This is a genomic window from Bradyrhizobium sp. AS23.2, from assembly GCF_001908185.1.
Taxonomy (GTDB): domain Bacteria; phylum Pseudomonadota; class Alphaproteobacteria; order Rhizobiales; family Xanthobacteraceae; genus Bradyrhizobium.
This window is the reverse complement of record NZ_LGHM01000115.1, coordinates 1-82,476: the sequence shown is the minus strand read 5'-3', so window position 1 is coordinate 82,476 and position 82,476 is coordinate 1. Positions and strand designations below refer to the sequence as shown.

72 protein-coding genes are annotated in these 82,476 nt (G+C 61.1%); 46 read left to right on the top strand and 26 right to left on the bottom strand.

Translation table 11 applies throughout. The features are described 5' to 3' along the window. The first annotated feature begins 838 nt into the window (after window positions 1-838). Window positions 839-1,099 (top strand): hypothetical protein, encoded by a 261-nt coding sequence (locus AC630_RS24360; protein ID WP_143198271.1) that lies wholly within the window; start codon window positions 839-841, stop codon window positions 1,097-1,099. A gap of 44 nt (window positions 1,100-1,143) precedes the next feature. On the opposite strand, the gene AC630_RS24355 is transcribed toward AC630_RS24360, so the two are convergent. Beyond that, a complete protein-coding gene (locus AC630_RS24355; protein ID WP_143198270.1) occupies window positions 1,144-1,641 on the bottom strand; it encodes a HEPN domain-containing protein in 498 nt (165 codons plus the stop codon). A 508-nt stretch (window positions 1,642-2,149) separates the two neighbouring features. Between AC630_RS24355 and AC630_RS44180 the strand changes: the two genes are divergently transcribed. The 4 genes from AC630_RS44180 to AC630_RS24335 all read left to right on the top strand — a co-directional run bounded on the left by AC630_RS44180 (window position 2,150) and on the right by AC630_RS24335 (window position 4,966). After that, window positions 2,150-2,887, top strand: coding sequence for a hypothetical protein (locus tag AC630_RS44180; RefSeq protein WP_074120972.1), 738 nt, complete (start codon window positions 2,150-2,152; stop codon window positions 2,885-2,887). After that, window positions 2,884-3,084 (top strand): hypothetical protein, encoded by a 201-nt coding sequence (locus tag AC630_RS24345; protein WP_074120971.1) that lies wholly within the window; start codon window positions 2,884-2,886, stop codon window positions 3,082-3,084. The genes AC630_RS44180 and AC630_RS24345 overlap by 4 nt, the downstream gene beginning before the upstream one ends. Before the next feature lie 428 nt (window positions 3,085-3,512). Then, on the top strand, window positions 3,513-3,914 hold the full coding sequence (locus AC630_RS24340; protein WP_074120970.1) for a hypothetical protein: 402 nt from the start codon (window positions 3,513-3,515) through the stop codon (window positions 3,912-3,914). Between the two features lie 506 nt (window positions 3,915-4,420). Next, the gene (locus tag AC630_RS24335) at window positions 4,421-4,966 is read left to right on the top strand and encodes a recombinase family protein (RefSeq protein ID WP_074120969.1); all 546 of its coding nucleotides are present in this window, start codon (window positions 4,421-4,423) and stop codon (window positions 4,964-4,966) included. Window positions 4,967-6,108: 1,142 nt separating this feature from the next. Here AC630_RS24335 and AC630_RS24330 read toward each other — a convergent pair. Further along, complete coding sequence (locus AC630_RS24330; protein ID WP_074120968.1) at window positions 6,109-6,411, bottom strand: helix-turn-helix domain-containing protein; 303 nt, start codon at window positions 6,409-6,411, stop codon at window positions 6,109-6,111. A gap of 481 nt (window positions 6,412-6,892) precedes the next feature. On the opposite strand from AC630_RS24330, the gene AC630_RS24325 reads away from it, so the two are divergent. The 10 genes from AC630_RS24325 (at window position 6,893) to AC630_RS24275 (ending at window position 22,174) form a co-directional block, all read left to right on the top strand. Then, entirely contained in the window at window positions 6,893-7,567 is a 675-nt protein-coding gene (locus tag AC630_RS24325; RefSeq protein ID WP_245330498.1) for a response regulator transcription factor, read from the top strand. A gap of 46 nt (window positions 7,568-7,613) precedes the next feature. Continuing rightward, on the top strand, window positions 7,614-7,994 hold the full coding sequence (locus AC630_RS24320; protein ID WP_074120967.1) for a response regulator transcription factor: 381 nt from the start codon (window positions 7,614-7,616) through the stop codon (window positions 7,992-7,994). Window positions 7,995-8,547: 553 nt separating this feature from the next. After that, window positions 8,548-14,097 carry a trifunctional serine/threonine-protein kinase/ATP-binding protein/sensor histidine kinase gene (locus AC630_RS24315; RefSeq protein WP_074120980.1) on the top strand — a complete coding sequence of 1,850 codons (5,550 nt, stop codon included), beginning with the start codon at window positions 8,548-8,550 and terminating at the stop codon, window positions 14,095-14,097. A gap of 129 nt (window positions 14,098-14,226) precedes the next feature. Next, the gene (locus AC630_RS24310) at window positions 14,227-15,237 is read left to right on the top strand and encodes an ABC transporter permease (protein ID WP_245330497.1); all 1,011 of its coding nucleotides are present in this window, start codon (window positions 14,227-14,229) and stop codon (window positions 15,235-15,237) included. Between the two features lie 53 nt (window positions 15,238-15,290). After that, window positions 15,291-16,316, top strand: a complete 1,026-nt coding sequence (locus AC630_RS24305) for a sugar ABC transporter substrate-binding protein (RefSeq protein ID WP_074120965.1) — start codon at window positions 15,291-15,293, stop codon at window positions 16,314-16,316. A gap of 75 nt (window positions 16,317-16,391) precedes the next feature. After that, on the top strand, window positions 16,392-18,530 hold the full coding sequence (locus AC630_RS24300; protein WP_083636367.1) for an ABC transporter permease: 2,139 nt from the start codon (window positions 16,392-16,394) through the stop codon (window positions 18,528-18,530). A gap of 12 nt (window positions 18,531-18,542) precedes the next feature. Beyond that, window positions 18,543-19,652, top strand: a complete 1,110-nt coding sequence (locus AC630_RS24295; protein ID WP_074120963.1) for an SMP-30/gluconolactonase/LRE family protein — start codon at window positions 18,543-18,545, stop codon at window positions 19,650-19,652. 1 nt (window position 19,653) lies between these two features. Then, window positions 19,654-21,198 carry a sugar ABC transporter ATP-binding protein gene (locus AC630_RS24290; RefSeq protein WP_502691533.1) on the top strand — a complete coding sequence of 515 codons (1,545 nt, stop codon included), beginning with the start codon at window positions 19,654-19,656 and terminating at the stop codon, window positions 21,196-21,198. 423 nt (window positions 21,199-21,621) lie between these two features. Further along, window positions 21,622-21,879, top strand: coding sequence for an EAL domain-containing protein (locus AC630_RS24280; RefSeq protein WP_245330496.1), 258 nt, complete (start codon window positions 21,622-21,624; stop codon window positions 21,877-21,879). After that, on the top strand, window positions 21,833-22,174 hold the full coding sequence (locus AC630_RS24275; RefSeq protein WP_143198268.1) for a hypothetical protein: 342 nt from the start codon (window positions 21,833-21,835) through the stop codon (window positions 22,172-22,174). Before AC630_RS24280 ends, AC630_RS24275 begins: the two co-directional genes overlap by 47 nt. A 333-nt stretch (window positions 22,175-22,507) precedes the next feature. Here AC630_RS24275 and AC630_RS24270 read toward each other — a convergent pair whose 3' ends face one another. The 5 genes from AC630_RS24270 to AC630_RS24260 all read right to left on the bottom strand — a co-directional run bounded on the left by AC630_RS24270 (window position 22,508) and on the right by AC630_RS24260 (window position 25,295). Beyond that, window positions 22,508-23,101, bottom strand: coding sequence for an HdeD family acid-resistance protein (locus AC630_RS24270; protein WP_074120960.1), 594 nt, complete (start codon window positions 23,099-23,101; stop codon window positions 22,508-22,510). Between the two features lie 129 nt (window positions 23,102-23,230). Then, the gene (locus AC630_RS45590) at window positions 23,231-23,446 is read right to left on the bottom strand and encodes a PRC-barrel domain-containing protein (protein ID WP_167561269.1); all 216 of its coding nucleotides are present in this window, start codon (window positions 23,444-23,446) and stop codon (window positions 23,231-23,233) included. Beyond that, window positions 23,443-23,619, bottom strand: coding sequence for a hypothetical protein (locus AC630_RS45585; RefSeq protein WP_167561268.1), 177 nt, complete (start codon window positions 23,617-23,619; stop codon window positions 23,443-23,445). The genes AC630_RS45590 and AC630_RS45585 overlap by 4 nt, the downstream gene beginning before the upstream one ends. 27 nt (window positions 23,620-23,646) lie before the next feature. Beyond that, window positions 23,647-23,796, bottom strand: a complete 150-nt coding sequence (locus tag AC630_RS45580) for a hypothetical protein (protein ID WP_167561267.1) — start codon at window positions 23,794-23,796, stop codon at window positions 23,647-23,649. 59 nt (window positions 23,797-23,855) lie between these two features. Beyond that, window positions 23,856-25,295, bottom strand: a complete 1,440-nt coding sequence (locus AC630_RS24260) for a dihydrolipoyl dehydrogenase family protein (RefSeq protein WP_167561266.1) — start codon at window positions 25,293-25,295, stop codon at window positions 23,856-23,858. A gap of 495 nt (window positions 25,296-25,790) precedes the next feature. On the opposite strand from AC630_RS24260, the gene AC630_RS45575 reads away from it, so the two are divergent. After that, window positions 25,791-25,997, top strand: coding sequence for a hypothetical protein (locus AC630_RS45575; protein ID WP_074120958.1), 207 nt, complete (start codon window positions 25,791-25,793; stop codon window positions 25,995-25,997). A 515-nt stretch (window positions 25,998-26,512) separates the two neighbouring features. On the opposite strand, the gene AC630_RS24245 is transcribed toward AC630_RS45575, so the two are convergent. Continuing rightward, window positions 26,513-26,998, bottom strand: coding sequence for a helix-turn-helix domain-containing protein (locus AC630_RS24245; protein ID WP_074120956.1), 486 nt, complete (start codon window positions 26,996-26,998; stop codon window positions 26,513-26,515). Window positions 26,999-27,416: 418 nt separating this feature from the next. Between AC630_RS24245 and AC630_RS24240 the strand changes: the two genes are divergently transcribed. The 3 genes from AC630_RS24240 (at window position 27,417) to AC630_RS24230 (ending at window position 34,287) form a co-directional block, all read left to right on the top strand. After that, window positions 27,417-28,046 (top strand): response regulator transcription factor, encoded by a 630-nt coding sequence (locus AC630_RS24240; protein ID WP_074120978.1) that lies wholly within the window; start codon window positions 27,417-27,419, stop codon window positions 28,044-28,046. An 82-nt stretch (window positions 28,047-28,128) separates the two neighbouring features. Further along, the gene (locus AC630_RS24235; protein ID WP_074120955.1) at window positions 28,129-28,497 is read left to right on the top strand and encodes a response regulator transcription factor; all 369 of its coding nucleotides are present in this window, start codon (window positions 28,129-28,131) and stop codon (window positions 28,495-28,497) included. Between the two features lie 288 nt (window positions 28,498-28,785). Beyond that, a complete protein-coding gene (locus AC630_RS24230) occupies window positions 28,786-34,287 on the top strand; it encodes an ATP-binding sensor histidine kinase (protein WP_074120954.1) in 5,502 nt (1,833 codons plus the stop codon). Window positions 34,288-34,315: 28 nt separating this feature from the next. Here the strand turns inward: AC630_RS24230 and AC630_RS24225 are convergent, their stop codons facing one another. Continuing rightward, the gene (locus AC630_RS24225) at window positions 34,316-36,958 is read right to left on the bottom strand and encodes a winged helix-turn-helix domain-containing protein (protein WP_083636365.1); all 2,643 of its coding nucleotides are present in this window, start codon (window positions 36,956-36,958) and stop codon (window positions 34,316-34,318) included. 172 nt (window positions 36,959-37,130) lie between these two features. On the opposite strand from AC630_RS24225, the gene AC630_RS24220 reads away from it, so the two are divergent. The 13 genes from AC630_RS24220 to hemA all read left to right on the top strand — a co-directional run bounded on the left by AC630_RS24220 (window position 37,131) and on the right by hemA (window position 51,943). After that, a complete protein-coding gene (locus AC630_RS24220; protein ID WP_083636364.1) occupies window positions 37,131-37,508 on the top strand; it encodes a helix-turn-helix domain-containing protein in 378 nt (125 codons plus the stop codon). A gap of 131 nt (window positions 37,509-37,639) precedes the next feature. After that, on the top strand, window positions 37,640-38,545 hold the full coding sequence (locus AC630_RS24215; RefSeq protein WP_074120951.1) for a helix-turn-helix domain-containing protein: 906 nt from the start codon (window positions 37,640-37,642) through the stop codon (window positions 38,543-38,545). Between the two features lie 36 nt (window positions 38,546-38,581). Further along, a complete protein-coding gene (locus AC630_RS24210) occupies window positions 38,582-39,484 on the top strand; it encodes an AraC family transcriptional regulator (RefSeq protein WP_074120950.1) in 903 nt (300 codons plus the stop codon). 118 nt (window positions 39,485-39,602) lie between these two features. Beyond that, window positions 39,603-40,508, top strand: coding sequence for a helix-turn-helix domain-containing protein (locus AC630_RS24205; RefSeq protein ID WP_074120949.1), 906 nt, complete (start codon window positions 39,603-39,605; stop codon window positions 40,506-40,508). Between the two features lie 108 nt (window positions 40,509-40,616). Continuing rightward, complete coding sequence (locus AC630_RS24200; RefSeq protein WP_074120948.1) at window positions 40,617-41,522, top strand: AraC family transcriptional regulator; 906 nt, start codon at window positions 40,617-40,619, stop codon at window positions 41,520-41,522. Window positions 41,523-41,595: 73 nt separating this feature from the next. Further along, a complete protein-coding gene (locus AC630_RS42950; protein ID WP_083636363.1) occupies window positions 41,596-44,031 on the top strand; it encodes an ATP-binding protein in 2,436 nt (811 codons plus the stop codon). A 294-nt stretch (window positions 44,032-44,325) separates the two neighbouring features. After that, on the top strand, window positions 44,326-45,123 hold the full coding sequence (locus tag AC630_RS24180) for a 3-hydroxyacyl-CoA dehydrogenase (RefSeq protein WP_349539159.1): 798 nt from the start codon (window positions 44,326-44,328) through the stop codon (window positions 45,121-45,123). Between the two features lies 1 nt (window position 45,124). Continuing rightward, window positions 45,125-46,090, top strand: coding sequence for a 3-hydroxyacyl-CoA dehydrogenase NAD-binding domain-containing protein (locus AC630_RS24175; protein WP_074120946.1), 966 nt, complete (start codon window positions 45,125-45,127; stop codon window positions 46,088-46,090). A gap of 247 nt (window positions 46,091-46,337) precedes the next feature. After that, entirely contained in the window at window positions 46,338-47,558 is a 1,221-nt protein-coding gene (locus tag AC630_RS24170; RefSeq protein ID WP_074120945.1) for an acyl-CoA dehydrogenase family protein, read from the top strand. A 65-nt stretch (window positions 47,559-47,623) separates the two neighbouring features. Further along, a complete protein-coding gene (locus tag AC630_RS24165) occupies window positions 47,624-48,418 on the top strand; it encodes an enoyl-CoA hydratase-related protein (RefSeq protein ID WP_074120944.1) in 795 nt (264 codons plus the stop codon). 26 nt (window positions 48,419-48,444) lie between these two features. After that, window positions 48,445-49,386 (top strand): alpha/beta fold hydrolase, encoded by a 942-nt coding sequence (locus tag AC630_RS24160; RefSeq protein WP_083636362.1) that lies wholly within the window; start codon window positions 48,445-48,447, stop codon window positions 49,384-49,386. A gap of 11 nt (window positions 49,387-49,397) precedes the next feature. Beyond that, window positions 49,398-50,633: a CaiB/BaiF CoA transferase family protein gene (locus AC630_RS24155; RefSeq protein ID WP_074120943.1), complete on the top strand. Its 1,236-nt coding sequence runs from the start codon at window positions 49,398-49,400 to the stop codon at window positions 50,631-50,633. Window positions 50,634-50,716: 83 nt separating this feature from the next. Further along, complete coding sequence (gene hemA / locus AC630_RS24150) at window positions 50,717-51,943, top strand: 5-aminolevulinate synthase (RefSeq protein ID WP_074120942.1); 1,227 nt, start codon at window positions 50,717-50,719, stop codon at window positions 51,941-51,943. Here the strand turns inward: hemA and AC630_RS24145 are convergent, their stop codons facing one another. Genes AC630_RS24145 through AC630_RS24125 form a run of 5 tightly spaced genes read right to left on the bottom strand, consistent with a single transcriptional unit; the run spans window position 51,944 to window position 57,123 of the window. Continuing rightward, window positions 51,944-52,393: a hypothetical protein gene (locus AC630_RS24145; RefSeq protein WP_074120941.1), complete on the bottom strand. Its 450-nt coding sequence runs from the start codon at window positions 52,391-52,393 to the stop codon at window positions 51,944-51,946. It lies immediately after the preceding gene. A gap of 12 nt (window positions 52,394-52,405) precedes the next feature. Further along, window positions 52,406-53,590: an ABC transporter permease gene (locus AC630_RS24140; protein WP_074120940.1), complete on the bottom strand. Its 1,185-nt coding sequence runs from the start codon at window positions 53,588-53,590 to the stop codon at window positions 52,406-52,408. Then, the gene (locus AC630_RS24135; RefSeq protein WP_074120939.1) at window positions 53,587-54,774 is read right to left on the bottom strand and encodes an ABC transporter permease; all 1,188 of its coding nucleotides are present in this window, start codon (window positions 54,772-54,774) and stop codon (window positions 53,587-53,589) included. The genes AC630_RS24140 and AC630_RS24135 overlap by 4 nt, the downstream gene beginning before the upstream one ends. Before the next feature lies 1 nt (window position 54,775). Beyond that, the gene (locus tag AC630_RS24130; protein ID WP_074120938.1) at window positions 54,776-55,774 is read right to left on the bottom strand and encodes an HlyD family secretion protein; all 999 of its coding nucleotides are present in this window, start codon (window positions 55,772-55,774) and stop codon (window positions 54,776-54,778) included. Further along, a complete protein-coding gene (locus AC630_RS24125) occupies window positions 55,771-57,123 on the bottom strand; it encodes an NAD(P)/FAD-dependent oxidoreductase (protein ID WP_074120937.1) in 1,353 nt (450 codons plus the stop codon). Before AC630_RS24125 ends, AC630_RS24130 begins: the two co-directional genes overlap by 4 nt. 330 nt (window positions 57,124-57,453) lie before the next feature. Here AC630_RS24125 and AC630_RS46315 point away from each other — a divergent pair, with 330 nt between their 5' ends. The 10 genes from AC630_RS46315 to ccoS all read left to right on the top strand — a co-directional run bounded on the left by AC630_RS46315 (window position 57,454) and on the right by ccoS (window position 66,252). After that, the gene (locus tag AC630_RS46315; protein WP_074120936.1) at window positions 57,454-57,795 is read left to right on the top strand and encodes a cytochrome d ubiquinol oxidase subunit II; all 342 of its coding nucleotides are present in this window, start codon (window positions 57,454-57,456) and stop codon (window positions 57,793-57,795) included. Next, window positions 57,792-59,204, top strand: coding sequence for an adenylate/guanylate cyclase domain-containing protein (locus tag AC630_RS24115; RefSeq protein ID WP_167561265.1), 1,413 nt, complete (start codon window positions 57,792-57,794; stop codon window positions 59,202-59,204). The genes AC630_RS46315 and AC630_RS24115 overlap by 4 nt, the downstream gene beginning before the upstream one ends. Before the next feature lie 123 nt (window positions 59,205-59,327). Beyond that, entirely contained in the window at window positions 59,328-60,983 is a 1,656-nt protein-coding gene (gene ccoN, locus AC630_RS24110) for a cytochrome-c oxidase, cbb3-type subunit I (RefSeq protein WP_074120934.1), read from the top strand. Window positions 60,984-60,989: 6 nt separating this feature from the next. Then, on the top strand, window positions 60,990-61,733 hold the full coding sequence (gene ccoO, locus AC630_RS24105; protein ID WP_074120933.1) for a cytochrome-c oxidase, cbb3-type subunit II: 744 nt from the start codon (window positions 60,990-60,992) through the stop codon (window positions 61,731-61,733). Beyond that, window positions 61,730-61,897 carry a cbb3-type cytochrome c oxidase subunit 3 gene (locus AC630_RS24100; RefSeq protein WP_074120932.1) on the top strand — a complete coding sequence of 56 codons (168 nt, stop codon included), beginning with the start codon at window positions 61,730-61,732 and terminating at the stop codon, window positions 61,895-61,897. The genes ccoO and AC630_RS24100 overlap by 4 nt, the downstream gene beginning before the upstream one ends. Then, window positions 61,888-62,772, top strand: coding sequence for a cytochrome-c oxidase, cbb3-type subunit III (gene ccoP / locus AC630_RS24095; RefSeq protein WP_074120931.1), 885 nt, complete (start codon window positions 61,888-61,890; stop codon window positions 62,770-62,772). Before AC630_RS24100 ends, ccoP begins: the two co-directional genes overlap by 10 nt. After that, window positions 62,769-63,023 (top strand): hypothetical protein, encoded by a 255-nt coding sequence (locus AC630_RS24090; RefSeq protein ID WP_074120930.1) that lies wholly within the window; start codon window positions 62,769-62,771, stop codon window positions 63,021-63,023. Before ccoP ends, AC630_RS24090 begins: the two co-directional genes overlap by 4 nt. Beyond that, window positions 63,020-63,814: a DUF2189 domain-containing protein gene (locus AC630_RS24085; protein WP_074120929.1), complete on the top strand. Its 795-nt coding sequence runs from the start codon at window positions 63,020-63,022 to the stop codon at window positions 63,812-63,814. The genes AC630_RS24090 and AC630_RS24085 overlap by 4 nt, the downstream gene beginning before the upstream one ends. 24 nt (window positions 63,815-63,838) lie before the next feature. Further along, window positions 63,839-66,100 carry a heavy metal translocating P-type ATPase gene (locus AC630_RS24080; RefSeq protein WP_074120928.1) on the top strand — a complete coding sequence of 754 codons (2,262 nt, stop codon included), beginning with the start codon at window positions 63,839-63,841 and terminating at the stop codon, window positions 66,098-66,100. After that, complete coding sequence (ccoS, locus tag AC630_RS24075; RefSeq protein ID WP_074120927.1) at window positions 66,097-66,252, top strand: cbb3-type cytochrome oxidase assembly protein CcoS; 156 nt, start codon at window positions 66,097-66,099, stop codon at window positions 66,250-66,252. The genes AC630_RS24080 and ccoS overlap by 4 nt, the downstream gene beginning before the upstream one ends. On the opposite strand, the gene AC630_RS24070 is transcribed toward ccoS, so the two are convergent. After that, entirely contained in the window at window positions 66,249-67,442 is a 1,194-nt protein-coding gene (locus AC630_RS24070; RefSeq protein ID WP_074120926.1) for an MFS transporter, read from the bottom strand. The genes ccoS and AC630_RS24070 overlap by 4 nt on opposite strands. A 156-nt stretch (window positions 67,443-67,598) precedes the next feature. Here AC630_RS24070 and AC630_RS24065 point away from each other — a divergent pair, with 156 nt between their 5' ends. Beyond that, window positions 67,599-68,609 (top strand): helix-turn-helix domain-containing protein, encoded by a 1,011-nt coding sequence (locus AC630_RS24065; RefSeq protein WP_143198263.1) that lies wholly within the window; start codon window positions 67,599-67,601, stop codon window positions 68,607-68,609. A gap of 45 nt (window positions 68,610-68,654) precedes the next feature. Next, a complete protein-coding gene (locus AC630_RS24060; protein WP_074120924.1) occupies window positions 68,655-69,569 on the top strand; it encodes an AraC family transcriptional regulator in 915 nt (304 codons plus the stop codon). A 585-nt stretch (window positions 69,570-70,154) separates the two neighbouring features. Here AC630_RS24060 and AC630_RS24055 read toward each other — a convergent pair. From AC630_RS24055 to AC630_RS24025, 8 genes are read right to left on the bottom strand one after another with little or no spacing between them, the layout of a single operon-like run. Beyond that, a complete protein-coding gene (locus AC630_RS24055) occupies window positions 70,155-70,349 on the bottom strand; it encodes a hypothetical protein (RefSeq protein WP_074120923.1) in 195 nt (64 codons plus the stop codon). Window positions 70,350-70,404: 55 nt separating this feature from the next. Then, entirely contained in the window at window positions 70,405-71,622 is a 1,218-nt protein-coding gene (locus AC630_RS24050) for an acyl-CoA dehydrogenase family protein (RefSeq protein WP_074120922.1), read from the bottom strand. 30 nt (window positions 71,623-71,652) lie between these two features. Continuing rightward, on the bottom strand, window positions 71,653-72,081 hold the full coding sequence (locus AC630_RS24045; RefSeq protein ID WP_074120921.1) for a phasin family protein: 429 nt from the start codon (window positions 72,079-72,081) through the stop codon (window positions 71,653-71,655). A 23-nt stretch (window positions 72,082-72,104) separates the two neighbouring features. Beyond that, window positions 72,105-72,830 (bottom strand): poly(3-hydroxyalkanoate) depolymerase, encoded by a 726-nt coding sequence (gene phaZ, locus AC630_RS24040; protein WP_074120920.1) that lies wholly within the window; start codon window positions 72,828-72,830, stop codon window positions 72,105-72,107. After that, window positions 72,724-73,056: an alpha/beta fold hydrolase gene (locus tag AC630_RS46310; protein ID WP_208867041.1), complete on the bottom strand. Its 333-nt coding sequence runs from the start codon at window positions 73,054-73,056 to the stop codon at window positions 72,724-72,726. The genes phaZ and AC630_RS46310 overlap by 107 nt, the downstream gene beginning before the upstream one ends. Continuing rightward, window positions 73,049-74,749 (bottom strand): alpha/beta fold hydrolase, encoded by a 1,701-nt coding sequence (locus AC630_RS24035; RefSeq protein ID WP_074120919.1) that lies wholly within the window; start codon window positions 74,747-74,749, stop codon window positions 73,049-73,051. The genes AC630_RS46310 and AC630_RS24035 overlap by 8 nt, the downstream gene beginning before the upstream one ends. Continuing rightward, window positions 74,746-75,225 (bottom strand): MaoC family dehydratase, encoded by a 480-nt coding sequence (locus AC630_RS24030; RefSeq protein WP_074120918.1) that lies wholly within the window; start codon window positions 75,223-75,225, stop codon window positions 74,746-74,748. The genes AC630_RS24035 and AC630_RS24030 overlap by 4 nt, the downstream gene beginning before the upstream one ends. A gap of 33 nt (window positions 75,226-75,258) precedes the next feature. Next, entirely contained in the window at window positions 75,259-76,911 is a 1,653-nt protein-coding gene (locus tag AC630_RS24025; RefSeq protein WP_074120917.1) for a fatty acid--CoA ligase, read from the bottom strand. Between the two features lie 389 nt (window positions 76,912-77,300). Here AC630_RS24025 and AC630_RS24020 point away from each other — a divergent pair, with 389 nt between their 5' ends. Then, a complete protein-coding gene (locus tag AC630_RS24020) occupies window positions 77,301-78,368 on the top strand; it encodes an AraC family transcriptional regulator (RefSeq protein WP_074120916.1) in 1,068 nt (355 codons plus the stop codon). Window positions 78,369-79,305: 937 nt separating this feature from the next. On the opposite strand, the gene AC630_RS24010 is transcribed toward AC630_RS24020, so the two are convergent. From AC630_RS24010 to AC630_RS23985, 3 genes are all read right to left on the bottom strand, one after another. Continuing rightward, a complete protein-coding gene (locus AC630_RS24010; protein ID WP_074120915.1) occupies window positions 79,306-79,515 on the bottom strand; it encodes a hypothetical protein in 210 nt (69 codons plus the stop codon). A gap of 378 nt (window positions 79,516-79,893) precedes the next feature. Next, window positions 79,894-80,103 carry a hypothetical protein gene (locus AC630_RS24000; protein ID WP_074120914.1) on the bottom strand — a complete coding sequence of 70 codons (210 nt, stop codon included), beginning with the start codon at window positions 80,101-80,103 and terminating at the stop codon, window positions 79,894-79,896. An 889-nt stretch (window positions 80,104-80,992) separates the two neighbouring features. Continuing rightward, a complete protein-coding gene (locus AC630_RS23985; protein ID WP_083636360.1) occupies window positions 80,993-82,105 on the bottom strand; it encodes a Spy/CpxP family protein refolding chaperone in 1,113 nt (370 codons plus the stop codon). Window positions 82,106-82,165: 60 nt separating this feature from the next. Between AC630_RS23985 and AC630_RS23980 the strand changes: the two genes are divergently transcribed. Continuing rightward, window positions 82,166-82,476: hypothetical protein (locus AC630_RS23980; RefSeq protein ID WP_143198261.1), on the top strand; the 311-nt coding region annotated here is incomplete at its 3' end.

The window sequence follows — 82,476 nt, the reverse complement described above, 5'->3', positions numbered from 1 at the left end:
ATTCCGCATCGCTCAGCCAGTAAGCCTGCTTTGCCATCCAAGCCTCCATGTGCTGGAAAGCTTGAATCACAATCCCTTAGTCCTGGGAATCCTTATTGAGTACAGACCCTAATGCTAGGATGCTAGTCGCCGCTGCCAATCTTGGTGTCCATCAAACCGGCAGCAGCTCAAACTGCCAAGCTGCACACCCGGCATGATCGTCACGAAAAGTGCCTCGCACATGATTGCGAGAGCGTATTCGTCCAAGGATAGTTGCCGCATAGTGCGCTGCTCGCGCGTGACTGACGCAAGCGAGTCTCAATACCGAGATGCACGAAAGGCTGTTGAACATTCGCAACAACAATGTTGCATCAGATTCTCAAGCTGATTTCTTGCGATCGATCGATTCGGAACAATCCTATAAGTCAAGCGCTGCTCGCGAGCTTGCGCCCTATGTGCGCCCGAAAGCGCACCATCCAAGCCTCTCATGCAGATTTGACTGCACGCGAGAGTGCATGCAACACGTTGTTTTGTCGTGATTTTTAGTGGAGAGAGGCTGGAGCGGGTGAAGGGAATCGAACCCTCGTATTCAGCTTGGAAGGCACATCCGATGGCATAATCGGGCTTCACGGCGGATCACCATAAGCCACCGAAAACATCTTATTTTACAGGGTTTTTCGACGTTTTCCGCAAATTATCGTTGCCCTTCAAACCTTTACTCACTCGGACCAACTTGCCACCAAACCAAAGTTGCCACCAAAAACAACAGTTCCGGCCATACATTTACGCAAGCAAATAAAACTGCGGTAAAATTGCTTTCGTGGCTGCGCGTGGGTGCGGCATAAACCGGAGAAAGAAAATGTCAGAAAACCGCTACGCGATGTTTCGCAACTTTATGGCGAACGAATTGCAAATAACTCGTGAGGACATCAAGCAGTGGACGGCTGAAGCGGTTGCAGCGGAAGTGAAGCGCCAGATGGGCCAAATTGACGTTCAAGGCATAATCATGCGCAATGCCAAGCTTTCGTTTGACGACCAGCAAGCAGTCCGTCGCATTGTGGCGGAACTGGTAGCGAAGGATATCGTGCTGACCATGCAGCCTAGGCGTGCTGACGCCTAGACTTCCGCAAAACGCTTTTTCGCAGCCGCCCGTGAGGCGGCTTTTCATTTTGTGAGTAACGCCTTATACGCGACCGGCTCAATATTTGGAATGACAGCTTCAAGAAACGCGAACAGCGTTTCCTTTCCTGGGTATCTTTTCGTACCTGTCACGCGGTACTCAAGTTCTTTAGCCTGATAGTAGTGATTTAATAGGTCGATGGCAGCCAAGTATTCTTGAACTATCGGCGACACGGAATTTGATCTGGCGGCGATTACCCGGCGCGCTGTCTTCGTCAGGTTGTGGCCAAGTTTCTTCTTTAGTGTTCCTGGACTGGTCCCGTTCGCCAGCAGAAACGACTTCAGCGCCAACTCTATCGAGTGTCCGAGAAGGTAGTAGGTCGGTCGCTGAACCTTCCAAACGTCCGAGTCATGCAACTGCTTTGCAGCCGCCAACATCTCTTTAGCGTCTGTGAGCAGCCCCATTGCTGTTGTTCGATTATCGTCCGATATCTCATTCATTGGTGAAACTTTAGGTAGAGAAATTGCCACCATAGTTGCCACCAACGATTCTTGCGACAAAAAAACTGTCGAGTAAGCCGTTGAAATGATTGGAGCGGGTGAAGGGAATCGAACCCTCGTATTCAGCTTGGAAGGGTGCCGCAGGCTGAATATTTTCAATGCCCGTTCGGACAAAACAGCTCAAATCTCTGCACTGAGCAATAACGACAATCCTAGCTTGTCCGAACCGGGGAGCCGGTGATGGTGCCCCCTCCCCTCAACCGCCGCCCTGCCGATCGTCTGCACGACATCCGCGAGCAGATGCGCGTTCGCAGCGCGCACGACCGCGCCGGTGTTCGCAGCGCCGGTTCAATCAAAGGAGACCAGACCCATGAACCGAACGATGAGAGGATGCTTTAATGCCACCGGAAAAGCTGAAAGGCCGCCCCTCGAATGAGGTAGCGGCCCTTCAAACATGTTGTCTCGCCAAAGAACAACACCAACGTCCCCTAAATAGTCCGACCACTCACACAGCGCAAGCATCAGCCGCACAAAATGCGGAGGTGCTGCGATGAATCAGCACGAAGACGAGGCGCGCGTCATCCGCGCCCGCAGCAGGCTCAAGGAGGCGCGCAAGTGGTTCACCTATCGCGGATGGACCGAGCTGCCGCATGACGACAGAGGACGTAGCATCCCCCGCTGGGGCGCCGATCATGCTTGGCTCGCCAACCCCGACAACCCGATGCGGTCAGTCCGCAACTGGTGCCGCTGTTGGGGTAAACGGTTCAGCAAGGCCGAGCTTGACCGCATCATCGCCGAGACCGAGACCTCAAACAAAAGATGGAACGCTGATCAGTGCGCCATGGTGCTCGGCATCACCGTGAGCGACCGCGAAATGCTCGGCCTGCGTTTCCTCGGTGCCTGCGACGATCTCAGCTACGAGATCCGCCTCGGCATCAAGCGCGAGAAGGCCGCGGCCCGTGCGCGCAAACACCGCGCCAAAAACAGCACCGGGCGCAAGCGTGGCCGGCCGGCTCTAGCACTGTCGGAACAAGACAAGTTGGCGCGCAAAAAGGCGCAAGATTCCGAGCGTGCTAAGCGCTATCGAGCGTCACGCAAAAATGCGTCACGCCACATAAGTAATATAGGTAGCGTGACGGAATTTAGCGTGACGCGGACACCGTCGGCATTCGCGTCGTTCCGCGCCGACGCGATCGAGCCGCCGAGCTTCAATCTCGCGAAGTTCGGCATCACCGCCATCCAGATCCGGCGCGGCCGCGACATCCTCTCGACGTGGAGGCAGCCATGACATGGATCCAGACCATCGACGGGGGCTGTGTGAACGCCTCGTTCGTGATCCGCATCGAGCGAACGGACGACGACGGCTCGACGTTGCACATGACGGACGGAACCATCGTCCGGTCGAACGCAATATTCAAGGTCATCCGCGGCGAGCTGGTCGAGGTCACGCCGATCGATGACGATGATTCGGACTGTCCGTTCTGACGAGGAGCGCGGCGCCCATGCGTCCGCGCGGGCTCACACGAACAAAGTGCAAGATTCGCACAAATAACAGGCATGTGCCTGTTCGTAAGTTAGTGGATAGGTCGGTTGTGCGTTGCGTCGAGTTGGCACCCGGGTGTCCAATCACCCCTACGTGCTCACGCCGATTCGTGTGCACGGAGAGGGACAGGAAACCGGCGCCCCTGACAAAGGCTTTAAAAACCGGCTCCTGACCCCTCGGCGCTACTCCCGCTGGTGACGGCTCAATCAGGTTGCGACTGAAAGAGCCGTCACCATTCCGGTGAATCGTCGTACGGTATTCCTACCGAAAACTTTGGTAAAGCCGCCCTTGACGTGCCGGGTCGGCTTTTCCCGCCCGGCGAGGGTTTCGCGCCACGGTGGATCTAATGCGCTCCTGGGGGGGAGCAATTATGGATGGGTCATTTCTTATCGTGCTGGTGATCGCTGGCGGATGGTACCTGTGGCAGCGGTCGAGAAATGTGAATCGGCCGAAGGTCGCCAATGAGCGGCTAGAGAAAGACAACCGCCTGTATCGGAACATCAACAAGGGGATGCGAGAGTATCACTGGCGCGAGCGCGACCAACCCTTGTGGCGAGCGAAGCACGGCGAGAAGGTGTTCGAGACTGCTCACCTTCAGGCTTTCCACCTCGACCACTTCGCCGAGACCAGGGTGGGCTTCTATTTCAAAGACCTCGACGAATACGGGATGTACAGCTTCTTCGCCGGCAACGGTGACGATTTCATTGAGAGCTATTACCGGACGGACCACACGTTCCAGAAGGAGGGGATGCTACTGCACGATGATGACTGACGGCGTAACATCCAAAACAAAAAATACACTTCCGACGGCCGAGAAACAGACACGTCCGTGCGGGATTTTTTCCTATTCCCCCGGGCTGCGACTAGCGGACCAGCAGGACTGCGATGGCTGAAGCGAACCCCAGCACTAATAGGCTGGCGGCTGTTACCGTGACCCAGTCGATCGACGGGTTGTGGGGAAGGTGAATGCGCATGACGGCCTCCACGCATTAGCACCCTAAATCAATCGGCAATTTTCAAAGCGGTTCCCCTGCACGTCGGCTTGTCGGCCTGACGACCGGCCGCCCGTCGGATCCGCCGATCTTGCGGCCGGCCGCCCGGTGCCGCTGCGCTCCCCGCCGGGGTACGTGGGAGGCGAGTGGTACCAGCCTCAACAATGACGGCCGCGGCGAATGGTTCCGCTATTTGCAAAACTCCTAAGTTTCACAAAAAAGTTCTGGACAAGGGGAATCAACGGCTTATGCTTTGCGAAAGTTACTTGCGAAACTGGAGGCGGAAATGGCAGTCCTCGCATACGCCCGCGTCTCGACCCAGGATCAGCATCTCACCGGCCAGCTTGAAGCCCTCAAAGCGGCCGGCGCCGAGACCATCTTCAAGGAGAAGATCAGCGGAGCCCGGGCCGATCGGCCGCAGCTCGCGAAGCTTATGGCCGTGCTGCAGCCCGGTGACGTCGTGTTGGTCACGAAACTGGACCGCCTCGGCCGCAGCACCCGCGAGCTGCTCGACCTGATTGAGCGTATTGGCAAGGCCGGCGCCGCCTTCCGTAGCCTCGGCGACCCCTTGTGGGATACGTCCAGCTCGCAGGGGCGGCTGCTCTCGACGTTGCTGGCCGCTATCGCGGAGTTTGAGCGCGACCTGATCCGCGAGCGCACCGGAGAGGGCCGGACCCGCGCCAAGGCCGCTGGCGTAAAGTTCGGCCGCAAGCCGAAACTGTCGGAGTACCAGCGGAAAGAAGCGCTGCGGCGCCGAGCTGCAGGCGAGACGCTGGCGGAGATCGCGAAGAGCTACGCGGTCGACATCAGCATGATCTCGCGCCTCCGCTAGCAAGCCGCCGACTCGCGGTGTCGAGACCGCGACGCATTGACGGCTGCTATCACTGGGTGTTCCATCCAAGCCTTGGCCGCGCGGTCCCGCGGGAGTGGCAGCCATGGTAAAGAACATCGTAGCCGGATGCGTCGCAGTGGCTCTGATTGTCATGGCCTTGATTGGCTACGCCCAAAAGCACCATGAATGTTGGAACGGTCACGTGCTCAGAAATTGGCGGCACGCGCACGTGCTCATAACCCGAGAGCCATGCGGGTCCGTCAGCCCTTCAATTTAGGAACCACTTTCCGCTGATCGCCTCGCCAGCCCGCGCTCGCGGGCCGTCCAGCGCGTGGCGTCTCTCGGCCGGCCTTCGGTGCCGGATTCCGGCAGGCCTCTCACCGGCCTCCGCTGGGCCTCTGCGGCCGGTCACCTTGGAACCTGACAAGCACCCATAAGGTGCAAAACAATAGTAACATCAATGTGTTATCGATTCCGATGCTGCTTCGCATATAAGCGAACATATGGCGAACGATTCACCAATCCCGAAAAGCCGCGGCTGGCGCCGATACCATGAACTCCGCGCCCAGGATCAGGCTGCTTAGGACGAGATCGAGCGCGGCCTGATCGATGGTCTCGGTCGGCCGGCAACCATGGCTGATCGTCTGGCCTGCGAGCAGATCGCGTCCTTGACCATCTGGGCTCGCATTTTGGAGCGGCGCGGCTCCTTCAGGGATCCCGCGCTACCTTTCTGTTGCCAGACCTTGCGGATTGATGCACCGGCATTGAGTTGAGTTCGCCCGCGCGCCTGGTGGGCTTCCCTGCCGGCCCCGATTGGCTGGCCGCGATGACAAACGCCCCGTTCTGTCCCCTGCCCGAGCCAGAACGCGTAAGGGCACTCCCGCCGTCCCCTTTCCATCGGCAGCAGGGAGTAAGCGGCATTTTCGGACCCGTTTTTGAGGATTGGGCGGGGCGCCCCTCGAGGGCCGGCAGATGGGTTTCCTGCGGGATCCTTCGGCGAAGTACGGCGAACCCGATCTCCTCAGGCGAGCTCTCGCGAAGTGCAGCTTCAAGACGATGGTCATAGAGCTCTGTGGCACTCGATCGCGGGTCTTGCAACTGCGCCCAAGGGAGAACGGTGCGGCAGGTGCAGCTCCTCTTTCTCAACCTTCACGGCACCATCGGTAGCCACGCGGCGACATGCCGACATGTTGCCGGAAACGGCGCGCGCAGTGGCTTTGATCTGCAAAGCCGGTGGCAAGCGCAATTTCTGATAGCGGCATATCGGTGTCCGACAGGAGTCTCATCGTGCGTTCAACCCGCTGCCGGATCAGGTAGTCGTGCGGCGTTGTTCCAACCGATTGCTTGAACGCACGCACAAAGTAGCACACCGAAAGGTTCGCAAGCTTGGCCAGCGCTTCGACACTGATCCGCTGATCAATATTGGTGTCGATGTGCTCGCGCAACCGTCGGACCACCCTTGGTGGCAATCCGTATACGCAACAGGCGCTATCGGATCGGCGCGATCCGTCAGGTTGACGTTGAAGGGTCGTATCCGGAGATCAGAAATCCCCTCCAGAGTGAACGCGCGCGGCGCCTGCACCGAATACTTGCCAGTTTCTTCGTTCGATGTTCTGTGCGTGACAGACCTTCCCATCCGAATGATCCGCTTTTGGAGGAGCCTTGCGCAACTCGCGTCTCACTAGACTCGTCCGCAACGTGAGCGGAAGGATGTTGGACGCACCGCCGCGCGCCAATCGTGCATTGGTCTAACCCATTCACACTTCGGTATGGATATCGCGAAAGAGAGGGACCTGCGAGAAAGGCGAGCCCTCCAGCTAACTCTGCTCGCCCTTTCGCTGAAAATTGGACAAAGACGCAAACCATCGGCACCGATTTGCGTCACCTATACCTTCGTGCGATGACAATGCCGTCCGAGGCTTTGCTATGGATGAATCAACCTACTGCCGGCAGGAACATGACATGGCCCAGGCGCCAGAGAAGCCACCCATTGTGCATATCGTCGACGACGATGATTCGCTGCGTTATGCGCTGTCCAGCCTGTTGCGATCCGTTGGGCTAGATGCGCGGATTTACGGCACCACCCAGGAATTTCTGCAGTCTGACTGCCTGGAGGCGCACGGCTGCATCGTTCTCGATATCCGCTTGCCCGGCATAAGCGGCCTGGACTTCCAGGAACAGCTCGCCGGGCTTGGCATACGCCTGCCCGTGATCCTGATGACCGGACATGGGGACATTCCGATGTCGGTCCGGGCCATGAAGGCAGGTGCAGTCGATTTCCTGCCCAAACCGTTCCGCGATCAAGACATGATCGACGCGGTCACGATGGCAATCAACCGGAATCGAAAGCAACGCGAGAAGGAAACTCAGTTGCTCGCTATCGGCGATCGCTACGCAACCCTTTCACCGCGTGAGCGGGAGGTCATGGCGTTGGTGACTGCGGGCAGGCTGAACAAGCAGGTCGCGGACGAGCTTGGGCTGAGCGAAGTGACTGTCAAAATTCATCGTGGCGCCGCAATGCGAAAGATGAGGGCCCGTTCTCTGGCCGACCTAGTTCGCATGGCAGATGCCCTGAAGGAAACCAAAGGCACGGCACGGTGAGAGATGATTCGCCGGCCGATACAGGCAAATCACAGCGGAGGCCTGAATGGAAATGCGCAGGGCGACCGAGTATTTGATTTCGATCGTCGACGATGACGAATCGATGCGGGACGCGCTGGTCGGCCTGGTCCGGTCGCTAGGCTACGACGCCCGCGGCTTCACATCTGCCGAGGACTTCCTTGCGTGCAACGATGTTGCACGATTCGCCTGCGCAATCACAGACATCCATATGCCGGGCATGAGCGGCTTCGAGCTCAAACGCCAGCTTGACGAGCGTCACGGCGGCGCGCCGGTGATCATGATCACCGCCCGATCCGAGCCGGGGTTAAAGGAAAAGGCCATGACCAGCGGAGCATGGTGTTTTCTCCGCAAGCCGTTTGAAACGGAAACGCTCGTTGAATGCCTTGAGAAGGCGTTGAGAAGATAGCACCTCCAGATTCGTATCCCGGAAATCTTCGCTGACCTGTGCCCTAGGCGCTTGCGATGAGGAGGCCGGCAATGAGCCCCGGGATGCGGGCGCCAAGGCACAGTTTCCGGGGTCGCCTTCTTGATCGTTTTAGACCATTTTGGGCAATTTTGTACAAGGCATGCTGCCGCCAATCGCCGATATGATGAAGGCAATACGCTACTGGTCAGCAACGAATCTCACGGGCATGGTCGGTACAAGCTGCGAAGCAACGAGACACATGAGCGCTGAATGGATTTCTCCAGCCACGTAGGCGATGTGTTGCGGCGGGACGATCGCATCCCCTGCCCGCCTAAGCGTGCCTGGGCGGCGCAATTCGTTGCGGTTGCGCAGTGCAAGGAACGCCGATTCAACAGCGTCAACCGCCGTCCGATCGCCTGCGGTGGCGATCGCCTAAAAGCTGTATCGCCAGACGGTTTCGCCTATGCTAGCAACCGAGCTCCGTTGTGCCGGGCGGACGTAATCCGCTGTAAGATCGGCTGGCTACCCCCGGCTTGATGGTGGAGACTTGCAGTTGAAGCCATCTTCTCGTCTCGACACTGAGAGGGATAGCGGGTCTCGGGTTCTGTGGGAGAACGATGATTTCGCCTTCTCTCGAGGATGGCGCCGAAGCACCGACGACCATCGCAGTGCCGTGCTGGAGGTGCGGCTCAATGAGGAGCGCCCGCATCCCGCCGCCCTCGCTCGTTTAGCTCACGAATATGGATTGCGGGACGAACTGGACAGTGCTTGGGCGCTGCGGCCGCTCGAGCTTGTCAATGATGACGGACAGCCGATCCTGGTGTTGGAGGATCCTGGCGGAGAGCCACTCAACTGCCATCTCAGCCAGCCCATGGAGATGGGTAGCTTCTTGCGACACGCCGTGCGCATCACGGCGGCTCTCGGCAAGGTCCATCAGCAAGGCATCGTACACAAGGATATCAAGCCGCACAACATCCTGATGAATCCCGGGTCCGGCGAAATCAGGCTGACCGGTTTCGGAATCGCTTCGCGGCTTCCGCGCGAACGCCAGGCGCCCGAGCCGCCGGAGACGATCGCTGGCACGCTGGCGTACATGGCACCGGAGCAGACCGGACGGATGAATCGGTCGATCGACTCCCGCAGCGATCTTTATGCGCTCGGGGCCACCTTCTACCAGATGCTCACGGGTCAACTTCCATTCTCCGCGTCCGACCCGATGGACTGGGTGCACAGCCATATCGCGATGCGACCGATTGCACCGGCGGAACGGCTGCAGGACGTTCCTGACGCCGTCTCGAAGGTGATCATGAAACTGCTCGCCAAGACGGCGGAGGACCGCTACCAGACCGCAGCGGGCCTGGAGAGCGACCTGCAGCGATGCCTCGCTGCATGGGAGGCTCAACGCCGGATTGAGGAATTTCCCCTTGCCGCGCACGATGTGCCCGACCGGCTGGTGATTCCGGAGAAGCTTTATGGGCGCGAGCGGGAGATCGAGACCTTGCTCACCGCCTTCGATCGCATCGTCAAGAGCGGCGCGCCGGAGCTCGTGTTGGTCGCCGGATATTCCGGTATCGGCAAATCTTCGGTGGTCAATGAGCTGCACAAGGCGCTTGTGCCGCCGCGCGGGTTATTTGCGTCCGGCAAGTTCGATCAGTTGAAGCGCGACATCCCCTATGCGACGCTCGCGCAGGCTTTTCAGAGTCTGGTGCGCCCGCTACTCAGCAAGAGCGACGCTGAGCTCACGCATTGGCGCGAGGCGCTGCTGGACGCCCTTGGTCTGAACGCTCAGCTCATGGTCGATCTCGTCCCGGAATTGAGCCTTATCATCGGCGATCAGCCACCTGTGCCCGAACTTCCGCCCCAGGACGCACAACGGCGTTTCCAACTGGTGTTTCGGCGGTTCATCGGCGTCTTTGCCCGGCCCGAGCATCCGCTGGCACTTTTCCTCGACGATCTGCAATGGCTCGACGCGGCGACCATCGAACTGCTGGAAGATCTGTTGATCCGCTCGGACTTGGCGCACCTCATGTTGATCGGTGCCTACCGAGACAATGAAGTCGATGCCGCGCATCCGCTGCGGCTCAAGCTGGACGGTATCAAAGCGGCCGACGGAAAGGTCGCCGAGATCACGCTTGCGCCGCTCGCCCGGAAGCATCTCGCGCAGCTCATCGCCGACGCCCTTCGCTGCGAACCGGAGCAAGCCGCGCCGCTCGCCCGACTGGTGCATGAAAAGACCGGAGGCAATCCGTTCTTCGCCATTCAATTCTTCTCTGCGCTCGCCGAAGAGAAGATGCTCTCCTTCGACTACGAGTCCGTTCGCTGGTCCTGGGATATCAAGCGTATTCACGCCCGAGGATATACCGACAACGTCGTGAACCTCATGGTCGGGAAGCTCGCCCGCCTGCCGGTCGAAACGCAAAAGGCGTTGCAGCTTCTTGCCTGCTTCGGCAATAGCGCCGAGGTCACGACCGCTTCGATCGTCTTCGCGACGGACGAGGAGCAGGTCCACGCAGCCCTATGGCCCTCCGTCCGCCAAGAGCTGGTCGAGCGCCAGCCGGACGCCTACCGCTTCGTCCACGACCGCATCCAGGAAGCGGCCTATTCGCTGATCCCGGAAGAGCAACGCGGCGACGTTCACCTTCGCATCGGAAGACTGCTCGTCGCGAACATACCTGTCGAAAAGCGCGACGAAGCGATCTTCGACATCGTCAATCAGCTCAACCGAGGCGCGGCCTTGATCACGTCGCGGGAAGAGCGCGAGCAACTGGCCGAATTCAACCTGCTTGCGGGCAAACGAGCCAAGGCCTCTACCGCATACGCCTCGGCGCTGACCTATCTGGTCACAGGTGCGGCACTGCTGTCGGAAAGCTCATGGGAGCTCCGGCACGAGCTGATGTTCGAGCTCGAGTTGCACCGCGCGGAATGCGAGCACCTAATCGGCGACCTCGCGATGGCCGACAGGCGGCTCACGACCCTCTCTGCTCGCGTCAAGACAGTCGTGGATCAGGCCGCGGTCACGGCAGCACAGATGACGCTCTACACGACCATGGGACGCCTGGACATCGGAGTGTCGGTCTGTCTCGAATTCCTCGCGCGCAGAAACATCCACTGGTCACCCCATCCGACCGACGAGGAGGTGAAAGACGAATACGATGCCTTCTGGCGACGGCTCGGGACGCGCACTATCGAGGAGCTCATCGACCTGCCGCGGATGGTGAATCCGGAATGGCGCGCGACGAGCGACGTTCTCATCTGGGCGCTCTCACCGGCGTTCTTCACGGACCAAAACCTGCACCGGCTGATGGTGAGCCGCATCGCCAACCTCAGCCTCGAACACGGCAACAGCGATGCTGCCCCGTTCGCCTATGTCTGGGTGGGTGCGTACACGGGATTCGTCTTTGACGACTACCGATCCGGATTCCGCCTCGGAAAGCTTGGCTTCGATCTCGTCGAAAGACGTGAGCTGACGAGCTTCAAGACGCAAGTCTATTTTGGCTTCGCGAATTTCATCCTCCCGTGGTCGAGGCCGTTCAACGAAGTCGTGGATTTGCACCGGCGTGCATTCGCCGTCGGTCAGGAAGTCGGCGACTTGACCTACGCCGTCTATGCGTGGAAGAGCGTGATCTCCGGTCAGCTCCCGGCCGGCGTTCCGCTGCCCACGGTGCAGCGGGAGGCCGAGAGCGCGCTGACATTCGTGCGAAAGTCCAAATTTGTACTCATGATCGACGTCGTGACCATCCACGTGCAGCTCGTTCGAGCGCTGCGGGGGTTGACGACCGGTCTGTCCTGCTTCAGCGACGCTGAGCTCGACGAGCGGACGTTGCAGGCCAGGATGGAAAACGACGTTGGCGGCCGGGCCATCGCCCTATGCTTCTACTGGATCCGCAAGTTGCACGCGCAGATTATTGCGCGCGATTTTGCCGCCGCGCTAGCGACCGCAGAGAAGGCGCGGGTACTCCTTTGGACGTCACCCGCTCATCTGGAGGTCGCCGAATATCATTTCTATGCGGCCCTTGCTCATGCAGGACACTGCGATGGCCAATCCGGCCCCGAACCAGGACAACACTTGGCGCAGTTGCGCACCCATCACGACCGGCTGACGGTCTGGGCGGCGAACTGCCACGAGAACTTCCGTGATCGCGAGGCGCTGGTCGGGGCCGAGATCGCCCGCATCGAAGGCCGTGATGTGGACGCCATGCGCCTCTACGAACAGGCCATCCGTTCGGCCCGCGCAAGCGGCTTCGCTCACACCGAAGCGCTTGCCAACGAACGCGCTGCGCAGTTCTACGCGGCGCGTGGTTTCGAGAAGATCGCGAATGCATATCTGCGGGACGCGCGATATTGCTATCTGCGCTGGGGCGCGGACGGCAAGGTGCGGCAACTCGACGAGCTGTATCAGCACCTTCGGGAGGCAGACCCAGCATCCGCTCCGATCGGCGCGACTGGGACGACCACCACCGTCGAAAACCTCGATCTCGCGACTGTGATCAAGGTGTCGCAAGCCATATCAGGTGAGATTGTCTTCGAAAGGCTGCTCGACACGTTGATGCGGACTGCAATGGCTCAGGCAGGCGCCGAACGGGTCGTCCTAGTTCTCGCTCCGGGAACCCAACCACGAACCGCCGCGGAAGCCACAACGACCGGTGGTACCGTGACGGTGCATTTACGCGACGAGCCCGTGACCGCGGCGACGCTCCCAGAGTCCGTGCTCCGCTACGTCCTGCGCACCCGGGAGAGCATCATTCTCGACGATGCGGCGGCGCAGTCCCTGTTCGCGGGGGATCCATACATCCATCAGTGCCAAGCCCGCTCAGTTCTCTGTCTGCCGCTGCTCAATCGAGCCGAACTGATCGGCGTGCTGTACCTTGAGAACAATCTGGTTCCTCGCGTCTTTTCGCCTGCCCGAATTTCCGTATTAAAGCTGCTAGCCTCGCAGGCCGCGATCTCGCTGGAGAATACCCGCTTGTACCGCGATCTCGCGGAGCGCGAAGCGAAGATCAGGCGTCTGGTCGAGGCTAATATCATCGGGATCTTCGTGTCCGATATCGAAGGTCAGATGATCGAGGCCAATGACGCGTTCCTGCAGATGGTCGGATTTGACCGCGAGGACCTCGCCTCCGGGCGCTTGAATCGCACAGATCTGACCCCGCCGGAATGGCACGAGCGCGACGCACGGACGGTGGCGGAGGTGAAGACGACCGGCACCGCGCAGCCCTTTGAAAAGGAATATTTCCGTAAGGACGGCAGCCGCATCCCAGTCCTGATCGGCGTCACCGCATTTGACGAGAAGCGAGACGAAGGCGTCGGCTTCGTGCTGGACTTGACCGAGCGCAAGCGGGCGGAAGCCGAAGCCCGCGACAGCGCGCGCCGCTATCACGAGGTACAGATCGAACTCGCGCACGCCAACCGCGTCGCCACCATGGGGCAACTCACGGCCTCGATCGCTCACGAAGTGAAACAGCCCATCGCAGCCAGCGTCACCAACGCCAGCGCGGCGCTGCGCTGGCTGGATCGCCAGCCGCCGGACATGAAGGAGGTGCGGGAGGCGCTTGCGCGCGCCGTCGCCGGCGGCAATCGGGCGGGCGAGGTCATCGATAGGATCCGTGACCTCGTCAAGAAGGCGCCTCCACGGAAGGAAAGCCTGGCGATCAACGGAGCTATCCTTGAGGTGATCGAACTCACCCATGGCGAGGTGACAAAGAACAATATCTCCGTGCGGATGCGACTGGCCGAGGCTTTGCCGCCGATTGCGGGAGATCGGGTGCAACTGCAACAGGTGGTGCTGAACCTGATCATTAACGCCGTCCAGGCCATGAGCTCCGTCGGCGACGGGCCGCGCGAATTGCTGATCAGCACCGAGAAGACCGAGTCCGCTGACGTGCTCGTCGTGGTGCGGGATTCAGGTCCCGGACTGGCGCCGGGAACTTTCGAGCACGTTTTCGAGGCTTTCCACACGACCAAACCGAGCGGCTTGGGGATGGGACTCTCGATTTGTCGTTCGATCATCGAAGCTCATGGTGGGCGACTGTGGGCGAGCCAGAACCTGCCGCAAGGCGCGTCTTTTCAGTTCACCTTGCCGACCTCCCCCATGGGTTCGCCATGACCAGGCGCCGTCCCTTGCAGAGATCGACCGATCATGACAACGCCGCAAGAGCGCCGCCGGGAAACGATGCGATGCCCTTGACTCCAGCCTCGTCCGTCGATGGCGAGCCGCGGATCGTGGAGGTGCGTCGTGCCCCCTGATTCCCGGCTTGCGCCGGCGAACGGCCTTCGCTTCAACCTGGCGAGGCCGAGCCAGGAGCAGATCGTCCTGTTGATCACCATCGCCCTGCTGATTGCCTTCAGCTTGACGCTGAAGGGATTTGCGACGCTGAACAACCTGCTCGATCTGCTGCGCAGCATTTCGATCCTTGGCATCCTCGGCGTCGGCATGGGGCTGATCGTGATCAGCCGCGGCATTGATCTCAGCGAGATCGCGATCATGGCCGCTTCCTGGTCGATCGCGCTGATCGAGATGCAGCAAGGCATGCTGGCCGGCTGGGCAAGTATCGTGGCGCTCGGACTCGCGTTGACGGCCGGCGTGGTCAACGGGGCCATCGTGGCTTTCGTCGAAGTTCCGGCTTTGCTTGTCACGCTCGCTACAGGCTTTGCGATCTACGGTCTGGTGCTCTGGTTCGCGCCCGCCTATGTCGTCTATGCCCCGAAAGACGCACCCGCGCTGCTGTTTCTCGGTGCCGGCCGTGTTGCCGGCGTTCCCATGCCGATCTTCGTGTTCGCATTCTGCGCTATCGTCATGCACCTGTTCCTGTCGCGAACTTCGATTGGCCGCTTCGTCTACGCGCAAGGCGACAATCCGGAAGCGGCGCATCTGTCGGGCGTGGCCATCCGGCCGCTGATCGTGATCGAGCATGTACTGGTGGGACTGCTCGCCTGGACAGCAGGCCTCGTCTGGATCGGCACAACCGGCAGCATGCAGATGGCGATCACGCAGGGAACGATGATCTTTGATGTGATACTGGTCGTTGTGATCGGCGGAATCAGCCTGGTCGGCGGACGCGGGGGGATGTTCAGTGTAATGGTGGGTTGCGTCCTGATCGGCACGTTGCTCAACGCCTTCACCATCATGGATATCAATAGCGAGGTGCAGAGCATCATCAAGGGAATCGTGCTGCTGGCGGCCATCGTACTCGACAATCGGCTGCATCCCCGCGACGAGGAGACTGCGCGCCAGGGAGACTTGTAGGTAGCCGATCGAAAAACGCCGAGAATTCGCTTCAAACCAAGGAGAGAAACTGAATGAGAGACGTGTCTAGCAAGTGGATGTTCGTCGTGATGGCCTCTGCGCTTGCCGCCTCGCCTCTAGCAGCGACTGCGCAGGAGGAAGGCGGTACCAAGACCGCCCGCGAGTTGCGCGCCGACTACGACAAGTCGTTACGTGGCAAGACCATCGCCTATCTGCCGATCGCGCTCGGCATACCGCTGCAGGATGAATGGGGACGCGTGGTGCGGGAAGAGGCCGAATGGCGCGGCATGAAGTACGTGGTGCGGGACCCCAACAACAACCCATCGGCCATGCAGCAGGCCCTGACGGCGCTTGTCGATCAGAAGCCTGACGTGCTGATCGTGCAAAACCCGAGCGTCACGCTTCTGATGAAGGATTTAAAGCGGGCGGAAAGCCAAGGCACCCACGTCATCCAGATCAACATGGCCTCAAACTACAAGTCAGGCGCCTTTGTCGGCGCCGATTGGCGCGAGGTCGGCAAGATGCTCGCGACCGATGTGGTCGCCCAATGCGGCACGGGCTCGGGAAAATCCGGCAAGGTGCAAATCGTTCAGGGTGAACTCGCCGCGGCGGCCAGCGTGGATCAGGTGGGCGGCATCATGGAAGTTTTCGGCAAGGATCCGGCCATCAAGGTGGTTTCCAACCAGGCAGCGAATTGGGACGCCAACACCGCCCTCAACATCACCGCAACCGTCGTCCAGCAGCACCCGGACCTCTGCGCCAGCATCGGCTTCTGGGGCATCATGGAATCCGGCGCCGCGCAGGCGATCCGCAACGCCGGCAAGACCGGCGACGTGAGGGTCTATGCTTCCGGCGAAGGCTCTCAGCTCGACTGCGACCAAGTCAACCAGGGCAGCTTCTACAAGTTCCTGAGCTACAAGGCCACCGAGCAGGGTCACGATCTGATCCTTGCCGCCGAAACGCTGTTGCAATCGGGAGAGAAGGCAGGGACGAAGCATCTCGTTTACTTCACCCGCCCGGTCTGGCTCGACAAGTCCAACGCCAACGGCGCCAACTGCTTTGCGCTTCCCAAAAAGTGATCGTTTGGATTTTCTAGTGGCGGCCCGCGATCATGCGGGCGGCCACTAGCATTTTGTCTTTCGAAGATTTTCGTGATGTCGACAGCGATGGACTCGTTTTCAGCTTCCGTCAGGCGGTTCTCGCCCAAATTGCTGTTGTCCGACTTACTCCTGAAACAGTGGTTCGAGCCGGTGATTCCCTTCACCGTGATGATCGCGCTATGGTTCTATTTCGCGCTCACCATTCCCGACTATGCCACGCTGCAAAACACGCTCTCGCTGCTACGGCTGTTTGCGGAGTTCGACCTGGTGGTGCTCGCGATGGGTTTTTGCCTCATCAGCGGCGGCATCGACTTGAGCGTGGGCGCGATCTTCGCATTCTGCAATTTCTCGGCGCTCTACTTCCTGCTCGTGCTCGAACTGCCAGTCGGGCTCGTGATCCCCGCCACGTTGGCCGTCGGCGTCGCGCTCGGCAGCATCAATGGCTTCCTGATCGGTTTCCTGAAGACCCGGCCGTTTCTGACCACGTTGGTGACGCTGATCATCCTGCGGGCCTCGGTCAACCTCCTCAACACCAGCTACGCACAGGTCTTCGCTACCAGCTCGGTCGACAGCGACGCCTGGGACTTCCTCGGCGTCGGTAGCGTGATGGGCATTCCGATCAATGCCGTAGCCCTGTTTGTCACTCTCCTGATCTGCCACATCTTCCTGTCCCGCTCACGCTATGGCCGGCATCTCGCCGCTGTCGGGGCCAGCCGCAAGGCAGCGCGGCATGCCGGCATCCGCGTCCGGCTGATTCTGTTCTTCACCTATATTCTTTCCGGCACTCTTTGCGCGGCGGCTGGCATCTTCTACGCCGCGCGGCAATCGAGCACGGATTCCACGACTGGCGTCGGATGGGAATTCCAGGCGCTCACTGCGGCTGTGCTCGGTGGAATATCGCTCGGCGGCGGCAAGGGCACGGTCTGGCGCGCGACGATCGGCGCATTGATCATTTTCCTCATGATCAACGGCCTGGTGCGGATGGGAATCCCCGGCTACACCACCTCCGCCGTAATTGGCATCATTCTACTCCTGGCCGTCGGCATCGATGTCAGATGGTCGAAGAACCGCCGCAGTGCGATAGAGAATATCTACGTCAATCCGGCATTCATTGCGCTTTCACCGGCACCTTCGGTCCAGCCGGATTCCGCGTCATCGTATGCGCAGAATGACCGCCTGATCAACGCAGAGCCCATTGGCCTCGATCAGGTCGCTGGTCCGGAAGACGTCATCCTTGATCGCCAGGATCGTGTCTACGGCTCGACCGGCGACGGCAGCATCATCCGTTTCTCGGGTCTGAACTTCAGGAATCGCGAGGTCTTCGCGCATATCGGCGGTCGGCCGCTCGGCATGCAGTTCGATCGAGACGAAAATCTGATCGTCGCCGTTGCCGGCATGGGGGTGTATGGCGTCAAGCCGGACGGAGAGGTGTTCAAGGTCACCGACGAGACCAACCGTACCTGGTACAAGCTCAACGACGATTCCACCTTGCGCATGGCCGACGATCTCGACATCGCGCCCGACGGCAAGATTTATTTCAGCGACTGCACCACTCGCTACGAGATGGCGACACATGTCCTCGACATCCTCGAGGCGCGTCCCAATGGCCGCATCGTCTGCCACGATCCGGCGGCGAAAACCACGCGCACCATCATCAGCCAGTTTTATTTCCCGAACGGTGTCTGCGTGTCGCATGACGGCAAGTCGCTACTGATTGCCAGTACCACTCTCTGCAAGATCTTCCGCCATTGGCTTGCCGGCCCGAAGCAAGGCAGGACCGAGGTCCTGATGGACGCGCTACCGGGAAACCCCGACAACATCAACCGCGCCTCCGACGGCAATTACTGGCTGGCGCTCGTCGGCATTCGCACGCCGACCTTTGACCTCGCCGCCCAGAAACCCGGCTTTCGCATGCGTATGGTCAAACAGGTGCCGGTCGACGAGTGGCTCGCGCCGGCGCTCAATCATGGCTGCGTGGTCAAGTTCAACGAACAAGGTCAGGCGCTGGAATCCTGGTGGGACCCCACCGGTATTTCGCATTCAACGCTAACCTCGATGCGCGAGCACAAGGGCTATCTCTATCTCGGTGGTCTTCAGAACAATCGCATCGGTCGGATCAAGCTCGATCGTGTCGACGAGAGCTGGACCGGCTATGACGCCTATTGGGGCGCAAAGAGCAGAGCGAGCGGGTAGGCGAAAGTGGGAATGTTCGATCATCTCTTGCGGAACATCCGCAGCGTTATCGACCGCGGCAACGAGCAAGCCGCCATACCGCCGCTGGACGGCGCGCTCAGTCCCAATGACCGTCTCGATGCCTGCACACCGATCGGCGCCGCCCTGCCCGGCCTCGATGACGTCGTGGTCGCCCACGACGGCTCACTGTTCGTCTCGGCGGGAAGCTCGGTCCTCAGGTTCTCGGGTACGGGCTTTGCAACGCGTACGCTAGTTGCAAAATTCGACGGCGATGCTGGCGGGCTTGCGATCCATCCCGACGGGCGCCTCCTGGTCTGTGTTGCCGCGCGTGGGCTTGCTGCGATCGATCCTGCAAAACCCCGGCCGCGCTGGCTCGGCGCCGTCGACGGTCACGTGCTCGCCGGTCTTCAGTCGGTGACAGTGACGTCGGGTGGTCGAATCTTCGCGGTGGAAGGAAGCACTGCGAGGAAACCCGACGCATGGCGTCACGATCTGATGGAGAAGCGACGGAGTGGCAGGTTGATCGCCTGCGACGCTGCGCTCGATGGCGCAACCACGGTATTGAGCGGCCTCCGATATCCGTACGGGTTGGCGGTTGCGCCCGATGACGCCCAGCTCTGGTACAGCGAGAGCTGGGGCCACTGCGTCAGCCGCATTCCTCTGTCGAACAAGGGCGTGGCGCAGCCGGAGATCGTGTTGCGCAACCTGCCCGGCTATCCCGCCCGCCTTCGCGGCGACGGGCGCGGCGGCTTTTATCTCGCGCTGTTCGCGCGGCGCACCCATCTGATCGAATTCGTCCTCAGGGAAGACGATTTTCGTCGGGAGATGATCGCAACCATGCCGCCGGGCCACTGGATCGCGCCAGCCTACGCCAGCGGCAACGATTGCCGCGAACCGATGCAGATCGGCGGCGTCAAGGCGCTCGGTATCCGAAAGCCCTGGGCGCCGCCGCGATCCTACGGCCTGCTCATGCGCATTGATGCCGAAGGCGAGACCATCGACAGCATGCATAGCCGCGCTAGCGGCCGGTTCCACGGCATTACCGGCGCGTGCGCGACACCGCAAGGTACGGTGATTGCAGCGCGGGGCGCTGGCCAACTGCTCTTGAGCCGGGAGATTTGAGGTGGACGAACTAGCCTCGCCGCCGGAAAGCGCAGGAGCCGCAGTGAACCGCCGCCGGGCCGTGCTGCAGGTCGTCGGCGGCAACAAGATCTATGGCGGCGTACACGCCATCGAAGGCATCGATTTCGATTTGTTTCCGGGCGAGGTCCACGCGCTCGCCGGCGAGAACGGCGCGGGCAAGTCGACCCTCTGCAAGGCTATCGCCGGTGCGATCCGGCTAACCTCCGGTGATATCCTTGTCGATGGCAAACGGGTTGATTTTGAGCAGCCACGGGACGCGCTCGCCGCCGGCATTTGCATGGTCTACCAGGAAACCAGCCTGGTGCCGACGATGACGGTGGCGCAGAACATCGAGCTCGGCAACGAGAAGCTCCTGACGCGATTTCGCACCCTGAACATTCGGGCGCAGCAGCTGCTGCAGTCTCTAAATTTCCAGGTCGATCCGACGACACCGGTGGCGCTGCTCGGCACCGCCAAGAAGCAAATGGTCGAGATCGCGCGCGCGATCCACAACAACGCGCGCATCATCATCTTCGACGAGCCGACCGCAAGTCTCACGCCGGAGGAGATCGTCCACTTCTTCCGTCTGGTACGCAATCTGCGCACCCGCGGGGTCGCCATCATCTACATCTCGCATGCGCTTGAAGAATCCTTGCAGATCGCCAATCGCATTACGGTCCTGCGCGATGGCCGATCGGTGATCACGGCGCCAGCGAGCACGCTAAGCCGCGACGCGTTGGTGCAGCACATGATCGGACGTCCCATCGTTCAGGCGATCTGTGGACGGAACAGCAAGGGGGCGTCCCCTCGTCGCAAGAAGGTTCTGACGGTCGAGAACGTCACGATGGGCATGGTCGTGAAGAACATGTCATTCTCAGTTTATGCCGGCGAGGTGGTCGGCATCGCCGGCCTGATCGGGTCCGGCCGCACCGAGATCGCGAGAATCATCTTTGGCGTGCTCAAGCGCAATCTCGTCAACGGCGGCATTATCAGGCTGCGGGGCCGGCCAATCCGCTACCGCGTGCCAAGACAGGCGATCGACGACGGCATCGCCTACATCACCGAGGATCGCAAGGCCGACGGCTTCTTCGAAACCATGACTGTCGACGACAACGTGTATATCGGCAAGCTGGCGACGAAGCGCGGCTTCACCCATCTGCTCTCGCACGCGCGACGGTCCAAGCTGGCGAACTACTGGATTGAGCGGCTCAAGATCAATGCCCTGCAGCGCAAAGCCAGAATCATCGAACTCTCCGGCGGCAATCAGCAAAAGGTCGCGCTGGCCAAATCCCTGGTCCAGGATCCTTCGATCGTGATTTTCGACGAGCCCACGCGAGGTGTCGATGTCGGGACCATTCCGCACATCAATGAGGAGATCCGCAGACTGGCCGAGCAAGGCAAGGCGGTGGTGGTGATCTCGTCCTACCTGCCGGAAATTCTCGCGGTCTCGGACCGCATCCTGGTTGCGCGCGCCGGGCAGATCGTCGCCGAGTTCAATGCCGAGGAAGCGACCCAGGACAAGATCCTTTATGCGGCTGTGCATTGAGCCATACCGTCGCATGAACGGCAATGAAGCCAATCGACGAGCCACAACTGGGCTTGGTGCGTAGCGGTAAGCTTGCCGATCGGAGACTATTTCTCGATCGACCGCGGTCCAATTGGCACTGCAATGTCGCTAATCTTCGATTTTCCGCCGGTGTTGCTGGCAACCCTGATCGGCTTTTGGATCGCAAGGAAAATTCGGTCCCGATGGGCATTGGACAACGCTGCGGCCGCGGATTCGCCCAATACATCCATAGTCCAGGCGACCTCTCGCATCCGGCCTTGAGCGACAGCTCTCAGCCTCGACGCAAGGACTGGCTCCCTCCCCCTTTTCCGGAAGCTCCGTCCTCGCCGAAACTTTGTTTGCAAAAATCAAGAGCCCCGGCCGCTCGGCTATCTGACGCGCCTGCCTTTCGATTATCTGAAGATGGACCGGACCTTCGTGGATGGCATTTCTACCGCGCCGGAGAAGCATGAATTGCTAGGCGGCATCGTCGCCCTGTGGCACGGGCTTGGCATGACGGTAGGGGCAGAGGGGGCCGAATTGCCGGCCGAAGCGGACGTGCTCGGCAGGCTCGATTGCGACCTGGTGCAAGGCTTTGTCCTCTCGCCGCAGTGTGCTCGAGACCGTTGCGAGCATGCTCACGGCAGACGAAGACATGAAAACGGTGAACTCATATATTGAATCTGTCCTGCGCCAGGGCTGCGACATCCGGCCATCGCTCGTTGTCGCCGGTGTGACGAACATCTCCCTTCCGATCCGCGATTTCCACGGCGAGACGACCGCCGTACTGACGGTGCCGTTTCTTCCGATGAAGGACATGACCGCCTCGCTGGATACCGCCATTCAGGCGGCCGCCAACGCCGCTGATAATATCTCGCGGCGGCTCGGCTATCGCGGTGAGCGTCTCCAACTGCAGATGTCCGATGCAACCGCCGGACATCCGGATCGTCTCGACCACCGGCCCGAAGCGCGATGATCTAACCGTGGATCTTGACCAGGGCGTTGCCGGCGAGGTAGCTGCCGAGCAGGATCTCGAGATCAGGAATCAGCGGCGGAACACCTCCGGCTCCATCCGTGTGTTCACTTGCTGATGTCCTCACTCAATGCGCGGCAAATGCTGCTTGAGCCACTTCACAATGCGATTGCAAAAAGCCTTGCCATTGTCATTTTGGACATAGCATCACCACCGATATTGGGTTGGATGCTTGGAAAACTCGCGGCTACTTCCTGGGGGCCTCGCCGCGCCTCGCGCCTGGACCGATGAATTCACCCCGTGCTGGTGAATTCATCGGTGTTCAGCGACTGTTCCTTAGGCTCGCCTGTACTGCTTCAGCCGAAACGCGAGCGCGATGTAAAGGCAACCGAAGAGGATCGCGTACCAGGCGATCATCCAGACCAACGTCAACGCACCCGTACCCGGCTGCACGAAAAGGATGACGCCAAAGGCGATCGACAGGACGCCGTTAAGAACGAGCAGCCATTCGTTTTGCAGCACTTTGCGCAACGCAACCGCGCCCCAGATCTGCAGGGCGCCAATGACGATCGCCCAGGTCGCGATGAACATCAGAAGCGCCAGTGTCGTGGCGCCTGTGTAGGAGAACGTCACGACACCGGCGAGGATGCCGGCGACGCCGCTTAAGCCCAGCCACCAGCGCGGACCTGCTTCGCCACCCGAGGCGCTGAAAGCCGCCGCGATGGCGATGACACCATCCACCAGGGCATAAGCTCCCCACAGCAAGGTGAGCGTGACCAGGGTGAGGCCAGGCCAAAAGAATGCGAGAGCGCCAAAGGCGATGCCGGCGATCCCGCGCAGCAGCAGGAGCCACCAATTGTCAGCCAGCGAACGCAGCAGTCCGGTTCCGGGACCTAGGACGAGTCGAGCTTGGGTATGTGTATCGGCCATTCTAGTCTCCATCGGGTTCATGGTCGCATGGGGGGACGAGACGACAGTAATGTCTGTCGCCTCTTGTACGCTCAGTCTGAATTCCGGAGGGATCGCCGCAAGGCAATCGCCGCCAAGGGTGCCACGCACCTACTTGGCGTACTCGAACTGTGGCGCTGCCTTCAAAGCGTCCCTTGTGGCACCAGGCAGAACCAGCTTGTCACCGTCGAGCTTGAACTGAGACACCGGAATGGCAACGTTGTGCTTGGCGACGGCAAGGAAGCCGCCGGCATTGATGATGGCGTAGGAGACCGATTTTTCAGTCGTGACGATGATGTCGTCGACCGAGCGGATACGCTCGTTCACGTTGTTGTAGACGGGATGACCGAGGATCTGACGCGTGGCGCTCCAACCCAGGTGACATCGCGCAGCTCCCCGTAGCTGACGCCGAGAAGAGTCGATCCAGCCACTTGTGCTTGCGAGATCGCCGGCGCGCTTAGCGCGATGCCTGCAATAATGGCGAAGTATGCGAGTTTCATGACACGCTCCATTGCTAGGATGGATGGCTAGGCTCGTTTGGCCAGGTCGGCCTGGACGCGGCCGTCAATGGCGTCGAGAACTGCAAGGTTCGCCTGCTCGACAGACGCGATTGCGTAGTCGATCGCAAAGCCCGCTTCCCATTCCAGCCGGTCGGCGCGGCGTTCGGCGCGCTTCACATCGTGATCGTGCCTGGCCTCGGCAACGCGCGCCTTTAGCGCGCGATGTCGGCGGCAACCTATGACTGGCCGTTCTTGACCACGGTACCACTCTCCACCTGGTGGGCTTGCCAGCCCACCGTCAAGCCTAGCTGGCCAGCCGCCATGACGGCGGCCCGAACGAGAATCCCGGCGTAGGTTGGATAGGCCAGTGGAATTTGCGCCAGATCATCCACGCGCATGCCGGCGGCTATGGCGATGGCCGCCACCTCGGCGATATCAACGGCACGCTCGCCTATGACATGGCAACCGAGCACCTTGCAGGCCTTGCGATCGACGACCAGTTTGCAGAAACCAAACTTGCGACCGTCGATAATCGTCCGCGTGGTCGCCTCAAAATGCACGATCGACGTTACGATGTCGTACGCTTCCCGCGCCTTTGATTCAGTGAGACCAGCCTGCGCGTATTCCGGCTCGGTGAAACTCCCCATTGGACTGACCTGATCTATGAGCGGCATCCGCGGACCCCTCACCGCATTCGAGGCCGCCACAAAGCCCGCCTGTATCGCCTGGGGCACAAGCATGAGATGGCCCGTTACATCTCCGGCGGCGAAGATGTGGGGTATTGAGGTGCGCAGGTATTCATCGACCTTCACGAATTTTCGCTGGTTCAGTTCGACGCCTGCCACGGCAAGGTTCAGACTTTCCGTGTCGGCCGCCCACCCCGTTGCCACGACCACAAGCTCGGCCTCGGCCTCGAACCGTTGGCCATTCTTCGTAAAGCGCATGCGGACACCGGTAGCGGTCTTCTCGAACGCATCGATGGCGCCAAAGTTCTCATGCACCGCAATCCCCGATCGGCGTAACGCCACTGCTGCGGACGTCGATATGTCCACGTCCTCGGTCGCCAGGATGCGCGGACCGGCCTCGAACAGCTCTATGCGCGAGCCGAAGGCGTTGAAGATCGATGCAACCTGCACCCCGGTCGCGCCGGCGCCGACAACAAGCATCGAGCGAGGAACTGAAGTCAGCGCCCATGCATCGGTGTGCGTGCTGGTCAGCTCGAAACCAGGGATTGGCAAACGCCGGCTCGCACCACCGGTACAGATGATTACCTTTTCAGCACGCAGGCGAAGACCCGCCCGGGTCTCAATGACGTGCGGCTCGATGAAGCGCGCCGCCCCGACTTGCTCGCAAACTGTTACTCCCAGCGCATCGATTTGCATCCGAAGAGAGGAATTGGTCCGCACGTCCCTGACGATCTCTTGAACGCGTGCAAGGAGCCGCGAGTAGTCCAGAGACGGCTCATTGATCGTTACGCCGTATTGACCTAGCTGCCGCGCATCTCGCAACAGCCGGCTGGCATGGGCGAGCGCGCGAACTGGGACCGGTCCATCATTGGCGGCCATACCGCCGAATTCGGCGCTGGAGACCAACGTGGTTCGCGCACCGAGGTCCGCTGCACGAAGGGCAGCCATCACGCCCGCCGGACCGGCGCCAATAACCAGCACATCTATCATCTTTTTCTCCATAACACCGGACGGCAGATTCGATCTGCATCGACCGGCCAATTGAAGCGCGCAAGCGAGACTGGCCTTCAAGGGCACTCATGTCAGCCCGCTGACCGGCGCATGCAGGCTGACCAGAAACCACAATCGCCCAGGAGGCATCCGCTTTCTTGTCTTGGTTTGCGGGCCCCGGAATCATCTTGCACTATTCGATCAACATGACTGCGTGCGATGGGGCCAGCCCGTATCACGCGGCGCTGTCTTGCGCGCACGCTGCACGCACCTTTCGCACAACCTCGTTCAACTTCCGGCAACATCATTCGCGAATGCAATTCGGCGGAGCGATAGGAGTCGCCACACTTGTCCCCCCTCCCGACACGCGGAGCTGAACTCATGATGAGATTGATCGTTCTCCTTACCTCCGCTGCGATCAATGCGTCCACAATTTCTGCGGTAGCCGGCGAATGCTCGTCAGCGCAAGATCTGGCTGCCTCGCGGGCGCGATGGATGGTGGTGCGCAGTACGCCGACTGGCAGCCTCGACAAAGACACGACTTGCCGCGCCTATGCCGCCTCATTCTATGAATCGGTGAGAATGCGGCAGGCCACCGCGATCTGTGCTCACGACATCGACCACCAGCGGGCCCTCGCCGTACTGGACTCCGAAGTCGATGCCTTCAACAACCTCCTGGCGACACGGTGCGGCAGCTCCTGATCGAACTTCTTCCGGGAGGCGTGTCGAGAGACGACATCAGTGACGACCCCTTCACCCGTTGTGCTCGTCGTCGGCATGCCGCATCGAGAGGTCACTCCATGCCGCTATTCAATCGCCGCTGATGCCGCTCCGCCGAAGCCTGAATAAGGTCAGAGCGGCGTATGGCAAGGTCATGACGATTGCCTGCGACACCTATCGGCCCGAGCTTCACTACATGCGAGGCCCCGGCCCCAAGTGGCACGCCAGGCACGGCATCGATCAGGAGAGAAGCACATTCCCGACTCGAGACCTATGGAGCATCGCGACGACCGCTTTAACGCGGTAGCGTCGACGATGGTGTCCACAAAAAGGGCCGGTGACATTAATGTCACCGGCCTAAATGACCCGGCGTCACGCATTGACCGCGGCGGCGCGCGAGCGTCTGGGGAGGACAGGCGCTCGATTGCGGGTCGTATGTCGCACCCACGCCAGGGACTGTTGGCGCGACAGATCATAACAGGCTTATCCGAACGGCCTTACGGGATGGACCAGCGGTAATTGCGCGGCGACATGCCGACGTGCTGACGAAAGCGGCGCGCACAATGGCTCTGATCGGCAAAGCCCGCCGCAAGGGCGATTTCGGAAAGCGGGAGACTGGTCTCTGATAGAAGCTCCATGGTCCTTTCGACACGCCGACGGATGAGATAGTCGTGCGGCGTCAACCCTACCGACTGCTTGAAAGCACGAACGAAATAGCAGACCGACAGGTTGGCGAGCCTGGCCAAGGCCTCAACACTGATGCGTTGCTCGATGTTCGCATCGATGTGCTCGCGCACGCGCCGCACGACCCTGGGTGGCAGACCGCCGCGGACATAGCCGCCGGACGGAGCGGAGCTCGCGGGATCAACCGAACCGGCCACGACCGGCTGCATCAGCAGAGCTCCCAGGACGTCCGCTGTGACCGATGACGAAAAACTCGAGACCGGGCATTCGATTGCTTGCTCATCCGAGGTCTTGAACATGATGCGATCCTGTATTGGGTTGGATACCGCTCCGGCAGAATGCTGAGGGAGATCAGCCGTTGTGCCTTGAGTCAGCTGTTGTTCATCATGCAGACGAGGATGATAGACGCGCCCCACAGCGCCAATCGCGCATTGGGTCTAATTGTCTCACACGTTGGTATGAATGCCACGTGAGACAGTCATCCGAACCGTGTAAGCGGATGATCGAAGCAGACAAAAGCAGCAGATTTGTCCAAGAGAACATGTTTTGAACTGACGGCGCGACATCGCTGGTGCGAATGACCTCTTTGGGGAAGGCCCAGCGGGTTCCTCTGGCAGGCCGGATGCCCATGCGATCATACTTTCGTGTGATGATACTACCGTCGCGCGGCATGATATGCAGAGAACGACGTTGAATCTGCTGTTGGTTGACCGTGAGATGCCCCAGGCGTCGGACCAGCCCCCTGTCGTGCACGTCGTCGACGACGACGATTCGCTCCGATTTGGGCTCGAGAGCCTGTTCCGCTCCGTCGGACTGACGGCACGTACCTATGGCTCGGCCCAGGAATTCCTGAAGGCGGAGCGACCGACCGGCCCGGGTTGCATCGTACTTGACGTCCGCCTGCCGGGGATCAGCGGACTGGACTTCCAGGAGGAGCTCTCGGACCTTGGGATACACCTGCCGGTCATCCTGATGACTGGGCATGGCGATATTCCGATGTCCGTGCGCGCCATGAAAGCGGGCGCCGTCGACTTTCTGCCAAAGCCGTTCCGCGACCAGGACATGATCGATGCGGTAACGACGGCCATCAACCGCGATCGCCTTCAGCGGGACAGCGAAAGTCAGGCCACTGCTGTCATCGACCGATACGAGACTCTTTCGCCACGGGAGCGCGAAGTGATGGCCCTGGTGACGGCGGGTAAGATGAACAAGCAGATCGCAGCAGAGCTCGGATTGAGCGAAGTGACAGTCAAGATCCATCGCGGCGCGGCGATGCGGAAGATGGGCGCCCGCTCGTTGGCTGACCTGGTTCGAATGGCAGACGCACTGAAGGACAGAACACGCTGAATGCCGGTAGACAGCAGGATCAAGCGAATTCGCGTGATGCGAACACAAATTGGGCTGGGATTAGCTCGATAGGGGCTGCAATATGCCGAACGGACATCTGATTTCGATAGTGGACGATGATCCCTCCATGCGCGATGCGCTGGCAGCGCTCGTCCGCTCGCTCGGCCACGATGTTCGCGCATTTGCCTCGGCCGAAGAATTTCTCGCCTCCAGCGAGCTCGACCGGTTTACGTGTGCGATCACCGACATCCAGATGCCTGGGATGAACGGGTTCGAGCTCAAGAATCAGCTCAGCCAGCGCGACAGCCAGATGATGGTTATCATGATCACTGCGCGCACCGAGTCGGATCTTGAAGAAAGGGCGATCGCGAGCGGGGCAACGTGTTTCCTCCGCAAGCCGTTTGAAGCGGAGACGCTGGTCAGTTGCCTCGATAAGGCCCTTGGAGGTTAGCCAGGGCGGCAGCGGCTGTGACCTCGGTGCATGGGCGATTGATGTCGGATTTCAACGGTATCGACCCGACGCTTCTCAACTCGCCAGGCAGTCCGCCGTTGGATTGGCGGCACGAACTCATTCAAACGAAATGCAAGACGTGGACATTTGGTCGATTTTTGAAAATCACAGTTGGTTTTGACAATCCGTTCTGAGTGTTTGCATGTAACGGTTCGACGCATATGCGCCCGTTCATCTTGTGTCAGCAATGCTGTCAGGAGGCCTTGAAGCGCACGAGGACCGAATCGGATGACCGCTTACGCATTGTCCGGGCTGATTGGCGCCGAGGTCCTTTTGGACGACGGCGAGCGCGTTCTCTACAGAGGATGGCACGACGATAACAACGGTCATCAAATTCCGGTGTTGGCGCTCGCCCTTGTATCCGAACACCCGGCGCCGGCCCTCGTCGATCGCTTGGCTCACGAATTCGAGCTAAGGGATACGCTTGATGGTCAGTCAGCCGTGCGTCCTCGTGCCCTTAGGCGCGAGAACGGTCGCACCGTACTGTTTTTTGACGACCCCGGTGGCCAACCGCTCGACCGCGATATCGGCCCCCCCATGGAGTTGGGACGGTTCTTGCGGCTCGCGGTCCGCTTGGCGGCGGCGCTTGGCGAGCTACACGATAAGGGCGTCGTTCACAAGGATATCAAGCCCGCCAACGTGCTCGCCAATTCAGTCACCGATCACGTGTGGCTGACGGGTTTCGGCGTCGCCTCGTGCCTGCCGCGCGAGCGTCAATCCCCTGCGCCGCCCGAGTTCATCGCCGGGACACTCGCCTACATGGCGCCGGAGCAGACTGGCCGAATGAACCGCTCGGTCGACTCTCGAAGTGACCTGTATGCTCTGGGTGTCACCTTTTACGAGCTCTTGACCGGCACGTTACCCTTCACCGCCACTGACCCGATCGAGTTAATTCACAGTCATATCGCGCGAGAGCCTGTTCCGCCGGGCGAGCTTGCAGGCGCAGTGCCGGCTCCACTCTCGATGATCATCATGAAGCTCCTCGCAAAAACCGCAGAGGAACGCTACCAGACCGCCGTGGGAGTCGAGGCGGATCTCCGCAAATGCCTCAACGCCTGGGCGTCGAATGGCCGGATCGACCCGTTCCCGCTCGGCCTGCAGGATGCGTCGGAACGGTTGATGATCGCGGAGAAGCTTTACGGACGCGAGAGCGAGATCGCTACCTTGCTTGCCGCTTTCGATCGCGTCGTGAAGCATGGTGGCTCGGAACTCGTTCTGGTCTCTGGCTATTCGGGCATCGGCAAGTCTTCAGTCGTCAACGAGTTGCACAAGGTCATCGTGCTGCCTCGCGGTATTTTCATTTCAGGAAAGTACGACCTGCGGCTCCGCGATACCCCCCACTCGACATTGGCTCAGGCGTTTCAGGGATTGATCCAGCAGCTGCTGAACGGTTACGCGGACGAAATCGCCCGCTGGCGCGACGCGATCAGGGAAGCTGTTGGCAATCAGGGCCGCCTGCTCACCGACCTCATCCCCGACCTCGTCCGACTGCTCGGCCCACAGCCGACGGTGGCGGTCCTCTCGCCCGTCGATGCCCAGCTCAGGTTTCAGACCGTATTCCAGCGGTTTGTCAGCGTTTTCGCGACGGCGGACCACCCGCTCGTCATTTTCGTCGATGACTTGCAATGGCTCGATCCGGCGACGCTGACACTTATCGAATATCTCCTCCTTCACCCCGACACGCGGCATCTGCTGGTGATTGGCGCGTATCGCGACAATGAAGTCGACTTGGCGCACCCATTGATGCTCAAGTTGGAGGATCTGCGCCGAGCCGGCGCGAGAACCGATCAGATCGTCCTCGGCCCGCTCTCGGTCGACGACATCCACCAACTGCTATGCGACAGCCTCCGGCGTGCGCCCGACGAGATGCGGCCGCTCGCCGAGCTGGTCCACAGGAGAAGCAGCGGAAATCCCTTTTTTGCAGGGCAGTTTCTCACCAGCCTGGCCGAAGAACGGCTGATCGAGTTCGATCAGCGCTCGCGATCATGGACGTGGGATTTGGACGCTATCGTCGTCAAGAGACTCAGCGACAACCCAGTGGACCTGATGATCGGAAGATTGCGCCGCCTTGCTCCGGACGCCCAGGACGCGTTGAAGCTGCTCGCATGCCTGGGCAATCACGCTGACTTCGCGACCCTGGCCAAGCTGCGCGGCGAATCCGAGCAGGCGATCCATGCAAGTTTTAGCGACGCGGTCCGCGCTGGCACTGCTGTCCCCCGTGAGGGAAGCTACCGCTTCTTCCATGACCGGGTTCAGGAAGCCGCTTATGCACTCATTCCGCCGGAGGGGCGCGCCGAACTGCATCTGCGGATTGCACGTCTCCTGGTCGCAGAGACTGCGCAGGAGAGGATCATCGAGAAGATCTATGACCTCGTCAACCAGCTGAACCTTGGTTCGGCGCTCATCTCAGATTGGCCCGAGAAACAGCGCGCGGCCGAACTCAATTTTGTTGCTGCGCGGAAGGCGAAGGCCTCGACTGCTTATGCCGCGGCCTCCAACTACCTCGCAGCTGGCATCGCCGTTCTGTCGGACGAGGGGTGGCATACATCCTATGACTTAACCTTCGGCCTGTTCCTGGAACGGGCGGAATGCGAGATTCTCAACTCGAACCTCGGGCAGGCCGCGGGGCTCGTCGACACGTTGCTGGTCATGGCGCGATCGAAGATCGATCAGGCCGAGATCTGTCGCTTGCGTATGCTTCTGCAATTGAGGCAAGGAAACTACGCCCCAGCGGTCCAAACTGCACTCGAATGCCTTCGAACGTTCGGTGTCGATCTGCCGAACACGCCGACGCCGGAACAGGTGCGAGCAGAATACGAAGAAATGCGCCGGACCCTCGGCGAGCGCCCGATCGCGAGCCTCGTCGACCTGCCGATGATGGACGACCCGGATATGCGGGCGGTCATGAAGCTCTTCAGTGCGTTGGGTGAACTCGCCTATCACGCCGACGGCGATCTGTTCCAGATGATTTCCTGCTGGATGGTCAAGCTGAGCTGTCGCCATGGCACAAGCGAGCACTCCGCCATCGGCTACGGTGCGATTGCCGTGGTTCTTGGTCCGGTGTTCCATCGGTTCGCAGACGGGGAAGCCTTCGCACGGTTGGCGGTCGCAGTTGCCGAACGATACGGGTTCACCGCGCAAAAGGCGGGCGCACATTTCCTCATGCAAATGGCAGTCCTGTGGACGCGCCCCATTGAAGACGCCCTGGCCTGCCTCGAAGCCGCAATCCGAGCCGTAGCCGAAACCGGCGAGATGGTTTACGCCTGCTACAACCGTCAACATCGCCTCACCGATCTGATAGCGCGCGGCGATCCTCTCGACCAGGTGTGGCTCGAGTCGGCAGACGCGCTCGATTTCGTCCGCAAGTACAAGTTCGGCCAACTCGTCATTTTGAGCATCCAGGCCTTCATTCAAAGCCTTCGCGGCGGAACGGGAAACAGCGCGCCTCTTGACGAGGCGGCCCTTGAAGCGCGGGTGCTCCGGGGCGGCGTCCCCCTCGTCGCCTGCTTTCACTGGATCCTGCAATTGCAGCGGCACGTTCTACTGGGCGATGCGGAGACAGCCCTCGAGTTTGCTGCCAAGGCGAAGCCGATTCTCTGGTCGGCTCGTCTTAATCTTCAGTCGGTGGATTACTGCTTTTATCACTCGCTCGCCATCGCCGCAGTCTTTGAAACGTCCACGCCGGACCGACAGGCGGAGCTTCGCGAGGACCTCATTGAACACCTGGCGTCGTTTCAGCGTTGGGCGCAGAGCTGCCCCGCCACGTTCGCGCACAAGCACTCGCTGGTCTCTGCGGAATGGGCACGCCTCGAAGGACGGGACATCGAGGCCATGCAGCTGTACGAGCAGGCAATCCGTTCGGCCGCGGAGCACGGCTTCCTCCCGGATCAGGCGCTCGCCGCAGAACTGGCAGCCCGATTCTACCGCAGTCGCGATCTCAAAAGGATCGCTGATACCTATTTGGACGAGGCCCGCGACTGCTACGCCCGATGGGGAGCCCTGACCAAGGTCGCACAGCTCGACCAGAGCAATCATCGGATCCACCAGCGGGCACCGTCGGCCGCAAAGCCGACCATCGAGGCGCCCGTCGAGCAGCTCGATCTCGCCACGGTCATCAAGATGTCGCAGGCCGTAGCCGGCGAAATCGTGCTCGAAAAGCTGATCGAGACGCTGATGGTGATTGCCGTCGAGCATGCCGGAGCCGACCGCAGGCTCCTGATTCTTCCGCACGGCGGCCGGTACTGGATCGAAGCGGAAGCGACGAGTGGTCGAGATGGCGTCAGCGTCCGTCTTCTCGAAACGCTGATGACTCCTTCGGAGCTGCCTCTGCGGATTCTCGAGCAAGTCATCCACACCCGGATGCAGGTAATCCTCGATGATGCGCGCGGGCGGCACACCTTTGCGGGAGATCAATACATCGGCCGCAAGCTGGCGCGGTCGCTTCTCTGCCTGCCGTTGCTGAAGCAGGCCGAGCTGATCGGCGTGCTCTATCTCGAAAACAGCCTGGCGTCGCATGTGTTCACGTCGGCACGGATCGCGGTGCTGAAGCTGCTTGCCTCACAGGCCGCAATCGCGCTGGAGAACGCGCGGCTGTATGGTGACGTCGCGGAACGCGAGGCAAAAATCCGGCGCCTGGTCGACGCCAACATCATCGGGATCTTCATCTCGAATCGGAAGGGTGAAATCATCGAAGCCAACGACGCATTCCTCAAAATGGTGGGATACGATCGAGATGATCTCGCCTCGGGGAACATGTGCTGGACCGAGTTGACGCCGCCGGAGTGGCGCGCCAGCCTCGCCCGCGTCGGCGAGGGAATAAACACGATTGGGGCAGTACACCCCTATGAAAGGGAGTACTTGCGCAAGGACGGCAGTCGCGTGCCCGTGCTGGTCGGCTCGGCCGCGTTCGACGAGCAGCGGGACCAAGGTGTCGCCTTCGTACTTGATCTGACAGGGCGCAAGCGCGCGGAGGCAGAAGCTCGAGACAGCGAGCGGCGTTACCGCGAGACGCAGACGGAGCTTGCGCACGCCAATCGCGTTGCGACGATGGGACAGCTCACGGCCTCCATCGCGCACGAGGTGAACCAGCCGATCGCGGCCACGGTGGTCAATGCCGAGTCGGCCTTGCGCTGGTTGAATCGCGGTCCACCGGATCTGGATGAGGCGCGTCAATTGCTGAATAAAATCGCAAAGGACGGTCTCCGGGCGAGCAACGTCATCCGCCGAATTCGTGACCTCATAAAGAAGGCGCCATCGCGGATGGAGCCCCTGGAAATAAATGAAGCGATCGATGAGGTGATCGAACTCACGCGCGGTGAGGTGACGAAAAGCGGCATTTCGGTACGAACCCAGTTTTCCGAAAGGTTGCCCGCTACGAACGCGGATCGCACCCAAGTGCAACAGGTGATGCTCAATCTGATCTTGAACGCGGTGCAGGCGATGAGTGAAGCCGATCCAACCTCGGGCGAGTTGTGGATCACGACTTCCAACGGAGCGGACAGCGTGCTCGTCACCGTACGGGATACCGGGCCGGGCATCTCGCCGGAAAGCCTGAATCGTCTTTTCGATCCATTCTTTACGACCAAGTCGAGCGGCATGGGAATGGGATTGGCAATCTGCCGCTCGATTATCGAAGGACATGGCGGACAAATATGGGCGGCGGCGAATTTTCCTCGCGGCGCTGCCTTTCATTTCACGCTGCCCGCCGCTCTTGCAGAAACCGGGTCCTGAGCAGCGAACGAGCACCTCCGATTCTCCCCTAGATCGCGCCTGCCTCCCGCGCAATCATTGCAGCTTGAGTGCGGTTTCGCGTGCCAAGCTTCTGATAGATCCGTCGCAGATGCGTTTCGACGGTGTTCTCGGTCAGAAACAAAATGCGGGCGATTTCCTTGTTCGAGCTCCCTTCCCAGACCAGCCGCAGGATTTGCACCTCCCGTGTGGTCAAGCGAGGCGCACTGTCCGGCGCGGCTCGCGAGCCCTTCAACTCACGAAGCAAGCCAACCACCTGCGGCTCGCTCGTAACCATGGAGCGCACCGCAAGTGTTTCTGTTGCCCAGCTATCATCGGCGAGCACGCGCACCATCCCGCCTTCTGCCGCGCGCGTCACGGCCTGATCGAACGCCGCGCCGGCTTCTCGCCGGCGGCCTGACGCTTCCAGCGCCTGCGCCTCCAGAAACAGCAATCGCAACGCCCGGCGTCGACGACCTGCGGAATTGGCGGACTGTCGCTCGGAATGGATCTGCGCCAACGCCGCACTGGCCTCCCCGGTCACTAGCTGCAAGCGCAGTCGCGCAATCAGGACATCGTCAATTTCGCCGGCATGCGGCTTGAACGCACCGAAACCGTCCCAGACCGATGGGTCGCGGCCGGTAGCGAAGGCACGGCGCGCGCCCTCGGCGTCCCCTCCGCGCAAGGACGCATAGGCGCGCTCAAGCCACGCGGCTGCCGACAACCGCCGAAGTCCGCGCCGGGCGCCGATGTCACCCAACTGAACGAGCAACGCATGGCCTGGGCCTCCGTGCCCCTGCAGGAATTGCAAACGAGCTGCGATACGATGCAGGATAACCAGATGATCCGGCAGACCGGTCTCCGTGACGATCGGCAGGTAGTCGTCGACAAGTGCCTGGCAAGCATCCAATTCGTTGGCCTCATAGAGGCATTCGACAAGGTAAGTTGCGATGACGGCGCCGCTGCTGCCATATCTCTGACCTGCCGCGGCAGCCCGATTGAAGGCGCTTTCGAGGACGGCGCGTGCCGTCGCGACATGCCCGAAATTGAGCTCGATCGCTGCGGCGAAGCACGCGCTATAGCTCAGCACGTAAAGCGCATCGATCGGTTCGCATGCTTCGCGCGCTTGCGCCAGGTCCCGTTCGGCCTCGACATAGTTGCCCAGTGCGATATTGCAGAATGCCCGCGCATTGCTCGCCAACCCAGACGTGAAGCGGCCGAAACGCGACGCGCTCGCTCGCAGTTGCTCGACCGCATGAAGCAATTCGGGAATGTTGTCGGTCCAGCCAAGCAGCATCAGACGCATCGCCGTCATCTCGTCGTCACCGCTCTCGCCGGCCACATCTGCCCGCTCAATCCGCTCCATGTACCTCCGAGCGGCATCATAGCGATGCGCAAAGATTGCAGAAAACGCCGCTGCCCGCAGCAGGGCCGGACGCCCGTTGACCTCAGCATCTGGTAACAACGCTATGGCATGCGCAGTATCAGCCACGCGACCCGAATGCAGATTGTCCATCGCCGCCGCCGCAAGCAGATCAGCAGCCATGGTCTGATCCCTGGCCGCAAGCGCGTGCGTGATGGCCTCATTCATGAAGCCGTGAGCCGCCGCCCAGTCGGCGGCCCGCCGGTGAAGCGGCCGCAATTCCTCCCTGCTCTCCTGCGCAAGGCGAGCGCGCAGAAAATCGGCGAATAGAGGATGATAGCGATACCAGCGTTCCTCTGCGTCAATTGGAGCGATCAGAAGATCGTCACGAACGATCTCGCTGATCATGGTGCGGCTATCATCTCTTTCCAGTGCCGCGTCGCATAGCTCGGCGCAAAACCGGCCCAGCGTCGCCGAGCGCAGGAGAAATTCGCGTTGCGAGGCCGGTCGACTGTCGAGCACCTCCTGAGCGAGATACTCTGCAACGCCCGCACTCGCGCCGGAAATCGACCGCAATGCATCGATGTGCCTGGTGTTCAGGGCTGCCGCTGCAAGTCGCAAGGCGGCGGGCCACCCTTCTGTATGCTGCTGCAAGACGCGAATCGATGACGCGCCGATATTTTGGCGATCGAGATAGTTCGCAGTCTCCTCTTGCGTAAAGCGCAGATCGCTCTGGCCCAGCTCGAGCAACTGGCCATGAGCGCGTATCCGGCCGAGCGCGAGCGCTGGTTTGGTGCGGCTGGCCAGGACTAGGCGATGCTGCAGGTCGAGTTCGGCCAGCAGGCGCTGCAAGAAGGCCCAGACGGCCGCGTCGACAATCAGTTCGAGATCATCGAGAAACAGGGCGATCGGAATTTCTGAGCCCGACAGGCTTGCGAGTACATCCGCCACCCGGCCCTGCGTCGGATTCGCTTCCGCTGCATGGACATCGTAGGAGCCCGTAACAGGCTTGCCGAGCGCAACCTGCATCGCCCCCGCGAGCGACTGCACGAAGCGGTCGAGGCGATTGTCGGCCTGCTCGACCTGCAGCCAAGCCGTCACAATGCCTTGAGCCTGAAGGCGTCGGCGCAATTGCTGCATCAAGGTGGTCTTTCCGAACCCGACTGGCGCGCAGATCAGCGTCAGCTGCGCGGAGCCGTCCTCGAACAGGGTCAAAAGGCGCGCCCGCTCGACCATGTTGGCTGGCGCTCGCGGGGCCGCAAAACGAGCGCCTCGCAGCCCCGCCGACTGGCCAGCCTGGGGCAACGGCATCCCGGCGCTCCTCGCGAATACGGATTCGGACTGATGCTGCGATGGCGTTTTTCCGCTGTCAATACAGTAGCTTGCGCCAGTGACGCGCAATTCACGGTTCTCCGTGATGCCGCCGCTGAACTTCGGCGACTAACTCCCCGCTCGCAGTCTGCGAGGAAACGAGGAGAGAGAGATGCCGACCCGAGACGACAAGATTTCCCAGCCGCGGGCGCTCAATGATTGTCGACTACGACGGGTCATGCAGTTTATTGCCATTAATCTGCAGAATGACATTCGTCTCAAGGACTTGGCTGGGGTCGCGAACCTCAGTCCGTTTCACTTCGCGCGCGCCTTTCGGAAAGCGACAGGAGAGCCACCCCATCGCTTTGTCCGCAACTGTCGCCTTGAAAAAGCAAAGGAATTGCTCGCCGAGACAAGCGCTCCCCTTGCCGAGGTCGCTCTCACCTGCAATTTTTCCTCGCAGTCAAGCTTTACCCGCGCCTTCACACGCGCCTTTGGGATCGCGCCGGGAAAATATCGCGAGAATCACGGTCTTCGTCCGCGCAAGTAGCCCTAGCCGCACGCCAGCGTGCTTTTTGGAAACCAGAGCAAGATCGGTGAAGACAGTAGATGTATGGAAGTAGGTAGGATAGCGTTGCGGTCGCGCTCCGCGCTTGGCGACTGGACCGACGGGGCAAGCTTATGCACGAGAGCAGCGGGTACGGTCAGGAATTCGGAGATCGCCTGAAGGCGCAAGCCGTTTCCTTTGTTCGCACGTTGCGCAACACGGGTATCGCCGTCACCGAGGTCCGGGCCGACGACCCGCCGCGTGGCGACCTCTCCGGCTCACTCGAGCGCGAAGATGCGTTTCTGGTCGCCGTCATGCGGCGCGACTTTCCCGTCCATGAGTACTTTGAGGATAACCGAATTGCAGGAGTGACAGCGCTCAAGACGGGACAAACCGTGCTGTACGACCTGAAGCGCAACCCGCAGTTCCACATCAACAATCCTTTTCACAGCGTCCACTTCTACCTTCCTCGCGCGGCGCTGAATCTGGTTGCCGATGGCACGGAAACACGAAAAATCGAAGAGCTAAGGTATCGCCCCGGTGTCGGCGTCGAGGATTCGGTCATGCAGGGTTTGGTCGGCTCGCTGATGCCGGCCTTCGAGTTCCCCGAACAGGCAAGCCGGCTCTTCGTCGATCACGTTGCCTTGGCAGTAGCCGTGCATGTCGCCAAGACCTATGGCGGCATGGTGCTCGCAGCGAAGCAAGCACGCGGGGGATTGGCCGCTTGGCAGATCAAGCGCGCCGAGGAGACGCTGGCGGCGAACTTGGAAGGGGATCTTTCCCTTGCAGACCTTGCGAATGACTGCGGCCTGTCTGCTAGCCATTTCTCGCGTGCGTTTCGGCAATCGACGGGCCTGTCGCCGCACCAATGGCTTCAGCAGCACCGGGTCGATGTGGCGAAGAGTCTGCTGTCCAACCGCAATTTGTCGCTATCGGAGGTCGCCTTGGCGTCCGGATTCGCGGACCAGAGCCACTTCACTCGGGTCTTTGCCCGCCTCGCGGGTATCAGCCCCGGTGCCTGGCGCAGAACGCTTGAATGACTTAGCCGCTTTCCGGCTTAAGCCAGGGAGTTCGCTATGCAAAAGAGCAGTGCTTATGGAGATGAATTCGGGAGGCGTTTGCGGGCGCGCACCGCCGTGTTCTTCCGCTCGCTGCGCAATACGTGTATCGCGGTCACGGAAGTCCGCTCCGATAATCCGGAGCATGGCACATCAGCACCGCAAATTCGTGAAGATGCCTTTGTGGCCGCACTTCAACTTGTCGATTATCCGGTTCACGAGTGGTTTGAGGAGGAGCGAGCGGCTCCGGTGACCTCACTGAGGGCCGGCCAGACGACCATCTACGACATGAAGCGCAACCCGCAATTCACCATCAATAATCCATTCCATTCCGTTCACTTCTATTTCCCGCGCACCGCGTTGAACCTAATTACGGACGGAGCCGAGGCCCGTCAGATCCAGGAATTGCGCTACCGACCCGGCGTCGGCATCGACGATCCGACGATGCGGGCATTGGTCATGTCCCTCATGCCCGCGTTCGAGTATCCCGAGCAGGCGAGCCGTCTTTTCGTCGAACATGTGACCTTAGCGGTTGGCGTCCATGTCGCCAAGACCTATGGCGGCACGCTTCCAGTGGCGGCGCCCTCACGCGGCGGCTTAGCCGCCTGGCAGGTCAAGCGCGCCGAGGAGACACTGGCGGCCAATCTCGAAGGCGACGTCTCCCTTGCGGATCTCGCGCATGACTGCGGCCTTTCGGCAAGCCACTTCTCTCGCGCGTTTCGACAATCCACCGGCCTGTCGCCTCACCAATGGCTCCAGCGGCGCCGCATCCAACAGGCCAAGCGTCTCCTGTCCGATCGAAAATTATCCCTTTCAGAAATCGCTTTGTCCTGCGGCTTCGCGGACCAGAGCCATTTCACCCGCGTCTTTACCGATCTTGCCGGTATCAGCCCGGGCGCCTGGCGCCGCAAGTGCGACTAAGGTTTACGCTTCCGTGGCTGTTCGGTGATCGGAATCGACAATCCACGCAATATTCTTCAATCCCGGCGCTCAGCAATCGAGAACAATAGGAGAATATCCGCACCAAGTGAGACTTGGGATGCAAGAGAGCAGCGGCTACGGAGAGAGATTTGGCGAGAAGTTGCGGGCAAGAGCGACCGCATTCGTTTCACGTTCGCTACGCAATGCCAACATCGCTGTCACCGAGATTCGCTCCGATTCCCCGGAGCATGGGATCTCGGCGCCACTCGTTCGTGAAGACGCCTATTTGATCGGCTATCAACTGGTCGACTATCCGGTTCACGAGTATTTTGAGGATGATCGGGCCGTCCCCGTAGCCCATCTGCGGGCGGGCCAGACGACCCTGTACGATCTCAAGCGCAATCCGCAGTTCACAATCAACAAAGCGTGTCATTGCGTTCACTTCTATTTTCCTCGCGGTGCGCTGAACCTGATTGCCGACCGCGTGGAAGCGAAGCGCATCAACGAACTGCGCTATGCACCCGGCGCCGGGGTCGATGACGCCGTCATGCGGGCGCTGACCACGTCCCTGCTCCCATCTTTCGAAAACCCGGAGCAGGCCAGCCGGCTGTTTGTCGATCATGTCACTTTCGCCGTCGGCATTCACGTCGCCAAGACGTATGGCGGCCTGGTGTCTCCACCTCGACGATCACGTGGCGGACTGGCGCCCTGGCAATTGAGACAGGCCGAAGAGACACTTGCGGCCAATCTACGTGGTGACGTCTCGCTGTTCGATTTGGCGAGGGATTGCGGCGTCTCGGCAAGCCGTTTCGCGCGGTTGTTTCGTCAGTCGACCGGCGTCGCGCCACATCAATGGCTCCTGCAACGTCTGGTCGAAGAGGCCAAGCGCCTGTTGTCCGACAGACGCTTCTCACTGGCCGAGATCGCCTTGACCAGCGGATTCGGCGACCAGAGCCATTTTACCCGGATCTTCACCCGTTTGATCGGCATCACCCCAGGCGCGTGGCGGCGAAATCTGGATTGATGGCGCCGATCGGTTCGTGGTCGAAACCGGCAAGATTCGCGCGAATTTGCCAATCGTTTCACGGCCCGCAAGTGCAAATTGGGAATTGCATCATCCAGGAGGTCCCACGTGACAGATCAGGGCGCGTATGGCGAGCAGCTTGCGAATGTATTCCAGCTCGAACGCGCGCCGGCTTTCGTAACACGCTCCCTGCAGAAGTCGAAGATCGCGGTCACCGAGATCAAATGCGACATCGTCAATCACGGACTGACGTCGCCGATCCCGCGCGAGGATGCTTTCCTGATCACCTTGCAACTCCGCGACTGTCCGAGGCACGATCTGTTCATCGACGACCGGCAGGTGCGGAGCGGCCATTTGCGGCCGGGCAGCGTTTGCATCTATGATCTGCGCTCAAACCCCGTTGCAAACAGCATCAGTCCATTTCATTCGTTGCACTTCTACGTGCCGCGGGCAGCGCTGGACGTTATCGCTGACATGGAAGATTGCGGCCGGGTCGACGAATTCACCAATCAACCCGGCCTTGGCGACGAGGATGCTGCCCTTAGTGGACTAGGCGCAGCCCTCCTGCCGGCGTTTCGACGGCCCGATGAGGCCGATCAGGTTTTTGTCGATCATCTGACCATTGCGACGGTGGGGCATGTACTGAAGACCTACGGCGTCGGCAGCCGTGCGGTCTCCTTCGCCGCCGCGGGCCTGGCGCCCTGGCAGGAGCGGCGCGCCAAGGAGATGTTGTGCTCTCATCTCCACGGGCAACTCTTCGTATCCGAACTAGCCTCCGAATGCGGGCTGCCCACCAGTGTCTTTCTGCGCGCCTTCCGCCAAACGACAGGTCTCACTCCTCACGGGTGGCTGCTGCGACATCGGATCGACCATGCCTGCTTGCTCCTGCGGCAGCAGGCACACAGCAGCCTGGGCGAAATCGCGCAGGTGTGTGGATTTGCGAATGAGAATCATCTCGTTCGCGTTTTTTGCCGCGTGATAGGCGGACATCCTGAGACGTGGAGGCGCGGATGAGACGCAATCCGGCCTGCTTCGCTGCGCGCCTTCGCTGACCAGAGGTCCCGCTTGGTATTGACGAGCGAAAGCCATGAAACAAATTGGACGGACCGATACGATCGTCGAACAGCCGCCGCCCGTCGGCCTCAAGCCTGCGCCGACGACCTTCATCTCGGATTTCGTGAACGCCCTGCTGGGCACCAAGGCCGCGCCCAGCATGCTGATTCCAGCAGCCAAACCTTCACTCAATGAGCACATTCGTTACCTCGCCAAGCTCTGGAGCATCGGATTTGTGCTCATGGCGTCTGCGACCTGGGGAATGATCAAGCTCCAGACCTTCGATCGCCCAGGCACTGCGGTGCTTGTCTACTTGCTCGTTATCGTCTTCCTCTCATTGATGGATGGCATGATTACATCCGCTCTGTTTTCCGTTCTCGGTGTTATCTGCCTGGATTACTTCTTTACTGCGCCTCTTTATTCATTCGAGATCGGAAGCACCCAGGATATGGTGGCACTTGCCACCTTCCTGGTGACGTCATTTGCGATCACGACGCTCGTACGCAGAGCCCGTTACTTCGGCGAAACCCAGCATGAGCAAGCCACTCTTCTGGATCTGACGCCCGATGCGGTTCTGGTTCTGGATGCCAATCGCGTCATCACCTATTGGAATCGCGGTGCCGAAATCCTGTTCGGGTGGACCCGGGATGAAGCGGTCGGCAACGGCGTCCATCGGCTGCTGAAGACAGTTTATCCTGCCCCTCTTGATGAAATCGTAGAGATCTCGAAGCGCACCGGCCATTGGGAAGGTGAACTCGTTCAAACGACGCGCGATGGCGCTCAAGTCTTCGTCGCAAGCAAGTGGATCATACGGCGGGACGCGAGGGGCAATCCGATCGGCACGCTCCAGAGCAATACCGACATCACTACCCGCAAACGGACCGAAGAGGCGCTTTTGAAGAGCCAGGCTGCCTATCTATCCGAGGCCCAGCGCTTGAGCCACACGGGAAGCTTCGGCTGGAACGTGACCACCGGTGACCTAACCTGGTCCGAGGAGAGCTTCCGGATATTTGGATACAGTCAAGCGATCCGGCCTACACTCGACCTCGTCCTCGCACGCGTTCACCCGGACGACCGCCTTCTCGTGAGGAATGAGCTCAACCGAGCCGCCGCGCGCGAGGAACCGCTCGACTTCGAACATCGGCTGCTGATGCCGGACGGTTCAGTGAAGACCCTGCATGTGGTCGCGCGCCCTTCTGTCGAAGAACCAGGACGTTTCAGGCTGATCGGCGCAGTAATGGACGTGACCCAGCACAAGATCGCCTACGACGCGCTGGAAAACAGCGAGCTGCGGTATCGCCATCTCTTCAAGTTCATGCCGATCTCGCTCTGGAAGCTCGATGTCCGGCGTCTAATGGAAATGTTCGACGAGCTGAAGGCAACAGGCGTGACTGACCTTCCGGACTACCTCGCCGGACATCCTGAATTCCTTACCCGAGCAATGGATGTCATGGTCGCCGAGGAAGTCAATGAAGCCACCGTGCACATGTTCGGCGCCACAAATCAGGAGGAACTGCTCGGTTCTATCGGCCGCTTCTTCAAGGCAAGACCCGATACGATGGGACGGATCCTGAAGAGCCGCTTCGACGGTGAAGAGCTGTTTGAGGAAAAGTCGCAGCTCGTGACACTAGACGGTCGTCTGATCGATGTGCTCCTCACGACTGCACGAACCGAATTCGGGGTGACGCTCGCCAGCCTTGTCGAACTGACCGATCTGGTCCGGACGCAAGAGACGCTGGAGCGATTGCAGTTCGAATTTGCGCACGCAGCACGCGTCTCGACACTTGGCGAATTGACCGCATCGATAGCCCACGAGATCAACCAGCCGCTCGGCGCGATCGCGACCAATTGCCAGGCCAGTCTCAGATGGCTCGACCGGCCAGAGCCGGACTTGAATGAAGTTCGCAACCTCACTCGGCGAAGCGTTTCCGATGCCAGGCGAGCTGCCGAGATCATCGCGCGCGTCCGCGATATGGCGGCACGCCGGGCGCCGGAACGCGTTCTCGTATCTCCTCATGAGCTCATCCTCGAGGCCCTGCAGTTCCTCCGTCACGAGGTTGAGTGGCGCGGGGTCAATGTCTCGCACGTGTTCTCTGCTTCCGCCCCGCCTGTGCTCGGGGATCGGACCCTGCTGCATCAGGTCATCGTCAATCTCGCCGTGAACGCAATGCAGGCCATGGCGCGGCGTAGCGAGGCGGAACGCCGAATCACGGTGCGGACAACCTCGCTCGACGGCGTCGCATTGCGCTGTAGCGTTGAAGACAGCGGCCCGGGAATCGAGCCCGATCACATGTCGCGCGTCTTTGACAGCTTCTTCACGACAAAAGAAAGCGGGATGGGCATGGGACTATCCATCTGCCGCTCGATCATCGAAGCTCATGGCGGCCGGATCGAGGCTGACAACGGCAGCATCCACGGCGGCGCCCGGTTCTCCTTCAGCCTGCCGGCAGCGAGCACAATGTTGCAGTGACGTTCCGCCCGCACGTGATGCCGATCGCGAGTCTGCGATTTGAGAAAAGGCAAAACCATTCCGGTGGTGGCAATCTCATCCAAGAGAGCAAGAGCCGCTTAGCTCACTATGGCTGGCAACCGCGTCGGTTCCATGCCGGCGCAATAGCCAGCCAGGTGAGATATGCCCGAAGCCAACTTGAAGTCGGCGCCAAGCTCCCGCGCGTCAACCGTCACCCCTCGTCTCTTCGTCCTCGAATTGAACGCGGGCTGCATCCATGTGATGAATGTGGACGGCTCGAACAAGAGAACCATTGTGACCGGCTGTCGACACCCCGACGGGATCACAGTCGATGTCGAAGCGGGCCACATCTACTGGACCAATATGGGCGTCCCCAATCTGAACGACGGGTCGATCGAACGTGCTGACCTCGATGGTGGAAACCGCAAGACCATCGTCGCAGAAGGCAAGACTTTTACGCCCAAACAGATCATCCTCGATAAGAAGGCCGGCAAGCTCTACTGGTGCGACCGCGAGGGCATGCGCGTGATGCGCGCCAATCTCGACGGCTCCGCGCTGGAGACCCTGATCGAATCGGGCCATGGCGATACAGACCGCCGCGACCAAACCAAGTGGTGCGTCGGCCTGACCATCGATCCGAAGCACAAGAAGATCTACTGGACGCAGAAAGGGCCGGACAATGCCGGTCGCGGCCGCATCTTCCGCGCCAATCTCGAAATTCCAGGGAGCGAAACGGCCGCCAATCGCTCCGACATCGAGATATTCTTCGACAGTCTTCCGGAGCCGATTGACCTCGAGCTCGACCTCAAGAACCGCCTTCTCTACTGGACTGACCGCGGCGACGCGCCGCGCGGGAACACCGTCAACCGGGCCTCGATCGACAACAAGCCTGCCGAGCCCGAGATCGTGCTGAGCCACTTGATGGAAGCGATCGGTATTGCGCTCGACGTTCCCGGCGACCGCATCTTCGTAACCGACTTCGCCGGTTCGCTCTACTCGTCCCGGCTCGATGGATCGGCCGAGCGCAACTTCCTCTACGCCCAGGGCAACCTCACCGGCATCGCCTATGCCGAAATCGCAAAGGAGAAGTGATATGTCACAGCCGAAACCCATTCGCCGCGTCGCCATCATCGGGACGGGCGTCATCGGCGCAAGCTGGACCGCCCTGTTCCTCGCGAACGGGCTCGAGGTTGTGGCGACCGACGTTGCGCCGGACGCGGAAGCGGCTCTCAAGCGCTTTGTTGCAGCGGCCTGGCCGGCGCTGCAGCGATTAGGCCTTGCGCCCGGCGCAACACAAAACAAGCTGACCTTCACTGCGGCCCTCGTTGATGCCGTGAAGGGGGCCGATCTGGTGCAGGAGAACGGCCCGGAGAAGATCGATTTCAAGCGGACGCTCTATCGGCAACTCGACGAACTCCTGCCTGCCGACGTGATCATCGCGTCCAGCTCGTCGGGCCTGACCATGAGCGAGATCCAGTCGGCCTGCGAACGGCACCCCGAGCGCTGCGTCATCGGGCATCCCTTCAATCCTCCACACCTCGTGCCGCTGGTGGAGATTGTCGGCGGCGCCAAGACCGCAGAGGACACCATCCAGCGTACCGCCGCGTTTTACACCAGCCTCGGCAAGCGGACTGTCCGCCTCAACAAGGAGGTTCCCGGCCATGTCGCGAACCGGCTGCAGGCGGCGCTGGCGCGCGAAGTCTACCACCTCGTCGCTGAAGGCGTCGTCAGCGTCGCCGACGTGGACACAGCGCTATGCTGGGGCCCCGGCCTGCGCTGGGGCATCTTGGGCCAGGTGATGCTCAATCATCTCGGCGGCGGCCAGGGCGGCATCGAGCACTTCTTCAAGCAATTCACCGGCCCCATGACGGCTTGGTGGAAGGTGTTAGGCAACCCGGAACTGACGCCCGAAGTTCAGAAAAAGCTAATCGACGGCGTTCACGCCGAAGTCGGCTCGCGTTCCGTCGACGAATTGGCTGCCGAGCGCGATGAGGTCCTGCTTGGGCTGATCGAAATGCGCAACCAGATTGGCAAGGCGAACAAGGCAAAAGTCGCATAGGTCTCAACGAGCCACTCAAGCAGCAAGCGGCCTCCGGAAGCAGTCCTCTGGGGGCCGTTTCGTTTGTGCCCCAGCCAACGAGCTGCTCCGCCTCCGCAAAATACAACAAGGCAAAAACGTCCCCGGAATAACAACCGGCTTCAAGAATCAAGTCGGCGCCGCAGGCAAATTCATTGACGACACCAGACAACGCATTCCGCGTGTCGCTCGCTCTTACGTTCCAAACGTCGCGCCAAGGAGATCCAACATGGCCACAGCTACTGCAGCCCGCAAGCCCGACGCGCCGAAGGCGCTGCCGGTGCCGAACGGCGATTTCTACCAGCTTGTCGAGCTCTTGACGGCCGACGAGCTTGCGCTCGTGAAGAAGGTGCGGGCCTATATGGAAACCAAGGTCAAGCCGATCATCAACAAATACTGGTCGGACGACGCCTTCCCCTTTGAACTCTTGCCTTCCTTCAAGGAGCTCGGCATCGGCGGGCTTGGCTATGAGGGCTATGGCTGCGCCGGCGGGAGCCAGAAGCAGTTCGGCTTCGTTGCAATGGAGCTCGCGCGTGTCGATCCGTCGATCTGCACCTTCTTCGGCGTCCACAGCGGCCTGGCGATGGGATCGATCTACCTTGACGGTTCGGAGGAGCAGAAGCAGAATTGGCTGCCGCAAATGGCCCGCTTCGAGAAAATCGGCTGCTTTGGCCTAACCGAGCCGCTGGTGGGCTCCGCTGCCAGCGGCGGCCTCACCACGACCGCCAAGCGCGAGGGCGACACGTGGATCCTCAACGGGCAGAAGCGCTGGATCGGCAACGCGCCCTGGTGCGATCTCTCCATCATCTGGGCGCGCGACCTCGCCGACAACCAGGTGAAGGGCTTCATCGTCGAGAACAAGTCCTCGCCCGGCTTCAGCGTCGAGAAGATCGAGCACAAGGTCGCGCTCAAGGTGGTGCAGAACGGGCAGATCACGCTGAAGGACGTGCGTGTCCCCGAAGCCAACCGGCTGCAGGGCGGCAACTCCTTCCGCGATACCGCCCGCGTGCTCCGCATGACCCGCTACATGGTCGGATGGGCCTCGACCGGCGCGCAGATGGGCGCGTTCGAGAACACGCTTGCCTACACCCAGAGCCGAAACCAGTTCGGCAAACCCATCGCCTCGTTCCAACTCGTGCAGGATCTACTGGCGAAGATGCTCGGCAACCTCACCGCCTGCCAATGCTTGATGCTCCGCCTCGCCCAACTCGATGACGAGGGCAAGCTCGGCGACCACCACGCAGCGCTGGCCAAGGCCTTCTGCACGGCAAAGGCCCGCGAAACGGTGGCTTGGGGTCGTGAATTGCTGGGCGGCAATGGCATTGTCGCCGACTACCACGTCGGCAAGCTCTTCGCCGACGTCGAAGCGCTCTACTCTTACGAGGGCACCTATCAGATGCAGAACCTGATCGTGGGCAAGGCGGTCACGGGCCTCAGCGCCTTCGTGTAGCCGCGCAGGAGAACGGGCGGGAGATCACGCCCCGCCCGTCCGCCATTCCGGACAAGGAGACAAGAATGACAGACCAGCTGACGCTGGCGAACGTCCGCTACGAGAAAAGGGACGGTATCGCCTATGTGATCCTCAATCGCCCCAAGGTTCTCAACGCCCTGAACACGCCAACCTGGATCGACCTGCAGAAGGCCTTCGAGGATGCCAAAGCCGACGCGTCCGTGCACGGGGTGATCCTCACTGGGGCCGGAGACAAGGCCTTCATCGCCGGCGCCGACATCAGCGAACTCGCCCATGTCGACGCCTATGAGGCGGAGGAGTCGAGCCGCTTCGGCCAGGACGTGCTGAACCTGATTGAAAATATCGGCAAGCCTGTAGTCGCAGCAATTAACGGCTTTGCGCTCGGCGGCGGCTGCGAAACCGCGATGGCCTGCACGATCCGGATCGCCGCCGAGCACGCCAAATTTGGTCAGCCGGAGGTCAAGCTGGGTTTGTTGCCAGGTGGCGGAGGCACACAACGCCTGCCGCGCCTCGTTGGCAAGGGTCGCGCTCTCCAGTTGATCCTCACAGGAGAAACGATCTCTGCCCAGGAAGCCTACCGGATCGGGCTGGTCAATGAGGTTGTTCCAGCAGCCGACCTGATTGCGCGCGCGGAGGCGATCCTGAAGCAGATCTCGGCCAACGCGCCGATCGCCGTGAAGTTCTCGCTCGAGGCCACCAACAAGGGGCTCGAGACCAGCCAGACCGAGGGCTTTGCGCTGGAGGCCTCCTATTTCGGGATCTGCGCCGCAACGGAAGACAAGAAGGAAGGCACGTCCGCTTTCCTCGAGAAGCGCGCCCCGCAGTTTCATGGACGGTAGAGCACGAGCGGACCCGGAGAGCATAGATGACGGCCCAGACCAATTCTGCCATTCCGAGTGCCCAGTTTCGGCTGACAGGTGATGATGGCTTGTGCGTCGCTTGCGCGCGCTGGGATAGCCGCGGCGAAACGCGCGGCGTCGTCCAGATGGCACACGGCATGGGCGAGCACCTGCGGCGCTATGCCGATACCATCGACGTCCTGACCTCGGTGGGGTGGACGGTTTACGGCAATGATCACCGCGGTCATGGGCTCACGGCCCACTCGCCGGCGCGATTCGGCGACTTTGGGAGCGGCGGTTTCGATCTGCTCGTCTCGGACATGGTGCGCCTCACGGAAATCGCCCGCGACGAATTCCCTGACGTGCCGCTGTTTCTGCTTGGTCACAGCATGGGCTCTTTTGCAGCCCAGCTCTATGTCATCGATCATAGCCACCAGGTCGACGGATTGATCCTGTCGGGCTCCGGAGCGCTCGATGGCCTGGCACGACTGGCAAAGGCCGTTCCACCGGGAATCAACCTACTCAATGCCGCCTTCGAGCCGGCCCGCACGCCGTTCGATTGGCTGAGCCGTGACGAGCGCGTGGTCGACGCGTTCATGAATGACCCGCTCTGCTTCGCAACCCTTCAGCCGCAATCGCTTGCATCGTTTCTCGGCGCCGGCCGCCGACTGAAGGACCCCGTCGCCCTCTCCAAGGTCCGCTGTGACCTGCCGGTATATCTGTTTTCGGGCAGCGACGATCCAGTCGGCCAACATCTTGCGGGCGTCAAACTGCTGATCGAGCGTTACCGCGCCGCCGGCCTGCGCGACATTGCATTCGACTTCTATTCCGATGGCCGACACGAGATGCTCAACGAGATAAACCGTCGAGAAGTCCAAACGCGCCTGCTCGGATGGATCGCGAGCAAGCAGAATCGCTTCGAGGTCCGTGCGAGCGGGCCTTCCCTTTCCTACGAATTGCAACGCTGAGGAGACAGCAAATGTCCAACGACAACATCTTTTCCGGACTGAAGGTCGTGGATCTCGCGAGTTTCATCGCGGGGCCCGGAGCCGCCGTCATCCTCTCCGATTTCGGTGCCGACGTCATCAAGGTCGAGCCCCCGACTGGCGACACCTGGCGGATCGGCTACAAGATCCCACCCCAGCCGCGAGCCAAGGACAACTATCCCTGGCACCTGAACAACCGCAACAAGCGCAGCCTGACGCTCGACCTGAAGTCGCCGCATGCGCCCGAGATCCTGGAGCGCCTGGTCAAATGGGCCGACGTGCTGATCGTCAACACGCCTCACCCCGCCCGCAAGCGCCTCAAGCTGAATTACGAGGATGTCGCCACTTGGAATCCGCGGCTGATCTACGCCGACATTACTGGATACGGCGACAAGGGGCCCGACGCGGACCTGCCAGGGTTCGATATCACTGCTTATTGGGCCCGTAGCGGCCTGCTCTCCCTTACCCGGGATGCCGGCGCGCCGCCGACGCTGCCCGTTTCGGGCAGCGGCGACCATGCCACCGCGGTCAGCCTCTACTCCGCGATCGTGACCGCGCTATATCGGCGCGAGCGAACGGGACAAGGCTCTTACGTGACGACGTCGCTGCTTGCCTCGGGTGTCTGGGCCTGCGGCGTCTCGGTGCAGGCCGCGCTTTGCGACGCCCAGTTCTATCCGCTGCATGATCGAAAGAACCCGCCGAACGCGATCTTCAACGTCTACCAGGCGGCCGACGAGACCTGGTTCCTGATCGTGCTGACGCCCGACAAGTGGCCCGCTTTTGCCACCGGGATCGGCCGCCCGGATCTGTTGTCCGACGCGCGTTTCACGGATGCGGCAAAACTGGTGGCGAACGCGGGCCAGCTTACCGCGATTCTCGATGAGGTCTTTCGCGCACAGCCGATGTCGCACTGGCACGATGTGTTCGACCACAACCACGTCACCTTCGGCGTGGTTCGCGCGCCCTACGAGGTCGTCAAGGACCCGCAATTGCACGAGAACGACATTGTCGTCCCGCTCGAGGGCGCTGGCGGCAACCTGACGTTCACGGTCAGCAGCCCCCTTCAGGTTCATGGCGTTACGAAGGTCGCGGCCAAGCGCGCGCCGGAACTCGGCGAGCACAATAATGAGATCCTCAAGCAGCTCGGCTACGACGACGGCCGGATCGAGGGATTGTTCGTCAGTGGCGCCGTGCCGCGCGCCAAGGAACACAAGTCCTCTGCGGCCTAGCGATCGTCCCGGTCACGATTGGCGAAGCCTTCGCGTCGGCCGTCGCAGGCCGACGCGTGCTCGTTTTCGTACGGAGGTCGTCTATGAAATACGATGATCTCTTCAGCCAATCGCTAAAGCGCCTGCACGATGAACAGCGCTACCGTGTATTCATCGAGATCGAGCGGATCGCGGGCGAATGCCCCTTTGCCGTCTGGAAGCCACCGTCCGGACCACGCAAGGTTGTGATGTGGTGCTCCAACGACTATCTCGGCATGAGCCGGCATCCCAAAGTGATCGAGGCGCTGACCGAGACGGCGAGGCGAACCGGGATCGGCGCGGGCGGCACGCGCAATATCGCCGGCACCAACTCTCCGCTGGTTGAACTCGAATATGAGCTGGCCGACTTGCATGGCAAGGAGGCCGCACTGCTGTTTACCTCCGGCTATGTCTCGAATCAGGCCGGAATTTCCACGATCGCGAGGCTCATTCCCGACTGCCTCATCCTGTCGGACGAACTCAACCACAACTCGATGATCGAAGGCGTCAGGCAATCCGGTGTCGAGCGGAAGATCTGGCGCCACAATGACGTGGCCGCGCTCGAGCACCTGCTGGCGGCAGAGCCGTCACGTCCAAAGCTCATCCTGTTCGAAAGCCTCTATTCCATGGATGGTGACACTGCACCAATCAACCGTATCTGTGAGCTCGCCGAACGGTACGACGCCATGACCTATTGCGACGAAGTCCATGCGGTCGGCATGTACGGTCCGAGGGGCGCCGGCACCGCCGCGCAGGACGGTGCGATGCATCGCATCGACGTGATCGAAGGCACGCTCGCGAAGGCGTTCGGATGCCTGGGAGGGTACATCACCGGCAGCCGCAGTCTGGTCGACGCGGTCCGCTCGCACGCGCCCGGTTTCATCTTCACGACCGCTCTAGCCCCGCCGCTCTGCGCGGCAGCGACGGCCGCCATCCGTCATCTCAAGACGTCCGACCTCGAGCGCCGTCGGCAACAGGCCAACGCGGCGCGCCTCAAGCAGGTTCTGGTGTCGGCCGGGCTGCCTATCCTTCCGACCAACACCCATATCGTCCCCCTGATGGTTGGCGATCCCCGCCTGTGCAAGGCTGCGAGTGACCTCCTGCTCGACGACCACGGGATCTATATCCAACCCATCAATTATCCGACGGTCGCCAAGGGAACCGAGCGGCTTCGCATCACGCCGACGCCGTACCACGACGACGTCTTAATCGACCAGCTCAGGGACGCTTTGGTTGATGTCTGGGAACGACTGAACCTGGATTTTGTTCTCGCTTCGGTCGCTGCCGAATAATCAGATTCGCCCGGCGTCGAGTTGCTCGAATTCCACCCGGCACGCCACGCTGAAATCACGCAGCAGATCGATCGTGCCGTTGTTCGCCATGTCGCGAAGCTCGACAAAGGTCTTGTCGGGCTCGATATAGATATCCAGGATCTTCCTTGCGATGTGATCGGCGCTATTGATGACAGCCTCGCTCGACAGCACCCGCATCCTGCCGAGCTTGGCGTAGAGGCCGACGAGATTGGGGATATCGGCCTCGTCGTGCTGAAGGGCATCGATGTAGCATGTCGAAGCCTGTTCGATGAAATCGCGGTAGAGATTCTGGCGGCGATTCTTCTCATGCGACAACCACTGAGCGCGCGTCTGGAGCCGGTGGTTCAGCCAGTTCGCGACCACACTGGTCAGGCCCCCGACGGCGGTGCCGGTCAGAGCTGCGAGAGCCGAGATGATAGACGCATCCATGACAACGTGTCCTCAAGCAGGCGCCGCAACAGCCGGCGCGCTACGCCGTTTGCTGAACTCAATCATCACGGCGATTGTCGCGTAACCTGCCACGAGCAGCCAGAGTCCCAGGAACTCGCGGCGGACATCGGACAGGCTCGCGCCGAGCTGGGCGACGTCGACGAGGCCGTCGATCGCGAGCGTGCTCGGCAGGAGCTGCGCCACCCAGCGTACGGCGACGGGCATCGCTTCGGCCGGCCAAGCAAAGCCTCCGAGGAAGAAGAACGGCAATCCGATCGCCGCAAACACGAGTTGCACCGCCAGAGGCCTGCGGAAGATGGCAGCGACCACTAGCCCGAGGGCTCCGACGGCCAGCGTAAAGGGTAGCGCAAAGGCCAGAATGGTCACGACCGAGCCCAAGCGCGGAAGGCCGTAGAGGTACGGCAGGCCGATCAGATACGTCGAGACGATCAGGGCGTGGACAACGAGATAAGCCAGCAGCTTGCCGCCGACCGTGCCGATCGAGTCGAAGATCCGATCGCTCAATCGCGCCCCTACCCTGTCTTCCGCCGCAGTCTCGCCGCCCGGCATCGTTCCGAGCAATCCGACCCCGATCAGCAGGGTCTGCTGCAGGATCAGGACGAAGGCGGCCGGGAGGATATAGGTGGCGTAGCCGCCCTGCGGATTGAAAAGGGGCACTGGAATGAACGGCATGGGGTCGGTCGCTGCGGCCGCAACCGGCGGATCGACCCCAAGACCGACCAGACGCGCGATCTCGAAGTTAGTACCGAGCGTGCGGGAAACCGCCGTCACTGCACCGCTCATGCGCTGATACATCAGGAAATAGCTCGCGTCCGCATACAGCGCGATCGGAGATACGCGGCCGTGCAACAGGTCCCGCTCGAAATATTGCGGAATCACCAGGATCCCGAAGATGGCGCGTGTATAGACCTCTCGCTGAGCGGTCGGCATGTCCGGCAGGACCTTCGCGACCGAGACGTCCGGCGTCGCATCGATCTGCCGGGCAAGCTCGCGGCTGGTCTGAGTGCGGTCCTGATCGACCACGGCAATCGGAACCTTGCGCAGGGCCTCGTTCAGATAGGGCTGCGGGTAGAACAGCGCATAGACGGCGGCCGCAATCACGACCACCGAAACAACCGGCCGCAGTGAGAATATCCGGCTGAGTTCGTTGCGAAACACGGCCAGCAGCACTCTCATGGCCTCTCTCCCTGGTTGGATCGGCGCATCGCCAACACCCGCACCGCCGCGAGACCAACGAGTACGATCACGAATCCAATCAGCACGAGCACCGGCTTCCAGGACAGATCGATAGGCGTCCCCCGGATGGTCTGGTCGATCCGGGCCATCAAATACCAGGTGCCCGGCAGCAGCTCGCCATAGCCGTAAGCGAAATGGTTCATGCCAAGCCTGGGAAAGCCGATGCCCATGAAACCGAACGCCGGGGCCGTCAGCAGCGTGGCAATGCTCACCGCTGCCGCCACCGGCCGGAGCAGCAGCGCCAGCAATGCGCCGATGAATTGGCATGCGAGCACGAAGACGAAGCCGGCGGCGACCAAGACGACCGGCTCACCGCGCAACGGCAGCTCGAGAACCTTGAACAGGACGACGTCAGCAATGCCGAGCATCGACAGGAACAGGAGGGTATAAGGCAGCATCTTTCCGAACATGGCCGGTAACAGCCCTCCACCGAGCCGGCGAAGTGCCGTGAACCGGTGTCGTGTTTCGACATCGAGGCCGACCGCATAAGCCATGGTGGTCACGATGACGGTCTGCAGGACCGCCGGAAGCAGGGCGGCCAGCAGAAAGTGAACGTAGTTCAGCGTCGAATTGAACAGCGCATGAGTCTGCAAGGGAATCGGCGTGATTGCGGCTTGCGCCTCCTCAACCGGCTGTCCCTCCGCGGTCCGCAGCGAGATCCGGATTCCGGCCGCGACGGTGGGTATGGCGGCATTGGCGCCACGCAGCACGAGATTGCCCACGGTAAACGTCTGGCTGTTGTAGAAGAAGACCACCTCCGGACGCCGGCCTGCGAACACGTCGCGCTCGAGATTGTGCGGCAGCATCAGAATTCCGCGGATCTTGCGGGCGACGATCAAGTGCCGGCCTTCCGACAATTCGGCGACATGGAGCACAGCAGCCGTGTCCGGCGTAGCGTCGACGGCGCGGATGATCGAGCGAGACAGCTCCGAGCCATCGAGATCGAGGACCGCGATCGGCAGCCGCGTGGCAAGCCCCGCACTGAGGATCGCCGTGAGCAGAAACATCAGCGCAAGCGGCAGTGCGATTGTGAGCATCAGCAGCAACGGACGCCGTCGCAGCCACGCGATCTCGCGCCAGAATACGAGTGAAAATCCCGGCCGCTGCTGGTCACGGCGCTTCATGTCAGCGAACCCGGGCCGACCAGGCGGCGATCGCGCTCATGCCCGGACGCAAGCTATCCACGGGCTGCAACGGCTTTGCGCGCACTTCAAACGTCCTAAGGTCGAAGTCGCCGGTCGCGCGCGTGGCTCGCCAGGTGGCATATTGCCCCTGGACGTTGATCATCGTCACGCGCACGGGAACGGTCTTCGATTTCAAGGCCGGCACCGTAACCTCGAACCGATCGTCGATCTTCAGTCCCGCGAGCAAGTCCTCTCGCAGGTTGAAGGTAAACCAGAGATCATTCATGTCGATGAGCGAGAACAGCGGCGCACCGGCGCTGAAGTTCTCGCCAAGCTCCGCGACGCGGCTGGTGATCTGCCCCGTGATCGGTGCGCGCAACGTCAGCTCGGAGACGTCGACGTCGCGCTGGTTGAGACTGGCCTCGGCTTGCTTGACCTGAGCCGCCGCGAGCGCTTTCTCCTCGTCGCTGGCGCCTTTCTGGGCGAGATCGAGCGCGGCCTTGGCCGCATCCCGATTGTTGGTGGCGTTTTGAAGATTGCGAGTCGCCTCGTCGACTTTCTGCTGAGGGGTGAAGCCGGTCGTTATCAGGTGGGATTGACGATCGAACTCTTCCTTGCGAAGGACGACGTCGGCTTCGGCGGCGGCGAGTTCGGCCCTGCGTGCGAGAATTGTTTCCGGCCGCGTGCTGTACACCCGGTCATAGTCTGCCTTGGCCACGGCCAGAGCCGCACGTGCGGATATGAGGGCCGCCTTCAGTTGCGGGCTGTCGAGCTCGGCCAGCACGCCCCCCCGATCGGGCGTCTCCCCGACGTCGAAACGCCATTCCACCACCCGTCCGTTGACGCGCGGACTCACATCCACTCGGTTGGCGGAAACTTCGCCCTGGACCGTGAGCGGCGGCGGTCGGGTCGCAAACCACAGGAATGTTCCCAGTCCGAGCACTGCGCCGGCAAGAACAATCCAACGGACGGCTTTCACTGTGGTGGCTGAAGCGCTCATGATGCTGACTTTTGTTTGGGTATTTCGACGGACCTGGGCGCCTCCGCGATCAAGCGAGAGCTGCGTTGGCCACTCAGATAGGACCAGATCCATTGGATCTGTACTCTGAAGCGGTTCTGGAGCAGCGGTAGCGCGAGCACGTGGAGGGTGGCCCATACCATCCAGGTGACAAAGCCGCTGGTGCGCATGCGGCCGGCCTCCAGGATCGCAAAATTCTTTCCCACCACCGCCATGTTGCCCCTGCTGCGATAGCGGAATGGACGACCGTCGCTACGACCTTCGACCCGCCTGACGATCAGCCGGCCGGCAAACCGACCCTGCTGAATCGCGGCCTGCGCAACGCCGGGAACGGGATAACCATCCTGCGTCATAGAGGTGGCGTCGCCGGCCACGAAGACGTTGGGCGCTTCGGGGATGTCCATGAAGGGACCAATCAACGCACGGCCAGCACGGTCGGTCGTGGTACCCAGCATTTTCACGACTGGCGATGCTGTCACGCCGGCCGTCCACAGCACGGTCGCACTGGTGATGCGCTCGCCGCTGGCAACCACGCCCTGCTCGTCGACCTTCTCGACCTTCAAGCCGGTCCTGACCTCGACCCCAAGCCGCTCTAGCCGCCGCACAACCTTCCTGGACAGGGTTTCGGCGAAGCTTGGCAGAATTCGATCGCCGCCATCGACAAGGACAATCCGGCTCTTCGCCGGATCGATTCTGCGGAAATTGTTGCGCAGCGTGACTGACACCATGTGCGCGATGGAAGCCGCGAGCTCGACACCTGTCGGACCGGCTCCAACGAGGACAAAGGTCATTTGGCGGGCTCGTTCAGTCTCGTCCTCGGTGGATTCGGCCAATTCAAACGCGCCCAAGATCTTGGTCCGAATGGTTTCGGCATCATTGAGGCTCTTGAGGCCTGGCGCGTGCGCGGCGAACTCGTCGTGACCGAAATAGCTTGGTCGCATTCCCGTGGCGATGACGAGATAATCGAATTCGATCTTGCGAATACCAAGACCGGGATAGATCGCCTCGATCGTACGCATGCGCAAATTGATACCGGTCACCTCTGCGAGTACCACGCTGAGATTCTTCTGTTTGGCCTCGAGCTGGCGGATCGACGTGGCGATCTCTGAAGGTGCCAGAACAGCGGTCGCGACCTGATACAGAAGCGGCTGAAAGATGTGGTGGTTGCGCCGATCCATGAGGATGATCTCGACATCGGACTTTCTCAGCGCTTGCGCGGCGGCGATGCCCGCGAATCCTCCGCCGACGATCACGACACGTTGCTGTTTCGGCTGGGAAGAGGCGGCCGGCAATCTGTCCTGCGGAAGACTCTCGATCGATACGGTGCTCATGGTGTATCTGACGATCTCTTGCTGACGCCGCCTGCCCGCGGATGAGTGCGGGCTATACTGCGGCTCCGCACACGGGCTCTTGGACGCTGTTGCGAAGCCTAGAACGCTCTTGCGGCATTCGAGATGAATCACCGTTTGTCCAAGACTCAGCACAATTTGGGCGAAGCGATTCGGTGCCGCCCCCGCGACTGCCTCTCTGCGATGGAACGCGGCAAGATCGTTCCGCCACTGTCAACCCTATGCAAGCAAGACCGCGCCGCCCGGCATATCAGCGCGAGACGGTTGAGGTCTGCTCCGGACGAGCAGTCATCCGACCATGAGAGATCCGCGATGTTCTTCGATCCCGTACTGCTATCGCAGATTCAATTTGCCTGGGACATTGCCTGGCCCATCCTGTTGCCGGCGTTCACCGATGGTGCATCATCCTTTATAGGCCTGTTCCTGCTGTCCCATCTCGGCATCGCGACCAGCCTCTATCCGATGATCGTACCCTACCCGTTGACGCTTTGGGACGCAGCGTCCCCGCCGCGCACGCAGGCTTTCCTCCTGGTCGGCACCCTGTTCCTGCTTGCTGTCGTCCTGACCTACCCCGGGTGGCCCTATTGGGTGTTCCGCAGAAAGGTCCGCGCGCCGACATCGGATACCACTAGATGGAAAGGCCGCATGGCATGACAGTCGCGGACGAGACAGGGACGAACCCGCAGGTCGGTCGCGCTACTCACCGAGTGACCTACTCTCACGGGACGACGATCGAGGCGATCGATGGTCAGACCTTGCTCGATGCGTCCATCCAGAACCGGATTCCGCACCACCATCAATGCGGCGGCCAGGCCCGTTGCACGACTTGCCGTGTTCTGATTCTGGACGGCCTATCACATGTCTCGCCCCGTACTCCGCTGGAACAGAGCGTCGCCTCAGCGCGGGGATGGGACGACTTTACGCGTCTGGCCTGCCAGACCAGGGTCTACGGCGAAGTCATTGCGCGCCGGCTGTTACAAAGTCCACAAGACGTTATCCTCCTCGATCTTGACGAACTCGGCACCCGCTCCGGTGCCGAAGAAGAGGAGCTCGAAGTCGCCGTGCTGTTTTGCGACATACGCAACTTCACCAGCCAAACCGAAAAGAGCCTGCCTTACGACGTCGTTTATTTCCTCAACAGCCATTTTGCCACGGCGGCCGAGATCATCATGAACAATAACGGCTTTGTCGACAAATACATTGGAGATGGGCTTCTGGCAGTTTTTGGGATTCGCGGCGAGCCGCCGGCGACTGCTTGCCGGAACGCCGTTCGCTCCGCCGTTGGGATGCAGGATGCCGCACGCCGGCTTTCACCGATCTTTGAGCGCGATCTCGACATCGCGCTCCGCCTTGGCATTGGGGTACATTTTGGGCAGGTCATTCTGGGCCGGATCGGTCATCCCGGCAGGCGGCAGATCACGGTCGTCGGCAACACCGTGAACCTCGCCAGCCGGATCGAGCGCATGACAAAGCGGGTCGGTGCGCCGATTCTCTTGAGCGACAGCGTCGTTGCCCATCTGCCTGGCGCACTTCGCCTCGGTCCCGCTATCAAGCCAAAGCTCAACGGCGTGTCGGAAGCCACAAGCCTCCATGCGTGCGACGGCTTCAATTGCACCGATCCGGTCCTCATCGTTCAGTCTTCCTTCCATCAGGTCGCGCCGCGCCTGATGGCGTTTGGCGAGCGCTTCTACACGGTTCTCTTCGAAGAGAATCCGGAGCTTCGGGGGCTGTTCAAGAACGATTTGGCCGTCCAGCAAAGGATGCTGGTGTCTATGCTGAATTCGCTCGTCAAGGGATTGAACCGATTGACGGAGATCGAGGGCGGCGTACGTGCGTTGGGACGGCGACATTGCCGCTACGGTGTGCGAAGCGATCACTACGGCAAGGTCGCAAATGCCTTGCTGCTGACGCTTGCGGAATTTCTGGGCGACGATTTCACACCGGAGATTCGCGCCTCCTGGATCGCGATTTTCGGCACGATCTCCGAACTGATGGTCGATGGCGCCGAGACGAACATGCTTCCGGTCGCCGGTCGTCTGTCTCCCGACCTAACCACGTCATAAGCCTACCTCTCGGGCAAAACGCCGCAAGGACATCCAAGAATCGGCAAGCGTCTTCGCGAAAAGAAGGTCGCTTCCGGCGAGACTGATCCAGCCAAAGTGTCGAACTCTGCGGGGCAGCCGTAAATGATCGCTCAACTCACTCTGATTGAACGGCAACGCGCGATACTGATCAGCTTGGCCGTCACCGTATGCGGCGGGCTCATCATCATCGTCGGACGCGATGATGTCATGGGGGTCCATGGCGCTCTGATTTTCCTTTCCGGCCTCCTCATGATCTTCCGCATCGGCGGAAGCTACTATCTGCCGGAGCCGTCCGGCGACCGACTCGCCCATTACTATGACGACCCCTCCAAGGTCGGCATCATCCTTTCCATGGCGTGGGCCGTGATCGGCCTTGCGGTCGGCGATTGGGTCGCCTGGCAGCTCGTCGATCCCGACCTGACTTTTGGAGTGGGCTGGTCGAGCTTTGGTCGTTTGCGGCCGGCCCACACCACGTCGGTGATTTTCGGGTTCGGCGGCAACGCCCTGATCGCCACCTCGTTCTACGTCATGCAACGGACGTCCCGTGCCCGCCTTCCTGACCAGGTAACGCCCTGGTTCGTGGTCTTCGGCTACAACCTGTTCTGCCTCCTCGCCGTCACCGGCTACCTGATGGGGATTACCCAGTCTAAGGAGTACGCCGAGCCCGAATGGTACACCGATCTGTGGCTGGTCGTGGTGTGGGTGACCTATTTCGTGCTTTACTTGCGCACGTTGGCGCGGCGCAAGGAACCGCACATCTACGTCTCGAACTGGTACTACATGGCGTTCATCCTGGTGGTGGCGATCCTTCACATCGTCAACAACCTCGCCGTTCCGGTTTCGCTCGGTCACTCCAAGAGCTACTCGGCCTTCTCGGGCGTACAGGACGCCATGACCCAGTGGTGGTACGGGCACAATGCCGTCGCCTTCTTTCTCACCGCTGGCTTCCTCGGCATGATGTACTACTTCCTGCCGATGCGCGCGGGACGGCCGATCTTCTCCTACCGGATGTCCATCATCAGCTTCTGGGGCATCACCTTCTTCTACATGTGGGCCGGCTCGCATCACCTGCATTACACGGCTCTGCCGCAGTGGGTGCAGACGCTCGGCATGACCTTCTCCCTCATGCTGCTGATCCCGTCCTGGGCATCGGCCGGCAACGTGTTGCTCACGCTCAATGGCGCCTGGGACAAGGTACGCGATGACGCCACGCTGCGCTTCATGATGGTGGCGGGCGTGTTCTACGGCCTTACTACCTTCGAAGGATCGTTCATGGCGATCCGTTCGGTGAATTCGCTGTCGCACTACACGGACTGGACGATCGGCCATGTCCATGCCGGCGCGCTCGGCTGGGTCGCCATGATCACCTTCGGATCGATCTATGCCTGCGTACCCTGGCTGTGGAAGCGCGAGCGCATGTATTCGCCAGGACTCGTCGAGGCTCATTTTTGGCTCGCGCTGTCCGGGAGCGTCATCTACGTCTTCGCGATGTGGAATTCTGGCGTCGTCCAGGGCCTGATGTGGCGAACCTACAATGAGAGCGGCACACTCGCCTATTCCTTCATCGACACGCTGATCGCGATGCATCCCTACTACATCGCCCGCGCCGTCGGCGGATTGCTGTTTCTGATCGGCGGATGCCTTGGCGTCTACAACATCTGGATGACGATCAAGGTGCCCGGCCTGTCGACAAACCAGGCGAGCGACGTTCCCCAGCCGGCCGCGGTCGGTGCCGGCGTGCTTCAGGCTGCGGAGTAGTGCACCATGTCGCTTTTCGGAGTTCACTACCGGGTCGAACGCAAGGCGATCGGTTTGACGCTCGCGATCATCGGCGTCGCAAGCATCGGCGGCCTTGTCGAGATTGCGCCACTCTTCACCATCCACCAGACGGTGGAAGATGCTCCCGACATGCGGGTATACACGCCGCTCGAGCTCGCCGGCCGCAACATCTACATCCGGGAGGGCTGCTACGCCTGCCATTCGCAGATGATCCGTACGCTTCGCGACGAGGTCGACCGTTATGGCCCATACTCGCTCGCGGTCGAATCCAAATACGACCATCCGATGCTTTGGGGTTCGAAGCGCACGGGGCCGGATCTCGCCCGTATCGGAGAGAAATATTCCGACCAGTGGCATGTCGCGCATCTAAACAACCCGCGTGACGTTGTGCCGGTCTCGGTGATGCCCGCCTACACTTGGCTGCTCACGACCGAGCTGCGCACCGATGATCTCGGCCTGCATCTGAAGGCGCAGCGCGCCGTCGGGGTCCCCTATACCGACGACATGATCGCCAATGCCGCCGTCGATGCCTATGCCCAGGCAAATCCGGATTCGCCTCAAGCTGACGGCGTGATCAAGCGATATGGCAAAGCCACCACGATGCGTGCATTTGACGGAAATCCCAGTCACCTGACCGAGACGGATGCGCTGGTCGCCTATCTCCAGATCCTCGGACGCCTCACAGACGCGGCGCATAGGACGACTGCACAAGCCGGAATAGAGCAATGATCGAACATGCATTCCTTGTTGGGTTCTCGAAATCCTTCGGGCTGTTTTATCTGATCGCGATGTTGGTCGCAGTCGTGATCTACGCCATGAAACCCTCGAACAAGAAACGGTTCGATGACGCCTCCCGATCCATCTTTCGCGATGAGGCAGGACCATGGCAGTAGAGCAACCGGACCGCGATAGCTATACCGGCTATCTTACGACAGGCCATGAATGGAGCGGTCTGAAGGAGTTGGACACGCCCGTTCCGCGTGTGCTCTATTTCTTCCTGACCCTGGCGTTCCTATTCTCGGTCGGCTATTGGGTGCTGATGCCCGCCTGGCCGCTGGGCGTCACCTATACCAGGGGCCTGCTCGGAACCGACCAGCGGGCGCTGGTCAAGGCTTCGCTCCAGGACGCCGCATTGGAGCGCGGCGTCTGGTCCAAGCGGATCGAGACGGAAGATTTTGCGGCAATCCAATCCGATCCGAAGCTGATGGATGTCGTGCGTGAGACCGGCCGCACTCTGTTCGGAAACAATTGCGCCGCGTGTCATGGCGTGGATGTCAAAGGCGGTCCAGGCTTCCCGAACCTGACGACGACGTCCTGGCTATGGGGTGGCAAGCCTGAGGACATCTTCAACACCATCCGCGTCGGCGTGAACTCCGCCCACCCCGATACGCATGTCTCGCAGATGCCGGCATTCGGCCGCGACCAGATGCTGGCGCACAAGGAGGAGCTCGACGTCGTGAGCTATGTCTATGCCCTGTCGCATCCCGGCGCTAAGGATGTCGACCCCGTCAAGGTCGAAGCCGGCAAGGCGCTCTTCGCCGCCAATTGCACCGCCTGCCATGGTCCTGACGCCAAGGGCAATCCGGACGTCGGCGCCCCCAACCTGACCGATCGCTTCTGGATCTATGGCGGCGACTTCGAAACCATCGACACCACCGTGTGGGGCGGCCGCCAGGGACATATGCCGACCTGGGAGAGCCGTCTCTCCAAACTCGATCGGAAGATCCTGACGCTGTATGTGGTCGACAAGAGGATGCCCGGGCCATGAGCAGCTTCGCCGTCGGCCGGCGCCGCACCGGCAGGGCGACGGTCCTGCTCTGGATTCTGGTTGGGTTTGGGCTGATCGTTATTCTCGCCGCGAATGCGCATCTCGTCTACGTCGCCACGATGTCGCAGCCGGATTGCGTCAGCCATCTTCGCCGCGACGAGACGGGTCCGGTCGCGCTTGCCTACCGCGCGGCTCAGTCGGCCTGTTCACCATCGGCCCTCGACAACACGACAAGAGGAAACAAGCGATGACGATGCTTCCTTCCTTGGCGCCGCCGCTTCCGACGGTCAATCGTTGGGCACGCGCTCTCGCGACGCGTGATCCCTTCAAGTGGCTGGCGTCGGGCTGGCGAGATTTCACGACCCAGATGCCGCTGAGCCTTGCCTACGGCGTCGTCATCTTCATGATCTCGATCGCGCTCGTCAGCGGCCTGATCCTGCTGAAGCGCGACTACATCCTGTTTCCGCTGTTCGCCGGCTTCATGGTGATCGGTCCGATTCTTGCGGTCGGACTCTATGAGAAAAGCCGACGGATCGAAGAAGGCCTGCCGTTGCGCTGGAACCATCTTGTCTTCGTGAAACCGCGATCGGGCGGCCAGATCCTGTTTACCGGCGTGCTGCTCTCGTTGCTCATGATCGTCTGGATCCGGGCAGCCGTGCTGATCTACGCCCTGTTCTTCGGGATGGTCGCCTTTCCGGGCCTCGATCGTATCGCACCGATGCTGTTCACCACGCGGGTCGGCTGGGCCATGCTCGTTGTGGGCACGGCCGTGGGCGGCCTGTTCGCTGCGTTCTCCTTTGCGATCAGTGTTTTCTCCGTCCCGATGTTGCTCGACCGGCGCACGGACGCGCTGACCGCGATGGGGTCCAGCATGGCTCTCGTCTGGAACAATCTGCGTGTACTTCTGATCTGGGCGACGATGGTGCTCGCGCTGTTCCTCGTGAGCCTGGCTACCGGGATGCTGGGGCTGATCGTGATCTATCCATGGCTGGGTCATGCGACCTGGCACGCCTATCGCTCGGTCGAGCCCGCAACGGATTAGTGGGTCGAAGGACGGAGCCTGTCCATGAGTTGCTGCGCACCTGGCGCCGAACTCTGTTTGCATCAGGTTCAGAACCTGAATGACGAGATCCTGCTTGCGAGCAGGATGGTTGAGGATGGGCTGCGCCAGACCGATCTGTCGGTGCCGGACATCCATTGCGGCGCGTGCCTGCAACGTATCGAAGCGGCGCTCAGCGGGCTCGATCGTGTAGTTCGGGCACGCGCCAATCTTTCAACCCGCCGCGTAGCAGTCGTTTGGCGCGGCGACGTGCCACCGCAATTCATGGCAGCTCTGGAAGCGCTCGGCTATCGGGCTCACCTGCACGACGCCGATGCGGCCGGCAAGGATGCTGTCCTGTCCGAACTGCTGCGCGCACTGGCGGTAGCGGGCTTTGCGGCCACCAACATCATGCTCTTGTCGGCCTCGGTATGGGCGGGCGCCGAACCGCCAACACGCGATCTCTTTCATTGGATCTCGGCGCTGATCGCACTGCCGACGCTTGCTTATTCCGGCCAGTTTTTCTTCCGTTCGGCCTGGCGCAGCCTGAAGCATGGACAAACCAACATGGACGTGCCGATCTCGATCGGCGTGCTGCTCACGTTCGGCATGAGCCTGTACGAGACACTCCATCACGGTCCATACGCCTATTTTGATGCCGCCGTCTCGCTGCTGTTCTTCCTCCTCGTTGGCCGGACACTGGACCATGTGATGCGGGAACGGGCGCGACAGGCCGTCAGCGGACTGGCGCGGCTGGCGGCGCGCGGCGCGCTCGTCCTCCAGCCGGACGGCACGCAGACCTACGTGGCGATGGACGAGATCGAGCCCGGCATGACGATTCTGCTCGCGGCCGGCGAACGCGTGCCCGTCAATGCGCGGGTGATCAAGGGAACTTCCGAGCTCGACCATTCCTTCGTGTCAGGCGAAAGCGTCCCGGTTCAGGCCAAGGCGGGGACCGAACTGGAAGCCGGCATCCTCAATCTGACGGGTCCGCTGACAATCGTCGCAACGAGGACTGCCGCCAATTCGTTTCTTGCCGACATCATGCGCATGACGGAAGCCGCGGAAAGGGGGCGCGCGTCCTATCGGCGGATCGCCGATCGTGCCGCACGGCTCTATGCGCCTGCTGTTCACGCGCTCGCGAGTCTTGCCTTTGTCGGCTGGATGATGGTCTCCGGTGACCCTCATCGCGCCATCACCATTGCGATTGCCGTTCTGATCATCACTTGCCCCTGCGCGCTCGGACTTGCCGTTCCCATGGTTCATGTCGTCGCCGCGGGCCGGCTGTTCGAGCTGGGCATCATGCCGAAAGACGGCGGCGCATTGGAGCGGCTCGCAGAGGTCGATACGGCGGTCTTCGACAAGACAGGAACGCTGACGTTGGGACGCTCGCAGCCGACGATAACGGGCGATACCGGCGCCGACATGTTGGCTTTGGCAGCCACCATCGCCATGCAATCGTATCATCCCTATTCACAAGCACTGGCAACTCTTGGCGATCCGTTCCGGCGGGTTGATTTGGACGCCGTGGCTGAGCATCCGGGCAAAGGCCTTGAGGCGCATTGCGGCGCCAACGTCTATAGATTGGGGCGTCCCGACTGGGCGATCGCCGGCGGGCGATGCCGCAAAGGAGATCAGGAAGCGACCGTCGCGTTCGCAATCAACGGTAAAGGCCAAACCTACTTCACCTTCAACGACGCCATGCGTGACGGCGCGCAGAAGGCCGTCGCAGAACTGACGAAGTCAGGCATCTCTGCCGAAATCCTGTCCGGGGACAAGGACTGTCGCGTGCAGGACATTGCTCAGCAGCTCGGCCTTCCCTGGATTTCCGAGGCTGGGCCAGCCGAAAAGATCGCGCATGTTTCCACCTTGAGGCAAGCCGGTCGCAAAGTGCTGATGGTGGGCGACGGCTTGAACGATGCCCCGGCGCTGACGGCCGCCAATGTCTCGATTGCGCCTGCCTCGGCCTCCGATGTGGGCCGCAATGTCGCGGATTTCGTGTTCCTCCGTGACAGTCTCGAGGCCATTCCGCGGGCGGTCGAGATATCACGCGCAGCGCAATCCCTCGTTCAGCAGAACTTCGCATTGGCCGTGATCTACAACATTGTGGCTGTGCCATTCGCTCTGCTCGGCCTAGTGACGCCTATTTTTGCCGCTATCGCCATGTCCCTCTCGTCCATAACGGTCGTCGCCAACTCGCTACGACTCAATAGCCGGTTGATGCGACCTGGCGCGCCGCGGAGTGCTCCTGTGTCCAAAGCCACCATTGCGTTTGGAGCCGGCCAATGATCGACTTCTTCTTTCTCGTGCCAATCGCGATCGGCCTGGGCCTGGCAGGGCTCGCCTCGTTCATGTGGACGCTGAAGAACGGCCAATACGACGACCTCGAAGGAGCCGCTCAGCGCATCCTGCTCGAGGGCAATGAAGGTCCGGACTACTAGTTCGCTATCATGCTGCGGTCGGCACCGCTTTTTGGAAACCCCGGCAGCCGTGCGAAACAAATGCTGGCGAGCGCAAGGAATGCCGACGCCCAAAGGAAGCCCGGCCAGTAACTTCCGATCCCCTCGCGAAACCCTGCATAGACCAAGGGGGAAAGGGAAACCGACACCAGAAATGCCGAATAGAGCCACCCGTAGGCGCGACCGAAGTAGCGCTTCGGAAAATACCGGGAGGCAAGGTAGGCGATAAAATCGACTTCGGCCCCTAACGACATGCCGACGAAGATTGCGGCATAGGGCGTGAGGCCTTTTCCACCGAATGCCAGCGCAAGGAACCCCACCGAGCTTATCGCCATCATCAATATCGCGACCCTAGGCGCGAAGACAAAGTCGATCGCGACGCCTACCAGCAACCGGGCCAAAACGAGCGACAGGCCGAGCAAGCCCGACATTTGCCCTGCGCGCGCCGCGCTGAACCCCGCATCGATCAACATCGGCACAAAGTGCACGACCACCCCGCCAGTTCCGATGGCAACGAGCACGAAAGGAATGATAAGGCGAACGAAAACTGGATGCCTGAACACCTCGCCAACGGTTACTGCATCTTCTGCGCCGGGCGCATTCGACGCCAATCTGCGCGAGCCACCCACCCCGCTGAGCGCCAGCAGGCCTAGGACGATCGGAAATCCGCCGAGCATCACCAGCGCCAGCGCCTCGTAGCCAGCGCGCCAGCCAGATACGACGATGATCGGCGACAAGAGGATCGGCGCGACCGCGCTCGTTAGCCCTGTGCCGAGCAACACCACACCCAGAGCTGCGCCGCGGGTCCGGTCAAAGAGTCCAACGACAATGCGGGATAAGGTCACCGGCGAACAGCCCGCACCGAGCAGAGCCATCAGGGCCATGATCGTCCAATATTGGATGATCGAACTGCCCATCAAGCTCAAGGCAAAATAGCCTGCAGCCAACATCAGCATGCCGATGCCGATCAGGATGCGCTCGCCGATCCGGTCGACGAACAGGCCAACCAGCGGTGCTGACATCGCGGTTCCGATCGTGATGATGGTGATACCGAGCGAAATCGATATCCTGGTCCACCCCAGGTCCTGCTGGAGCGGCACAACGAACAGCCCGATCGTAAAGGGCGGGAGGGTATGCAGTCCGATCGCATTGCCGATGAGGCAGGCGATCATGGCCGGCCAACCGCGCCGGAGCTCGGCAGCCCTCGCAGGTAAAGTCGAAATGGTCCTACCCCTGTCCGGTCGCCAAGTTTGCCAGCGAGTATGGTAGGGTGGAGGTGCCAAGGGAGCCACCCGGAATAGTCGCAGCCGGACGTTTTCTGATCAGTTTTGCAAAACGACGACAAATTCAGACAATCCGCCCCTCCCCCCGTGTCTCTATGGTCGACACAACAGCTTGAACGGGCGCGCGAATTTGGATCTCCCGCAATGGAAAAAGTCGCTTACGGCCAGCACCTTCTCAAGGCACTGCATGCCGGCGAGGCCCAGACGATGGTCACCCGACCAGTGCTGCAAAAGTCGGAAATCGCGGTAACGGAAGTGCGGCGCGACATTCCCGAGAATGACTACACCTCGGCCGTGCCCCAGGAGAGCGCGTTCCTCATCACCCTGAACATGCGAGACTGGCCCAAGCGGATCCTCTGGATCGATGACAAACCTGTCCAGGCGCTTCCTCTCGGGGCCGGCTCGTCGAACATTTTCGATCTGCGGAAAAAATACATCGGTTACGGCGTCTCGTCCTTCCATATGATGTCGTTTTACGTGCCGCGAGGCGTTCTCGCCCACATTGCAGAAATCGACGAGGCACGCGATATCGACGAATTCGCGCACGACCCATGCAGCGGCATCGACGACCCCGTCATCCGGGATCTCGGCCTTGCCCTCTATCCTGCCTTCCGGCGTCCGGAAGAAGCCAACATGCTCTTCGTCGATCACGTCACGACGGCGATCGCCGCGCATGTCCTGCGCACCTACAACCCCAGGGCGGACCGGCCGGCAGCCACCGCAGGCGAACTCGCAAAATGGCAGGAAGCCCGGGTGAAGGACGTCATCGCCGCGCATCTCGACGGCAACGTCACGATCGCGCAGCTCGCGCTGGAATGCGGCATACCCCTCAGCATATTTTCTGACGCCTTTACCAGTTCGGTCGGAATGCCTCCTCACAAATGGCTGCTCGAACGGCGGCTGGAGAAGGCGATGGAGATGATGCGGCAAACGAAGATGTCGATTGCCCAGATCGCTATGAAATGCGGATTTGCCGGAGAGCGTCATCTGGTACGCGTGTTCAGTCGGGTCGTCGGGAATAGTCCGCACGCCTGGCGGAGCGCGCGTTTATCCTGAACGACGAAGGGTCGAACCAACCGCCGCGAGCGAGAAGCCCAGCCGATGTCCAACCTCAGAGGATATGGTCAAACGGTGGCAGAGATCCTTCACATCAAGGAGGCGCCTTCCGTCGTTCGGCAGAAGGGGCATCGCAAGGAGTATGCCGCAACACTGGTCGTCTCCGAGCAACCGTCGCTCGAGAGATCCAATCCTCTGCCAACCGAAGATTCCATCATCGCGTCGGTTTCGCTGTCCGAGGGACTCGACCGTGAGATCTGGCTTAACGAGCGGCCACTTGCGCTACAGGGGCCCCAGGCAGCAGGCGGCACGACATTGCTCGACCTGCGACATGACAACAGGGTGCGCTTCAAGAGCGGCTTTCATCTCGTGCATTTCTATTTTACGCGCAGCGCGCTGAATGGAATGCTCGAGCAACAAGGAACAGAGCGTCTCGACGAGCTGCATGCACCTACTGGCGTTTGCTCTCCAGATCGCACATTGACCCAACTCGCAAGCGCGCTGCTGCCGTCCCTGGTGAAGCCGCAGGAAGCGAGCCGGATCTTCGTCGACCACGTCTTACATGCCGCCGCCGCGCATCTCCTGAAGGAATACGCCGGCATCGATCAGCCGACCGCCAAGCTTCGCGGCGGGCTTGCACCTTGGCAGCAAAAACGAGCAACCGAACTGCTGAGCGAAAATCTCGACGGCGACCTTTCGCTGGCCGACATCGCGGCCGAGTGCGGGTTGTCACCCGGCCATTTCTCCCGTGCCTTCGCGCAATCGATGGGCATACGGCCGCATCGCTGGCTACGCGAACATCGCGTCGAGAAAGCCAAGTCGTTGCTGTCGAACTCGCGACTGTCGCTTGTCGAAATCGCCAAAGCCACCGGCTTTGGCGATCAAAGCCACTTCACACGTGTGTTCTCGGAGTCGACGGGTAGCAGCCCCGGCGCTTGGCGACGGTTTCAGCGTCAATGACGCCCGGCGTCAGCCCTTGAGAGCTGCCTTGCAGCAAGAGTTGTTCAACCTGTGGCCTCGAATCCGCGGTGCCTGATTGGCGCGAAAAGGTCTCAGAGGCAAACCGAATTCTAGCCTACGCGACGGCTACCGCCAGGAGTACAAGATGGTCGAAAATCGTAGTTACGCGCGCAAAATTATAGATTTGGTAGCTGGGGTCCGCTACATCGCTAAACCCACTAATGTGGAAGCGCTGTTTTCTTATCGGAGAGCAGCTTACTCCAGACCTCGCGCCTTGGTAGCTTGCCAGAAGCGGCCGTTCATACGTCGACGTAAGATTCTTGATTCCGACGGAGTCGACTGGGCGAATGTTTTGGCAGGAGAATCAATGGGCATTCCGACAAATGTGCTGTTGAACCTGCTCCAAACCGGCAGTTGATATTTTCCCCTGTCGGAATGAGGCCTTCGGCGGCGTAGATGGCAGATCGACGCGCAAAGGCGACCGTAGGCAATCGAGATTTTGAGCTGCGGGGGCTGCGAATCGCCTCTCGTTCTTGTTCGCGTGCTTAGGCGTTCGCAACGGCCACGCGCCCGTTGGACAGCCGGTTATCGACGCTGAGGGCACCCCGCTGCCGCGATCTGAGGCAGGCCTCCGGCCATCATGACGTCCTTGAGGAAGCGGATCATCTGGCCCTGGCCGGCGAAGTTGTCGAAATGCATTTCCGACGCGCTGGATTGCCGAAGACAGACCTCGACGCCGGATCCGACCAGCATCCGCAGCAGACTTTCCGCTCCGTTCATGGCCGCTTCCCCGTCGTGTTGATCGCCCCTCGCCCTAGTGCTCCGCTGCGTCGCGTCAGACGAAGGCGCTCAGCCCGGTGATCGACTTGCCCACAATCAACGTGTTCATTTCCCTGGTGCCTTCATAGGAGTAGATCGCTTCGGCGTCGGCCACGAAACGGCCGATGTGATTCTCGAGCAGGATGCCGTTGCCGCCGAGCAGTTCGCGCGCATAGCCAACGGTCTCGCGGCACTTGACGGTGCAAAATGCCTTCGCCAGCGATGCGTGCTCGTCGCGCATCACGCCCTCGTCCTGTAGCTGGGCGAGACGCAGCATCATCGCCTGGGTCGACGTGACGTTGCCGAGCATACGCACGAGGAGATCCTGCACGAGCTGGAATCCGCCGATCGGCCTTCCGAACTGCATCCGTTCGGTCGCATAGCGCAGCGCGTGCTCGTAGGCGCCCATCTGGCAGCCTACAGCGAACCATGCCACTCCGGTGCGCGTCATCCTCAGCACCTTGGCGGTGTCCTTGAACGAGTTGGCATTCTGCAGACGGTCCGCCTCAGGCACGCGGCAATCCTTCAGGGTGATCAGCCCGTTCTGCACGACGCGAAGCGCCATCTTGGTCCTGATCTTCTCGACGGAAAAGCCTGGATTGTCCTTCCCGACGACGAAGCCCTTGACCTGGCTCGAACCCTCCTCGCGCGCCCAGATGACATTGATTTCGGCGAAAGTGGCGTTGCCGATCCACTTCTTCTGGCCATTGAGGATCCAGCCGTCGCCTTCGCGCCGGCAGGTCGTCAGCATGCCGCCCGACGTGGCGGAGCCCACCAACGGCTCCGTCAGGCCGAACGAGCCGATCTTCTCGAAGCGCATCATGGGCGGAAGCCAGCGCTGCTTCTGCGCCTCGTCGCCGCACAGATAGATCGAGCCTGCCGACAACCCGGTGTGCACGCCCCAGAACGTCGCGAGCGACGCGTCCACCCGCGCCAGCTCCATCGCCACGAATCCGTTCAACAACCAGTTGCCGCCCGCCGCGCCATAGCCCTGATAGCCGACGCCGCCGATGCCGATTTCGGCCATCTTCGGAATGATCGCGAACGGGAATTCGTCGCGGCCCCAGTACTCCTCGATCACGGGCGCGACGACGGCCTCGGTGAAGTCGCGAACGCGCCGCAACAGCGCGCGTTCGCCATCGTTCAGCACGTTTGCAATTCCAAAGAAATCGCCATTGACCGGCGGCGGCGCGTAGTCCGGCCGCCCCGTCCGGGTGGCCTGCGGGTTCGCCATGGCTCCCTCCCTCGTGCGCGGATCGCGGCGTCAGGCTGATTTGTTCGGTCGAATGCTGGCGCGGATCTCCTCGAGACTCTCCTTCACGCGATCCTGGATGATCTTCACCGCCTCCGCGGTCGATTGCCTTGCAGTCGACGCGTTCTCCTGTGCGCCTTGCACCGTGATCTCGAATACCTTTCGCGCGAATTCGGTCTGCAACGCGATGTTCTCGTGAACCTTGCCGAGCGGCTTGTACTCGCGCGCAAGCGTCGCCGCCTCTTTCAGACCTGCCTCCAGCACCTCGCGCTGCTTCCGCGCCACCGATTGCGCGCCTTGCGCGGCGACCTTCGCGCTTTCGCCGAGGGCATCGATGTTCTTCTTTTGGGCCTGGAGCAATTCATCCACGTTCAGTTTCGGCAAGCCGAGATCGCTGCCGAACTTCCTCAGCATGTCGATGTATGATGTCGCGTCCGTCATGATATCCTCCCTTGTTGCTGTGCTCAGGACTGGTGGCGTCCGCCTTCGGACGTTGGAATGGGACCTCTCACGCGACCGGCCGTCCGCGAAAGCAAGGAGGACGGTTCAGGCTGCGGGCGCTCGTCGACCAGGAATGCCTCGATCAGAGCAGCGGTTTCCGCCGGGCGAGTCACCATGAACAGGTGCCCGTCGTCGATCATGCGGAGCTCGGCATTCGGGATCAGGCCTGCCAGAATGTGACCGTTGATCGGGGGAACCAGCGGATCGTCGCTGCCCATCAGCACGAGCGTCGGCTGCGGCAGCGACCAGAGCCATGGCAGGCTGGTCCAACCGGTCATGGCGAGGAGCTGATACAGGTAGCCCAGATTTCGCCCGCCGTGCATCGCGGCCACATGCCGGGCGATGAGCGACGGGTCGTAGCGAAATGCGCCGCCATAGATGTCGGCCGCTATCCTGTTCATGTAGAGCTTGTCGGTATAGCGCCGCGGCGTCGCCATCTTCCACAACACCGCGGGACTCGCCGGCACCATGGTGAAACCGGGCGACGTCGCGGCCAGCACCAGCCGCCGGCACAGTTTCGGATATTGATGCGCGAATTGCTGTGCGATCCCGCCGCCCCATGACACGCCGGCGGCGTCGACCTCAGCGTAGCCCAGTTCCGCGACGAGGCCGGCGGCGAGCCGCGCCAGCGTCGACGGGCGATACGGAAGAAGCGGCCGCGGCGAGGCGCCGACGCCCGGGCACGTCAAAAATGATCGCTGTCGTGCTCGTGAGCGCCTCGAGGAGCGGCTTCGCCAGCTCCCAGTTGGCGCCGATCCCGTTGAACAGCAGGAGGGGTGGCTGCCGCTCGCCCCCATGCCTGATGGCGACCCGGAGCGACTGCTCGTCGATCACGATTTGCTGCACACTGATCTCGCCCGGCTTGCCCGTAACGGTCTGCGTCGCCGGCTGCGTATTCGTCGTGGTGTCATTCAAAGACGTATGTCCCCGGAGCTGGAGCGAGAACGGCATGACGCTGGCTGCCGAGCGATGCCGGCGCATCCACCTCCTCGCCCGATCGCGCGTGAAGCCAATCGCGCCAGTCGAGCCACCAGCTTCCCTTACGCTTCTCGGAGGCGACCAGGAATGCATCAGGTCCGGCTGGACTGACGGGACCGATCATGAAGGACGCCTTCGGATTCGCCGGCGGATTGAGAAGGCTCTGCAGGTGACCGCTGTTCGAGAGCACGAAGGTCGTGGCTGCGCCCATGATCTGCGCCGTCTTGTGCACGCCTTTCCACGGCGTGATGTGGTCGGTGACACCTGCAACGACGTAGCAGTCCGCCTTGACCTTGCTCATGTCGATCGCCGCGTCGTTCAGCGCGAGCTTTCCGGCATTGACGAACGGATTCGTGAAATAGAGGTCGAGATAGTCGCCGTGCAGGCGGGCCGGAAGCCGGGTCGTATCGGCATTCCAGTACAGGATATCGAATGCGGGAGGTCGATTGCCGAGCAGGTAATTGTTGACCCAATAGTTCCAGATCAGGTCGTTCGGCCGCATCCACGCGAACATCCGCGCCAGTTCGTGACCGTCGACCATGCCGCGGAGTCGCGAGGCCTCCTTGGCGGCGTGCATGGTTTCCGGGGTCATCAGGCAGCCGAACGCGCTCTCATCAGCCGTATTCGGATCGAGCAGGCAGACCGCCAAGACCATGTTCCTGATCTTTTCGGCGGGGCCGCCCAGCGTTGCGAAATATGCGGTCGAGGTGATCCCACCGGAACAGGAGCCCATCATGGAGATGTCGTTGCTGCCGGTGATCTCGCGCGCAGCGTCGACGGCTTGGTCGAGCGCCACGACGTAGCTATCGAGACCCCACTCGCGGTTGGCCGCAGTCGGGTTGCGCCAGCTCACGCAAAAGACCTGGATGCCACTCTCGAGCAGGAAGCGGACCATGCTCTTGTCGGGCGAAAGATCGAGTGCGTAATATTTGTTGATCTGCGGTGGCGTGATGACCAGAGGCCGTTTCCTGACTTTTGGCGCCGTTGGCGTGTACTGGATCAGTTCCAAAAACTCGTTGCGGAAGATCACCGAGCCCTCGGTGGTGGCAAGGTTCTCGCCGACCTTGAACGCGCTCTGATCGACCATCGACGGCATGCCGCCGTTCCGGGCAAGATCGTCGATGTAATTCTTCAGGCCATGCCAGACGCTGCGGCCGCCGGTGTCCACGAACCTGCGCACTGCCGCCGGGTTGGTCAGCATCCCATTGGTGGGGGCCACCGCATCGATCAGGATTTCCGTGACCAGATGCGCGCGGGCCTTGTCGATATCGCTGAGGCTCGTCTTGTCGACGAAACTGCTGACCGCGTCGCCCCAGGCGAGATAGGCCTTGAGCATTCCGCTGTGCAGCGCACTCTCCTTCCAGGCGGCATCGGAAAATCGCCGGTCGCCGGCCTGTGGCGCGCGCTCCGACTTGCCGATGAGGATAGAGCCAAACTCGCCGAGAAAGGACGTCCATTGGTCGGCCGCGACCTTCGGCTCGTTGAAGACGGCCTTGAACAGGACGCCTGCGCTGTCGACGAGGTCCTGGCCCCGGATGCCGACAAGGGGATTGAGCGCCAGTGTATTCCGGGACGCGTCTTCCGATATCCCCTCGTTGAGCGGGATTTGTTGGCGGTTCTCGGCGTTCATTGTCGTCGCGCTCCCGCTGCGGGGATCAGGAGCGCCAGCGTCTCGGCGATCAGGGCAGGTTTCTCCGATCCCTCCACTTCCAGCGTGTTCTGGGTCTTCATGATTACCTGTCCGCCGTCCCTCGGCTCTACTCCGGCGAGCACGACGCGCAATCTCACGCGCGCGCCGGCCGGCACCGGCGCGAGGAAGCGGACCTTGTCGATCCCGTAGTTCAGCCCGGCCGCGGCGTCACGCGGGATGACGCCGATCTCCATGGCGAGCGGAGCGACCATCGCGAGCGTCAGATAGCCGTGAGCGATCGGACCGCGAAAAGGACTCTCCCGCTTCGCTTTCTCGACATCAACGTGAATCCACTGGCGATCGCCCGTACAGGACGCAAAGGTGTCGATGCGCGCTTGGTCGATCGCAACCCAGTCGGAAAGACCAAGTTCCTGGCCAACTCGTTCGCTCAGGTCGGCAAGAGTGAGGTTGCTCACGTTCTCCTCCCCGTTCGTGGCTGTGGCGGACGGCTACACGTTGCCATACCGTTTCCGCAGCTCCTGCTTGTTGATCTTGCCGACGCTCGTCTTCGGAATATTCGCGATGAAAATGATCTTCTCCGGGATGCCATATTTTGAAATAACGCCCTTGTCCGCAAACACCTTGAGATGATCCTTGATGGCAGTTTCGCTGACGCCGTCCGTTTCGGACTCCTGCTTGACCACGAGCGCCAGCGGTCGTTCGCCCCACTTCTCGTCCTTGACGCCGATGACAGCGGCATCCGCAACGCCGGGGCATTGCGAGATCAGGTCCTCGATCTGCAATGACGACACCCATTCGCCGCCGGTCTTGATGACGTCCTTGATGCGGTCGGTGATATGCACGTAGCCATCGGGGCTCACCACCGCGATATCGCTGGTGTGCAGATAGCCTCCGGCCCAGAGCTGTTCTGAGCCTTCGGGATTGTTGAAGTAGCCCTGCGTGAGCCAGGGTGCGCGCAAGACGATCTCACCGGCGGACTTGCCGTCATGCGGTACGTCCTTCATGTCGTCGTCGACAATGTGCAAATCCACCAACGGCCCGGCCATGCCGGCTCTTGTGCGGAACTCGACCTCGCCGTCGGAATCGCCCGAGAGGTCCTTCGATCTGACGTGGGAAACCGCTGCAAGCGGTCCGGTCTCCGACATCCCGTAGCCGGCGAAAATGTCAATGCCTGCGGCGAGCGCCTGCTTGGCGAGAGCCTTCGGCAAGGCGGAGCCTCCGATCACCATCTTGAGACCATTCAGATCGACGTTCGCCTTGGCGGCGGCGTCCAGCAGCATCCGCAAAATGGTCGGCACGCCATGGGTGAAGGTCACACCCTCGCTCTTGATCAGCTTGACCAGCATCGCCGGCTCATAGCGTCCGGGATAGACCTGCTTGACGCCGGCGAGCGTCGCCGACCAAGGGAAGCCCCAGGCGTGGACGTGGAACATCGGCGTGATCGGCATGTAGACGTCGTCACGCGAAAAGCGGCCCTGCGTGCCCGCGATCCCGAACAGAGCCAATCCCGCCAGCGAGTGGAGCACGAGTTGCCGGTGACTATAATAGACCCCCTTGGGCAGACCGGTCGTGCCGGTCGTATAGAATGTCGTCGCCTGGGTGTTCTCGTCGAAGTCGGGAAAGTCGTAGTCGGGTGACGCGGCAGCAAGCAGGCTCTCATATTCGCCGATGAAGGACAGGCCGCCCGTCTGCGGCGCCGGTCCGTCCGACATCACGATCAACCGCTTGACCTTCGGCAATTGGGACTTCATCCCTTCCAGCAATCCGACGAACTCTTCATTCACGAGAAGCGTCGACGAACCTGCGTGATCGATCGTGTAGGCGATCTGTTCAGGCGACAGCCGGACATTCACCGTCTGCAGCACGCACCCCATCATGGGGATCGCGAAGAATGCCTCGAGGAAGCGGTGGCTGTCCCAATCGAGGACGCCGACAGTGTCACCGGGTTCTACTCCTGCCTTGCTCAGGGCCGATGCAAGACGGCCAATCCGTTCGCTGGTCTGGCGATAGGTGAAGCGCCTGAGATCGCGATAGACAATCTCCTGATCGGGCGCCTGCACGAGCGGCGTGTGCCACAACTGCTTGAAAATCAAAGGAAACTGATAGGCAGACTTCGCGCTCTGAATCAGCCTTCCGACCATGGCGGCCTCCCTCAACGTCTCACTCCCGGCGGCCAGCGTCCGCAGTTCTAAGCAAGCGGATCACCTGGTCTGCCGACCTGCCTCACGACGGTTCCGTCGCGCGACAACCGCGCAAGCCTCGCGCGCGGCGTCGTTCTTGCGAAGGTCTGCAACGGACAACGCCCGGTCCGGGCCGGACAAGCGTGCGCCTCAAACCGTCACGCGGTCTTGCACAAAATTGCTGCGATTTGAGTCTGCGGGAAGCCTTATCTCGGCGCTGCACAATGAGCGACGGGCGATCTGCAGGACGATCGAAAAACTGCTGTTCGGCTTCGACAGCAATGCAGCATATGCTTGTGGTCGGTTTAAGTCGGCTCGCGAGTTGCGACCGTATTCACAGGTAGGTTCAGTTGAGCGATTCCAGGCAGCTCGGCAAGACGATCGATGCGAAGGAAGCGCCGGTCGTCGGACCAGGCGAACGCGTCTACGAGTCGACCAAACTCGCGGCCCTGTTTGACGAGCTAGTCAAACGGGGGCACCCGGCCAACGAAATATTGAGAAACGTCTCTCTCCTTGAGGAGGACGTGCACTCTCCGAAGACGAGGATTTCGCTCGCGCAATTGATGACGGCTTGCGAGAACGCCGTTCGACTTTCAAGCGAGCCGCACCTGCCGTATCGCATCGGCGCGTCCATCCATATCTCCACCTACGGCATGTACGGATTTGCTATTCTTTGCTGTCCCGACTTTCGCGACGCCATGGCCTTTGCCTGGCGTTATCACTCGCTTGCCGCGCCGCTCGCAACGATCGAGTTCAGGGAGGAGAAAGGGTTCGGAAGCTGGACGATTGAACCCAATACGCGCGCATCAATCAATCCACGAGTCTACCGCTTCATCACCGAGATGCAGATCGGTATCCACATCTCGTTGATGCGCGATATCATGGGCGCCGCATTCACTCCCGATCACGTCAGCCTGACCTATTCTGAAGGCGATGGCTTCGGCCTTCCCGCGGACCTCATCGGATGTCCGGTACATTTCGGGGGCGGGCTCAACCGGATCGTTTTTCGCTCGGACTGGCTGGACCAGGCCGCACATCTCGGAAACAAGACGACCTATCCGATGGTCGTTGCGCTTTGCGACAATCTGCTGGACGAACTGAAATTACGAGTTGGGATCGCCGGGGAAATCCGCGCGTTTCTGCTGCGGGATATCGCCAACCCTCCAACCCTTGCCGCCGTGGCAAAACTGCTCGACATCAGTGATCGTTCGCTGAGGCGTCAGCTTCGGCAGCAAGACATCTCTTTTCGAGGCCTCCTGGATGAACTCCGGGCACACATCGCGCTGAAATATCTGCGCACGACCAAGCTCGCCAACGAGGACATTGCGCTGGCGCTGGGATTCAGCGACGCCGCAAATTTCCGCCGTGCATTTCGCCGCTGGACGAAGAAGTCGCCCAGCGAGATCAGAACCGAATAGGCCGGCGGCCCTCGCTAGGGCGAGCATCTCGAGAGCGTGCTTGGAGCTTTTGGTCTTTTCTGGGTGATGATGCACGTCGGAGAGAGACATCCGTTCGGACATGACGAGCACCCTGCGAGTGCCCCTCCCCGCGTCGTCACGCTAGGCTGAAGCCAACAGGGGCGATTGAGCCAAATCAAGGAGGCATCGGAGAAGCGCTACTGGTCAACAAGCGGGCCGCAAATATTTTGCGGCCCTGTTGGGCACGTAGCGCTATGAACTCAAACGGGATTAAGACCGGCGCCACAGTGGTCAATCCAACGACAAGACCACAGCGAGCATCGCTCCTCCGCACCGGTCTTATCATGTGGACGCAGGTCGGAGGGCTGCACGGTTAGTCGGTAAGCGATCTCCCGCGAGCCGTCGAAGACTTCTCGAATTCGTTCGCAAACCAGACACCTAAAGTGCCCGGGTTGCCCCTTGCGTGTCTCCAATTCGATCCGGCGATAACCGGCGAAGCAATCGGGGCAGGTGACGTCGCCTTTCTTCATACGCCATGTATGCGACAAGCCGCCGCAGGTGTCTACCGCCTCGGGGCCTCGTTCACGGTAGGAGAACTACGGGGAGCATAATCGGAACACCACGCGGCTTACGACCTCCCCCGTCCTACGGGTCCAGCATTACCATCAACATCCCGGCTTGACCGTGACTGCAATGATGGAACCGCTCGCGCCGTCCGGTGCACCGACCCCGATCATAGAGCATATCGCGAAGGCCACGCGCACGGCGCTCGCTGAGCCCACCTACCAGCGGTTGTTGAATGAAGGCGGTTTCGAATTCGTTCTCGATTCAAATCCCGAAAAACTCCGCCAGTGCGAACCGTCGACTGCCTCGGGCGAAATGATCGCAAACCAGGCAGCGGCAATTTCACTCCCTTGCCGGGTATTGAGGCGGCTCACTAGGCTCCTCTGTCATCCTTCTTGCCGATCACGCAGCGCCATGCCGCCAGGCGCTCGGCCGGATGCTGCTGCATCCACCCCGCGAGTTGCGGCGCGCCCATCAGGCAGGACTGCATCGAGATATCGGCAAAATCCGATGCAGTGACGATCTGGTCGTGGCAATTCGCGGGAGACGAGAGATTGCAGAGCACGGCGATGATCTTGATCATGACAGTAGGGTCCCGTCGTGGCGATTGGTAGTGGCGCCGCCTGCCGTGTGGCTCAATGATATGGTATCCCTCCGCGCGCCAACCGGATCAGACGACGGGAAGATGCTGCCATTGATCGCGCGCGCTTCTCGAATGAGGCGGATTCGCGCGCGCTCCGACCTTGGGATAAATTGGACAATTTCGCCTCTATTCGCCCCGGGCCAGCCATGAGCCAGGCGGTTGGGCCTGGACTTTGGAGTAAATCGGAAGACCTCGCCCATGTTCGCTCCAAACGCGCGATGAGACGACGATAATCATCCCAATGTGGGCCAGCAAACCACCGCAGGCCTGCAGGCGGAAACAATGAAAAGCTTGTGACCAGGCAAGGCCAGGCGTGCCCTACCACTCCGGTTCAACGACAGCCGCCGAGCGAGCCAAAGCCTTGGCAGCGTCAGCAAGCGACGCCTTCTCGGCTCGCCGCTCGTAATCATCGGCCAGGGCCTTGAGCTGACTCACAACCATCTCGTCGGTCATGGTTTGGGCGGTGCGGAGCAGGGTCCGTGCTGTCTGCAAGTACTGCTTACCTCGCTGTGAGATCTGTAACGTCATGTTGCCCTCGCGCGATTCTCTGGCAGTTCGTTCAAGGCGATCTTGAGCCAGGTCAGCCAATTGCGATCACTTTCCCGGCGAGTTCTAAAGCGATCGACGCACACCTTGGAGCAAAGAGGAGTTCGCCACGAGTAGTACCGGACGAGTCCAAACTTGCCGTCACAGACTGCGCATCGCGTGGCTTTGCCATGTCCAGGATTCTTGCTGCAATTGGGCATTGTCGTCTCCTCTTGGCTCTATCGCAGTGTTTGTCGATCTTTCCTCTTTCGCTGCTGCGCGCGGTGAGCCCGCGCTCTTCCAACGCATCCACCCTAAGGTCATTGTGATGAACCGCTCAATCGAACTTAGGTAAAGGTCGGTCGTCTGAAGGAATCACGGAACCATACCAAGGTCTAGCCGGGAGGCGCTTGTGAATGCGATCTACAATTTCTCCGTCGACATCAACGAAGGAATTGTCACGCATCCGAATCCCGTCAGGTTTCGAGGTTACGTCGCGCGCTCGGACGCGGCTTGTGCTTCAGTGACCGTTCAGGACAAGCTGGTCAGCGCTCTCAGGCCGGAGTACCCGCAGTGGATGCTTGCGAGGCAACACGGAGATCGCATGCTGGCCACGGTCCGCTAAAGTAGCCCGGCCAACCGCACCCCAAGCGGGGTTTTGAATTGGGACGATTTCGACGAAAGTGCGGATCTGCCAACCATCGCAGGAGATGGGCGCTCTAAACCCGGCGCCGAACGTGATCTTCGTATCCGTTTGTAGGGCTGCCGCTGCATGCGCCGCCGGTTCGTCGTCCCAGTGGTCGACCAGACCGCTTTCCCAACAAGGAAAAGGATACTTTCTCTTTGCCGCGAACGGCGCGTAGGTCCTCAGGACGAAAGCTGTCAACGCGTGTCACAGCCCCATCATGCGCAAGATGATGCCGCCGTAATTGTAGCGATGACGGTGGCGGCGGTGACGAGGCCGTGGGCTCTCGGCTCTGTCGGCGGCTAACGCATTTGTGGCGCCGTTTCGCTCGGGGCCGATGGCATCGAACGCCGCCTTTTGCTCGTCGGCCAGCGAGTTGTAGAAGGTATCGAGCGCTGGGCGCACCGTCCCAATGGCCTGGAGCATGGCATCAAGCCGTATTCCAACCGCGGCAAGCCGTGCGGGCGGCGTGCGCGCATCTTCCGGCGGACACGATGATTTCAGAATGTCCGCCGCCTTGGCCGTGGCATCCTCCAGCGCCGTGAGGCTCGGGCGCTGTGCGTCGGTCGGCTTCACGTTACGCTCGATCAGTTCGCTCGGCCAGTCCGTCGCGCCGGGCTGCTCCGCCTTGCAGTTGCCGTTGCTCGGAAGATCCTCGCGCCGCGCAGGCTGCTGATCCGCCGCCAGCGCTGTGATCTTGGCTTTCTGCTCGTCGCTCAGGAGACCATAGAATTTGTCGAGCGCAGGCTGCACGATGCTGACGGCGCTGCGCATCGCCGCCACGCGCTGCTCCATGGTAGCGAGACGGCTCGGCGCGGTCAGCGCCACGTCCCGAGGGCATGAATTGCGAATGGTCTCAGCCGCTCGTTGGGAGGCATTGGCGAGATCGTCGAGCGCGGCGCTCTGCTCGTCGTTGGGCTGGATCGCATCTCGGAACCGCTCGATCGGAAATCCGGCAATATCCTGGCTGATGCTGCCGCACATGTCGGCAAGGCTTATTTCTGCGTCAGAGTCTCTGGAAGCGCGTACCCTCCGCGTCGGTCCGGCATAGCCGGGCAGATAGCCTGCATAGCCACTCAAGGCGCCATAATCGTAGAGGCCGAACAAGCCGGCATAGAGATCCTCATACCCATAGTCCCAGAAGTATGGGTCATAGCCCCAGCCCCACCAGGCGTAATCATAGAGATCGTAATAGGCAAAAGGCCAGAACACCGGGCCGACCCAGCCAAAGCCGCCGTGCGGGTGGCGCCACCATAAGCCGCCATTGTGCTGACTCCAGGCGGCACTCGCGACGCCCGCCGTAATGGCAGCGCGAGTCATCGGATTGCGCAGCCCGCCAGGAGCGTGCAGAGCGCTCTTGACCCGACGCGAGGATAGCGCATGGCCGACCGCATTGGCATTGCGCTGGGCTATCCGGTTCGAGGCGGTGCGGTTGGCTGCGACGAAGCCGTGCGAAACGCCGGTTCGACCATGAAAGCCGGAGGGCGTGTTGCGACCGGCGAAGACGTGGGTCGGGTGGGATTGGAAGCCGCGTGCGCTGAAACTGCGTCCCGCGTGTGGCGCGGTGCGAAAGGAGTGAAAGCCTCCACCACGAAAGCCGCCAGCGGAATGAAAGCCGCCACCGTGAAACCCGCCAGCGGGACGAAAACCACCGCCACCGTGGAAGCCGCCACCGCCCCCACCGCGGAAAC

Excerpts from the sequence above, each read along its gene's own strand:
- AC630_RS24360 (WP_143198271.1), top strand. The coding sequence starts at position 839 with ATGTCAGAAAACCGCTACGCGATGTTTCGCAACTTTATGGCGAACGAA.
- AC630_RS44180 (WP_074120972.1), top strand. The coding sequence starts at position 2,150 with ATGAATCAGCACGAAGACGAGGCGCGCGTCATCCGCGCCCGCAGCAGG.
- AC630_RS24345 (WP_074120971.1), top strand. The coding sequence starts at position 2,884 with ATGACATGGATCCAGACCATCGACGGGGGCTGTGTGAACGCCTCGTTC.
- AC630_RS24340 (WP_074120970.1), top strand. The coding sequence starts at position 3,513 with ATGGATGGGTCATTTCTTATCGTGCTGGTGATCGCTGGCGGATGGTAC.
- AC630_RS24335 (WP_074120969.1), top strand. The coding sequence starts at position 4,421 with ATGGCAGTCCTCGCATACGCCCGCGTCTCGACCCAGGATCAGCATCTC.
- AC630_RS24325 (WP_245330498.1), top strand. The coding sequence starts at position 6,893 with ATGGATGAATCAACCTACTGCCGGCAGGAACATGACATGGCCCAGGCG.
- AC630_RS24320 (WP_074120967.1), top strand. The coding sequence starts at position 7,614 with ATGGAAATGCGCAGGGCGACCGAGTATTTGATTTCGATCGTCGACGAT.
- AC630_RS24305 (WP_074120965.1), top strand. The coding sequence starts at position 15,291 with ATGAGAGACGTGTCTAGCAAGTGGATGTTCGTCGTGATGGCCTCTGCG.
- AC630_RS24300 (WP_083636367.1), top strand. The coding sequence starts at position 16,392 with ATGTCGACAGCGATGGACTCGTTTTCAGCTTCCGTCAGGCGGTTCTCG.
- AC630_RS24295 (WP_074120963.1), top strand. The coding sequence starts at position 18,543 with ATGTTCGATCATCTCTTGCGGAACATCCGCAGCGTTATCGACCGCGGC.
- AC630_RS24280 (WP_245330496.1), top strand. The coding sequence starts at position 21,622 with ATGGACCGGACCTTCGTGGATGGCATTTCTACCGCGCCGGAGAAGCAT.
- AC630_RS24275 (WP_143198268.1), top strand. The coding sequence starts at position 21,833 with ATGCTCACGGCAGACGAAGACATGAAAACGGTGAACTCATATATTGAA.
- AC630_RS24270 (WP_074120960.1), bottom strand. The coding sequence starts at position 23,101 with ATGGCCGATACACATACCCAAGCTCGACTCGTCCTAGGTCCCGGAACC.
- AC630_RS45585 (WP_167561268.1), bottom strand. The coding sequence starts at position 23,619 with ATGAAACTCGCATACTTCGCCATTATTGCAGGCATCGCGCTAAGCGCG.
- AC630_RS24260 (WP_167561266.1), bottom strand. The coding sequence starts at position 25,295 with ATGATAGATGTGCTGGTTATTGGCGCCGGTCCGGCGGGCGTGATGGCT.
- AC630_RS45575 (WP_074120958.1), top strand. The coding sequence starts at position 25,791 with ATGGTGGTGCGCAGTACGCCGACTGGCAGCCTCGACAAAGACACGACT.
- AC630_RS24245 (WP_074120956.1), bottom strand. The coding sequence starts at position 26,998 with ATGTTCAAGACCTCGGATGAGCAAGCAATCGAATGCCCGGTCTCGAGT.
- AC630_RS24240 (WP_074120978.1), top strand. The coding sequence starts at position 27,417 with ATGCCCCAGGCGTCGGACCAGCCCCCTGTCGTGCACGTCGTCGACGAC.
- AC630_RS24235 (WP_074120955.1), top strand. The coding sequence starts at position 28,129 with ATGCCGAACGGACATCTGATTTCGATAGTGGACGATGATCCCTCCATG.
- AC630_RS24230 (WP_074120954.1), top strand. The coding sequence starts at position 28,786 with ATGACCGCTTACGCATTGTCCGGGCTGATTGGCGCCGAGGTCCTTTTG.
- AC630_RS24225 (WP_083636365.1), bottom strand. The coding sequence starts at position 36,958 with ATGCCGTTGCCCCAGGCTGGCCAGTCGGCGGGGCTGCGAGGCGCTCGT.
- AC630_RS24220 (WP_083636364.1), top strand. The coding sequence starts at position 37,131 with ATGCCGACCCGAGACGACAAGATTTCCCAGCCGCGGGCGCTCAATGAT.
- AC630_RS24215 (WP_074120951.1), top strand. The coding sequence starts at position 37,640 with ATGCACGAGAGCAGCGGGTACGGTCAGGAATTCGGAGATCGCCTGAAG.
- AC630_RS24210 (WP_074120950.1), top strand. The coding sequence starts at position 38,582 with ATGCAAAAGAGCAGTGCTTATGGAGATGAATTCGGGAGGCGTTTGCGG.
- AC630_RS24205 (WP_074120949.1), top strand. The coding sequence starts at position 39,603 with ATGCAAGAGAGCAGCGGCTACGGAGAGAGATTTGGCGAGAAGTTGCGG.
- AC630_RS42950 (WP_083636363.1), top strand. The coding sequence starts at position 41,596 with ATGAAACAAATTGGACGGACCGATACGATCGTCGAACAGCCGCCGCCC.
- AC630_RS24175 (WP_074120946.1), top strand. The coding sequence starts at position 45,125 with ATGTCACAGCCGAAACCCATTCGCCGCGTCGCCATCATCGGGACGGGC.
- AC630_RS24170 (WP_074120945.1), top strand. The coding sequence starts at position 46,338 with ATGGCCACAGCTACTGCAGCCCGCAAGCCCGACGCGCCGAAGGCGCTG.
- AC630_RS24165 (WP_074120944.1), top strand. The coding sequence starts at position 47,624 with ATGACAGACCAGCTGACGCTGGCGAACGTCCGCTACGAGAAAAGGGAC.
- AC630_RS24160 (WP_083636362.1), top strand. The coding sequence starts at position 48,445 with ATGACGGCCCAGACCAATTCTGCCATTCCGAGTGCCCAGTTTCGGCTG.
- AC630_RS24155 (WP_074120943.1), top strand. The coding sequence starts at position 49,398 with ATGTCCAACGACAACATCTTTTCCGGACTGAAGGTCGTGGATCTCGCG.
- hemA (WP_074120942.1), top strand. The coding sequence starts at position 50,717 with ATGAAATACGATGATCTCTTCAGCCAATCGCTAAAGCGCCTGCACGAT.
- AC630_RS24145 (WP_074120941.1), bottom strand. The coding sequence starts at position 52,393 with ATGGATGCGTCTATCATCTCGGCTCTCGCAGCTCTGACCGGCACCGCC.
- AC630_RS24140 (WP_074120940.1), bottom strand. The coding sequence starts at position 53,590 with ATGAGAGTGCTGCTGGCCGTGTTTCGCAACGAACTCAGCCGGATATTC.
- AC630_RS24135 (WP_074120939.1), bottom strand. The coding sequence starts at position 54,774 with ATGAAGCGCCGTGACCAGCAGCGGCCGGGATTTTCACTCGTATTCTGG.
- AC630_RS24130 (WP_074120938.1), bottom strand. The coding sequence starts at position 55,774 with ATGAGCGCTTCAGCCACCACAGTGAAAGCCGTCCGTTGGATTGTTCTT.
- AC630_RS24125 (WP_074120937.1), bottom strand. The coding sequence starts at position 57,123 with ATGAGCACCGTATCGATCGAGAGTCTTCCGCAGGACAGATTGCCGGCC.
- AC630_RS46315 (WP_074120936.1), top strand. The coding sequence starts at position 57,454 with ATGTTCTTCGATCCCGTACTGCTATCGCAGATTCAATTTGCCTGGGAC.
- AC630_RS24115 (WP_167561265.1), top strand. The coding sequence starts at position 57,792 with ATGACAGTCGCGGACGAGACAGGGACGAACCCGCAGGTCGGTCGCGCT.
- ccoN (WP_074120934.1), top strand. The coding sequence starts at position 59,328 with ATGATCGCTCAACTCACTCTGATTGAACGGCAACGCGCGATACTGATC.
- ccoO (WP_074120933.1), top strand. The coding sequence starts at position 60,990 with ATGTCGCTTTTCGGAGTTCACTACCGGGTCGAACGCAAGGCGATCGGT.
- AC630_RS24100 (WP_074120932.1), top strand. The coding sequence starts at position 61,730 with ATGATCGAACATGCATTCCTTGTTGGGTTCTCGAAATCCTTCGGGCTG.
- ccoP (WP_074120931.1), top strand. The coding sequence starts at position 61,888 with ATGGCAGTAGAGCAACCGGACCGCGATAGCTATACCGGCTATCTTACG.
- AC630_RS24090 (WP_074120930.1), top strand. The coding sequence starts at position 62,769 with ATGAGCAGCTTCGCCGTCGGCCGGCGCCGCACCGGCAGGGCGACGGTC.
- AC630_RS24085 (WP_074120929.1), top strand. The coding sequence starts at position 63,020 with ATGACGATGCTTCCTTCCTTGGCGCCGCCGCTTCCGACGGTCAATCGT.
- AC630_RS24080 (WP_074120928.1), top strand. The coding sequence starts at position 63,839 with ATGAGTTGCTGCGCACCTGGCGCCGAACTCTGTTTGCATCAGGTTCAG.
- ccoS (WP_074120927.1), top strand. The coding sequence starts at position 66,097 with ATGATCGACTTCTTCTTTCTCGTGCCAATCGCGATCGGCCTGGGCCTG.
- AC630_RS24070 (WP_074120926.1), bottom strand. The coding sequence starts at position 67,442 with ATGATCGCCTGCCTCATCGGCAATGCGATCGGACTGCATACCCTCCCG.
- AC630_RS24060 (WP_074120924.1), top strand. The coding sequence starts at position 68,655 with ATGTCCAACCTCAGAGGATATGGTCAAACGGTGGCAGAGATCCTTCAC.
- AC630_RS24055 (WP_074120923.1), bottom strand. The coding sequence starts at position 70,349 with ATGAACGGAGCGGAAAGTCTGCTGCGGATGCTGGTCGGATCCGGCGTC.
- AC630_RS24050 (WP_074120922.1), bottom strand. The coding sequence starts at position 71,622 with ATGGCGAACCCGCAGGCCACCCGGACGGGGCGGCCGGACTACGCGCCG.
- AC630_RS24045 (WP_074120921.1), bottom strand. The coding sequence starts at position 72,081 with ATGACGGACGCGACATCATACATCGACATGCTGAGGAAGTTCGGCAGC.
- AC630_RS24035 (WP_074120919.1), bottom strand. The coding sequence starts at position 74,749 with ATGAACGCCGAGAACCGCCAACAAATCCCGCTCAACGAGGGGATATCG.
- AC630_RS24025 (WP_074120917.1), bottom strand. The coding sequence starts at position 76,911 with ATGGTCGGAAGGCTGATTCAGAGCGCGAAGTCTGCCTATCAGTTTCCT.
- AC630_RS24010 (WP_074120915.1), bottom strand. The coding sequence starts at position 79,515 with ATGATCAAGATCATCGCCGTGCTCTGCAATCTCTCGTCTCCCGCGAAT.
- AC630_RS24000 (WP_074120914.1), bottom strand. The coding sequence starts at position 80,103 with ATGACGTTACAGATCTCACAGCGAGGTAAGCAGTACTTGCAGACAGCA.
- AC630_RS23985 (WP_083636360.1), bottom strand. The coding sequence starts at position 82,105 with ATGACTCGCGCTGCCATTACGGCGGGCGTCGCGAGTGCCGCCTGGAGT.